Annotated in this window: 113 protein-coding genes, 1 tRNA gene, 1 other RNA gene and 1 riboswitch (1 of these 116 only partly in view); of the genes, 63 read left to right on the top strand and 52 right to left on the bottom strand. The window is 66.0% G+C overall.

The features are described 5' to 3' along the window. Nucleotides 1-297: GcrA family cell cycle regulator (locus HS053_RS08915; protein ID WP_277817054.1), on the bottom strand; the 297-nt coding region annotated here is incomplete at its 3' end. A 202-nt stretch (nt 298-499) separates the two neighbouring features. Between HS053_RS08915 and HS053_RS08920 the strand changes: the two genes are divergently transcribed. Next, nucleotides 500-811, top strand: coding sequence for a hypothetical protein (locus tag HS053_RS08920; protein WP_174210892.1), 312 nt, complete (start codon nt 500-502; stop codon nt 809-811). 198 nt (nt 812-1,009) lie between these two features. Here the strand turns inward: HS053_RS08920 and HS053_RS08925 are convergent, their stop codons facing one another. After that, complete coding sequence (locus HS053_RS08925; RefSeq protein WP_174210893.1) at nt 1,010-1,507, bottom strand: MarR family winged helix-turn-helix transcriptional regulator; 498 nt, start codon at nt 1,505-1,507, stop codon at nt 1,010-1,012. A 95-nt stretch (nt 1,508-1,602) separates the two neighbouring features. Beyond that, nucleotides 1,603-1,881, bottom strand: a complete 279-nt coding sequence (locus HS053_RS08930) for an FAD assembly factor SdhE (RefSeq protein WP_174210894.1) — start codon at nt 1,879-1,881, stop codon at nt 1,603-1,605. A gap of 89 nt (nt 1,882-1,970) precedes the next feature. Here HS053_RS08930 and HS053_RS08935 point away from each other — a divergent pair, with 89 nt between their 5' ends. From HS053_RS08935 to HS053_RS08945, 3 genes are read left to right on the top strand one after another with little or no spacing between them, the layout of a single operon-like run. Beyond that, nucleotides 1,971-3,173, top strand: coding sequence for a pyridoxal phosphate-dependent aminotransferase (locus tag HS053_RS08935; protein ID WP_174210895.1), 1,203 nt, complete (start codon nt 1,971-1,973; stop codon nt 3,171-3,173). A gap of 12 nt (nt 3,174-3,185) precedes the next feature. Next, entirely contained in the window at nt 3,186-3,554 is a 369-nt protein-coding gene (locus tag HS053_RS08940; protein ID WP_174210896.1) for a bleomycin resistance protein, read from the top strand. Nucleotide 3,555: 1 nt separating this feature from the next. Beyond that, on the top strand, nt 3,556-3,981 hold the full coding sequence (locus HS053_RS08945; protein WP_174210897.1) for a hypothetical protein: 426 nt from the start codon (nt 3,556-3,558) through the stop codon (nt 3,979-3,981). 135 nt (nt 3,982-4,116) lie between these two features. On the opposite strand, the gene HS053_RS08950 is transcribed toward HS053_RS08945, so the two are convergent. The 4 genes from HS053_RS08950 to HS053_RS08965 all read right to left on the bottom strand — a co-directional run bounded on the left by HS053_RS08950 (nt 4,117) and on the right by HS053_RS08965 (nt 6,727). Further along, nucleotides 4,117-4,551: an NUDIX domain-containing protein gene (locus HS053_RS08950; RefSeq protein WP_174210898.1), complete on the bottom strand. Its 435-nt coding sequence runs from the start codon at nt 4,549-4,551 to the stop codon at nt 4,117-4,119. Then, nucleotides 4,548-5,081 (bottom strand): adenine phosphoribosyltransferase, encoded by a 534-nt coding sequence (locus HS053_RS08955; protein WP_174210899.1) that lies wholly within the window; start codon nt 5,079-5,081, stop codon nt 4,548-4,550. The genes HS053_RS08950 and HS053_RS08955 overlap by 4 nt, the downstream gene beginning before the upstream one ends. A 10-nt stretch (nt 5,082-5,091) precedes the next feature. Next, complete coding sequence (locus tag HS053_RS08960; RefSeq protein ID WP_174210900.1) at nt 5,092-5,961, bottom strand: S-methyl-5'-thioadenosine phosphorylase; 870 nt, start codon at nt 5,959-5,961, stop codon at nt 5,092-5,094. Between the two features lie 193 nt (nt 5,962-6,154). Further along, a complete protein-coding gene (locus tag HS053_RS08965) occupies nt 6,155-6,727 on the bottom strand; it encodes a flavin reductase family protein (protein ID WP_174210901.1) in 573 nt (190 codons plus the stop codon). A 94-nt stretch (nt 6,728-6,821) separates the two neighbouring features. On the opposite strand from HS053_RS08965, the gene HS053_RS08970 reads away from it, so the two are divergent. Then, a complete protein-coding gene (locus HS053_RS08970; protein ID WP_174210902.1) occupies nt 6,822-7,319 on the top strand; it encodes a GNAT family N-acetyltransferase in 498 nt (165 codons plus the stop codon). 57 nt (nt 7,320-7,376) lie between these two features. Beyond that, the gene (locus HS053_RS08975) at nt 7,377-8,129 is read left to right on the top strand and encodes an EcsC family protein (RefSeq protein ID WP_174210903.1); all 753 of its coding nucleotides are present in this window, start codon (nt 7,377-7,379) and stop codon (nt 8,127-8,129) included. A gap of 59 nt (nt 8,130-8,188) precedes the next feature. Here the strand turns inward: HS053_RS08975 and HS053_RS08980 are convergent, their stop codons facing one another. The 3 genes from HS053_RS08980 to HS053_RS08990 all read right to left on the bottom strand — a co-directional run bounded on the left by HS053_RS08980 (nt 8,189) and on the right by HS053_RS08990 (nt 10,708). Beyond that, nucleotides 8,189-8,797, bottom strand: coding sequence for an inner membrane-spanning protein YciB (locus HS053_RS08980; protein WP_174210904.1), 609 nt, complete (start codon nt 8,795-8,797; stop codon nt 8,189-8,191). 168 nt (nt 8,798-8,965) lie between these two features. Then, a complete protein-coding gene (gene ftsY / locus HS053_RS08985) occupies nt 8,966-9,973 on the bottom strand; it encodes a signal recognition particle-docking protein FtsY (RefSeq protein WP_174210905.1) in 1,008 nt (335 codons plus the stop codon). 60 nt (nt 9,974-10,033) lie between these two features. Continuing rightward, complete coding sequence (locus tag HS053_RS08990) at nt 10,034-10,708, bottom strand: lysoplasmalogenase family protein (protein WP_174210906.1); 675 nt, start codon at nt 10,706-10,708, stop codon at nt 10,034-10,036. A gap of 49 nt (nt 10,709-10,757) precedes the next feature. Here HS053_RS08990 and HS053_RS08995 point away from each other — a divergent pair, with 49 nt between their 5' ends. Both HS053_RS08995 and HS053_RS09000 read left to right on the top strand, forming a co-directional pair. Next, a complete protein-coding gene (locus tag HS053_RS08995) occupies nt 10,758-11,804 on the top strand; it encodes an alkane 1-monooxygenase (RefSeq protein ID WP_174210907.1) in 1,047 nt (348 codons plus the stop codon). Between the two features lies 1 nt (nt 11,805). Continuing rightward, entirely contained in the window at nt 11,806-12,198 is a 393-nt protein-coding gene (locus tag HS053_RS09000) for a hypothetical protein (protein WP_174210908.1), read from the top strand. A gap of 114 nt (nt 12,199-12,312) precedes the next feature. Here the strand turns inward: HS053_RS09000 and xseA are convergent, their stop codons facing one another. Next, nucleotides 12,313-13,869, bottom strand: a complete 1,557-nt coding sequence (gene xseA / locus HS053_RS09005) for an exodeoxyribonuclease VII large subunit (protein ID WP_174210909.1) — start codon at nt 13,867-13,869, stop codon at nt 12,313-12,315. A 191-nt stretch (nt 13,870-14,060) separates the two neighbouring features. On the opposite strand from xseA, the gene HS053_RS09010 reads away from it, so the two are divergent. The 4 genes from HS053_RS09010 (at nt 14,061) to ptsP (ending at nt 19,412) form a co-directional block, all read left to right on the top strand. Continuing rightward, nucleotides 14,061-14,297 (top strand): excalibur calcium-binding domain-containing protein, encoded by a 237-nt coding sequence (locus HS053_RS09010; RefSeq protein ID WP_174210910.1) that lies wholly within the window; start codon nt 14,061-14,063, stop codon nt 14,295-14,297. A gap of 72 nt (nt 14,298-14,369) precedes the next feature. Continuing rightward, complete coding sequence (purD, locus tag HS053_RS09015) at nt 14,370-15,632, top strand: phosphoribosylamine--glycine ligase (protein WP_174210911.1); 1,263 nt, start codon at nt 14,370-14,372, stop codon at nt 15,630-15,632. A gap of 133 nt (nt 15,633-15,765) precedes the next feature. Then, complete coding sequence (locus HS053_RS09020) at nt 15,766-17,022, top strand: aspartate kinase (RefSeq protein WP_174210912.1); 1,257 nt, start codon at nt 15,766-15,768, stop codon at nt 17,020-17,022. A gap of 149 nt (nt 17,023-17,171) precedes the next feature. Next, nucleotides 17,172-19,412, top strand: a complete 2,241-nt coding sequence (gene ptsP, locus HS053_RS09025; RefSeq protein WP_174210913.1) for a phosphoenolpyruvate--protein phosphotransferase — start codon at nt 17,172-17,174, stop codon at nt 19,410-19,412. On the opposite strand, the gene HS053_RS09030 is transcribed toward ptsP, so the two are convergent. Together HS053_RS09030 and HS053_RS09035 are read right to left on the bottom strand one after the other, a co-directional pair. Beyond that, nucleotides 19,413-20,117, bottom strand: a complete 705-nt coding sequence (locus HS053_RS09030; protein ID WP_174210914.1) for a hypothetical protein — start codon at nt 20,115-20,117, stop codon at nt 19,413-19,415. 83 nt (nt 20,118-20,200) lie between these two features. Continuing rightward, the gene (locus tag HS053_RS09035; RefSeq protein WP_174210915.1) at nt 20,201-21,103 is read right to left on the bottom strand and encodes a hypothetical protein; all 903 of its coding nucleotides are present in this window, start codon (nt 21,101-21,103) and stop codon (nt 20,201-20,203) included. Between the two features lie 137 nt (nt 21,104-21,240). Beyond that, nucleotides 21,241-21,318: riboswitch (SAM riboswitch) on the top strand. 52 nt (nt 21,319-21,370) lie between these two features. Here HS053_RS09035 and metZ point away from each other — a divergent pair. The 3 genes from metZ to HS053_RS09050 all read left to right on the top strand — a co-directional run bounded on the left by metZ (nt 21,371) and on the right by HS053_RS09050 (nt 25,453). Continuing rightward, nucleotides 21,371-22,552, top strand: coding sequence for an O-succinylhomoserine sulfhydrylase (metZ, locus tag HS053_RS09040; protein ID WP_174210916.1), 1,182 nt, complete (start codon nt 21,371-21,373; stop codon nt 22,550-22,552). Nucleotides 22,553-22,726: 174 nt separating this feature from the next. After that, nucleotides 22,727-23,815: a GTP cyclohydrolase FolE2 gene (gene folE2, locus HS053_RS09045; RefSeq protein WP_174210917.1), complete on the top strand. Its 1,089-nt coding sequence runs from the start codon at nt 22,727-22,729 to the stop codon at nt 23,813-23,815. 189 nt (nt 23,816-24,004) lie between these two features. Then, nucleotides 24,005-25,453 carry a TrkH family potassium uptake protein gene (locus HS053_RS09050; protein ID WP_174210918.1) on the top strand — a complete coding sequence of 483 codons (1,449 nt, stop codon included), beginning with the start codon at nt 24,005-24,007 and terminating at the stop codon, nt 25,451-25,453. Between the two features lie 39 nt (nt 25,454-25,492). Here HS053_RS09050 and HS053_RS09055 read toward each other — a convergent pair whose 3' ends face one another. Next, complete coding sequence (locus HS053_RS09055) at nt 25,493-27,229, bottom strand: serine protease (RefSeq protein ID WP_174210919.1); 1,737 nt, start codon at nt 27,227-27,229, stop codon at nt 25,493-25,495. A 160-nt stretch (nt 27,230-27,389) separates the two neighbouring features. On the opposite strand from HS053_RS09055, the gene HS053_RS09060 reads away from it, so the two are divergent. The 9 genes from HS053_RS09060 to HS053_RS09100 all read left to right on the top strand — a co-directional run bounded on the left by HS053_RS09060 (nt 27,390) and on the right by HS053_RS09100 (nt 39,661). Then, nucleotides 27,390-28,316: a glycine--tRNA ligase subunit alpha gene (locus HS053_RS09060; RefSeq protein WP_174210920.1), complete on the top strand. Its 927-nt coding sequence runs from the start codon at nt 27,390-27,392 to the stop codon at nt 28,314-28,316. Beyond that, a complete protein-coding gene (locus HS053_RS09065; RefSeq protein WP_174210921.1) occupies nt 28,313-28,789 on the top strand; it encodes a DUF6446 family protein in 477 nt (158 codons plus the stop codon). Before HS053_RS09060 ends, HS053_RS09065 begins: the two co-directional genes overlap by 4 nt. A gap of 4 nt (nt 28,790-28,793) precedes the next feature. Beyond that, on the top strand, nt 28,794-31,112 hold the full coding sequence (gene glyS, locus HS053_RS09070; protein ID WP_174210922.1) for a glycine--tRNA ligase subunit beta: 2,319 nt from the start codon (nt 28,794-28,796) through the stop codon (nt 31,110-31,112). Between the two features lie 116 nt (nt 31,113-31,228). Next, entirely contained in the window at nt 31,229-33,778 is a 2,550-nt protein-coding gene (locus tag HS053_RS09075) for a putative PEP-binding protein (protein WP_174210923.1), read from the top strand. Nucleotides 33,779-33,987: 209 nt separating this feature from the next. Beyond that, nucleotides 33,988-34,662, top strand: a complete 675-nt coding sequence (locus tag HS053_RS09080) for a cell wall hydrolase (protein WP_174210924.1) — start codon at nt 33,988-33,990, stop codon at nt 34,660-34,662. Nucleotides 34,663-34,762: 100 nt separating this feature from the next. Beyond that, nucleotides 34,763-35,671, top strand: a complete 909-nt coding sequence (locus tag HS053_RS09085) for a dihydroneopterin aldolase (protein ID WP_174210925.1) — start codon at nt 34,763-34,765, stop codon at nt 35,669-35,671. Between the two features lie 119 nt (nt 35,672-35,790). Next, nucleotides 35,791-36,804 (top strand): dihydropteroate synthase, encoded by a 1,014-nt coding sequence (gene folP / locus HS053_RS09090; protein ID WP_174210926.1) that lies wholly within the window; start codon nt 35,791-35,793, stop codon nt 36,802-36,804. Continuing rightward, the gene (glmM, locus tag HS053_RS09095) at nt 36,801-38,144 is read left to right on the top strand and encodes a phosphoglucosamine mutase (protein WP_174210927.1); all 1,344 of its coding nucleotides are present in this window, start codon (nt 36,801-36,803) and stop codon (nt 38,142-38,144) included. The genes folP and glmM overlap by 4 nt, the downstream gene beginning before the upstream one ends. A gap of 122 nt (nt 38,145-38,266) precedes the next feature. Then, nucleotides 38,267-39,661 (top strand): aldehyde dehydrogenase family protein, encoded by a 1,395-nt coding sequence (locus HS053_RS09100; protein ID WP_174210928.1) that lies wholly within the window; start codon nt 38,267-38,269, stop codon nt 39,659-39,661. Nucleotides 39,662-39,798: 137 nt separating this feature from the next. Here the strand turns inward: HS053_RS09100 and HS053_RS09105 are convergent, their stop codons facing one another. Both HS053_RS09105 and ilvC read right to left on the bottom strand, forming a co-directional pair. Beyond that, the gene (locus tag HS053_RS09105) at nt 39,799-40,200 is read right to left on the bottom strand and encodes a GFA family protein (RefSeq protein ID WP_174210929.1); all 402 of its coding nucleotides are present in this window, start codon (nt 40,198-40,200) and stop codon (nt 39,799-39,801) included. A 136-nt stretch (nt 40,201-40,336) separates the two neighbouring features. Next, nucleotides 40,337-41,359 carry a ketol-acid reductoisomerase gene (gene ilvC / locus HS053_RS09110; RefSeq protein ID WP_174210930.1) on the bottom strand — a complete coding sequence of 341 codons (1,023 nt, stop codon included), beginning with the start codon at nt 41,357-41,359 and terminating at the stop codon, nt 40,337-40,339. Nucleotides 41,360-41,486: 127 nt separating this feature from the next. Here ilvC and HS053_RS09115 point away from each other — a divergent pair, with 127 nt between their 5' ends. From HS053_RS09115 to HS053_RS09125, 3 genes are all read left to right on the top strand, one after another. Beyond that, a complete protein-coding gene (locus tag HS053_RS09115; protein WP_174210931.1) occupies nt 41,487-41,945 on the top strand; it encodes an Lrp/AsnC family transcriptional regulator in 459 nt (152 codons plus the stop codon). Further along, nucleotides 41,942-42,400 (top strand): Lrp/AsnC ligand binding domain-containing protein, encoded by a 459-nt coding sequence (locus HS053_RS09120; RefSeq protein WP_174210932.1) that lies wholly within the window; start codon nt 41,942-41,944, stop codon nt 42,398-42,400. The genes HS053_RS09115 and HS053_RS09120 overlap by 4 nt, the downstream gene beginning before the upstream one ends. A 79-nt stretch (nt 42,401-42,479) precedes the next feature. Further along, nucleotides 42,480-43,604: an aminotransferase class V-fold PLP-dependent enzyme gene (locus HS053_RS09125; RefSeq protein ID WP_174210933.1), complete on the top strand. Its 1,125-nt coding sequence runs from the start codon at nt 42,480-42,482 to the stop codon at nt 43,602-43,604. 2 nt (nt 43,605-43,606) lie between these two features. On the opposite strand, the gene HS053_RS09130 is transcribed toward HS053_RS09125, so the two are convergent. The 4 genes from HS053_RS09130 to HS053_RS09145 all read right to left on the bottom strand — a co-directional run bounded on the left by HS053_RS09130 (nt 43,607) and on the right by HS053_RS09145 (nt 47,064). Further along, nucleotides 43,607-44,713 (bottom strand): Hint domain-containing protein, encoded by a 1,107-nt coding sequence (locus tag HS053_RS09130; protein ID WP_174210934.1) that lies wholly within the window; start codon nt 44,711-44,713, stop codon nt 43,607-43,609. A 108-nt stretch (nt 44,714-44,821) separates the two neighbouring features. Further along, nucleotides 44,822-46,021, bottom strand: a complete 1,200-nt coding sequence (locus tag HS053_RS09135; RefSeq protein WP_174210935.1) for a UbiH/UbiF family hydroxylase — start codon at nt 46,019-46,021, stop codon at nt 44,822-44,824. Nucleotides 46,022-46,104: 83 nt separating this feature from the next. Further along, nucleotides 46,105-46,338: a hypothetical protein gene (locus HS053_RS09140; RefSeq protein ID WP_174210936.1), complete on the bottom strand. Its 234-nt coding sequence runs from the start codon at nt 46,336-46,338 to the stop codon at nt 46,105-46,107. An 81-nt stretch (nt 46,339-46,419) separates the two neighbouring features. Next, nucleotides 46,420-47,064, bottom strand: coding sequence for a pyrimidine 5'-nucleotidase (locus tag HS053_RS09145; RefSeq protein ID WP_174211196.1), 645 nt, complete (start codon nt 47,062-47,064; stop codon nt 46,420-46,422). A gap of 105 nt (nt 47,065-47,169) precedes the next feature. Between HS053_RS09145 and HS053_RS09150 the strand changes: the two genes are divergently transcribed. Further along, nucleotides 47,170-47,805 carry an FCD domain-containing protein gene (locus tag HS053_RS09150; RefSeq protein ID WP_174210937.1) on the top strand — a complete coding sequence of 212 codons (636 nt, stop codon included), beginning with the start codon at nt 47,170-47,172 and terminating at the stop codon, nt 47,803-47,805. 12 nt (nt 47,806-47,817) lie between these two features. Here HS053_RS09150 and HS053_RS09155 read toward each other — a convergent pair whose 3' ends face one another. Beyond that, entirely contained in the window at nt 47,818-49,701 is a 1,884-nt protein-coding gene (locus HS053_RS09155) for a glycosyltransferase (protein WP_174210938.1), read from the bottom strand. Nucleotides 49,702-49,780: 79 nt separating this feature from the next. Next, nucleotides 49,781-50,941, bottom strand: a complete 1,161-nt coding sequence (gene carA / locus HS053_RS09160) for a glutamine-hydrolyzing carbamoyl-phosphate synthase small subunit (protein WP_174210939.1) — start codon at nt 50,939-50,941, stop codon at nt 49,781-49,783. A gap of 178 nt (nt 50,942-51,119) precedes the next feature. On the opposite strand from carA, the gene HS053_RS09165 reads away from it, so the two are divergent. Both HS053_RS09165 and HS053_RS09170 read left to right on the top strand, forming a co-directional pair. Continuing rightward, complete coding sequence (locus tag HS053_RS09165; RefSeq protein ID WP_174210940.1) at nt 51,120-51,581, top strand: GatB/YqeY domain-containing protein; 462 nt, start codon at nt 51,120-51,122, stop codon at nt 51,579-51,581. A gap of 76 nt (nt 51,582-51,657) precedes the next feature. Further along, nucleotides 51,658-52,125, top strand: coding sequence for a hypothetical protein (locus tag HS053_RS09170; RefSeq protein ID WP_174210941.1), 468 nt, complete (start codon nt 51,658-51,660; stop codon nt 52,123-52,125). On the opposite strand, the gene HS053_RS09175 is transcribed toward HS053_RS09170, so the two are convergent. The 5 genes from HS053_RS09175 to lipB form a co-directional block, all read right to left on the bottom strand. Next, the gene (locus HS053_RS09175; RefSeq protein WP_174210942.1) at nt 52,122-52,613 is read right to left on the bottom strand and encodes a DUF2244 domain-containing protein; all 492 of its coding nucleotides are present in this window, start codon (nt 52,611-52,613) and stop codon (nt 52,122-52,124) included. The genes HS053_RS09170 and HS053_RS09175 overlap by 4 nt on opposite strands. Continuing rightward, nucleotides 52,613-52,993: a GFA family protein gene (locus tag HS053_RS09180; protein WP_174210943.1), complete on the bottom strand. Its 381-nt coding sequence runs from the start codon at nt 52,991-52,993 to the stop codon at nt 52,613-52,615. The genes HS053_RS09175 and HS053_RS09180 overlap by 1 nt, the downstream gene beginning before the upstream one ends. A gap of 93 nt (nt 52,994-53,086) precedes the next feature. After that, nucleotides 53,087-54,757, bottom strand: a complete 1,671-nt coding sequence (gene ctaD, locus HS053_RS09185; protein ID WP_174210944.1) for a cytochrome c oxidase subunit I — start codon at nt 54,755-54,757, stop codon at nt 53,087-53,089. Nucleotides 54,758-54,959: 202 nt separating this feature from the next. Beyond that, on the bottom strand, nt 54,960-55,349 hold the full coding sequence (locus HS053_RS09190; RefSeq protein ID WP_174210945.1) for a c-type cytochrome: 390 nt from the start codon (nt 55,347-55,349) through the stop codon (nt 54,960-54,962). A gap of 100 nt (nt 55,350-55,449) precedes the next feature. Continuing rightward, nucleotides 55,450-56,106 (bottom strand): lipoyl(octanoyl) transferase LipB, encoded by a 657-nt coding sequence (lipB, locus tag HS053_RS09195; RefSeq protein ID WP_174210946.1) that lies wholly within the window; start codon nt 56,104-56,106, stop codon nt 55,450-55,452. Nucleotides 56,107-56,253: 147 nt separating this feature from the next. On the opposite strand from lipB, the gene HS053_RS09200 reads away from it, so the two are divergent. Further along, nucleotides 56,254-56,340, top strand: a tRNA-Leu gene (locus HS053_RS09200). An 87-nt stretch (nt 56,341-56,427) separates the two neighbouring features. On the opposite strand, the gene HS053_RS09205 is transcribed toward HS053_RS09200, so the two are convergent. Genes HS053_RS09205 through HS053_RS09220 form a run of 4 tightly spaced genes read right to left on the bottom strand, consistent with a single transcriptional unit; the run spans nt 56,428 to nt 60,228 of the window. Next, nucleotides 56,428-57,600 carry a serine hydrolase domain-containing protein gene (locus HS053_RS09205; protein WP_174210947.1) on the bottom strand — a complete coding sequence of 391 codons (1,173 nt, stop codon included), beginning with the start codon at nt 57,598-57,600 and terminating at the stop codon, nt 56,428-56,430. Continuing rightward, entirely contained in the window at nt 57,590-59,212 is a 1,623-nt protein-coding gene (locus tag HS053_RS09210; RefSeq protein ID WP_174210948.1) for a GMC family oxidoreductase, read from the bottom strand. Before HS053_RS09210 ends, HS053_RS09205 begins: the two co-directional genes overlap by 11 nt. Before the next feature lie 22 nt (nt 59,213-59,234). Next, nucleotides 59,235-59,855: a 4-carboxy-4-hydroxy-2-oxoadipate aldolase/oxaloacetate decarboxylase gene (locus HS053_RS09215; protein ID WP_174210949.1), complete on the bottom strand. Its 621-nt coding sequence runs from the start codon at nt 59,853-59,855 to the stop codon at nt 59,235-59,237. Beyond that, a complete protein-coding gene (locus HS053_RS09220; protein WP_174210950.1) occupies nt 59,848-60,228 on the bottom strand; it encodes a hypothetical protein in 381 nt (126 codons plus the stop codon). The genes HS053_RS09215 and HS053_RS09220 overlap by 8 nt, the downstream gene beginning before the upstream one ends. A 207-nt stretch (nt 60,229-60,435) precedes the next feature. Here HS053_RS09220 and HS053_RS09225 point away from each other — a divergent pair, with 207 nt between their 5' ends. From HS053_RS09225 to HS053_RS09240, 4 genes are read left to right on the top strand one after another with little or no spacing between them, the layout of a single operon-like run. Further along, nucleotides 60,436-61,476 carry an ABC transporter substrate-binding protein gene (locus HS053_RS09225; RefSeq protein ID WP_174210951.1) on the top strand — a complete coding sequence of 347 codons (1,041 nt, stop codon included), beginning with the start codon at nt 60,436-60,438 and terminating at the stop codon, nt 61,474-61,476. 15 nt (nt 61,477-61,491) lie between these two features. Further along, nucleotides 61,492-62,583 (top strand): ABC transporter ATP-binding protein, encoded by a 1,092-nt coding sequence (locus HS053_RS09230; RefSeq protein ID WP_174210952.1) that lies wholly within the window; start codon nt 61,492-61,494, stop codon nt 62,581-62,583. Then, nucleotides 62,580-63,482, top strand: a complete 903-nt coding sequence (locus tag HS053_RS09235; protein WP_174210953.1) for an ABC transporter permease — start codon at nt 62,580-62,582, stop codon at nt 63,480-63,482. Before HS053_RS09230 ends, HS053_RS09235 begins: the two co-directional genes overlap by 4 nt. Beyond that, a complete protein-coding gene (locus tag HS053_RS09240) occupies nt 63,475-64,269 on the top strand; it encodes an ABC transporter permease (RefSeq protein ID WP_174210954.1) in 795 nt (264 codons plus the stop codon). The genes HS053_RS09235 and HS053_RS09240 overlap by 8 nt, the downstream gene beginning before the upstream one ends. Here the strand turns inward: HS053_RS09240 and HS053_RS09245 are convergent. Continuing rightward, a complete protein-coding gene (locus HS053_RS09245) occupies nt 64,266-64,751 on the bottom strand; it encodes a RidA family protein (RefSeq protein ID WP_174210955.1) in 486 nt (161 codons plus the stop codon). The genes HS053_RS09240 and HS053_RS09245 overlap by 4 nt on opposite strands. A gap of 83 nt (nt 64,752-64,834) precedes the next feature. Between HS053_RS09245 and HS053_RS09250 the strand changes: the two genes are divergently transcribed. Beyond that, nucleotides 64,835-65,644 carry an IclR family transcriptional regulator gene (locus HS053_RS09250; RefSeq protein ID WP_174210956.1) on the top strand — a complete coding sequence of 270 codons (810 nt, stop codon included), beginning with the start codon at nt 64,835-64,837 and terminating at the stop codon, nt 65,642-65,644. Between the two features lie 3 nt (nt 65,645-65,647). Here HS053_RS09250 and HS053_RS09255 read toward each other — a convergent pair whose 3' ends face one another. Next, on the bottom strand, nt 65,648-66,157 hold the full coding sequence (locus HS053_RS09255) for a VOC family protein (RefSeq protein ID WP_174210957.1): 510 nt from the start codon (nt 66,155-66,157) through the stop codon (nt 65,648-65,650). A gap of 88 nt (nt 66,158-66,245) precedes the next feature. Between HS053_RS09255 and HS053_RS09260 the strand changes: the two genes are divergently transcribed. The 6 genes from HS053_RS09260 (at nt 66,246) to speB (ending at nt 72,701) form a co-directional block, all read left to right on the top strand. After that, nucleotides 66,246-66,887 carry a ThuA domain-containing protein gene (locus HS053_RS09260; protein ID WP_174210958.1) on the top strand — a complete coding sequence of 214 codons (642 nt, stop codon included), beginning with the start codon at nt 66,246-66,248 and terminating at the stop codon, nt 66,885-66,887. 302 nt (nt 66,888-67,189) lie between these two features. Continuing rightward, nucleotides 67,190-68,293, top strand: a complete 1,104-nt coding sequence (locus tag HS053_RS09265; RefSeq protein ID WP_174210959.1) for a polyamine ABC transporter ATP-binding protein — start codon at nt 67,190-67,192, stop codon at nt 68,291-68,293. 73 nt (nt 68,294-68,366) lie between these two features. Then, a complete protein-coding gene (locus HS053_RS09270; protein ID WP_174210960.1) occupies nt 68,367-69,434 on the top strand; it encodes an ABC transporter substrate-binding protein in 1,068 nt (355 codons plus the stop codon). Between the two features lie 69 nt (nt 69,435-69,503). After that, a complete protein-coding gene (locus HS053_RS09275) occupies nt 69,504-70,760 on the top strand; it encodes an ABC transporter permease (protein WP_174210961.1) in 1,257 nt (418 codons plus the stop codon). Between the two features lie 10 nt (nt 70,761-70,770). Further along, complete coding sequence (locus HS053_RS09280) at nt 70,771-71,742, top strand: ABC transporter permease (protein WP_174210962.1); 972 nt, start codon at nt 70,771-70,773, stop codon at nt 71,740-71,742. A 2-nt stretch (nt 71,743-71,744) separates the two neighbouring features. Next, entirely contained in the window at nt 71,745-72,701 is a 957-nt protein-coding gene (gene speB / locus HS053_RS09285) for an agmatinase (RefSeq protein WP_174210963.1), read from the top strand. 4 nt (nt 72,702-72,705) lie between these two features. Here speB and HS053_RS09290 read toward each other — a convergent pair whose 3' ends face one another. The 8 genes from HS053_RS09290 to rimO all read right to left on the bottom strand — a co-directional run bounded on the left by HS053_RS09290 (nt 72,706) and on the right by rimO (nt 80,761). Continuing rightward, on the bottom strand, nt 72,706-73,644 hold the full coding sequence (locus tag HS053_RS09290; RefSeq protein ID WP_174210964.1) for an AEC family transporter: 939 nt from the start codon (nt 73,642-73,644) through the stop codon (nt 72,706-72,708). Continuing rightward, nucleotides 73,641-74,444, bottom strand: a complete 804-nt coding sequence (locus HS053_RS09295) for an MBL fold metallo-hydrolase (protein WP_174210965.1) — start codon at nt 74,442-74,444, stop codon at nt 73,641-73,643. Before HS053_RS09295 ends, HS053_RS09290 begins: the two co-directional genes overlap by 4 nt. A gap of 1 nt (nt 74,445) precedes the next feature. Then, a complete protein-coding gene (locus HS053_RS09300) occupies nt 74,446-75,255 on the bottom strand; it encodes a TatD family hydrolase (protein WP_174210966.1) in 810 nt (269 codons plus the stop codon). Nucleotides 75,256-75,360: 105 nt separating this feature from the next. Beyond that, nucleotides 75,361-76,491 (bottom strand): DNA polymerase III subunit delta', encoded by a 1,131-nt coding sequence (locus tag HS053_RS09305; RefSeq protein ID WP_174210967.1) that lies wholly within the window; start codon nt 76,489-76,491, stop codon nt 75,361-75,363. Next, a complete protein-coding gene (gene tmk, locus HS053_RS09310) occupies nt 76,488-77,105 on the bottom strand; it encodes a dTMP kinase (protein ID WP_174210968.1) in 618 nt (205 codons plus the stop codon). The genes HS053_RS09305 and tmk overlap by 4 nt, the downstream gene beginning before the upstream one ends. Then, nucleotides 77,105-78,262 (bottom strand): D-alanyl-D-alanine carboxypeptidase family protein, encoded by a 1,158-nt coding sequence (locus HS053_RS09315; protein WP_174210969.1) that lies wholly within the window; start codon nt 78,260-78,262, stop codon nt 77,105-77,107. The genes tmk and HS053_RS09315 overlap by 1 nt, the downstream gene beginning before the upstream one ends. Nucleotides 78,263-78,309: 47 nt before the next feature. Continuing rightward, nucleotides 78,310-79,212, bottom strand: coding sequence for an SPOR domain-containing protein (locus tag HS053_RS09320; protein WP_174210970.1), 903 nt, complete (start codon nt 79,210-79,212; stop codon nt 78,310-78,312). A 169-nt stretch (nt 79,213-79,381) separates the two neighbouring features. Further along, the gene (rimO, locus tag HS053_RS09325; RefSeq protein WP_174210971.1) at nt 79,382-80,761 is read right to left on the bottom strand and encodes a 30S ribosomal protein S12 methylthiotransferase RimO; all 1,380 of its coding nucleotides are present in this window, start codon (nt 80,759-80,761) and stop codon (nt 79,382-79,384) included. A gap of 194 nt (nt 80,762-80,955) precedes the next feature. Between rimO and HS053_RS09330 the strand changes: the two genes are divergently transcribed. From HS053_RS09330 to HS053_RS09340, 3 genes are all read left to right on the top strand, one after another. Continuing rightward, on the top strand, nt 80,956-82,947 hold the full coding sequence (locus HS053_RS09330; protein ID WP_174210972.1) for an AsmA family protein: 1,992 nt from the start codon (nt 80,956-80,958) through the stop codon (nt 82,945-82,947). Between the two features lie 102 nt (nt 82,948-83,049). Beyond that, nucleotides 83,050-83,793, top strand: coding sequence for a rhomboid family intramembrane serine protease (locus HS053_RS09335; RefSeq protein ID WP_174210973.1), 744 nt, complete (start codon nt 83,050-83,052; stop codon nt 83,791-83,793). A gap of 77 nt (nt 83,794-83,870) precedes the next feature. Next, the gene (locus HS053_RS09340; RefSeq protein ID WP_174210974.1) at nt 83,871-84,803 is read left to right on the top strand and encodes a hypothetical protein; all 933 of its coding nucleotides are present in this window, start codon (nt 83,871-83,873) and stop codon (nt 84,801-84,803) included. Here the strand turns inward: HS053_RS09340 and HS053_RS09345 are convergent. Continuing rightward, nucleotides 84,800-85,717 carry a ketopantoate reductase family protein gene (locus HS053_RS09345; protein WP_174210975.1) on the bottom strand — a complete coding sequence of 306 codons (918 nt, stop codon included), beginning with the start codon at nt 85,715-85,717 and terminating at the stop codon, nt 84,800-84,802. The two genes, HS053_RS09340 and HS053_RS09345, sit on opposite strands and share 4 nt — an antisense overlap. Nucleotides 85,718-85,777: 60 nt before the next feature. Beyond that, the gene (locus HS053_RS09350) at nt 85,778-86,473 is read right to left on the bottom strand and encodes a metal-dependent hydrolase (RefSeq protein WP_174211197.1); all 696 of its coding nucleotides are present in this window, start codon (nt 86,471-86,473) and stop codon (nt 85,778-85,780) included. Nucleotides 86,474-86,744: 271 nt separating this feature from the next. Between HS053_RS09350 and gatC the strand changes: the two genes are divergently transcribed. The 4 genes from gatC to HS053_RS09370 are packed head-to-tail and all read left to right on the top strand — an operon-like array spanning nt 86,745 to nt 89,943. Beyond that, on the top strand, nt 86,745-87,032 hold the full coding sequence (gene gatC, locus HS053_RS09355) for an Asp-tRNA(Asn)/Glu-tRNA(Gln) amidotransferase subunit GatC (protein WP_174210976.1): 288 nt from the start codon (nt 86,745-86,747) through the stop codon (nt 87,030-87,032). An 8-nt stretch (nt 87,033-87,040) separates the two neighbouring features. Further along, on the top strand, nt 87,041-88,528 hold the full coding sequence (gene gatA, locus HS053_RS09360) for an Asp-tRNA(Asn)/Glu-tRNA(Gln) amidotransferase subunit GatA (RefSeq protein WP_174210977.1): 1,488 nt from the start codon (nt 87,041-87,043) through the stop codon (nt 88,526-88,528). A 36-nt stretch (nt 88,529-88,564) separates the two neighbouring features. Beyond that, a complete protein-coding gene (locus tag HS053_RS09365; protein ID WP_174210978.1) occupies nt 88,565-89,275 on the top strand; it encodes a hypothetical protein in 711 nt (236 codons plus the stop codon). Next, nucleotides 89,272-89,943, top strand: coding sequence for an N-acetylmuramoyl-L-alanine amidase (locus HS053_RS09370; protein ID WP_174210979.1), 672 nt, complete (start codon nt 89,272-89,274; stop codon nt 89,941-89,943). Before HS053_RS09365 ends, HS053_RS09370 begins: the two co-directional genes overlap by 4 nt. Before the next feature lie 18 nt (nt 89,944-89,961). Here HS053_RS09370 and HS053_RS09375 read toward each other — a convergent pair whose 3' ends face one another. Further along, nucleotides 89,962-90,456 (bottom strand): DUF2867 domain-containing protein, encoded by a 495-nt coding sequence (locus tag HS053_RS09375; protein ID WP_174210980.1) that lies wholly within the window; start codon nt 90,454-90,456, stop codon nt 89,962-89,964. 98 nt (nt 90,457-90,554) lie between these two features. Here HS053_RS09375 and rnpB point away from each other — a divergent pair. Together rnpB and rpmG are read left to right on the top strand one after the other, a co-directional pair. After that, nucleotides 90,555-90,987: RNase P RNA component class A (gene rnpB / locus HS053_RS09380), an RNA gene on the top strand. A 189-nt stretch (nt 90,988-91,176) separates the two neighbouring features. Next, entirely contained in the window at nt 91,177-91,344 is a 168-nt protein-coding gene (rpmG, locus tag HS053_RS09385) for a 50S ribosomal protein L33 (RefSeq protein ID WP_008027883.1), read from the top strand. A gap of 61 nt (nt 91,345-91,405) precedes the next feature. On the opposite strand, the gene HS053_RS09390 is transcribed toward rpmG, so the two are convergent. From HS053_RS09390 to HS053_RS09405, 4 genes are all read right to left on the bottom strand, one after another. Continuing rightward, a complete protein-coding gene (locus tag HS053_RS09390; protein ID WP_174210981.1) occupies nt 91,406-92,479 on the bottom strand; it encodes a hypothetical protein in 1,074 nt (357 codons plus the stop codon). After that, nucleotides 92,469-94,154 (bottom strand): Hsp70 family protein, encoded by a 1,686-nt coding sequence (locus tag HS053_RS09395; RefSeq protein WP_174210982.1) that lies wholly within the window; start codon nt 94,152-94,154, stop codon nt 92,469-92,471. The genes HS053_RS09390 and HS053_RS09395 overlap by 11 nt, the downstream gene beginning before the upstream one ends. 109 nt (nt 94,155-94,263) lie before the next feature. Further along, nucleotides 94,264-95,043, bottom strand: a complete 780-nt coding sequence (locus tag HS053_RS09400; protein ID WP_174210983.1) for a Bax inhibitor-1/YccA family protein — start codon at nt 95,041-95,043, stop codon at nt 94,264-94,266. A gap of 138 nt (nt 95,044-95,181) precedes the next feature. Beyond that, nucleotides 95,182-95,412: a DUF1127 domain-containing protein gene (locus HS053_RS09405; RefSeq protein WP_174210984.1), complete on the bottom strand. Its 231-nt coding sequence runs from the start codon at nt 95,410-95,412 to the stop codon at nt 95,182-95,184. A gap of 133 nt (nt 95,413-95,545) precedes the next feature. Here HS053_RS09405 and HS053_RS09410 point away from each other — a divergent pair, with 133 nt between their 5' ends. After that, nucleotides 95,546-96,451 (top strand): LysR family transcriptional regulator, encoded by a 906-nt coding sequence (locus HS053_RS09410; protein WP_174211198.1) that lies wholly within the window; start codon nt 95,546-95,548, stop codon nt 96,449-96,451. On the opposite strand, the gene HS053_RS09415 is transcribed toward HS053_RS09410, so the two are convergent. Then, nucleotides 96,435-97,400, bottom strand: a complete 966-nt coding sequence (locus HS053_RS09415) for an NADPH:quinone oxidoreductase family protein (RefSeq protein WP_174210985.1) — start codon at nt 97,398-97,400, stop codon at nt 96,435-96,437. The two genes, HS053_RS09410 and HS053_RS09415, sit on opposite strands and share 17 nt — an antisense overlap. 370 nt (nt 97,401-97,770) lie before the next feature. Between HS053_RS09415 and HS053_RS09420 the strand changes: the two genes are divergently transcribed. The 8 genes from HS053_RS09420 to HS053_RS09455 all read left to right on the top strand — a co-directional run bounded on the left by HS053_RS09420 (nt 97,771) and on the right by HS053_RS09455 (nt 104,950). Beyond that, the gene (locus tag HS053_RS09420) at nt 97,771-98,133 is read left to right on the top strand and encodes a helix-turn-helix domain-containing protein (protein ID WP_174210986.1); all 363 of its coding nucleotides are present in this window, start codon (nt 97,771-97,773) and stop codon (nt 98,131-98,133) included. 99 nt (nt 98,134-98,232) lie between these two features. Further along, nucleotides 98,233-99,033: an inositol monophosphatase family protein gene (locus HS053_RS09425; RefSeq protein ID WP_174210987.1), complete on the top strand. Its 801-nt coding sequence runs from the start codon at nt 98,233-98,235 to the stop codon at nt 99,031-99,033. 200 nt (nt 99,034-99,233) lie between these two features. Further along, on the top strand, nt 99,234-100,574 hold the full coding sequence (locus HS053_RS09430; RefSeq protein ID WP_174210988.1) for an 8-oxoguanine deaminase: 1,341 nt from the start codon (nt 99,234-99,236) through the stop codon (nt 100,572-100,574). A gap of 368 nt (nt 100,575-100,942) precedes the next feature. Next, nucleotides 100,943-102,112, top strand: a complete 1,170-nt coding sequence (locus tag HS053_RS09435; protein WP_174210989.1) for an aspartate aminotransferase family protein — start codon at nt 100,943-100,945, stop codon at nt 102,110-102,112. A 152-nt stretch (nt 102,113-102,264) separates the two neighbouring features. Continuing rightward, nucleotides 102,265-103,191: an ornithine carbamoyltransferase gene (gene argF / locus HS053_RS09440; RefSeq protein ID WP_174210990.1), complete on the top strand. Its 927-nt coding sequence runs from the start codon at nt 102,265-102,267 to the stop codon at nt 103,189-103,191. Nucleotides 103,192-103,207: 16 nt separating this feature from the next. Further along, nucleotides 103,208-103,843, top strand: coding sequence for a hypothetical protein (locus HS053_RS09445; RefSeq protein ID WP_174210991.1), 636 nt, complete (start codon nt 103,208-103,210; stop codon nt 103,841-103,843). Nucleotides 103,844-103,907: 64 nt separating this feature from the next. After that, entirely contained in the window at nt 103,908-104,396 is a 489-nt protein-coding gene (locus HS053_RS09450) for a DUF1993 domain-containing protein (protein WP_174210992.1), read from the top strand. A 2-nt stretch (nt 104,397-104,398) separates the two neighbouring features. Beyond that, complete coding sequence (locus HS053_RS09455; protein WP_174210993.1) at nt 104,399-104,950, top strand: isochorismatase family protein; 552 nt, start codon at nt 104,399-104,401, stop codon at nt 104,948-104,950. On the opposite strand, the gene HS053_RS09460 is transcribed toward HS053_RS09455, so the two are convergent. From HS053_RS09460 to HS053_RS09470, 3 genes are all read right to left on the bottom strand, one after another. After that, the gene (locus HS053_RS09460) at nt 104,929-106,128 is read right to left on the bottom strand and encodes an MFS transporter (RefSeq protein ID WP_174210994.1); all 1,200 of its coding nucleotides are present in this window, start codon (nt 106,126-106,128) and stop codon (nt 104,929-104,931) included. The two genes, HS053_RS09455 and HS053_RS09460, sit on opposite strands and share 22 nt — an antisense overlap. Nucleotides 106,129-106,240: 112 nt before the next feature. Then, the gene (locus HS053_RS09465) at nt 106,241-107,224 is read right to left on the bottom strand and encodes an aldose epimerase family protein (protein WP_174210995.1); all 984 of its coding nucleotides are present in this window, start codon (nt 107,222-107,224) and stop codon (nt 106,241-106,243) included. A gap of 50 nt (nt 107,225-107,274) precedes the next feature. Further along, entirely contained in the window at nt 107,275-108,186 is a 912-nt protein-coding gene (locus HS053_RS09470; protein ID WP_174210996.1) for a zinc ABC transporter substrate-binding protein, read from the bottom strand. A 66-nt stretch (nt 108,187-108,252) separates the two neighbouring features. Between HS053_RS09470 and HS053_RS09475 the strand changes: the two genes are divergently transcribed. The 3 genes in view from HS053_RS09475 to HS053_RS09485 are tightly spaced (each overlapping or abutting the next) and all read left to right on the top strand, a layout consistent with a single transcriptional unit that may run on beyond the window. After that, entirely contained in the window at nt 108,253-108,771 is a 519-nt protein-coding gene (locus tag HS053_RS09475) for a Fur family transcriptional regulator (RefSeq protein WP_174210997.1), read from the top strand. Beyond that, entirely contained in the window at nt 108,768-109,529 is a 762-nt protein-coding gene (locus HS053_RS09480) for a metal ABC transporter ATP-binding protein (protein ID WP_174210998.1), read from the top strand. The genes HS053_RS09475 and HS053_RS09480 overlap by 4 nt, the downstream gene beginning before the upstream one ends. Further along, nucleotides 109,522-109,881 carry the beginning of a metal ABC transporter permease gene (locus HS053_RS09485; RefSeq protein ID WP_174211199.1) on the top strand. Its footprint extends 432 nt past the window's final position, so 360 of the gene's 792 nt are visible here — the first part of the coding sequence; the start codon lies at nt 109,522-109,524; the stop codon falls past the right edge of the window. The genes HS053_RS09480 and HS053_RS09485 overlap by 8 nt, the downstream gene beginning before the upstream one ends.

Genomic DNA, 109,881 nt, shown 5'->3' on the forward strand with positions numbered 1-109,881 from the left:
CAGTGCTTCGGCCGACAGACCGAGTGGGGCCGGTTCGGCCGCGCGGGGGGCGGGCTCGGGGGCGGGGCGGGGGGCTGGTTCGGGCCGCACCGCCGCGGCGGGTGCCGCTACCGGCGCTTCGGCCTCTTCGCCATGGGTCGCGCCATCGCCCGCCCGGTTCGACAGGCCCAGACGGTGGACCTTGCCGATCACCGCATTGCGCGTGACGCCGCCCAGCTCCTTGGCGATCTGGCTGGCGGACTGGCCTTCGGCCCACATGCGCTTGAGGGTCTCGACGCGCTCGTCGGTCCAGGACATGACATACTCCGGGGTTCGGGACTGGCCCGTTGGGTGGGGCCCATTCTAATGGGGACAGCACCGGATACAAGGCAAAGCACCGGGAATCAAGCGGGGCGGGGGCAAGGGCTGTGGATCGGGAGCCTTTCAGGGGGCTTGTCAGGGGCCTTGCTCTGGCGCAGGAACGGCAGACAGGCGCCAATCGGGGGCCGGGAGAGATGCCATGCATGATTATCGCGCCCAGCGGGCCGACACGTTCGAGACCTTCCGCCAGGTCGGCAAGGGCGTCAAACTGCCCGCCACCGCTGTCGTGGTCTTCATCTTCGTTGCCGAAGAGGTCGATACCAAATGGGCCGCCGTGGAAAAGGCGCTGCGGGCTAAAGGCTTCAAGACCCGCAATGACGGCACCGTTCTTGAGGCGCGGGTCGGGCCCATCGCCATCGAGCCGGAGGCGATCTGGTATTGGGAAGAACGCGCCACGCGCGAGGTGCTGCCCTTTGATTTCTACCCCGATGGCTGGGAACTGGACGACTGACGGCAAGTAAATTGCGCCGCCCTTTCTTGCGAAACGGCGGCATATCTTTTTCTCGCCTCTGGCCTGCGGCCAACCGGCTCGGGTGAAGGGCCTCCGGCGGGAGTACTTGGCAAGGTGCAAACCGTTCTCTGCCCTCGATGATTTGCACCTTTTGAAATACTCCCGCCGGAGGCAGCTACACCGGACCGGAGCGGGCGGTCAGTAGATATAGCGGATCTGTTCCGTCCAGTAGCGTTCCATCCGTTTCAGCGACTGGTTCATGTTCTCCATCGCCTCGGCGTCGATCAGGCCGCGTTTCATCAGCCCCTCGGCATGGCGGGCGAAGAGTTCGGCCAGCATCCCGCGCACGCGGCGGCCCTTTTCCGTCAGCCGAACACGGACCGATCTGCGGTCAATCTCGCTGCGCTGGTGGTGCATATAGCCCAGTTCCACCAGTTTCTTGAGATTGTAGCTGACATTCGAGCCCTGATAGTAGCCGCGGGTTTTCAATTCGCCTGCGGTCACCTCATTCTCGCCGATGTTGAAGAGCAAGAGCGCCTGCACCGAGTTGATTTCGAGAAGCGCCAGCCGTTCGAATTCATCCTTGATGACATCCAGCAGCAGCCGGTGCAGCCGTTCCAGCAGCGCAAGATTGTCGAGATAGCCCGCCATCAGGGCCTTTTGCGTGCCATCCAGCAAAGGGGCGTGCATCGTCATGGGTCACTCCGCAACAGCATCGGTTGCGGTCAGCCTCGGCACAAAAGGGAAACATTGCGTAAACTCCTGCCCGAAAATGCCGCAAATTTGCGCGATCAGCGGGGCTGCGGGGCAAGGCGGCTGCGGGCGAAGGCGGCGATTTCGGCGATCAGCGCGGCATAGGGTGGCGGCGGCGGGGTTTGGCCCAGCACCCAGGGCAGCAGATCCTGGTCATTCTCGTGCAGCAGCGCGTCATAGAGGTCCAGCGTTTCGGGCGCCATCGCGGCAAGGCGGGCGTCGCCATAGGGGCCAAGGATCAGGTCCATCTCCTTGGTGCCGCGCCGCCAGCTTCGCATCGCCATCCGCTTCAGCCGCGCCTCTGCCGTCTCGCTCATGCCCGTCTTCCCCTGCTGCCTTGGCCTTGAACCGGACCGGGGGCGAGACTATGACAGCCCGCGCACCCTTACCAGCCCCGGAGCTTGTCATGGCCTTCCTCTCCGACACCCTTGCCCGCGTCAAACCGTCGCCCACCATCGCGGTGACCACCAAGGCGCAGGAGCTGAAAGCGGCGGGGCGCGATGTGATCGGGCTTGGCGCCGGAGAGCCGGATTTCGACACCCCCGCCAACATCCGCGAGGCGGCCAAGCGGGCGATTGACGCGGGCAAGACCCGTTACACCGCCGTGGACGGCATTCCCGAGCTGAAAAAGGCGATCTGCGCCAAATTCCTGAAGGAAAATGGCCTGACCTATGCGCCGAACCAGATCACCGTGGGCACCGGCGGCAAGCAGATTCTCTATAATGCGCTGATGGCCACCTGCAATCCGGGCGATGAGGTGATCATTCCCGCACCCTATTGGGTGTCCTATCCCGACATGGTTCTGCTGGCGGGCGGCACGCCGGTTCCCGTGGCGGCGGGGATCGAGACCGATTTCAAGCTGACCCCGGCGCAGCTTGAAGCGGCGATCACGCCGAAGACCAAGTGGTTCATCTTCAACAGCCCGTCGAACCCGACCGGCGCCGGCTATACCCGCGCCGAGTTGCGGGCGCTGTGTGATGTGCTGCTGCGCCATCCGCAGGTCTGGATCATGTCGGATGACATGTATGAGCATCTGGTGTTCGACGATTTCGAATTCACCACCCCGGCGCAGATCGAGCCCGCGCTTTATGACCGCACGCTGACCTGCAACGGCGTGTCGAAATCCTATGCGATGACCGGCTGGCGGATCGGCTATGCCGGGGGGCCGGTGCATCTGATCAAGGCGATGGGCACGATCCAGAGCCAGTCCACCTCGAACCCCTGTTCGGTGTCGCAATATGCCGCACTTGAGGCGCTGACCGGGCCGCAGGATTTCCTTGCCCCCAACCGCAAGCTGTTCGAGCGGCGGCGCGATCTCGTGGTGGCGATGCTGAACGCGGCAAAGGGCATCACCTGCCCGAAACCGGAGGGGGCGTTCTACGTCTACCCCGACATTTCGGGCTGCATCGGCAAGACCAGCGCCGGGGGCGCGAAGATCACCGATGATGAGGCTTTCGCCTCGGCCCTGTTGGAGGAAACCGGGGTGGCGGTGGTGTTCGGCGCTGCCTTCGGGCTTTCCCCGAACTTCCGCGTCAGCTACGCTACGGCGGACGAGGTGCTGGAAGAAGCCTGCCGCCGTATCCAGACCTTCTGCGCGGGCCTGATCTGAAGCGGAGAACCGATGGCCGACCGTATCACGGCAAATCTGCCCAGCCGGGATTTCGCTGCAACCGAGGCATTCTATCACCGCCTTGGATTTCGCACTGATTTTCGTGATGACGGATGGATGATCCTGCGACGCGGCGCGCTGGAGCTGGAGTTTTTCCCGCATCCCGGGGTGGACAAGTGGTCAAGCTGGTTCTCGGCCTGCATCCGTGTGGATGAGGTCGAGGCGCTTCTCGCCGAATGGCAGCAGGTCGGGTTGAGCGATGATCGCACCGCCATTCCGCGGCTGACGGGTATCTTCAAGTTGCAGGGCGCGCCGCGCATGTTCGCGCTGGTGGATGAGGACGGCTCGCTCTTGCGGGTGCTGGACAACAAGGACAGCTAAGATGGCGGGCGACCTTCCCGAGTTCTATTTCCGTATCCGTGAAAATGGCGCCGTCGTGTTTCGCGTCGATACCGAGAACCGCCAGCGCCGGATCGAGCTGGACGAAATTGCCACGGTCAATGTCAAGAATGGCAATGTGAAGCCGCATGGCGACCGCAAGCTGACACCCGACGAAATGGCGGTGATTCAGGATTGGATCGTGGCGCGGCAGGCCCTCTTGGCCGAGCGGGACGTGGACGACATCCTGCGCGCGGTCGATCATCTGAACCTGACGACGCAATGGGTGCAGGCGCGGGCGACCGAGGATCAGCTTGAGGCGGTGACGGATGTGCTGCTGTTGGCGATGCATGATCTGCGCACGGTTCTGGTGCGTAAGAAGGCTGACCGGCTGATGCGGGCCGAGGGCGGCAAGGACGCTGCGGAATAATCTGCCACGCCAAAGGTTTGCCCCGCAGGTGGGGCCTGCGGGGCTGGGGTGGGGTGGGTCGTGTTGCAAGCAGCGTCCCATCCGGCAGAGCCACCGGACAAGCCAAGGTCTAGGACGATTCTCGTTAAGGACAGGTTAAAGCCAGCCCGGCTCTTGCGGGCTTTCCAGTGCCCGGCGCAGCACGCGGTCCACGTCACGGCTCATCGGCAGGGCACCCGACAGCACCAGTGACACCGGAATCCATGCGGCATGGGTGGCATCGTCTGCGGCCTGCGGGGCGCCACCGCGATAGCGGCACAGGACGGCCACCAGAAAGAAATGATGCTCCAGCCGCCCGTCGGCATCCCGCAGGATGATGTCGAGGTTCGCCAGATATTCCAGCGGATCGGCACGGACCGAGGTTTCCTCGGCCAGTTCTCGCGCGGCGGCGGCCAGCGCGGTCTCGCCCGCCTCGACATGGCCGCCCGGATAGCCCCAGAGCCCGGCATCTGGCGGATTTCGGCGGCGCACCAGCAACACCTGATCGCCGTGCAGAACCACGGCCAGAACCGCCAGCGCCGGGCGGCTCACAGCCCGTCAAAGGCACAGAGGGCGTGAACCTCCATGCCCATCGCCTCAAGCCGCTTGCGCCCGCCCAGATCGGGCAGATCGACGACAAAGGCGCAACCTGCCACTTTGGCCCCCAGCCGCTCGATCAGCTTGATGCCCGCCTCGGCGGTGCCGCCGGTGGCCAGCAGGTCATCGACCAGCAGCACGGTTTCACCCGGCTGCATCGCGTCTTCATGCACCTCGACCACCGCTTCGCCATATTCCAGCGTATAGGCTTGGGAAATCGTCTGACCCGGCAGCTTGCCCTTCTTGCGGATCGGCACGAAGCCGGTGGAGAGCTGATGTGCCACGGCCCCGCCCAGGATGAAACCCCGCGCCTCAAGCCCCACCACCTTGTCGATCCGCACCCCGACATAGGGCGCCAGAAGCTGATCGACACACATCCGAAACCCGCGCGGATCGGCGAACAGCGTGGTCACATCGCGGAACAGAATCCCCTCATGCGGGAAATCGACGATGGTGCGGATATAGTCGCGGACGGATTTCTTCATCGGTCTCTCCTCAGTCCAGAACCCGGCCCGCGATGACCCGCAGGGCGGCCAGCATTTCGGGGTCACGCTTGTCGGGGGCGGTCATCACGGCATGGTCCAAGGCGCGGTCGCAGCCATGCGGGCAGGGCGTGCGGTCGCCGCCCAGCCGGACGGGCAGACCCTTGACCAATGTGCGGGCATGGGCGGCATTGGCGGCCAACGTGGCGATCACCTGCGCCACATCCACCGCGCCGTGGTCGGGGTGCCAGCAGTCGTAATCGGTGACCATGGCGACGGAGGCATAGCAAAGCTCCGCTTCGCGGGCGAGCTTCGCTTCGGGCATCCCGGTCATGCCGATGACATCGGCGCCCCAAGAGCGGTAAAGGCGGCTTTCGGCGAGGGTCGAGAATTGCGGCCCCTCCATCGCCAGATAGACCGCACCCTCATGCACCGTCACGCCTGCGGCCCGCGCCGCCTCGGCCGCCGCTGCGCCAAGGCGCGGGCAGGTCGGATGCGCCACGCTGACATGCGCCACGCAGCCCGGCCCGAAGAAGCTTTTCTCGCGCGCAAAGGTGCGGTCGATGAACTGATCCACAATCACGAAATCACCCGGCGCATAATCGGCGCGCAGGCTGCCCACCGCCGACACCGCCACCAGATCGGTGCAGCCCAGCGATTTCAGCGCCGCGATATTGGCCCGGTAGGGCACCGAAGAGGGGCTGTGGACATGCCCCCGCCCGTGGCGCGGCAGGAAGGCCATCGGCACGCCGCCCAAGCGGCCCACCAGCACCTCGTCCGAGGGCCTGCCCCAGGGCGTTTTCACCTTGACCCAGGAGGCACCTTCCAGCCCGTCGATCTGATAGACCCCCGAACCGCCGATAACGCCGATCATGGTCTGCATGGGTCTCGCTCCGGGCTGTTGCCGGCGCATCCTACGCAGCACCAGCGGCGGGGCAAGGGGTTACGGCGCCTTGATCTTGTCCGCCGAATGGTTGCCCGATCGGTGGGCTGTGTCTTTCGGGCGGGGCGCAATTTCCAGACCGTCGGGCAATGACCGGAAGGATGGCACCGGGAGGATGGGCAGATTGCCCATCCTACGGGCGCTTCAGTGTGATCAGGTCGCGCACCGCCACATAGTCGCGGTAGCCAAGGCGGCCCATCGGGTGAAAGCGGCTGACGTCGAAGCGGCCAGCCACAAGGCAGTCGTCGCGCAGGTGGATGCCCACCACCTCGCCCAGAACCAGCGTGTTGTTGTCGCCCTTCAGCCGGCTGTGCGACAGGACGCGGCACTCCAGCGTGGCCGGGGCACCCGCGACCCGGGGGCAGGGGATGGTCGTGCATTCGGCCTTTGCCACGCCGCAGGCGGCAAATTCATCCACCCCGCGGGCAAAGCCGGCCGAGGTTGCATTCATTGCCGCCAGCGCCGCCTCTTCCACGATGTTCACCGCGAAAACCCCGCTTTCCAGCGCATTGGTCACGCTGTCGCTGGGGTCGCCCGAGAAGATCACCTGCGGCGGATCATAGGCCACCAGGTTGAAGAAGGAGTAGGGCGCCAGATTGTCGCCCATGCCCGCCCGTGTCGAAATCCAGGCGATTGGGCGCGGTGCCACCACGGCGCTGATGGGGTTGTGCGGCAGGCCGTGGCCGTCTTCGGGGCGGTAGAACATCGGCGCTTCTCCCACCGGGACGTTCGGGCATTTGATCCTGAGGTATCCGCATGTTACCCGCGTTGCCAGATGATTCTGCCAGGGGGCGGCGCCGGTGTATCAGCTTGAGGAAGAGGTCGAGGCGGACTGGTGGGAGGTGGAGGCGCTTTATGACCTCTGCTTCGCGCCGGGCCGAACCGCTTTGTCCAGCTACCGCCTGCGCGACGGCGTGCCGACGGTTGCGGCGCTCTGCCTGACGCTGCGCGATGATGAGGGCATCATGGCCGCCGCAATCCGCTATTGGCCGGTCGAGGTGGGCGGGCAGGATGTGCTTCTGCTCGGTCCCGTGGCCGTTCACCCCACCCGGCAGGGCGAGGGGCTGGGCGGGCTTTTGATCAACGAAAGTCTGGGCGAGGCGCGGCGGCTGGGGTGGGAGCGGGTGATGCTGGTGGGCGATGCCCCGTATTACCGCCGCTTTGGCTTTGAAAAGCTGGAGGGCGTCGAAATGCCGCCGCCCACCAATCCCGACCGGGTGCTGGGGCTGGAGTTGAAAAAGGGCGCATGGGCCGGCGTGCGGGGTCGGGTGACCAAGGCGGCGGGGGCCACCGTCTGATCTCGATTCCAGTGGCAGAGACTTGCGCAGTGCCCGGCAAGGGGCCACATTCGCGGGATGAACCAGACCCTGCCCGCGCTGCCCGCGCCCGACCTTGACCGCGAGATCGACGAGCTGGCCCGTGCGCTGCGCCGGGCCAATGGGCCGCTGATGTCGGTGGTCAACCGGCTGGGCGGCGGGATTGAGGCACAGATGGCCCATCTGCCACCCCGGCTGCGCAGCGAGGTCGAGCGGGTGACGGCAGCGGCACTGGGCGCGGCGCTGGGGCTTGGCGGTGCGGTGCCCGCCGTGGGCCGGCGTGGCACGCTGGCGGCAGCAATCCTGTCGGGGGCGGCGGGGGGTGCCGGCGGGCTTGCCACCTCGATCGCGGAACTGCCGGTCACGGTGACGGTGATCCTCAAGGCGATCCGCGACGAGGCCGAAGCGGCGGGCTTTGATCCGGCGGAGCCTTCGGTGCGGGCGGCCTGTCTGATGGTCTTTTCGGCGGGTTCGCCGCTCTCGGGCGATGACGGGGTGAACACCAGCTTTCTGTCGGCCCGCCTGACCCTGACCGGCCCGGCCCTGCAAAAGCTGATTGCCACGGTGGCGCCGAAACTGGCGGTGGCGCTGGGCCAGAAACTGGCGGCGCAGGCGGTGCCGGTGCTGGGGGCGATCAGTGGCGCCGGGCTGAATGCGGCCTATCTGAGCTATTACCGCGAGGTTGCCCGTATCCGCTTTGCCCTGATGCGGCTGGCGGTGCAGCACGGCGCCGAAGCGGTGACGCAGCGCTTTGCCGTCGCCAGTGAGGCACCCCGCCTGCGCAAGGCGTAACCAAATTCCTTGCAAGGAATTTGCAAATCTTTTGCAAAAGATTTGGGCCTGCGGCGGCGTCAGTTGCCGGTCTTTGGCGGCTCGTTGCCGTAGCGTTCGAAAAGCTTGCCCTGCGTCATGAAGAAGGCAAACAGCGCGGCCGTCAGGCCGAAGGTCTTGAAATTCACCCAAGCCTCGGTGGACATCAGGCGCCAGACCGCCTCATTCGCCACGGCCAGCGCAAAGAAGAAGGCCGTCAGGCGACGGGTCAGGATCATCCAGCCTTCGGGCTGCATCGGCAGCGCCTCGTCCATCACCAGCCGCAGATAGCTTTGACCGCGCAACAGGCCGAAGCCCAGAACGCCGCCGAAGGCCAGATACAAGAGCGTCGGCTTCATCTTGATAAAACGTTCGTCATTGAGCCAGACCGAAAGCCCGCCCATCACCACCACCAGAACCAGCGTCATCATCTGCATCCGCGAGAGCTTGCCCGTCAGCGCCCAGAGCAGGGCCGAGGTGGCGATGATCAGCAGCACGAAGGCGGCGGTGGTGACGATGAAGCCGGAATATTCCGCGCCGCCCAAGGTGAAGGTCCGGTCCTTGAGCCGCCCGAACATGACGAAGAACAGCACCACCGGCCCGAGTTCGAGAGCCAGTTTCAGGATCGGGTTGATCTTCTTTTCGGCCATAAGCTGCGCTCCCCCGGGGTTCGCCCCGTTCTGGCGCGGAACGGCAGGGCGATCAAGGCGGCAAATCGCATGCGCGGGGATGTCATCAGGGATGTGATCGACCCGCCTGTGGCCGCCCCCGGGGCCTTGCCCCGGACCCCAGGATATTTGTGCCAAGATGAAAGGGTGTCAGTCTTCGAGGCCGACGAGGGCGCGGGCGAAATCCTCGGGGTCGAAGGGAGCGAGGTCGTCGATCTGTTCGCCAAGGCCGATGGCATGGATCGGCAGGCCGAAGCGGTCGGCCAGGCTGACCAGAACGCCGCCCTTGGCGGTGCCGTCGAGTTTGGTCATCACCAGGCCCGAGACATCGGCGATCTTGCGGAAAATCTCGACCTGAAGCACGGCGTTCTGGCCGGTGGTGGCATCCAGCACCAGAAGGGTGTTGTGCGGCGCGGTCGGGTCTTTCTTGCGGATGACGCGGATGATCTTGGCCAGTTCCTCCATGAGGTCGGCGCGGTTCTGCAACCGGCCTGCGGTGTCGATCATCAGAAGATCGGCGCCGGTTTCCTGCGCGCGGGTCAGCGCGTCGAAGGCGAGGCTGGCCGGGTCGCTGCCTTCGGGGGCGGTCAGCACGGGCACGCCGGCGCGGGTGCCCCAGATCTGCAACTGTTCGACGGCGGCGGCGCGGAAGGTGTCGCCGGCGGCGATCACCACCGATTTTCCGGCCGCCTTGAACTGCGAGGCCAGCTTGCCGATCGTCGTGGTCTTGCCCGAGCCGTTGACGCCGACCACCAGCACCACCTGCGGTTTTTGCGTGTAGAGCGGCAGCGGGCGGGCCACGGGTTCCATGATGCGGCGGACCTCATCGGCGAGGGCGCGGCGCAGCTCGGGGGTGGAGATGCGTTTGCCGAACCGGCCTTCGGCGATATTGGCGGTGACGCGGGCCGCGGTATCGACGCCCATATCAGCGGCGATCAGCACCTCTTCGAGGCTTTCGAGCATCGCGTCATCCAGCACCCGGCGCGGCTCGTCCCCCTGTCCGAAGAGGCGGCCGATAAGGCCCGGCTTCGCTTCGGGTGCCGGGGCTTCGGCTGTGCTGGCCGCGGGCTCCGTTTCGCTGACCAGCGCATCCAGCCCCTCGCCGATCTTGTCGGAGGAGCGGAACATGCGGTCTTTGAGCTTCTTGAAGAAGGACATGGGCGGGCCTTTGGCTGCGGTCCCTTTCACCTAGTCAATAACGTCTGCCTTGGGAAGGGTTCAGCCCTTGGGGAAATCCCAGTAAAGCACTGCCCCGATCAGGATGAGGCTTTGGCCCAGCCAATAGCTTGGCCAGATGGCTAGGCTGAGGGCGCGCTGGCGCATCGGGGCGGTCACCACAAAGAGGCGCAGGGCAAGGAGCGTGTCTGACAAGAGGAAGAGCGCGGCGCCAAGCCCGAGGATGGTGTCGCCGCCATTCGCGGGCAAGAGGATGACGGTCATCGCCATCGCCCCGATGCCCAGCCCATAGCCCCGCACAGGCCAGCGCAGCGCGCCGGTGCGCGGGGCCAGCCAGAATTCGGTCGAGATCAGCAGCAGGGCGAGGAGCGCCAGCGCGGCGATCTGCCCCGGCCCGAAAGCCGGGCCGCCAAGCTCTGCCCCGCGCTGCCAGAAGGCCAGCGCATAGGCCAGATGCCCACCCGCAAAGGCGCCCATTCCGGCGAGAAAGGCGGTTTTCCCCGGGCGTGACAGCGCGAAATCGCCAAGCGCGCCAAGGGCAAGGCCCAGCGTGATCAGCCCCGGCGCCCCTGTGGCCAATCCATAAGCCGCGAGCGCCGCCGTAGCGGCGGTCTTGACGGATGAGCCGGTCCAGCTTTGCTGCCCTTCCGGGCGGGTGGCAAAGGCGTATTGGTAGGCCGTGGCGGCAAGGGTGGCGAGGGTCAGAAGCGCTGTCATGGTCCATCCGGGGGCTGTTCGGCGCAGCCTCACATGCTAGGTTTTCGCCATGCAAGACCTGACCCGACGTCCGCTTCCGCTGTTCCTGTTCGCTCTGGCTTCGGCCTGTCCGTTGCTGCTTTTCGCTTTGGGCCTTTGGCAGGGTGGCGGTTGGGCAGCGGCGGGGTTGCTTTACATGACGGTGCTGGCATTGGCGCTGGACCAGATCAGGGGCCTCTTCATGGGGGACGCGCCCGAAGGGGCGGAGTTTCCCGGGGCGGATTCCTTGCTGATCGGGCTGGCGGTTGGCCATCTCGTGGCGCTGCCCGCCGCAGTCTGGGGCGTGGCCGGGGCGAGCGGGTTGGGGCCGTGGCAGCGGCTGGCACTGTTTGTCGGGGCAGGACTGTGGTTCGGGCAGGTGTCGAACCCGATGGCGCATGAGCTGATCCACCGGGGCAGTCGCGGGCTTTATGGGCTGGGGGTGGCGGTTTACGGCAGCCTCCTCTTCGGCCATCACGCCAGCGCCCACCGGCTGGTGCATCACCGCCATGCGGCCAGTGCCGAAGACCCCAATTCGGCCCGGGCGGGCGAAGGGTTTTATCGCTTTTTCCTGCGGGCATGGGCGGGCAGCTTCCGGCAGGGGCTGCGGGCCGAACGGGAATTGACCGCCCGGGCGCCGGGGCGGCTGAACCCCTATGCGGTCTATCTGGGGCTGGCGGGGCTGGCGCTGGCGCTGGGCTGGGGGTTGGCCGGGGCGGCGGGGGGGCTGGTCTGGGCCGGGCTGGCGTTGCACGCGCAGGTGCAGTTGATGCTGTCGGATTATGTGCAGCATTACGGGCTGACGCGGGCGCTGCGCCCCGATGGGCGGCTTGAGCCGGTGGCGGCGCGCCATAGCTGGAACGCGCCGTTCTGGTTTTCCTCGGCGCTGATGCTGAATGCGCCGCGCCATTCCGACCATCACGCGCATCCGGCACGGCCCTATCCGGCGCTGCGGATGCCCGGCGCGGAAGAGGCGCCGATGCTGCCGTGGCCGCTGCCCATGGCCTGCACCATTGCGCTGTTCCCGCCGCTTTGGCGACGGTGGATCGTGCCGCATCTGGCCCGGTGGAGGGGATGAAATGAAGACGATGCTGGCGCTGATCCTGCTGACCGCGCCCGCTTGGGCCGAAACGCCCATGACCGCGGCCGAGTTCGAGGCGCGGGTGGTGGGCCGCACCATGACCTATGCCGACAGCGGGAAGGTTTGGGGGCGTGAGCAATATCTGGCCGGGCGCCGCGTGATCTGGGCCTTTGAAGGCCAAGAGTGCAAGCACGGTTACTGGTGGGAGGAGACAGGCGGTGCGATCTGCTTTGCCTATGACGATGGTGGCGCGCCGGATTGCTGGCTGCTTTACGACCGGGGGGACAGCATCGCGGCACAGGCGCTGGACGACCCGGATGGCACGCCGCTTTCGGTGGTCGAGGAAAGCGCCGAGCCGTTGATTTGTCCCGGCCCGCAGGTGGGTGTCTGAGGTTTTCCGACGTTCCGGCCGAATGCCCGAAATCAGGGGTTCACATGAAGCCGAACCTTTTGCGCGGTCTGTGCAGCAAAGCTGCCACAGCCGCGCGGGACATTCCTTGTCCTTTCAGAACAGGCTGCCCTGTTGTGGCGGTTCCCCCGGCTTGCCCTTGCGTGCGGGCTTGCCGCCGGTGGTCAGGCGGCCATCGGCGAATTCGATCTCCAGCACGGCGGCCTTTTCCGCCGCCGCCCGGCCCGTCACCACATGGCCGTCGCCGCGCACGATGGCAAAGCCGCGCCGCAGGGTTTCGGCGTGGCCCAGCGTCTGGCGCGTGCGGTCCAGCGCCTCAAGCCGCCGGGCCAGATCGGCCAGCCGTGTGGGCGGGGCCGCCTGCAGCCGTGCGTCAAGCGTGGCAAGCCGCGTCGCGCCCTCGGCCCCTTTGCGCGCCGCTTCGGTGATCAGCCGGTGCAGCGCCGGGGCCAGCCGGGCGGCCAGCGCCGCAGCCCGGTCGGCGGCCCGCTCGGCCCGGCGGGCCAGCGCCGCCTCAAGCCGCCCGGACAGGGCCTGCCCCTGATCACGCCGCCAGGCGATCAGCGCCCGTAGCACCTCGGGCCGAAGCCGGGCCGCGCGTTCGAACCCGGCGCGTTTGCGGGCCGTCGCCATCCCCAGCGCGCCGGCCAGACGGCCCGACCACAGGTCCAGCCGCTGCGCCGCGCTGCCGGTCAGCGTCTCGGGCCGGGGCAGGGCGCGGCCAAGGTCGCGCAGCCGCTGGTCGCGGCGCTGCAATCCGGTGGTCAGCCCGCGCAAGAGCCGCGCCGAGAGGCTTTCCAGCGTGGCCAGCAATTCCAGCCGCACCGGCACGGCAAGCTCTGCCGCCGCGGTGGGGGTGGGCGCGCGCAGGTCGGCGGCATGGTCGATCAGAGTTGTGTCCGTCTCATGCCCCACGGCGGAAATCAGCGGAATGCGGCTGGCCGCCGCCGCCCGCACCACGATTTCCTCGTTGAAGCCCCAGAGGTCTTCCAGACTGCCGCCGCCCCGCGCCACAATCAGCACATCGGGCCGCGGGATCGGCCCGCCGGGGGCAATCGCGTTGAACCCCCGGATCGCGGCGGCCACTTCGGCGGCACAATTCTGCCCCTGCACGGCGACGGGCCAGATCAGCACATGGCGCGGAAAACGGTCGCGCAGCCGGTGCAGGATATCGCGGATCACCGCGCCCGAGGGCGAGGTGACGACGCCGATCACCTGCGGCAGATAGGGGATGGGCTTCTTGCGGGCGGGGTCGAACAGACCCTCGGCCTGCAGGGCCGCCCGCCGCTTTTCCAGCATCGCCATCAACGCGCCCGCCCCGGCGGGGGCCACATCCTCGACGATCAACTGGTATTTCGACTGCCCGGGGAAGGTGGTCATGCGGCCGGTGGCGATGACCTCCATCCCCTCTTCCGGGCGGACCTGCATCTTGGCGACCTGCCCCTTCCACGAAATGGCGGCAATGACTGCGCGGTCGTCCTTGAGGTCAAAGTAAAGATGCCCCGAGGCCGGGCGGCTGACACGCCCCACCTCGCCCCGCACACGGACAAGGCCGAACTCCCCCTCGATCACCCGCTTCACCGCGCCGGAAAGTTCCGAGACGGTGTATTCAGGCTGATTGCCGGGGGCGGGGGTGTCTTCGAACATGTCCATGGCGGCAGGATAGGCGGGCGCCGCGGCAAGGGGAAGGCGCGGCGTTTTCCAAAACGCCGCTTCGGACCCTTCAAAGGGTCCGGCCCGATTTCTTCGAAGAAATCGGCTGCGGGGTTCGGGGGATGGGCAATATTGCCCATCCTACGGGGCGAATCGTGTTAACCTTTCGTTAACACTTTTTGGAAATCGCCATGCGCCCGTTTCCCGCCCTTGCCCTTGCAGCGCTTTTTTGCGGCACTGCGGCTGTGGCGCAGGACTGCGATCCGAATTATGAAGGCGCCTGCGTGCCGGTGGCGTCCGATGTCGATTGCGCGCATGGCAATGGCAACGGCCCGGCCTATGTGCAGGGGCCGGTCTATATCGTGGGCGAAGACATCTATGAGCTGGACCGCGACGGCGATGGCGTGGCCTGCGAGAAGAAGAAGTAGCTGCCAAGCCGCTTGCACGAGACCTTGGCCGGACCTATGAGGCCCGCAGGCAAGGGCCAAGCGGGGGCATCCATGAACATCCTCATTCTGGGCGGCGGCGGGCGGGAACATGCGCTGGCCTGGGCGGTCAAGCAGAACCCGAAATGCGACCGGCTGATCGTGGCGCCGGGCAATGCCGGGATCGCGGCGCTGGCGGAATGCGCCGATCTGGACATTCTGGACGGTGCCGCGGTGGTGAGCTTCTGCGAAGAGAACGCGGTTGATTTCGTGATCGTCGGCCCCGAGGCGCCCCTGGCCGCCGGTGTGGCCGATGCCACCCGGGCTGCCGGGCTCTTGACCTTTGGGCCGGGTGCGGCGGCGGCGCGGCTTGAAGCATCGAAAGCCTTTACCAAGGAAATCTGCGATGCCTGCGGCGCGCCGACCGCCGGCTACGCCCGCTTTACCGATGCCGCCGCCGCCCGCGCCTATGTGCAGGCGCAGGGTGCCCCTCTTGTCATCAAGGCCGACGGGCTGGCGGCGGGCAAGGGCGTGATCATGGGCATGACCGAGGCGGAGGCGCTGGCGGGCATCGACGAGATCTTTGGCGGCGCCTTTGGGGCGGCGGGTGCCGAAGTGGTGATCGAAGAGTTCATGGCGGGCGAAGAGGCGAGCTTCTTTGTCCTTTGCGACGGGGTGAATGCCCTGCCGATCGGCACGGCGCAGGATCACAAGCGGGTGGGCGACGGCGATACCGGCCCCAACACCGGCGGCATGGGCGCCTATTCCCCGGCGCCGGTGCTGACCGAAGCGATCCAGCAACAGGCGATGGAGGAGATAGTGCTGCCGACCATCGCCGAAATGGCGCGGCGCGGCACGCCCTATCAGGGGGTTCTCTATGCCGGGCTGATGATCGAGAACGGCCGGGCCCGGCTGGTGGAATACAATTGCCGCTTTGGCGACCCGGAAACGCAGGTGCTGATGCTGCGGCTGGGGGCGCAGGCGCTGGACCTGCTTTTGGCCTGCGCCGAGGGGCGGCTGGACCGCGCCCGGGTGAACTGGGCCGAGGATCATGCCCTGACGGTGGTGATGGCGGCCAAGGGCTATCCCGGGGCCTATCAGAAAGGCACGGTCATCCACGGGCTGGGCCGTCTGCCCGAAGACAGCCGCCACATGTGCTTTCACGCCGGGACGGCCGGCAAGGACGGGCAGATCGTGGCGAATGGCGGGCGGGTGCTGAACATCACCGCGCGGGGCGATACGCTGGCCGATGCCCGCAACCGCGCCTATGCGATGATCGACCATCTGCACTGGCCCGAAGGCTTCTGCCGCTCGGACATCGGCTGGCGCGCGCTCTGACCAAATTTCTTCGAAGAAATTTGCAAAATCCTTCGAAGGATTTTGGCACCCTGCGCGACCGGATCGCCTCTTGCACGCGCGGGGGTTGCCGCATAAAGAGGCGCCGGTTTTCGAGGCATCCGGGGGATGATCCATGCCGGTTCTGGTGATGAAATTCGGCGGCACTTCGGTCGCCGACCTTGCGCGGATCGAGAATGCCGCGAAAAAGGTGCAGGCCGAGGTTGAGCGCGGCTATGACGTGATCGTCATTGTCAGTGCGATGTCGGGCAAGACCAACGAACTCGTCGGTTGGGTCGAAGGCACTTCCAAGCTTTACGATGCCCGCGAATATGACGCCGTGGTCGCTTCGGGTGAGAATGTCACCGCCGGTCTGATGGCGCTGCGGTTGCAGGAAATGGGCGTGCCCGCGCGGTCCTGGCAGGGCTGGCAGGTGCCGATCAACACCACCTCGGCCCATGGTTCGGCCCGCTTCGTGTCGATCCCGCGCGAGAATATCGACGCGAAATTCGCCGAAGGCTTCAAGGTTGCGGTCGTGGCGGGCTTTCAGGGTGTCAGCGCCGAAGGCCGCATCACCACATTGGGCCGCGGCGGGTCGGACACCACCGCCGTTGCCTTCGCCGCCGCCTTTGCTGCCGAACGCTGTGACATCTATACCGATGTGGACGGCATCTATACCACCGACCCGCGCATCTGCGGCAAGGCGCGCAAGCTGGAAAAGATCGCCTTTGAAGAGATGCTGGAACTGGCCTCTCTGGGCGCGAAAGTGCTGCAAACCCGCTCGGTCGAGCTTGCCATGCGCTACAAGGTGCGGCTGCGGGTGCTGTCCTCGTTCGAGGATACCGATGAAACTTCTGGGACTCTGGTCTGCGACGAGGATGAAATCATGGAATCGAAAGTTGTTTCCGGCGTCGCCCATTCGCGCGACGAGGCCAAGATGACGCTGGTCAAGGTCGAGGACCGCCCCGGCATTGCCGGCGCGATCTTTGGCCCCTTGGCCGAGGCCGGGGTGAATGTGGATATGATCGTCCAGAACATCTCGGAGCTGGACGAGCCGGGCGACAAGCGCGCCTTTACCGACATGACCTTTTCCTGCCCGACCAATCAGGTTGCGCGCGCCCAGAAGGCCATCGAAGAGGCGCAGGCGGCGGGCAAGTTCACCTACAAGGAACTGGTGGTCGATACCGATGTGGCCAAGGTTTCGGTCGTGGGCATCGGGATGCGCAGCCATGCGGGTGTTGCCGCCAAGATGTTCAATGCGCTGGCCGCCGAGAACGTCAACATCAAGGTGATCGCCACGTCCGAGATCAAGATTTCGGTGCTGATCGACCGCAAGTATATGGAACTGGCGGTGCAGGCGCTGCACGACGTCTTCGCGCTGGACAAGGTATAAGCCGGGCGCGGCTTTTCCGCGCATCACCGGGCGAAAGCGGGGCGCCGCCAGACAAGTCTGGCGGCGCCCCGCCTTTACAGGAGATTTCCCCTCCCCATGGCGCCCCTTCCCGCCTATAGAGGGGGAAAGCGATTGATGGACGATATCCGATGCCCGAACGCAGCGAAGGCGACAGCCGCAAGCTCTTGCGCCGTTTGCGCGACGTGCTGGCAACGCCCGCCAAGGGGCAGGTCCGGCTGGACCGCATCACCCATCTGATTGCGGATTCGATGCGGACCGAGGTTTGCTCGATCTACCTTTTCCGCGATGCCGAAACGCTGGAGCTTTGCGCCACCGAGGGGTTGAAGAAGGCCGCCGTCCACAAGACCCGGATGAAGCTGGGCGAGGGCCTGGTGGGCCGTGTCGCCAAGGCCGGCCTGCCGGTGAACACCGCTGATGCGCCATCGGAAAAGGGTTTTCGCTATATGCCGGAAACCGGGGAAGAGCTGTATTCCAGCTTCCTTGGCGTGCCGATTCAGCGGGTGGGCGAAAAGCTGGGCGTGCTGGTGGTGCAGTCCAAATCCGCCCGCCGCTATTCCGAGGATGAAATCGAGGCGCTGGACGTCGTGGCCATGGTGCTGGCCGAGATGACCGAGCTGGGCGCCTTTGGCGGCGACGGTCTGGGGGCCTTGCACAAGCAGCCGGTGCTGTTTCGCGGCACCACCGGGCAGGAGGGCGCGGCCGAGGGCCGGGTCTGGCTGCACGAGCCGCGGGTGGTGGTCACCAATCCTGTCGCCGACGATCCGCTGACCGAGATCGACCGCATCCGCGCGGCAGTGGGGGTGCTGCGGGTTTCGGTCGATGACCTGCTGGAGGCCGAAAGCCTCGACAAGGACCAGAAGGCGGTGCTTGAAGCCTATCGGATGTTCGCCCATTCGCGCGGCTGGCTGCGCCGGATGGAAGAGGATATCCAGCGCGGCCTTTCTGCCGAAGCGGCGGTGGAGAAAGAACAATCCGCCGCCCGCAACCGGCTGGAACAGGTGCCCGACGCCTATCTGCGCGACCGGCTACATGATCTGGACGACCTGTCGAACCGGCTGCTGCGCATCCTGACCGGGCAGGGCAAGGATACCGGCGCCACGATGCCGGAAAATCCGGTGCTGGTGGCGCGCAACATCGGCCCGGCGGAACTGCTGGACTATGGCCGCAAGCTGAAAGGCGTGGTGCTGGAAGAGGGGTCGGTGGGCAGCCATGCCGCCATCGTCGCCCGGGCGCTGGCCATTCCATTGGTGATCCATGCCGAACGCATCACGACCGAGGCGCTGAACGGCGATGCCATTCTGGTGGACGGCGATCAGGGCGTGGTGCATCTGCGTCCCGAGGAAACCGTCGCCCGCAGCTTCCGCGACAAGATTGCCATGCAGGCGGCGGCGCAGACCCGCTATGCCAGTCTGCGCGACCTGCCCGCCACCACCCGCGACGGGGTGACGGTGGCCCTGCACATGAATGCCGGTCTGATGGCCGATCTGCCCTCGCTTGTCGGCTCGGGGGCCGAGGGGGTGGGGCTTTTCCGCACCGAACTGCAATTCCTGATCCGCAACCAGATGCCCCGGCGGGATGAGCTGGCGCAGCTTTATTCCCGGGTGATGGATGCCGCGCAGGGCCGCCCCGTGGCCTTTCGCACGCTGGATATCGGGTCGGACAAGGTGCTGCCCTATATGAAGCCGCAGGACGAGCCGAACCCTGCGATGGGCTGGCGGGCGATCCGGGTGGGGCTGGACAAGCCGGGCGTGCTGCGGATGCAGTTGCAGGCGCTGATCCGCGCGGCCAAAGGGCGGCCGCTGACGGTGATGTTCCCTTTCATCACCGAATTCAGCGAATTTATCGAGGCCCGCAGCGCCACCTTGCGCGAATTGCACCGCGAAAAGTCGCTGGGCCATGCGGTGCCGGAGCGGCTGGAGATCGGCGCCATGCTGGAAACGCCCAGTCTGGCCTATGCGCCGCAGGCGTTTTTCGACATGACCGATTTCATCTCGATCGGCGGCAATGATCTCAAACAGTTCTTCTTCGCCGCCGATCGTGAGAATGAGCGGGTGCGCAAGCGCTATGACACGCTGAACCTGTCGTTCCTGTCTTTCCTTGAGCAGATCGTCAGCCGCTGCGCCGCAAGCAACACCCGCCTGTCCTTCTGCGGCGAGGATGCGGGCCGCCCGGTTGAGGCGCTGGCCTTTGCCGCGATGGGTCTGCGGGTGTTGTCGATGCGGCCCGCCTCGATCGGGCCGGTCAAGGCGCTGTTGCGCCGGGTCGATCTGGGGCAGGCGCGTGCGGTGATCGAAGAGGCACGGGCGGCAGGCGACAGTTCGGTGCGGGCGCGGCTGATGGAATGGCTGGCGGCGCAACCCGCCAGTTGATCATTTCAGCGCCTTGACCACCGCCGCCACATCGACATTGACCGTGGCGCTCCAGTTCACCGTTCCGCCCGGGGCCTGCACGCTGACATCGCCGGTCACCGCCGGATGGCCAAGTGGGGCCTTCAGCCCGGCGCCGTTGTCCAGCACCCGGAAACTCCAGCCCGGCAGCAGGGGCAGGGGAATGTCCTTGCCCTTGATGGCGTCAAAGGCCAGCAGGCGGGTCGGCCGGTTGGCCAGAACCGGCGTGATCACCCCGGCGGCAAAAAGCGTGCCGACCGAGATCATGGTGACCTTCTCGGGCATCGGGGCGCCCTTCCACTCGGCTTTCAGCCGGTTCAGGTCGCGCATCAGCGCCTCTTGCGCGCGCTGGGCCAGATTCTGGATCGCAGGCACCTTGTAGAGGGCTTCCGCCACCTCTTTCATCTCGCCCGGGCGGGCCACGGCAGGACCGGCGCCGGGGGTGACAAGCGGCGCTGCGGGCGGTGGCGCGGGAAGGGCAAAGGGCCCGGGCTGCGGCGGGGCCATCAGCAGCGACTGAAAGAAATCCATCGACAGTTCCCAGCGCGGATTCATCAGCCGGTCCAGCCAGTCACGTGCGGCGATCCGGGCCTGAATCTCGGCGATGGTGGCGGCGACCTGCGGGTCGAGCGTGAGCTTGCTGTCCAGAAGATGGATATGTTTAGGCTGATAGCCGAATTCGGGCATGACAAAGCCTTGATGAATGCAGGGTTCAATGCCGCCAGCATAGCACGGCTGCCGCCTTTGGCGGATGATTCCCTGCGGGCGCCTCAGGCCGGGGGGAAAGGTGCCGCCAACCGGGGCGCCACCAGCAGCGACCAGCGCCGCGCGGGCCGGTGGCGGGGCAGGGTGGCGGCAGGCAGGCTGCCGTCAATCAGCGCGCGGTAGAGCGCGAAAAGCCCGGGCCGCAGATAGGGCGACCAATGCGAGATGCGCCCGGGCGGTGCGGGCAAGGGGTAGCCCAGCCGCGCCAGCCCGGCCCGGCCCGCCGCATGGTCGATCCACAGGTCGCGCCAGTTTTCGGGCGCCCGCACACCCAGACCCTGCCCGATCGAGGTGCGACAGCCGGCATGGATCAGCCATTCATAAAGGGCGTCGAACAGGTCGTTTTCCCGGGTGCTGACGTTGACCACCTGCGCCGCGCGGCCTGCCGGGCTGTCCAATGCGGCGCGGGCCGTGCTGCGCGCCTCGGCCCCGGCCAACAGGATCAGCCGCCGCAGATCACCGGCCGCCGCCCGTGGCAGCGCCGCCAGCGCCACCCGCGCACCCAGCGAATGGCCCACCACATCCAGCCGCCGCCGCGGGTCGATCCGGCGCACCAGCGCCGCCAGTTCCGCCAGCGCCGCCCCGGCACCAAGGGCGCGGCCATGCGCCTGCCAGAGGGTGCCGCGCGCGTTCCAGCCCAGGCCGATCGCCAGCCCCCGCACCCCGTCCAGCGCCAGATGGCGCGGCCAGCTTATGGCCTTGCCGTCCCGCAGATCGGGGTCGAGCGACAGGATATGGCTGTGCGGGCACACCCCCGGCAGACCCGGGGCAAAGCTGAAGCCATGCACCAGCGCCACCACCGGCGCCCCCTGCGGCAAGGCGGCCAATGCGCGGCTCAGGGCGGCGGCATCAATCGTCAGGCCCTTGGGGCCAAGGTCGGCGCGGATCGGGGGCAGGGCTTGGGGCATGGCGCTTGGGTCCGGGGCTGCACCTGTGATGCCCTGATGCTGCAACAGCCCGGTGAAGCGCGCGTTACGCCTGCGTGACGGTCCCGCGATAGGCGCCCCGCCTTTGCCCGGTTGACCTTTCGTCTTGGCGGGCGTATGCCGCCCCTTGTGGCGCTTTGTAACCGGATTGCGGGCCACGTTAAACAAACCGCTAAAAGGTTCCGGGCTCTCGCAGCGCCCCGGACCCTTGGGTATCCGGGGCTTTTTCATGGCCGGGAGCCAAAGACGATGACCAAGGACTGGAAGACCCGCACCACGCTGGTTCACGAAGGCACCCGGCGCAGCCAGTATGGCGAGATGGCCGAGGCGATCTTCCTGACGCAGGGCTTTGCCTATCCCGATGCCGAAGCGGCCGAGGCGCGCTTCATCAAGGCGGGCGAGGATGAGTTCATCTATGCCCGTTACGGCAACCCCACCACCCGCATGTTCGAAGAGCGGATTGCCGCGCTGGAAGGCACCGAAGATGCCTTTGCCACCGCCAGCGGCATGGCGGCAGTGAACGGCGCGCTGGTGTCGATGCTGCGGGCGGGCGACCATGTGGTGTCGTCGCGGGCGCTGTTCGGTTCCTGCCTCTATATTCTGGAAGAGGTGCTGACGCGCTATGGCGTGAAGGTGACCTTCGTCGATGGCGCCGATCTGGCGCAATGGCGCGCGGCGGTCACGCCCGGCACCAAGGCGGTGTTCTTCGAATCGATGTCGAACCCGACGCTGGAACTGGTGGATATCCGGGCGGTGTCCGAGATTGCCCATGCCGTGGGCGCGCTGGTGGTGGTGGACAATGTGTTCGCCACGCCGATCTTTTCGCGCGCCGTGGAACAGGGCGCCGATGTGGTGGTCTATTCCACGACCAAACATGTCGATGGTCAGGGCCGCGCCCTTGGCGGGGTGATCTGCGGCACCAAGGATTTCATCCGCAAGGTGGCCGAACCCTATCTGAAACACACCGGCGCCGCGATGAGCCCGTTCACCGCATGGATCATGCTGAACGGTCTGGCCACGCTGGACCTGCGCTGCCGCGCCATGGCCGACAGCGCGGCCCGAATCGCCACGGCTCTGGAAGGGCACCCGAAGGTGACGAAGGTGATCTATCCGGCACTGGCCAGCCATCCGCAGCACGCGCTGGCGATGGAACAGATGGGGTCGGGCGGAACGCTGGTGACCTTCGAGGTGGCGGGCGGCAAAGAGGCGGCCTTCCGCTTTGTCAACGCGCTGCGGATCGCGCTGATCTCGAACAACCTCGGCGATGCCAAGACCATCGCCACCCATCCGGCGACCACCACCCACCAACGCCTGCCGCAGGAACAAAAGGATGCACTGGGCATCACCCCCGGGCTGATCCGCTTCTCGGTCGGGCTTGAGGATGCGGGCGACCTGATTGCCGATCTGATGCAGGCGCTGGACGCCGCCTGATCCGATGCAGGGGGCGCCCGCGCGGCGGCCCCCTGCACGCCGGTTCCGGCGCGATCCGGCGGAAAAACCTGATCCGATGTCGCCTTTCTGACGTAACCCTTCGGCAAGGCTTGGGTATGATGGTGCAATCGCCTATATTGGCGGTCTTGCGCCTTGCCATCGGGGAGCGACGCCATGAACATTCATATGCAGGACAGCGATCTGCGGCCCGGCCGTGCCGAGGCAGAGGCGGCACTTGCCACGCTGCGGCTTTGGGCCGCCCGCGCCAGCGAGGCCGAAATCGTGGCACTTGATCCGCAGGCGGGGGCGCTGGTGGGGCAGGGCTATCCCGTCCTGTCGCGCGACTATCCGCAGGATTTCCGCGCCGATGCCGCCTACAAGGACAGCCTGCCCGATCTGCAAAATGGTCCCTCCAGCCTGATCGTGGGCGAAAAGGCGGTGATCCAGCATGTCGGCATCTCGAACTTCCGGCTGCCGATCCACTACCGCACCCGCGACAACGGCCCGCTGACGCTGGAAACCTCGGTCACAGGCACGGTCAGCCTCGAGGCGGAAAAGAAGGGCATCAACATGAGCCGCATCATGCGGTCCTTCTATGCCCATGCCGAACGCGATTTCAGCTTTCAGGTGATCGAACACGCGCTGGACGATTACAAGCGCGATCTGGGCAGCTTTGACGCCCGGATCCAGATGCGGTTTTCCTTCCCGGTCAAGGTCGGCTCGCTGCGCTCTGGCCTGTCGGGCTGGCAGTATTACGACATCGCGCTGGAGCTGGTCGATCAGGCCGGGGTGCGCAAGCGGCTGATGCATCTGGATTTCGTCTATTCCAGCACCTGCCCCTGCTCGCTGGAACTCAGCGAACATGCCCGCATGACGCGCGGCCAACTGGCCACGCCGCATTCGCAACGCTCGGTCGCGCGCATCTCGGTCGAGGCGAAGGGCGACAAATGCCTGTGGTTCGAGGATCTGATCGAACTGGCCCGCGCCGCCGTGCCCACGGAAACGCAGGTCATGGTCAAGCGCGAGGATGAACAGGCGTTTGCCGAGCTGAACGCCGCCAACCCGATCTTTGTCGAGGATGCCGCCCGCAGCTTCTGTGAGGTGCTGCTTGCCGATGCCCGGGTCGGCGATTTCCGCATCGTCGCCAGCCATCAGGAAAGCCTGCACAGCCATGACGCGGTTTCGGTGCTGACCGAAGGCCCCACCTTTGCCGCCGAAAGTCTGGACCCGCGGCTATTCGCCAGCCTCTATCACGTCGGCTGATCCCCGGCCCAACTTCCCTCGGGCCTTCGCCTCCGGCGGGAGTATTTGAAGAAGTGCAAGCCTAGGTGCGGCGCCTGGCATTTGCACCTTTCGAAATACTCCCGCCGGAGGCCCCGACCTGCCACGGGCGTTCCCGCTGACGTCTGCGCAGTTTGACGCCGCCGCAGCAAACCCCTATCCCTTGGCGGCATGATCGACCTCAGGCCAATCGTCTATGTCGTCGGGCGCGTGCTGATCGTGCTGGCGATCCTCATGCTGGCTCCGGCCATCGTCGATTGGCGGGCGGGGCTTGAGAATGCGCGCGATTTCGTCGAGGCGGCGATCATCACCGCGTCGGTTGGCCTGCTCTTGTCGCTGGCGACGGCCAATGCGCTGGGCGGGGCGCTGAATGCGCGGCAGGCCTATCTGATGACCGTGGCGATCTGGGGCATCCTGCCGCTGTTCGGCGGTCTGCCCCTGATGCTGGGCGCGCCGCATCTGACCTTTGCGCAGGCGTATTTCGAGGCGGCTTCGGGCCTGACTACCACCGGCGCCACGGTGATTGTCGGGCTGGACGGATTGCCGCCGGGGATGAACCTGTGGCGGGGCATGCTGAACAGCTTCGGCGGGCTGGGCATCGCCTTTGTCGCCATGATCTTCCTGCCCGTCATGCGGGTGGGCGGGATGCAGTATTTCCGCACCGAGGGATTTGACACCTTCGGCAAGGCGCTGCCACGCGCCACCGATATCGCGCGGCAACTGGTGATCGTCTATTTCGGGCTGACGGTGATCTGCGGGCTGGTCTATCGCGCTTTGGGCATGGAGGCGCTGGATGCCGTGGTCTGCGCCATGGCGACCATCGCCACCGGAGGGTTCGCGCCGATGGACGCCTCGTTCGGCAAATATCCGGGCGCAATGGAATATGCCGGGGCGCTGTTCATGATTCTGGGCAGCCTGCCCTATATCCGCTTCGTGCAACTGATCAACGGCCAGTCCCGCCCGCTCTGGCAGGATGCACAGGCACGGGCCTATCTGCGCTGGATCGCCTGTGCCGTCGGTTCGGTCACCCTCTGGCGGGTGGCGGTTTCGGATCAGGGGCTGGAAAGCGCGTTCCGCGAGGCGTTGTTCAATCTGGTCTCGATCCAGTCTTCGACCGGCTTCTTCTCGGGCAGCTTCTCGACATGGGGTGGCTTTGCGCTGGTCGTGGCGCTGGTGATCGGGGTGATCGGCGGCTGCTCTGGCTCAAGTGCCGCGGGGCTGGGCGTGTTCCGGGCGCAGATCGCGGCGGCGGCGCTGATGGCCCAGATCCGCCAGATCGCCAGCCCCAGCCGGGTGGTCACCGTGAAATACGATGGCCGGATCGTGGAAGAGGACGTGATCAGCGGGCTGATCCTGTTCATCACCGGCTATGTCTTTCTGATGGGGGTGATGACGGTGGCGATGACGCTGGTCGGGGTTGATCCCATGTCAGCCTTCTGGTCGGTCTGGATGGGGATTGGCAATATCGGCTATGGCTTTGGCCCGCTGGTGGCGCGGACTGGCACCTTTGTCGATTTTCCGCTGGCGGGAATATGGATTCTGTCGGCAGCAATGCTGTTGGGCCGGCTGGGTTTGCTGGCCTTTCTGGTGCTGCTTCTGCCGCGGTTCTGGCGCGACTGAGGGCTTTGGGTGGGGGGCGCTGCCCCCCCACAGGGTGCCTTACTCCCAGCAGGAGACGAGAACCGTCATGCCCAGCCCGGCGGCATTCAGGGCATCGGGGCTGGCGGGGGCGGCGCCCGTCGCCGTGGCGGGGGCGATCCCGGCCCCGGTCAGCAGTGTGCTGATGCTTGCCGCCGTGGCGATGAAGCTGACCCCGGCGGGAAGCACCTTGCCCGCCGGTCCGCCTGCGGGCAGCAGCATTCCCACCACCGCGCCCGTCGGGTCCAGCACCGGGCCACCGGCGTCGCCCGCCAGAACCGGCGCCGAAATCCGCGCGATGCCGGGTTCGCCTGCCAGACCCTGCGCCTCTTCAAAGACGCCAAAGGTCAGCACCGGCGCGGGCAGCTTGTCTTCATAGCTGTAGCCGGCCACCGCCATTTCGGTTCCCGGGCGCGGCGTTGCCGCCGCAAAGCCCGCGACGGCGCGCGGCGCCAGCGGCGCCTTGGGCACGAGGACTGCCAGACCGCTGGCCGCATCGACCAGCTTCACCTCGGCGTCGGTGTCATGGTCCAGCGTCACGCGCCCGCATTGCGCCACGGCCTCGGCGGTGGTCAGCACCGCCCCCGCGCCATCGACATAAAAGCCCGAGCGCGACAGCAGCGGGCGGCGCACGTCAAGACCCGCCAGCATTCCGGCCCGCGCGGCATCCTCCATCGGCACCAGCCCGGGGTCGAGCGCCTTGCCCCCGACCATGCGGAAACTGGATTTCAGCACCGGCAGGATGCGGCCCATCCGTTCGGCATCGGCGGGCTTCCAGACCACCAGATAACCCTTCACCATGCCGTCGCGCGTTTCGGCATGGGCATAGCTTTCCACGCTGTCCGATTGTGCGGAGATGTCGAAGCTGTCGTCGGTGCGGCCCCGCTCCCCGGTCGCCGGAACCACTTCCAGCGTTTGCAGGATGTCATAGAGGCCGTGCAGCGCCTCGGTTCCGCCGGGTTCGGAAATCAGCATGATTTGCAGGCCCGATCCGTCCTTTTCCACAAAGCGCACGAAAGGCGGTTCATAGCCCTGAAAGGCCACCAGCGAGAGCGGCAGGGTAATCTCGATCCCGGCCTCGGCCTCGGTCACCGACTGAAAGCCGAATTCGGCCTGATCGGCCTGATGGTTCGCGGTCAGGGTGGCGCGCTGCATCGCGGTCAGGATGCCCGTCGGCTCATAGCCATTGGCCTCTTGCCAGGCGGCCATCGAGGCGCGGGTGCCCTTGCCGAAGGCACCGTCCAGCGCGCCCTGGTAAAAGCCATACCAGCCAAGCGCCGCTTGCAGGGCCATCCGTTCTTCGGGCAAGAGAAGCGCTTCCGAGGCGCGGGCCTCGGCCGGGGTTTCATCGGCGACGACGACCGGCTCCGGTTCCGGTTCGGCCACAGGTTCGGCGGTTGCTTCGGCGGGGGCTTCGACTGCCGGGGCGGCCGCGCCCGTGGGCCAGACCTGCGCCCCGAACGCGCTGCCATCGACGACATAGCTGTCGCCGGGGATCAGGTTCTCGCGCCGCAGTTCGGCCAGCTTGCCCGCCGCCTCTGCCGGCTCATATGGCCCCAGCACAATGGCGTGCCAGCCGGTTCCGGTGCGATAGGCCGTCACATCGGCAAAGACGGCGGCATAGGCTTCGGCCCGTTCGACGGTATCGGTGACCGAGGGATGCGCCTCGACCTGAATCCAGGCGCGGTCCTGTGCCGAAGCCGCCGCGGCAAAACCAAGGGCGGCCAACAGCGCCACCACCAAACCCCAAACTCTCATTCCGTCCCAACCCTATCGTTTCGGACCACCGGCCCGCCAAAATTCCGCCGAGCCTAGCATGGCAGCCATCGGATGCACGCGCTTTCGCGCAAGGCCCAACCGCGCATTGACCCTTCACCGCCTCTTGCCTATGGAGGGGCAGCATTTCAAGAGGCAGCCCATGGCCGAAATCCGCAAAGCGCCCCGTTCCTTTCAGGAAATCATCCTGCGGCTTCAGAATTACTGGGGCGCACAGGGCTGCGCCGTCCTGCAACCCTATGATATGGAAGTGGGCGCGGGCACCTTTCACCCGGCCACGACCCTGCGTTCGTTGGGCACCAAGCCTTGGGCCGCGGCCTATGTGCAGCCCTCGCGCCGCCCGACCGATGGCCGCTATGGCGAGAACCCGAACCGCCTGCAGCACTATTATCAATATCAGGTGATCATCAAACCCTCGCCCCCGAACCTGCAGGAGCTTTACCTCGGGTCGCTGGCGGAAATCGGGCTGGACCCGAACCTGCACGACATCCGCTTTGTCGAGGATGACTGGGAAAGCCCGACGCTGGGCGCCTGGGGTCTGGGCTGGGAAATCTGGTGCGACGGGATGGAAGTCTCGCAGTTCACCTATTTCCAGCAGGTCGGCGGCCATGATTGCCGCCCCGTCTCGGGCGAGCTGACCTATGGGCTGGAACGGCTGGCGATGTATGTCCTTGGCGTCGATCACGTCATGGACATGCCGTTCAACGATCCGCAATCGCCCATTCCGCTGACCTATGGCGACATCTTCCGCCAGACCGAAGAGGAATACAGCCGCCACAACTTCGACGGCGCCACCACCGAGATGCTGTTCCAGCATTTCAAGGATGCCGAGGCGGAATGCGAACGCCTTCTGGCGTTCGAGCCGCAAGACCCCAAATCCGGCAAGCGCATCATCATGGCGCATCCGGCCTATGACCAGACGATCAAGGCCAGCCATCTCTTCAACCTTCTGGACGCGCGCGGGGTGATTTCGGTCACCGAACGCCAAGCCTATATCGGCCGCGTCCGGGCGCTCGCCAAGAAATGCGCCGACGCCTTCCGGCTGACCGAAGCCGGGGCGGACGCATGACGGCGGGCAAACTGCTTGCGGGGGGGATTGTCGTGATTGCGCTGGTGGCCGGGATCGCCATGTATTGGTTGCAGGAATATGCCTATTACACCGAGGCGGCCTTTCGCCCCGGTGCCGAAATCCTGCTGACCCCGATCGAGGGCGGCACGCCCGAACCCATTCTGGCCGAAGCGGTTCAGGGCATTGATGCCACCTCTTCCCCCCTGCGGTTCCGCGCCTGTTTCCACACACCGATGACCCAAGGCATGTTGACCGAAACCTATGTCGCCTACCCCAAGCCCGAGCCGCTGAACGCCCCCTCGTGGTTCGGCTGCTTCGATGCCGCCGCCATCGGCACCGCATTGGAAAAGGGCGAGGCGCTGGCCTTCCTGTCGCAATCCGCCATCGCCCCCAAGGTGGACCGCGTTGTCGCCGTCTTCCCCGATGGCCGGGCCTATGCCTGGCACCAACTTTCCCCCGACGCCGAAGAGTGAGCCCATGCCCGACCTTCTGATCGAACTCTTCTCGGAAGAAATCCCCGCCCGGATGCAGGCCCGCGCCCGCGACGACCTGCGCAGCATGGTCACCAACGGCCTTGTCGAGGCCGGGCTGACCTATGCCTCTGCCGGGGCCTTCTCGACCCCCCGCCGCCTGACCCTGACCATCGACGGGCTGACCGCCGAAAGCCGCCCGGTGCGTGAAGAGCGCAAAGGCCCCTCCGCCTCTGCCCCGCCCGCCGCCATCGAAGGCTTCCTGCGGTCCACCGGCCTGACGCTGGACCAGTTGGAACGCCGTGCCGACAAGAAGGGCGAAACCCTTTACGCCGTCATCGAAAAGCCCGGCCGCGCCGCCCCCGCGATCATCGCCGAAGTGCTTGAGGCGACCATCCGCAATTTCCCCTGGCCCAAGGCGATGCGCTGGGGCGCGGGCAACCTGCGCTGGGTGCGCCCCCTGCATTCCATCCTCTGCCTGCTGTCCGACGAATCCGGCGCCCATGTCGTGCCGCTGACCGTCGATGGCATCACGGCAGGCAACACCACCGAAGGCCACCGCTTCCTTGGTCAGGGCCGCTTCGCCGTGCATTCCTTCGACGACTACGCGGTGAAACTGAAACGCGCCCATGTCGTGCTGGACAGCGCCGAGCGCGAGGCCGCGATCTGGCAGGGCGCCCAGAACCTAGCCTTCGCGGCGGGGCTTGAAGTGGTTGAGGATAAGGGCCTTCTGGCCGAGGTCGCGGGCCTTGTCGAATGGCCGGTGCCGCTGATGGGCCGTATCGGTGATGCCTTCCTGCACCTGCCGCCCGAGGTTCTGCAAACCTCGATGAAGGAACACCAGAAGTTCTTCTCGGTGAAGAACCCGCGCAGTGGCCGGATCGAGGGTTTCATTACCGTCGCCAATACCGAAACCGCCGACCATGGCGCGACCATCCTGAAGGGCAACCAGAAGGTGCTGTCGGCCCGCCTGTCGGACGCCAAATTCTTCTGGGAGAATGACCTGCGCGTCGCCAAAGCGGGCATGGGCGAATGGCTGGACGGTCTGAAAGCCGTCACCTTCCACAACAAACTGGGGTCTCAGGCCGACCGGATTGCGCGGATTGCCGCGCTGGCCAAAGAAATCGCCCCGCTGGTCGGCGCCGATGCCGACCTCTCTGAACAGGCCGCCCGGCTGGCCAAGGCCGACCTCCGCTCCGCCATGGTCGGCGAATTCCCCGAACTGCAGGGCCTGATGGGCATGTATTACGCCCGCGAAGCCGGCCTGCCCGAAGCGGTGGCCCTCGCCGCCCGCGACCACTATTCCCCCCTCGGCCCCTCGGATGCCGTGCCGACCGAGCCGGTCTCCGTCGCCGTGGCACTGGCCGACAAGATCGACACCCTGACCGGCTTCTGGGCGATTGACGAGAAGCCCACAGGCTCGAAAGACCCGTTTGCGCTGCGGAGAGCGGCGCTGGGGGTGATCCGGCTGGTGCTGGGGAATGGGGTGCGGGTTTCGCTTTCAAGCGTGCTTCAACGCGCTGCGGCTGTAGTCTGGTATGCGCCGATGCTTGCCAATGATGTTTATATTTTACCGACAGGGTATTCGGCTGAAGTTAAAAATTGGCAAGGCGTGTGTCATGTTCATCCGGCAGGCGACGAGCCCCCTCAGTATAACGTCAGTCTGGAAGAGTTCCTTTCTGCATTACAAAATGCTCGCGTTACTGACGCAGCCGAAGTGTGGTTCGACGATCTCGAAGCAGATCCGCAACTGGGGGACGAGCGACTGATTAATGGGGATCATCGCCTTGGTCGGTTAACCTCCGACCTCCTCTCCTTCTTCCACGACCGCCTCAAAGTCTTCCTGAAAGACCAAGGAATCCGCCACGACGTCATCGACGCTTGCCTGGCCATGCCCGGCAATGACGACCTGACTCTCCTCGTTAAACGTGCCGGGGCGCTGGCGGCTTTCCTGAAAACCGAAGACGGCCCCAACCTCTTGCAGGGTTTCAAGCGCGCCAACACGATCCTCACTCAGGCCGAGGCCAAGGATGGCGTCGAATATTCCTTTGGCGCCGATCCCAAATTCGCCGAGACCGACGAAGAACGCGCCCTCTTCACCGCCCTCGACACCGCCGAGGCGCAGATCACCCCGGCCATGAAGGCCGAGGATTTCGCCGCCGCCATGGCCGCGATGGCCAGCCTGCGCGCGCCGATCGACGCCTTCTTTACCGCCGTGCAGGTCAACTCCGAAAACCCGATCACCCGCCGCAACCGGCTGAACCTGCTCCACCGCATCCGTGCCATCTGCTCGGGCGTGGCCGACCTGACGAAGATCGAAGGCTAACCTTTCATCTTGGCCCAAATATCCCGGGGGTCCGGGGGCTGGCCCCCGGTTCCACCGCAAGTCTTGCGCCCCGGCCCGGGGGGTGTATCCTCGCATCTGCAAACAAAGGTGCCGCGGTGCAGAAAACGCCCCTGATCCCCGATTATACCGCGGTCTCGCCCACCGCCGAGATTCGCACGCAGGCCCATGGCTGGCGGGCGAAATGCCTGCAGCGGCTGACGCGGCTTGATCTGCCGGTGCCGCCCACAGTGGCGCTGCCGGCGCAGACCGTGCGGGCCATCGCGGCGGGCCATCCGGTGGATACAAGGGCGATCCTTGCCCATTTCGGCCCGGCGCCGCTGATCTCCGTCCGCCCCAGCCCCGAAAATCCTGATTGGGGCGGGCCGGGCACCGTGCTGAACGTGGGCATGAATGCCGCCCGCCATGCCGCCCTTGTCCGGACCCATGGGCAAGAGGCGGCGGATGCCCTCTATGTCCGCTTCCTGCAATCCTATGCCACACACGTCGCCCGGCTTGACCCCGATCTGTTCGAAATCGGCAAACCGTCGGCCGAGGCGCTGAAAGAGGCGCTGCGCCAGTATGAGCGGGAGATGGACGAACCCTTCCCCGAAGACCCGGCGAAACAGCTTGCCGAAGTGCTGCGCTCGATGGCCCGCGCATGGGAGGGCACTTCGGCCCGCCTCTTGCGGCAGGCCAAGGGCGCCCCTGCCGAGGCGGCGCTGGGGCTGGTGGTGCAGGCCATGGCGCAGGGCATCGGACAGGGGATTTCCGGCTCGGGCGTGGTGCAGTTCGTCGATCCGGTCACCGGGCTGGCGCAGGTCACCGGGCGTTACCTTGGCCAAAGTCAGGGCCGCGATGCGCTGAAGAAGACCGAAGCCATCTACCTGACCCGCGACAAGCGCGGCCCCTCGCTGGAAGACCTCGCGCCCGAGATCTTTGCCGAACTGATCCGCCACGGTGCTGCCTGCCGCAAGCGGCTGCGCGAGGAAATGCAGATCGAATTCACCATCGAGGATGGCAAGCTTTCGGTCATCGACGCAGTGAAGGTGCAGCGGTCCGCCCGCGCCGGCCTGCGCATTGCCGTGGCCTTGGCCGAAGACGGGGTGATCCTGCCGGAAGAGGCGGTGCTGCGGGTGGAACCCCGGGCGCTGTCGGAACTGCTGCATCCGCAGGTCGATCCGCGCGGGCCGCGCGACGTGTTCGCCCGTGGCATTGCCGCCAGCCCCGGCGCTGCCGTGGGGCGGATCGTCTTCACCTCGGATGCGGCGCAGGCCAGCGCCTCGCGCGGGGAGCCTTGCGTGCTGGTCCGGCGGGAAACGGCGCCCGAGGATATCCGTGGCATGCATTCCGCCGCCGCCGTCCTGACCGAACGGGGCGGGGTGACCAGCCATGCCGCGGTGATCGCGCGCGGGCTGGGCGTGCCTTGCGTGGTGGGGGCCTCCGGCCTGCGGCTGGACCTGAAAGAGCGGCGGCTGACGGCGGGCGACGGCAGGGTCTTTGCCGAGGGCGATCTGATCACGCTGGACGGCACCACGGGCGAGGTTCTGGTGGGCGCCGCCGAAATGCTCGCCCCCGCGCTGGACGACAGTTTCCGCAAGCTGCTGGGCTGGGCCGATGAGGTGCGCGACATCGGCATCCGCGCCAATGCCGACACCCCTTCGGATGCCGCCACCGCCCGCCAGTTTCTGGCCGAGGGCATCGGGCTGTGCCGGACGGAGCATATGTTCTTTGACGAAGACCGGCTTGTGGTCATGCGCGAGATGATCTTTGCCGATACCTCCAAGGACCGTGCCGCTGCCCTTGTGCGGCTGTTGCCGATGCAGCGCGCCGATTTCGTGCAATTGTTCGAGATCATGGCGGGGCTGCCGGTCTGCATCCGCCTGTTCGATCCGCCGCTGCATGAATTCCTGCCGCATGACCGCGAGGGTATGCGCGAGCTCGCCGAGGCGCTGGACAAGCCCTTGTCCGAAGTCACCCGCCGCGCCGAGGCTCTGGCCGAGTTCAACCCGATGCTGGGAATGCGCGGGGTGCGGCTGGGCGTGGTCCTGCCGGAAATCTATGCCATGCAGGCGCAGGCGATCTTTGAGGCGACGGTGGAGGTCGCCCGCAAGGGCGCCCCGGTGGTGCCCGAAATCATGATCCCGCTGGTGTCGGCGCGGCGCGAGGTGGAGCTGGTCAAGACCCATATCGACGCCGTGGCGGCGGCGGTGCGGGTCAAGACCGGGGTGAATTTCGACTACAAGCTGGGGGTCATGGTGGAAACGCCGCGCGCCGCGCTGCGGGCCGGCGAGATTGCACAGCACGCGGCCTTTCTGTCTTTCGGCACCAATGACCTGACGCAGATGACCTATGGCCTGTCGCGCGACGATGCCGGGCGGTTCATGAATACCTATGTCCAGCAGGGGGTCTTCCCCGAAGATCCGTTCCATATTCTGGACGTGGACGGCGTGGGAGAGTTGCTTCAGATCGGTTCGGAACGCGGTCGCCAGACCCGGCCCGACCTGACCCTGAGCGTCTGCGGCGAGCATGGCGGCAATCCCGAATCAATCGCCTTTTGCCGCAAGCTGGGCCTGAATTATGTGTCCTGCAGCCCCTATCGGGTGCCCTTGGCGCGGCTTGCAGCGGCTCATCTGGCCCTTGCCGATCATGTGGATAATCCGAATTAAGACACAATATCATGATCTTCTGACTGTTTCCTAATGTGAAACATTAAAAGTTTCGGCAAGATTCCGCCGAAACGGGTCCAGAATCTGTAGCAATTCTGCAACATTGGTTTACAGGCCCCGGACCTCTCCGTTAGGCCCGGCCCTTGTCGCGCAGAAATCCGAGGTTTCGGGCCTGCCGGCAGGCGAAACAACCGGGACCACGACAGACAATGCGCTTGCACCAAATCGGAACCTCCGCGCTTCTCGCGCTGGGTGTTCTAAGTGGAGCGGCCTTCGCCGAAGTGACGGTGAGCCAGTCCAACGACCCGACCGCTCTGATCGGTCAACAATTCGCCTCTCTGATGGGGGCCGAACACTCCGCCGTCGAGGCGCTGCCCGCTGCCAAGCTGAATGCGCTGGCGACCGGACCCAAGATCACGCCCAAGAAGGTGAAGCCGGGCCAGCCGGTGCTGATCGAATACAGCGCGGAATGGCTGATGAGCCTGCCCGCCCCAACGGGCGACGCGCAATGGGAATGCCTGCGCAAGGCCCTTTATTTTGAGGCGCGCGGCGAAAGCATTGCCGGGCAGTTCGCCGTGGCCGAGGTTATCCTGAACCGGGTGGACAGCCCGGCCTATCCCAAATCGGTCTGCGCCGTGGTGGGGCAAGGCGGCGGCGGAAGCTGCCAGTTCTCTTATGTCTGCGACGGTGCCAGCGACGTGATGCGCGAAGCCTATCCGGCCGAGATCGCCAGCCGCATTGCCCGCGTCATGCTGGACGGCGCGCCGCGCACGCTGACATTTGGCGCCACGCATTTCCACACCCGGGCCGTGCGCCCGGGCTGGGCCGGGCGCTTTCCGCGCACCGCCGCCATCGGGGCGCATCTCTTCTATCGGCAGCCCTGAGGGCGTCGCCGGGGTTGGACATTCTGCCGCCTTCGCGCTAGGCGGAACACGGGGCAGGCAGTAGCCTGCCCCTGTTTCTTACCCGCCCCCGGAGGGCGCCATGACCAGCGACATCCGCCTTGCCTTCGCCCATCCCGAAGAGCGCAGCCTTGCCTCTGCCGGGGCTGCGCCGCGCGACCGTATCAGCCTGCGCGACCATCTGGTCGAAGTCGAGATCGGCGCCTTCCAGAAAGAGCGCGGCCACACCCAGCGCGTGCTGTTCAATGTGGTGGTCGAGGTGCGCCCGGCCCCGGCGCCGCTGGATGATGACGTGGACAAGATCCTGTCCTATGACCGCATCACCGAGGCGATTGCCGACGAACTCGCGGCCGAGCGGCTAAACCTCTTGGAAACCCTGGCCGAGCGGGTGGCCGAGCGTATTCTGGCCGAACCGCAGGCGATGCGGGTCTTCGTGCGGATCGAAAAGCTGGATGTCGGCCCTTACAAGCTGGGCGTTGAAATCGTCCGTTCGCGCGCCGAAACCGCGTTGCAGGTGGTGGGGCAGGATGGCGCCGAGGCGGCGCTGCATCCGCTGGTGGTTTTCCTCGACAATGCCGCCATCGCGGCGCCCGATCTGGCAGAACGGCTGGATGCGTTGCAGGCGCGCGGGCTGCCGGTGATCCTGACCGTGGGCCTGCCTGATATGGACCGGCCCCAGACCGGCCACCGGCCAACCCAGCGCCGGGTGGACATGCTGGCGATCGAGCAGAACGCCTGGGTTCTGGCGGCGCGCGATCCGCGCTGCGTGGTGGTGGCGACCCGGACCGAGATCGACTGGAACGTCAAGCGGGGCCAGATGATCGTCTGGGCGCCGTCGAAACTGGTGCTGGACGCGGTGGACGGCCCGCATTCGCGCGAGCCGGTGGCGCTGGCGCTGTGGCTGGCCGAGGTGATGGCGGCCGAACGGCTGATCGTTCACGGCAATGTAACGCTTCCGGCGGGAAGCCGCGTGGCAGTGGAACGCGCCTGATCCAGCCCCTTGCGAGGCGGCTTGGCGGGGCCTAATCGGTTCGGGGGCGCCTGTGCCCGGCCCCGGTGGACTTTGGTCCCCCGGACCCCCTGCAGGATATTTGAAGAGAGGATGAAGGCTTGGGCCTCTATCTGCGACCGATTGCGACGACCGATGCCGCGCGCCCTGCGGCGGCACTGACGCTGGCCGGCGGCTGGTGCTGGTTCGACCGGGTCGAGGTGCTGGAGCGCGGGCGCCCGGCGCGGCTTGTTCCGGTGGGGGAGCTTTCGGCAGAGGCGCTGGCGCCGCTGGTGGCCCCGCGCCCGGCCTTTGGCGGGCTGGCAATGGCGCAGCCGCGTGTCATGGGCATCCTGAATGTGACGCCCGACAGCTTTTCCGACGGCGGGTTGTTCCTGCGGCCCGAGGCGGCGGTGATGCAGGCGCGCAGGATGGCGGCGGGGGCCGATATCATCGACATCGGCGGCGAAAGCACCCGCCCCGGCGCGGCGGAAGTGGCCGAAGCCGATGAGATTGCCCGCACCGCCCCGGTGATTGCGGCGCTGCGGGCGGGGGGGCTTGACCTGCCCATTTCAATCGACACCCGCAAGGCGGCGGTGGCGCGGGCCGCTTTTGCCGCCGGGGCGAGCATCCTGAACGATGTGACGGCGCTGCAATTCGATCCGACGATGGCCGGGACGGCGGCGGCTCTGTCGGCGCCGGTGATCTTGATGCATTCCATCGCCACGCCCGAGACGATGCAGGACGACCCGCGCTATGACGATGTGCTGCTGGATGTCTATGACGCGCTGGCGGCAAGGCTGGACGAGGCGCAGGCGGCGGGCATCCCCCGCGACCGGCTGGCGGTGGACCCGGGCATCGGCTTTGGCAAGACGTTGGAGCATAACCTTGCGCTCTTGAACCGGCTGTCGCTGTTCCACGGGCTGGGCGTGCCGGTGCTGCTGGGCGCCAGCCGCAAGCGGTTCATCGGCACCATTAGTGCCGAGGCCGAGGCGGCGCGGCGGATGCCGGGCAGTCTTGCGGTGGCGCTGGCCGGGGTGGCGCAGGGGGTGCAGATGATCCGGGTGCATGATGTGGCCGAGACGCGGCAGGCGCTGTCGCTCTGGCAGGCGGTAACGAATGGGGTGGCGGGATGAGCCGGAAGCTTTTTGGAACCGACGGCGTGCGCGGGCGGGCCAACACCTATCCGATGACCGCCGAAATGGCCTTGAAGCTGGGGGCGGCGGCGGGCCGATTTTTCCGGCGGGCGGGCGGCGTGGGCAACCGTGTGGTGATCGGCAAGGACACCCGGCTGTCGGGCTATATGCTGGAAAACGCGCTGACGGCGGGGCTGACCTCGACGGGGATGAACGTGCTGCTTCTGGGTCCGTGCCCGACGCCGGCGGTGGGGTTCCTGACCCGCTCGATGCGGGCCGATCTGGGGGTGATGATTTCGGCCAGCCACAATCCGCACCATGACAACGGGATCAAGTTCTTTGGCCCCGATGGCTTCAAGCTCTCGGACGAAGCCGAGGCCGAGATCGAGGCCATGCTGGAAGGCGAGATTGCCCCGGCCCCGGCCGAAGCCATCGGTCGCGCGCGCCGCATCGACGATGCCCTTGGCCGCTATGAGGAATATGCCAAGACCACCTTTCCGGCGGGTCTGCGCCTTGACGGGCTGAAGGTGGTGATCGACTGTGCCAATGGCGCCGCCTACAAGGCCGCGCCCGGGGTGCTTTGGGAACTCGGCGCCGAGGTGATCCCGGTCGGGGTTGCCCCGAACGGCACCAATATCAACGACCGCTGCGGCTCGACCTATCCGCAGACCGCGGCCGAGGCGGTGGTGGCCCATGGCGCCCATGTCGGCATCAGTCTGGACGGCGACGCCGACCGGGTGATGATCCTCGACGAGGCGGGCCGCGTGGCCGACGGTGATCAGATCATGGCGCTGCTGGCGGGCCGCTGGGCCGACGAGGGGCGGCTGCAGGGCGGCACTCTGGTGGCCACGGTGATGTCCAATCTGGGGCTTGAGCGGCATCTCGAACGCCGCGGCCTGCATCTTGAGCGCACCGCCGTCGGTGACCGCTATGTGGTCGAGGCGATGCGCCGCGGCGGCTGGAACCTTGGCGGCGAACAATCGGGCCATATCGTGATGACCGATTATGCCACCACCGGCGACGGGCTGATCGCGGGCCTGCAGTTCCTTGCCGAAATGGCCCGCTCTGGCCGGCCCGCCAGCACGCTGGTCCGCCAGTTCGAAACCGTGCCGCAGATGCTGAAGAATGTCCGCTTCACCGCAGGCGCCCGGCCGCTGGAGGCGCCCGCGGTGCAGGCCGCCATTGCCGCGAACGAGGCGCGCATTCAGGGCAAGGGCCGGATTCTGATCCGCAAATCCGGCACCGAGCCGCTGATCCGCGTCATGGCCGAATGCGAAGACCCCGCCCTTCTGGCCGAGGTGGTGGGCGAGATCGTGCAGGCCGTCGAGGCCGCCGTCTGACCCAGCGTCAGGCTTGAAGCCCGGCCCGGCCTGCGGCAGCTTTCATCTTGGCTCAAATATCCCACGGGGGTCCGGGGGTGTGAAACCCCCGGTCCCGCCGCCGGGCCGGAAAGCAGGTGCCGATGTCTGATCCCGAGGCCCTTTTTGCCGTACAGCGCCGGCTTGCCCCGGCAAGGCGCAGCGGGTTTGACCGGGTGGCGCGGTTGGCCGCGCTCGACCGGCTGCGCGCGGCGGTCTTGGCGCATCGTGCAGATATCGAGGCCGCGTTGCAGGCCGATTTCAGCAAACATCCGACCGAGACGCTGCTGACCGAGATTATCCCGGTCTTGCAGGAAATCTCCCATGCCCGCAGGCACTTGCGGGGGTGGATGCGGGTGCGGCGGGTCTGGCCCTCGCTGACCATGCTGGGCGCTTCGGGCCGGATCGTGCCGCAGCCCAAGGGCGTGGCCCTGATCATCGCGCCTTGGAACTTTCCGCTCAACCTCGCGCTTGGTCCCCTGGTCTCGGCGCTGGCGGCGGGCTGTTCGGTGGTGCTGAAACCTTCGGAGATGACGCCTGCCACGTCGGCCCTGCTGGCCCGGATGCTGGCGGAAACCTTTCCGCCCGATCTGGTCGCGGTGGTCGAGGGCGGGCCAGAGGTGGCGACGCGGCTGCTGGCGCTGCCTTTCGACCATATCTTCTTTACCGGCAGCCCGGCGGTGGGGCGGATTGTCATGGCCGCGGCGGCCAAGACGCTGGCATCGGTGACGCTGGAACTGGGCGGCAAATCGCCGGTGATCGTCGGGCCAGAGGCGAATATTGCCAAGGCGGCCAAATGGTTGGCCTGGGGCAAGTTCTTCAACGCCGGGCAGACCTGCATCGCGCCGGATCATGTGTTCGTCCACGCCTCGGTCGCGGCGGCGCTGGAAGAGGCGTTGCGGGCCGAGATCTTGCGGATGTATGGCGGCAATCCGGCCAGCTCGCCCGCTTTGGCGAAGCTGGTCAGCACCCGGCACTGGCAGCGGCTGCGCGGGTTGATCGACGGGGCGCTGGCAGGCGGGGCGCGGCTGGCTGAGGGCGGCGGCGGGGATGAGGCTGCGCGCAGCATGGCGCCGGTGATCCTGACCGGCACGACGGATAACATGCAGATTTCAAAAGAGGAAATCTTTGGCCCGGTGCTGCCCCTGATCCCCTATGACGCGCTGGAGCCGGTGCTGGAGCGGATCAATGGCGGCGACAAGCCGCTGGCGCTTTATGTCTTTGGAAACAAGGCACTGGCCGACAGGGTGACGGCGCAGACCGCCTCCGGCTCGGTCGGGGTGAACCTGACGGTGATGCCCTTCATCCACCCGAATCTGCCCTTCGGCGGCATCGGAAGTTCCGGGCTTGGCGCCGCGCATGGGTATGAGGGTTTCCGCGCCTTCAGCCATGAAAAGCCGGTGCTGGTGAACCGCTCTCTGGCGATGCCGCTGCTGTTTCCGCCCTATGGGCTGCGGGTGCGGCGGCTGGCAGAGGTTTTGCTGCGGCTGGTGCGATAAGGGGCTGGGAACGCTGGATTAATCCGGCGAAATTGGCCGAAGGGCCTGTCGGGTTTGCGTAATTTATGCGTCGTTTATCTGTAGTTTTTGCGTATATACAGCCGGAGAGGCGGCGGCCGTTAACCCTGTGCCGCGACTCACTCCGGCGGCGGGACGTGGCGGCCCGGATATGTGCGGTTCTGCGGGAAGGGCCGCAGATGCGGGAAGGGCGGCAGCCAGCCTTCGCGGCGGATGGTCCAAAGCTCATAGGTCGGCCGGAAGGCGTCGGGTGTGTCGAAGGCGCCGAGGTTCACCCCGATCTCATCGCCGAAAACCGCATAGACCGGCGAGCCGCAGCGCGGGCAGAAATAGCGGCCTTCATAGCTTTGCGGCGTGCCGCTGACCGTCACCGCCGCAACCGGGAAAATCGCCGAGCCGTGGAAGAGGGCGCCATGGTTCTTGCGGCAGTCAAGGCAATGGCAAAGCCCGACGCGATAGGGTTCGCCGCTGGTGACAAGACGGATGTCGCCGCACAGGCAGCCGGCGGTGTGGGTGGTCATGGCGGGCCTCCATCGCAAATCCGGGCGCAAATCCGGGCGGACCCGTAGGATGGGCAATCTGCCCATCCCCCGCAACGAAAAAGGGCCGGAGGTTTCCCTCCGGCCCTGGTAGGTCGGGGTTAACCCCGACCCACGATCAGTTCCGCGACTTGTCCACCATCTTGCCCTTGGAGATCCAAGGCATCATGTCGCGCAGCTTCTTGCCGACCAGTTCGATCTGATGCTCGTCGTTCGAGCGGCGCGACGCCTTGATCGTCGGCTGGCCCACGGCGTTTTCCAGCATGAAGTCGCGCACGAACTTGCCGGTCTGGATGTCGGACAGCACGGCTTTCATGCGGGCTTTGGTCTCGTCATAGGGCAGGATGCGCGGGCCGGAGACATACTGGCCATATTCGGCGGTGTTCGAGATCGAATAATCCATGTTGGCGATGCCGCCTTCATAGATCAGGTCCACGATCAGCTTCACTTCGTGCAGGCATTCGAAATAAGCCATTTCCGGCTCGTAGCCCGCTTCCACAAGGGTTTCAAAGCCCATGCGGATCAGTTCGACCAGACCGCCGCAAAGCACGGCCTGCTCGCCGAACAGGTCGGTTTCGCATTCCTGACGGAAGTTGGTCTCGATGATGCCCGAACGGCCGCCGCCGATGGCGGAGCAATAGGACAGGCCGATTTCCATGGCCTTGCCGGTTGCGTCCTGATGCACGGCCACGAGGCAGGGCACGCCGCCGCCCTTGGTGTATTCGCCGCGCACGGTGTGGCCGGGGCCCTTCGGCGCCATCATGATGACGTCAACGCCCGGCTTCGGCTCGATCAGGCCGAAATGCACGTTCAGGCCATGGGCGAAGGCAATCGCGGCGCCTTCGCGCAGGTTGTCATGGACGTATTTCTTGTAGGTCGCGGCCTGCAATTCGTCGGGCATGGTGAACATGATCACGTCGCACCAGGCGGCAGCCTCGGCGATGCCCATGACCTTGAGGCCCTCTTTTTCGCATTTGGCGGCCGAGGGCGAGCCTTCGCGCAGCGCGATGACGACATTCTTGGCGCCCGAATCGCGCAGGTTCAGCGCATGGGCATGGCCCTGCGAACCGTAGCCGAGAATGGCGACTTTCTTGTCCTTGATCAGGTTCACATCGCAGTCACGATCGTAATAGACGCGCATGGCGGTCTCCTTATGCTTAAGATGGGGGCACAATAGGGTTTTCCGCCCATCATCCCGTGCATTGTTTGACGAATTTCTGCAAGTATGCGAAAGATCATGCGCCAAAACACAATAGTGCGAATTTTTCATGTCCATCGACGATACCGACCGCCGTATCCTGCGCCACTGGCTGGCCGAGCCGGACCTGCCGCGCGCCGATCTGGCGGCGCGGGCCGGGGTGACCACGGCCACGCTCTGGCGGCGGCTGGACCGGCTGCGCGAAAGCGGGGTGATCCGGGCCGAGCGCGCGGTGATCGACTGGCGCCGTCTGGGATATGAGGTGGAGGTGTCGCTGCGCTTCACGCTGGACAAGACCTATCCGCGCGCCTTTGACGAATTTCTGGATCAGGCCCGCGAGGTGCCCGAGGTGGTGGGGGTCGAAACCTTCCTTGGCCGGGTCGATGTGCGGCTGAACGTCATCGCCCGCGACATGGCGCATTGGCAGGAGATTTACCGCGCCCGCATCCTGACCCTGCCGCATATTTCGGACATCGAGGCGCTGATGCTGGTGTCCACCATCAAAGAGACCGAGGCTTTGCCGCTGTGATTGATCTGGACGATACCGACCGCGCGCTGCTGCGGGCGCTGGCGCTGGACGGCACCCTGTCGGCGGGGGAGTTGGGCCGGCGCTTTGGCCTGTCGCAGCCGGCGGCCTGGCGGCGGGTGCGGCGGCTGGAGGAGGCGGGGGTCTTTGCCGGGCGCCGGCCCGATGTGGACCGTGCGGCCTTGGGCTTTGGCGTGACGGTGTTTCTGGGGGTGAAGCTGGCCACCAAGGGGCGGGTTTCGCTGGAGGATTTCGAGCGGGCGGTGCAGGCCATTCCCGAAGTGCAGGTGGTGCAGCATGTGCTGGGGCTGTTCGACTATCGCCTGCGGGTGGTCGCCCGCGACATTGCCGATTTCGAGCGGGTCTTGCGGCGGCGGATCATGACGCTGCCTGGGGTGGGGAACCTTGAGGCCAATGTGCTGCTGACGGAAGAGCGGCGGCCGGGGCCGTTGGGGTGACAACCGCAAGCGTAGGATGGGCAATATTGCCCATCCCGTCGTTTCGCGTCAGGGTGGGGCCAAGCAAGGGAGGCCCGCCATGAAACTGCCGCATGATCACATTGACCCCGAGGGTCTGGAAGAATTCTCGGTGGTGTTCACCGACCGCAGCCTGAACCATATGTCCGCACGGTTTCAGGGGGTTATGCGCGATGTCTCGGGTCTCTTGAAAGAGGTTTACCACGGAACCGCCGTGGCGCTGGTGCCGGGGGGCGGCACCTATGCGATGGAGGCGGTCGCGCGGCAGTTCGGGCAGGGGCGGGTGCTGATCGTGCGCAACGGCTGGTTCAGCTATCGCTGGACGCAGATTTTCGATGCCTCGGGCGTGGCGGCGGAAACGACGGTGGTGATGGCGCGCACGGCGGGGAATGCGGCGCGGGCGCCCTTCGCGCCGCCGCCGATCGAAGAGGTCAGCGCCAAGATCCGCGAGGTGAAGCCCGAGGCGGTCTTTGCGCCGCATGTCGAAACCTCATCCGGCATCATCCTGCCGGATGACTATATCGCGCAGATGGCCGCCGCCGCGCATGAGGTGGGGGCGGTGATGGTGCTGGACTGCATCGCCTCGGGCTGCATCTGGGTGGATATGGCGGCTACGGGCGTGGATGTGCTGATCTCGGCGCCGCAAAAGGGCTGGTCGGCTTCGCCCGCCGCCGGGATCGTCGTGCTGGGGCCGCGCGGGGAAGAGCGGCTGGCGGCGACGAAATCGTCAAGCTTCGCGCTGGATCTGGCGAAGTGGCGGGCGATCATGGCGGCCTATGAGGGCGGCGGCCATGCCTATCATGCCACCATGCCGACCGATGCGATTGTCGGCCTGCGCGATGCGATGGCCGAAACCAAGGCCATGGGGTTTGAGGCGGCCAAGGCAGCGCAATGGGCGCTGGGCCGGGCGGTGCGGGCGCTGCTGGAAGGGCGGGGCGTGCCTTCGGTTGCGGCACCTGGCTTTCAGGCGCCGGGGGTCGTGGTCAGCTATACCGACGACCCGGATGTGCAGAACGGCAGCAAGTTCAAGGCATTGGGGATGCAGATTGCCGCCGGTGTTCCGCTGCAGGTGGGCGAGGGCGAGGGGTTCCGCACCTTCCGGCTTGGCCTTTTCGGGCTGGACAAGCTGGCCGATGTCGAGGCCACCGTGGCACGGTTGCGGCGTGGGGTTGAGGCGGTTCTGTAACCTCAGGCCGCGAGCAGCACCCGCGCCTCGGGCCGGGTGAGGCTGCGGCGCGACAGGCGGGCGCGGGTCCAGGGGGCGGTGGGGAAGATCGCCGCAATCTCGGCCCGTGCCTCGGGGCTGAGGGCGCGCAGGCTTTGCTGGCCCAGATGCAGGCTTTCGGCGGGGGCGCCTTCGGCCAGAAGGATCTCGTGCCGGTCCAGCAGCAGGTGGAAATACTCGACCTCTTCTTGCGGCTGGCGGGTGACGCGGGCATCGTCCAACAGGAATTTGGCGGGAACCAGCACCTCCGCCTCGCCAAACAGCACCTCGGCCTGCAAGCCGCGCAGGAGCAGCCGGTGATTGGGCGAAACCCAGAGCGGGCGCAGATTGCCCAGATGCCCCGCCGCGATGCGGATGGGGGCCAGCGCGCCTTGGGCGGCCACCCGTGAAGAGCCGATCCAGCGGATCGGCTGCGGCCCATGGTCCAGCGTGGTGACCAGATCGCCTTCGGCCAGATCCTCGATGGCGCGCGGGCCGTCAGGGGTGGTGATCCGCGTGCCGCGCAGAAAGCAGATGGCGGTGCCCGGGGTGGTGGTCAGATCGGGGATCGGTGCCGACTGGCCGTTGCCGGTATAGCTGGACTGGCCTTGCAGATAGTAAAGCGGCGTGCCTTCGGGCGGGGCCTGACCCAGGAATGTCACGCCGACGACAGTGGTGGTATAGCCCACGGTGATCGAAACGCCGACCATGGTATAGGCGGTTCCGGCGGCATCGAACAGGATGACATGGTATTCATCCTCGACCGTGACCGGCGGCGGATATTGCCAGCGGATCGTGCTGGAGGAGGGGGAATAGGTCTGGCCGTTGATGGTGACGGGCGCTGTCAGCCGCTGATCCACCACATTGGCATTGTTATAGGGATCGTCGGTCAGCACGCCGTTGGCATCGTCGAAATTCAACGTGACCACATTCGACGGCGACCCGAAGGTCAGCACAAGATTGTTCGGCACTTCCCAACTGAAGGCATCGCCCCAGAGGGCATTGGTCAGCGGATTGCCGTTGCGGACGGCGGTGCCATCGGTGTGCAAGACCGAGACGCCCGCGATCGCATGGACCGTGAGAGATGTCATTCCGATGTGCCTGCTCGTCTTTTCTTTTCGGGCAGACTAGCGGGTTTTCCTGCGGATTCATAGCCTTCTGGCTATTTTGGTCCGGTTGGACCGCCCTGGTGCCGCTTTTTAGCGCAGGCCAAGCCCCGCCTTCATTAGCGTCTTGCGCACCGGGGCCAGCGAATAAAGCGCGTTCAGCGTCGCTGCCCGCAGGTCGCGCAGCGCCGGGTCGCCCAGCATCGAGGCACGGTTCAGGGCGTCAATTCCGGTGACGCGGGCCTGCACCTCAAAGTGGCGCTTGCGGTGATAGGCGTCGAGCATGGCGCGGCTGCCCAGATCGGCGGGATTGGCTGTGGCAAGGTCCAAGAGCGCGGCAAGATCGGCCAGCGACATGTTCAGCCCCTGCGCGCCGATGGGCGGCACCACATGCGCCGCCTCGGCGATCAGGGCGACACGCTCGGCCGACATGCGGGCGGCGATCTGGCTGATGATCGGCCAGACCCCGCGCGGCGAGACCAGCGTCAGCGGGCCAAGGATGCCGCAAGAGCGGGCGTTGATCTCGGCCTCGAACTCCGGCACCGGCAGGGCGGCAAGGCGCTGCACCTCGGGGCCGGTTTCCATCCAGACCACGGCGGAAGAGGGGCGCCCGTCGCGGTCGGGCAGCGGAACAAGGGTGAAGGGGCCGCCGGAGCGGTGAATCTCGGTCGAGACATTCTGGTGCGGGATCGGATGGGTGGTGGCAAAGGCCAGCGCCTTTTGCCCGTAGCGGATGGTTTTTACGGCAATGCCCGCCGCCTCGCGCACAACAGAGGCGCGGCCATCGGCGGCCACCACCAGCCGCGCAGCCACGGTGGTGCCATCCGAGAGGGTGGCCAGCGCCTGCGCCTCGCGCGTCATCAGGCGGGCGGTAGCAAGCCCCGGCAGGAAAGTGACGCCGGGCAGTTCGGCGAGCCGCGCCACCATCTCGCGCCGCAAAAGCCAGTTGGGCAGGTTCCAGCCAAAGGGTTGGTCCGAGATTTCGGCGGCGTCGAAATCCTTGGTGATGCGGGGTTCGGCGGTGGGGCCGCCCGCGTCGATGATCCGCATGATTTGCAGCGGGGCGGCGTGCGGTTCAAGCCGCTGCCAGAGGCCCGCAGCCTGCAGAACCGGAATCGAGGGGTGCAGGAAGGCGGTGGTGCGCTGATCGGCGCCGGCGGCGTCGCGTTCGGTCACCGGGGGGGTGGGGTCGGTGCAGATCACCCGGAACCCGGCAGAGGCAAAGGCGGCGGCCGCTGTCAGCCCCGCAACGCCGCCGCCGGAAACCAGAATATCGGTGTCGATACGCGCCATGATCCGCCTCCGTTTGCCGCCGATTTTAGGCCGGGGCGGGGGGAAAGCGAAGGGACAAAGCAGCGCAGCCCGTCACGCCGCCATCAGGGGATGGTGACCCAGATCAGCATGACGAACATCACCGGCACGAAAGCCACCGCCGCCAGCGTCAGCGCGGCAAGGCCGATGGCCTTGACCGCCAGCACCAGCACGGTGAGGAGGATCACCAGCAGATAGAAGATCAGGTTGATGTCCTGCGACACGGCGCGCGCCAGCGGGCCATAGACGGGAATGCGGTCGGCAAAGCCGGAACGGGGGAGAGATTCGGAAAGCGACATCTGGGACTCCGTATTTTCCCAAGAGATGGCGCTTGTGCTGCGTTGCGGCGAGGTGGCAGGTTGCCGCAGTCAGCCCAGAGGTCAGCCCAACCCGGCCAGAAATCCGGCCAGATCGTCGGTATGGTGGTGGATATGGGCGGCGGGGGCCGCTTCGGGCGCGACATGCACGGTGCGCATTCCCATGGCATGGGGGGCGGCAAGGTTGCGGGTGTCATCCTCGAACATCGCGGCGCGGGTCGGGTCCAGCCGGTCGGCGGCAAAGATCGCCTCAAACGCCCGCCGCTCGGGCTTGGGGTGGAAACCGGCGTGTTCCACGCCATAGACGGCATCGAACAGGCCCGAGAGACCCCGCGCCTCAAGCACGCGGCGGGCATAGGGTTCGCAGGCATTGGTATAGACGATGCGGCGCCCCGGCAGGTCGGCGATGCGGGCCGCAAGCTCGGGGTCGGCGGGCAGGACGGTGAAGTCGATGTCATGCACATCGGTCAGATAGGGGCCGGGGTCGATGCCGTGTTCGCGCATCAGCCCGGCAAGCGTGGTGCCGTAATGGTCCCAGTAATGCTGCCGCAGGCGGTTCGCTTCGTCCTGCGAGACGTTGAGGGCCTGCATCACCCAGGCGGTCATCCGCACCTCGATCTGGTCGAAGAGGCGATAGCGCGGCGGATAAAGCGTGTTGTCCAGGTCGAAAACCCAGGTGGTGACGTGGCTGAAGTGCTGTTTGACCATGGCCGCAGGATAGGGCATGGCGCGGGGCAGGACAACGGGCCGGGTTGCGATGGCCGCGAAAGCGGCTAGTGTCGCGGCAGGGGCGGGATTTCCGGGGGAGATGACGTGCAGAAGGATGCCTACACGCTGATCCTCGAAGCGATCGAGCGGGGGGATTACAAGCCCGGCGACCGGCTGGTCGAATCGGAACTGGCCGAGCGGCTGGGCGTGTCGCGCACGCCGGTCCGCGAGGCGCTGCAGCGGCTGGAAACCCAAGGGATGCTGGCGCGCGACGGGCGCAGCCTGATCGTCGCTTCGCTGGACCATAACCAACTGGCCGAGCTTTACACCGTGCGCACCGAGCTGGAGGGGCTGGCGGCGCGGCTGGCGGCGCGTCATGCCACCGATGAGGAGGTGCGGGTGCTGCGCGGTATGGTCGAGGATGACCGCAAGCTTCTGGGCGGCGATCCGCGGGCGCTGAGCCGGGCGAACAAACGGTTCCACCGGCTTATCCATCTGGCCAGCCATAACCGTTTCCTTGTGCAGCAGCTTGATCTGGTGAACCGCTCGATGGCGCTGATGGCGACGACCTCTTTTGCCGCCGAGGGGCGTGACGAGGTGGCATTGGCCGAACATGACGGCATCGTGCGGGCGATCGAGGCGAAGGATGCCGAAGGCGCCTGTCAGGCGCTGAAATCGCATATCTCGAAGGCGTTCGAGACGCGGCTGCGGGTGGATGCGGGCGAGTTGAAGACGCGCTGACCCGCGGGCACGTCAGCCGCCGAACTGGCCATGGCTGGTCTTGTCCCACCAGAAGGGTTTCGTCAGCATCTCACGCGCTGCTTTCCAGGCCGAGGCGGTGGCCATCGGGTGGTAAAGCGACAGGCTGGGCACCCAGAGCGGGTTGAGCCGATGGGCGGTGCGCGCCACCCCGGCGATGCCGAAGGCGATGGTCAGTCCCTCGGTCGCAAAGAAGGTCAGCCAGAGCAGCCGGAAGAGGTCAGGCCCAAGGATGCCCGCCACCGGATGCGGCACGCCGAAGGGCACCAGCCAGAAGGTCCAAAGCAGCGGGGCCGTCAGCGCCTGCATGACCGAACCCAGAAGCAGCATCTGAAAGCCGAAGAACCGGCGCGGCCCCAATTCGCGCCAGAGCCGGACCGGGTCGCGCATATGGGTCAGCCATGTCATCATGAAGCCCTTGATCCAGCGCGAGCGTTGCTTGACCCAGGCGCGGCCGTGGCAGTTCGCCTCTTCATAGGTGGTGGTGTCCACCAGTTCGGTGCGATAGCCGTGCCGGGCCAGCCGCATGCCCAGATCGGCGTCTTCGGTGACATTGTGGGCGTCCCAGCGCCCCAGCCTGTCCAGCGCCGCGCGGCGGAAAAAGAGCGTGGTGCCCCCCAGCGGCACCGCCAGCCCCAGCCGTTCGATCCCCGGCAGGAACAGGCGGAACCAACTGGCATATTCCACGGTGAAACAGCGGGCGAGCCAGTTCTTGCGCGGGTTGTAAAAGTCGAGCCGGCCCTGAAGGCAGGCGACATCGGGGCCGCGGCGGGCGAAATGTTCCACCACCTTGCGGATTTGCGCCGGTTCGGGCGCATCCTCGGCATCATAGACGCCCACGATGGGGCCACGGCAATGGTCGAGCGCAAAGTTCAGCGCCCGCGGCTTCGTCCGCACCGTGCCGTCGGGCACCGCAACCACCCGCATCCAGGGTGGCAGGGTTTCGCGGGCAAGGGCGGCGCGGGTCATATCATCTTCCGCTTCGACCACCAGCAGCACGTCGAGCAATTCGCGCGGATAGTCGAGTTCGCCCAGCCGCTCGACAAGGCGGGCGGCGATGTCACTTTCGCGGTAAAGCGCCACCATGACCGAGACGATGGGCAGATGGGCGATATGGACCGGGCCCGCCTCGGGCCGGGGCGGGCGGGTGGCGGCGATCCAGGCCGCGACCTTGAGCCCGGTAAAGGACAGCATCGCCAGAACCGAGATCAGCGTCAGCACCAGAAACGTCGCCGCAGGCGCCGCGAGCAGCAGTGCCAGAAGCCCAAGCGCCGCCAGCGCCACCGGCAGATGCATGGCCTGCGCGCTGTAGCTGCGGCAGCTTTCGCTGTCTGACACGCTGTTTTCCGCCGCGAGTGCGGCGGCATTGCCCCGTGCCGCCATCAGCGCCCCCTCAATCGCGCGGGCGGAGGCAAGGGCAAGGATCAGCGGACCGAACAGCGTTTCCAGATGCGCGCGATGGCGGTGAAAATCCTCGGGGTAGGGCGTGAGAATGACCGTGGCCCCGCCGCTGTGGCGCCAGGGCAAAAGCCCCTCGGCCAGACAGGTGGCCAGCCCCAGACGGTCCACCAGACGCGGATCGGGGGGCAGCGCCATGGGGTCGATCAGGCCAAGGCGCCAATGGGCCGCCTGCGCGTGGTGCAGCGCCGTCTCCGGCAGGAGGCCGCGCGCCAGCAGCGCATCGGCCAGCCGGGCGCGGCGGCGCGATTGCACGGCCAGAATTCCGATCACCTCTGCGGGCGGGATCAGGCCCTGATGCAAAAGCGCGCGGGCAAAGTTTTCGGCGGTCGGGTGGTCGGGCTGTCCGGCCGGCAGATCAGGTCCGGTGTCACCACCGGGCAGGACGTGCAGGATCGGGCGCAGTGCTGTGACGGACATTCTTCCTTCCCGGCCTCTGCCCGCATCATTTGCGGGAAGAGGTTAAGAAGGAATTAACCGTTAAGGTTGTCTTGCCGCCTTATGCGGCGCGGCGGGCCTGCATGGCGGCGGCAAAACGCTCGAACAGATAGAAGCTGTCTTGCGGGCCGGGGCTGGCTTCGGGGTGGTATTGCACCGAAAACACCGGCTTGCCGTCCAGCGCGATGCCGCAGTTCGAACCGTCGAACAGGCTGACATGGGTTTCGCTGACGCCCTTGGGCAGGGTCTGGCTGTCCACGGTAAAGCCGTGGTTCATCGAGGTGATTTCCACCTTGCCGGTGGTGATGTCCTTGACCGGATGGTTCGCGCCGTGGTGGCCGTGGTTCATCTTGACCGTGTTCGCCCCCAGCGCCAGCGCCAGCATCTGATGCCCAAGGCAGATGCCGAAAAGCGGAAGGTCGGCGGCCAGAACGCCCTGAATCATCGGCACGGCATAGGCGCCCGTCGCGGCCGGATCGCCCGGGCCGTTGGAGAGGAACACGCCTTCGGGGTTCAGCGCCAGCACATCCTCGGCCGTGGCCGAAGCGGGCAGCACCGTCACATCACAGCCGACCGAGGCCAGGCAGCGCAGGATGTTGCGCTTGGCGCCATAGTCGATCGCCACGACCTTGAGGCCGGGGCCTTCGCGGCGGGCATAGCCCTCGGGCCAGGCCCAGCGTTTTTCATCCCAGCGGTAGCTTTGCGCGCAAGTGACATCCTTGGCCAGATCAAGCCCGACCAGACCTTTCCAGCCCCGGGCCAGCGCCACCAGCCGTTCGATGTCGAACTTGCCTTCGGGATCATGGGCCAGCGCCACATGCGGCGCCCCCTGCTGCCGGATGGCGCGGGTCAGGCGGCGGGTGTCGATGCCGCCGATGCCGATGCGGCCGATCTTCACCAGCCAGTCGGTCAGCTCACCGACCGAACGCCAGTTCGACGGATCGGTCGGATCCCATTTCACCACCATGCCGGCAGCGGCGGGGGTGGCGGTTTCATCATCCTCGGGGGTGACGCCGGTGTTGCCGATGTGGGGGAAGGTGAAGGTCACGACCTGCCCGGCATAGCTGGGGTCGGTCATGATCTCTTGATAGCCGGTCATGGCGGTGTTGAAGACAAGCTCGGCCACCGTCTCGCCGCGGGCGCCAAAGCCCTTGCCGTAAAAGATCGTGCCATCGGCCAGCACAAGGCAGGCGGTGGGGTGGCTGGCGGTGGCGGTGGGCATGGCGCGACTCCCGGGCTGTCGGCAAATTGCGCGGAAACTAAGGGTTGGGGCGGGCAGGGTCAAGGCCAAGCGGGAAAAGGTTTTTCCTTGATAATCAATGCGTTGGTTATTTGGCGTCTGGTTGCCTTGGCGGGGGCTTCACGCTATGGTGGCGCCCGGACAAACCATGGGGATACCGATGTCTTTGCGCGAACGCCTGCAGGCCGCCCTGAAAGATGCGATGAAGGCCAAGGCGGCCGACCGTCTTTCGGCGCTGCGCCTGATCAACGCCGCCATCAAGGACCGCGAGATTGCCAGCCGGGGCGAAGGCAGCGACGGCGGTGTCAGCGACGCCGATCTGCTGGCGGTGCTGGGCAAGATGGTCAAGCAGCGTCAGGAATCGGCGCGGATCTATGAAGAGGGCGGGCGGCTGGAACTGGCGGAAAAGGAACTGGCCGAGATCAAGGTGATCGAGGAATTCCTGCCGCGTCAGTTGTCGGCCGGGGAAGTGGAGGCCGCGATTGCCGCCGCGGTGACCGAAGCCGGGGCCGGCAGCATCCGCGACATGGGCAAGGTCATGGCGGTGCTGAAGGCAAAATACACCGGCCAGATGGATTTCGGCGCGGTGGGGGCCGCGATCAAGGCACGGCTGGCGGGCTGATCGCGCTTTGCGGCGGGCGGATGTTGTGGCAGGATTTGTGGATTGATCTGTCCATTTTTCTGCCAGCGAGTCCGCCATGAAGCTTTTCACCGACCCTGCAATGAAGCATTTCTACTATAATCTGTCGTCCGATGTCGGCCCGGGCAAGCCCAACGCCGCCGATGATGTCGAATTCGTGCGGCTGGGCCTGCGCAACATGCGCAGCGCGCTTGAGCGGCGGGGCCGCTGGAACGATGCCGGGCTGGCCGAGTTTCGCGGCCTGCAAGAAACGCTCTCAACCACCGGCGGCTTTGATGACACGCTCGGGCGGGCGATCCGCAGCCTGCAAGAGGGCATGGGCGGGCGCGTCGCCGATGGCGTGTGCAGCGCGATGCCGCCGGGTCGGGTGCGGCTGGCGGATGGCAAGTTGATGATGTGCGCCGGGTTGCAGACCGAGTTGCGCAACTCGAACGCGGCAATCTGGCCGCGGATGGACCGGATCACCGGCTGCGGCCCGGCCCTTGCCGCGACGGTGCGCGAGATGTTCGGGCTGAACCTGAATTAGGGTCTGCGCTGGCGCCGCAGGGCGATTGTCAGCTCGTGGTGCAGGCGCTGGCGTTCGTCCGGGGTCAGGAAGGCGCCAAGTTCCACCGCGCGCGGGCCGCCCGTCAGGGTGAGGTAGTGCGGCACCGGGCCGCCCATCGGGTGCAGCACCGCTTTCACCCAATGCGGGTTGGCCTCCCAATCCTGCCGCGCCCCCCGGGGGCCGTGGCGGGTCAGGGTGATGCGGTCGGACGTCAGCGTGAGGTCTTCAAGGATTTCGCCGTCGCGGAAGCTGCGCTCCAGCGCCCACCAGATGCCCGCGACGGCGGCCAGCAGGAAGGGCAACAGGCCCCACAGCACCGGACTGCCCAGCACCCCCAGCAAGGGCACCGCAATCAGCCCCGCCGTGCCGCCGATGGCCCAGACCATCCCCCGCCGGGGCAGCGAGCGATAGGGCCAGAGATGCAGGCGCTGCGTGGCGCCATCAGGGGGGAGCCATTGGTAAGGCATCAACGCAGGTTCTGTGGCAGGCCGTCAGCGATGTCATAGTAATCGCCCTGTTCGGCGGTAAAGATGTGTTTGGCCAGATGGGTGCCGCTGGGGCTGTCGAGCGCACCCATGGCCACGGCGATGAAATCGCGCTGCACCGGATCCCAGAACAGGCTGGAGCCGCAGGTGCCGCAGAAGCCACGCCGCACCTTTTCGGAGGAGGCGAACCAGCGCAGGGCACCGCTGTCATGGACGGTCAGGGCGGATTTGGCGATATCGGCCGAGGCGAGGTGATGGCCCGACCATTTGCGGCAGGCGTTGCAATGGCAGGCATCGGGGGCGCCGAGCGGGCCATCAACCGTGAAGCGGACGGCGCCGCAGAGGCAGGAACCTTTGATCATTGCGCGCTCCGGCAGCCATGTAGGATGGGCAATATTGCCCATCCCAACGAAAAGGCCCCGGGTTTCCCCGGGGCCTTTTGTCTGGTTCAGTCCTTAGTGCCCGTGGGCGTGGTCCCAGTCGGACCGCTTGGGCAGCTGCTCGAACGTGTGTTCGGGCGGCGGGCAGGGCAGGGTCCATTCCAGCGTGTCGGCATGTTCGTTCCAGTAGTTGTTCACCGTGATCTTCTTGCCGAAGAACAGGGTGTAGAACACGATGCCGATGAAGAACACAAAGGACGCGGCCGAGATGAAAGCGCCGATCGACGACAGGTGGTTCCAGTAGGCGAAAGCCTCGGGATAGTCGATGTAGCGGCGCGGCATCCCTTGGCGGCCCAGGAAGTGCTGCGGGAAGAAGGTCAGGTTCGAGCCGATGAACATGGCAAAGAAGTGAACCTTGCCCGCCCATTCCGGGTATTGCCGGCCCGACATCTTGCCGATCCAGAAGTAGATGCCCGCGAAGATGCCGAAGACGGCGCCCAGGCTCATCACATAGTGGAAGTGCGCCACGACATAATAGGTGTCGTGATAGGCGCGGTCCACGGGGGCCTGGCTCAGGACGATGCCGGTCACGCCGCCCACGGTGAAGAGGAACAGGAAGCCGAAGGCCCAGAGCATCGGCGTCTTGAACTCGATCGAGCCGCCCCACATCGTGGCGATCCACGAGAACACCTTGATGCCGGTCGGCACCGCGATGACCATGGTGGCCAGCATGAAGTAGCTTTGCTGGGTCAGCGACATGCCGACCGTATACATGTGGTGCGCCCAGACGACGAAGCCCAGCACCCCGATGGCGACCATCGCATAGACCATCGGCAGGTAACCGAAGATCGGCTTGCGCGAGAAGGTCGAGATGACCTGGCTGATGATGCCGAAGGCCGGGATCACGATGATATACACTTCGGGGTGGCCGAAGAACCACAGGATGTGCTGATACAGGATCGGGTCACCGCCGCCCGAGGGCTGGAAGAAGGTGGTGCCGAAGTTGCGGTCGGTCAGCAGCATGGTGATGGCGCCGGCCAGCACGGGCAGCGACAAGAGGATCAGCCAGGAGGTCACGAAGATCGACCAGCCGAACAGCGGCACCTTGTGCAGGGTCATGCCGGGGGCACGCATGTTCAGGAAGGTGGTGATCATGTTGATCGCGCCAAGGATCGACGAAGCGCCCGACAGGTGAACGGCGAAGATCGCCAGGTCCATCGAATAGCCGGCCTCCGAGGTGGACAGCGGCGGATAGAGAACCCAGCCCACGCCCGACCCCAGTTGGTCATTGCCGCCCGGCGACACGACCGACGCCACGGCCAGCGAGGTGCCCGCGACATACATCCAGTAGGAAAGGTTGTTCATGCGCGGGAAAGCCATGTCCGGCGCCCCGATCTGCAACGGCATGAAATAGTTGCCGAAGCCGCCGAAGAGCGCCGGAATGACCACGAAGAACATCATCAGGATGCCGTGGGCCGTCACCGTCACGTTCCAGACGTGGCCGTTGGGCGTGCATTCACGGGCCGCATCGGCCACAAGGCGCATCCCCTCGGCACACATGTATTGCACGCCGGGGTTCATCAGCTCCAGCCGCATGTAGACCGTGAAGATCACCGAGATCAGGCCGACAAGGCCCCCGGTGAACAGATAGAGGATCCCGATATCCTTGTGGTTCGTCGACATGAACCAGCGGGTGAAGAACCCTTTTTGGTCATGGTCGTGGCCATGGATGGCTGCGTCGGCCATTGGCGTCTCCCGTTACGTTGCATCCCATTGGGCGCGCCGGAATCTTTCCCGAGCGCGTCATTGCAGCCAGCTTTAAAGGGCGGGGCAGGGGCAGGCAATCATCTAGTTTGATCTGGATCAACAATTCGTGTCGCAGGGGGCAAGCGGATGCGCAACGAAAAGGGCGGCCCGAAGGCCGCCCCCGCTGCGGCATCTCTGCCGGTTACTTCTGCGTGGCAAGCCAGGCTGCGATCTCTTCGCCGTCCTTGGCCAGCTTGAAGGTCATTTTCGACTTGGCCCCTTCGCCGGCGCCATTGGCGGCCAGCCAGGCCGAGGGATCGGCGATATAGGTGACCAGCGATGCCTCGTCCCAGACTTTGCCCGAAGCGCCGACGGCCTTGATCGAGTCGCCATAGTCATAATCGGCAACCGAGGCCACCGGGCGGCCGATCACGCCGAACAGATTCGGGCCGGTCTTGCCGCCCTTGACGACCTCGGTGCCATCTGCGGCGATCACCGAGTGGCACGCCTTGCATTTGTTGAAGACCTTCTCGTCGGCCATGGCGGGGGCGGCGACGGCGACAAGCAGGGCTGTCAGGGCTAGCTTCTTCATATCTTCCTCGATGATGTGCGACCCGCGAGTCGCGTCCAGCGCGTCTGACTTGGACAGTGACGGGCCTGATATGCAATATCAAGGCATCTGCGGGGCATGTTCAGCCCGGAAAGGCGCGGGAAAAGGTCGCGGCAAGGGCGGCGTCAAGATCGGCTATCGTGACCGGCAGGCCAAGGTCCACAAGGCTGGTCACCCCATGTTCGCGGATGCCGCAGGGCACGATGCCGCCGAAATGCGTCAGGTCCGGCTCGACGTTGATCGAGATGCCGTGGAACGACACCCAGCGGCGCAGCTTCACGCCGATGGCGGCGATCTTGTCTTCGCGCGGGGTGCCGTCGGGGTTGGGCGCCTTGTCGGGGCGCACCACCCAGACACCGACGCGGCCTGCCCGCCGCTCTCCCTTGACGTTGAATTCCGCCAGCGTCCAGATCACCCAGTTTTCCAGCGCGCAGACGAACTGGCGCACGTCGCGGCCGCGCTCGTTCAGGTTCAGCATGGTATAGGCGATGCGCTGGCCCGGGCCATGGTAGGTATATTGCCCGCCGCGCCCTGCCTCGAACACCGGAAAGCGGTCGGGATCGGTCAGGTCTTCGGCCCGCGCGCTGGTGCCGGCGGTGTAAAGCGGCGGATGTTCCAGCAGCCAGACCGCTTCGGGCGCGGTTCCGGCGGCGATGGCAGCGGCGCGCGCCTCCATCGCGGCAAGGGTTTCGTCATAGGGCCGCAGCCCCGGCAGCACCTGCCATTCCACCTTGCACATCGCGCGCCCCTGCCTGTTCGTCACCCCAGAGATGGCGCGGGCGGGGACGGAATGCAACGCCCCTGCGCGGCCCGCAAAAATCCCCCTTTTCTTCCCGCCGCGCAATCGCTACACAGCCGCCAGTCGGGGCAACCCGGCATCAGATGGGCGGATGTGGCGGAATTGGTAGACGCGCAGCGTTGAGGTCGCTGTTCCTTAACCGGAGTGAAAGTTCGAGTCTTTTCATCCGCACCACTTTGAAGAAAAGCCCCGGTCCTGCCGGGGCTTTTTCTTTTCTGCGATTGTCCGGCTCGCCGCGCGCATGGGCGAATCAGATTGTCCTCAGTTCGCCTGCGGCCCGCAGGCCCGGGCAAGGCTGTGCATCAGGCATTGCGTTTGCAGCCGCAAGGCGGGGTTCAGTGCCATCGGCCAGGTTGAAAGCTTGACGCCGACGAAATCGCGCGCCGGGTCGATGAAGATCATCTGGCCATAGACTCCAAGGGCGAGGGTGACGGGGCGGGCGGTATCCTCGATCCAGAACTGGTTGCGATAGGCCCCGTTCGGGCGGTCGGCGCGGTAGCGGGCGGGAAAGCGGCTGGCGTCACCCTGCCGGGTCTGCGCCACCCAGTCCGCCGGAACGATCTGACGGCCATTCGCGGCGCCTTCCTGCGCGAAGATCAGGCCAAAACGGGCCAGATCGGGCAGCGTGGCCGACAGCGCGCCATCGGCGATGGTGGCGCCTTCGGGGTCAAGGCCAAAGCTGGCAGGGTGGGCGGCGCCCATCGGTTGCCAGATCAGGTCTGACACCAGTTGCGGCAGGGGCGCGCTGGCGGCGGCTTCGAGGCAGAAACCCAAGACCTCGGTCTCCATCGAGCGGTATTCGAATTCGGCGCCGTGGGGGCGGGTCTGGTGGCGCAGGCTGCGGATCAGGGTGCGCAGGCTGCGCGGGGCAGAGGTTCCGGGCGGGGCCGGTTTCCACCCCACGGCAATGTCCATCAAGCCGATGCCCGAGGCGGGATCAGGCGCATCTTCGGGGAAATCGACACCGCTGGTCATGTCGAGCAACTGGCGGATCGTGACCGCGGCATAGGCGCTGCCGGCGAAATCGGGGACATAGGCGGCCACGCTGCGGTTCAGGTCCAGATCCCCCGCGCCATGCAACACGCCGGCCACAGCGCCGACGACCGATTTTGACACCGATTGCGTCAGATGCGGCGTGTCGGGGCGCAGGCCGTTTTCGTAGTGGCTGCAAACCACCTGTCCGCGATGCAGTGCGATCAGCCCGTCGGTCCATGAACCGGCCAGAAGCCGGGCGGCGGTGGAATTGCCCGGCAAGGGAAGGTTGACCTGATCAAGCGCGGCTTGCGCGGGCGCCTCGGGCAGCGGCAGCGGCGTGGCGGCGCAGGCGATGGGCGCCACTGGAACAATCTCGGCCAGATGCTGATAGGACCAGCGGTTGAAGGGCGCGCGATCCCAGTTCGACAGGTCCAGCCCGGCGGGGCGATCAGCTTGCATCGGCAAGAATCATGTCGGCGGCCTTTTCGGCGATCATCACCACGGCGGCATGGGTGTTGCCGCGCACGACCCGCGGCATGACCGAGGCATCGACCACCCGCAGCCCGGCCAGCCCGCGCAGCCGCAGCCGCGGGTCAAGCACCGAGGCCGCATCGCCACCCATCCGGCAGGTGCCCACGGCATGGATGTCGGACCCGGCCTTGTCGCGGATGAATTGCAGGATTTCATCGTCCGAGCGCACATCGGCGCCGGGCTGCAACTCGCTGGCGATATAGGGACGCAGGGCAGGCTGTTCGCAGATGCTGCGGATCAGACGGATGCCGAAGGTCATGGCGCGGATGTCATAATCGGTCTGGAAGAAGTTGAAGCGGATCTCGGGTCGGCCATCCGGCGTGGTCAGCCGCACCGTGCCGCGTGCGTCGGGGTTCACATGTTCGGGGCTGAAGCTGAAGCCCGAAAACGGATGGGCGCGGGCGCCCGATGCCGAACGCTCCGCCACGCTCCATGCGGCAAGGGCCATCTGGATATCGGGGCGGTCCTGCGTGGCATCGGATCGGGCAAAGCCGCCGACATAGATGCCGGTTTCCGAGAAATATCCCCGGCGGCCAAAGACATATTGCGCCCCGGCCCAGGCGCCGCGCAGCCAGTTGTTGGCAAGGTCGTTGACCGTAATCGGTCTGGTGCAGCGGAACATCAGTTGCACGCAGGTATGGTCCTGCAGATTGCGGCCCACCTCGGGCGCGTCCAGCACGGGCGCGATGCCAAGGGTGCGCAACTCTTCCGCCGGACCGATGCCCGATTGCAGCAGAAGCTGGGGCGAGGCGATGGCCCCTGCGGCCACAATCACCTCGCCCGCATGGGCAAGATGCGGCTGGCCCGCCCTGTCGAATGCAACGCCGGTGACGCGGCCTTCGCTGATGATCAGCCTGCGGGCGATGGCCTCGGTCAATATCCGCAGGTTGGGCCGGTTGCGGGCGGGCCAGAGATAGCCGCGCGCAGCACTCCAGCGTTGGCCCTTGTGGGTGTTCATCTGGTAATAGCCGAAGCCGTCCTGCGTGGCGCCGTTGAAATCGGGATTGTCGGGCAGCCCGGCCTGACGCGCGGCGGCGCAGGCGGCCTCGGCCAGTTCGGGCCGGGACTGGTCGGACACTTTCAGCGGTCCGCCGATGCCATGCCATTGGTCGGCGCCGCGGGCCTGATCCTCGGCCTTTCGGAAATAGGGCAGCACCTCGTCATAGGACCAGCCGGTGCAACCCTGCGCCGCCCAGTCGTCAAAGTCGAGGGCGTTGCCGCGCACATACATCATGCCGTTGATCGAGGAGGAGCCGCCCAGCACCTTGCCGCGCGGCTGATACAGGCTGCGCCCGTTCAGCGCCGGTTCGCGGGCGCTGTCATACATCCAGTTGTAGCGCGGATTGGCGTAGAGTTTGGCAAAGCCCATCGGCAGGCGGAACCACAGGCTGCTGTCGTCAGGCCCGGCTTCCAGCAGGAGGACGCTGTGGCGGCCGGATTCACTCAGCCGGGCAGCCAGCACGCTGCCGGCCGAGCCGGAGCCGATGACGATGAAATCATAGCGTCCGGCATCGGTGGGTTCAGGGCGGGTGTTGGTCATGATGGTTCCTTGGCCGCAGAGGTCAGAGATACTTGCGCAGGTCGAGCAGGTCGAGCGTCAAGGCCCCCGCCGCCAGATCGCGGCGCAGCGCCTGTTCCTGCGCCAGTCTTGCCCGGGTTCCGGCCAGCACGCTGTCGATTTCGGCGCGGGGCACGATGCAGATGCCGTCATCATCGGCCACCACCAGATCGCCCGGGCTGACCGGGCAGCCGCCGAATTGCACGGTCTGGCCCAGCGTGCCCGGGGCGGTCTTGGTGGCGCCGCGGATCGCCAATCCGCGCGACCAGACGGGAAAGCCCATGCGGCGCAACTCGGCGGCATCGCGGCAGAACCCGTCAATCACCACCCCGGCCAGCCCGCGTTGCAGCGCGGCCTCGGCCAGAATGTCGCCCAGATAGCCGCAAGCCTCGCCATGGCCGATGGCGACCAGAACCTGCCCGCCGCCCGGCTCGGCCTCGGCAATCGCGCGGTGGATGGCCAGATTGTCGCCCCGGGCGCAGATCGCGGTGAGGGCGGGGCCCGCCACGGCAAGGCCGGGGCAGATGGCGCGGATGGCGGGGGAGACATCGCCCTTGCGGCCATAGGCTTCGTGCACGGTGGCGCTTCCGGCGCGGCGGAAGGTTTCAAAGGCGGTCTCAGTCATCCTGTTGCTCCATCAACTCGATCCGGCAGCCGGGAAGGGGTTCGAAAAAGGCGATATCGCGGGTGCCGAAGCCGCCGCTGATGCGCTGGGGCGGGTGTATCAGCGCCCCGGCCCAGGCCGGGTTGGCCAGCATCGCGGCCAGATCGGGGACGCCATAGCTGGCATGAAGAAAGCCGGGCGCGGGGGGGCTGCCGGGCCGGTCATAAAGGGCCACCTCAAAGAAGTTGACCTTCACGCCGCCGAATTCGGCTTCGAGAAAGCGGTCTTCGCCAATCTGGTGCATCGCCCGCCAGCGCCAGCCGGGGGTGTTGGCCACCATCGCTTCGGCCTCGGCAATGCGGGCCACCCGGAAGGCAAGGTTTACAAGTTTCATCGTGCGAGCGTCTCCGCGTTCTGCCTGCAACCGGAGTAACCGTGTGTGGCGGCTGGTTCAAGTGATATTGTGATATGAGATACAAGTATTGTTCTATGCGATCAAAACCGGTTGACATCGGCTGGAATCGGTCGCAGTCTCATTGCTGTGTTGCGAACTCAACAATAAACCGCGCTGAAAACCGGCGCATCGACATGGGAGACAGAGATGAGAACACTGGTTATGGCTGCCGGGCTTGTGGCCGCGGGCGGGGCCGTCTGGGCCGAGGGTGTGACGCTGACGCTGAATACCCCCGGCGGTGCGGTTCTGGAGGGCGGCAATGCCGTGCTGTGGGGGCCGGCTGCGGCCGAACTGGGCTATGAGGTCAAGATCGAGACCTCGGACAACTCGCTGGACGCGCTGCGGTTGCAGGTGGGGGCGAATGCGGTGAGCACCGATATCATCGTGATGAGCGGCTATCAGTCGGCCATCGCGGCGAATGAAGGGATGCTGGCGCCGCTCGACTACAACGTGATCGACGCCAAGGATTTCGTCGAAGGTGCCGCCACCCCCTATTGCATCGGCATCTATGGTTATGCCGCCGTGATGGCCTGGAACACCAAGACCTATCCCGACAAGGCCCCCGCCAGCTGGGCCGATTTCTGGGATACCGAGGCTTTCCCGGGCCGCCGGGCGATGCGGGCCGATGCCGAGGCGCAGGTGGAAATGGCGCTGCTGTCGCAGGGCGTGGCCCCGGCGGACCTCTATACCGTGCTGGCCACAGAAGAGGGGATGCAGCGCGCGATTGACCGGATTGCCGAGCTGAAGCCGGAAATCGCGGTCTGGTGGAATTCGGGCGCGCAGCATGGCCAGTTGATGCTGGACGGCGAGGTGGACATGACCACCGGCTGGAACGGGCGGTTCCAGACCGCCAAGGCCAACGGCGGCCCGGTGGAATTCACCTATAATCAGGGCATTCTGGCCTATGACTGCTTTGCCATTCCGGCGGCCTCGCAGCACAAGGAAGAGGCGATGAAGCTGATCAACCTGATGTCGGCGGCCAAGGCGCAGGCGGCATTGACCGGCTATGTCGCCTATGGTCCGATGAACAAGGCGGCCTTCGACACCGGACTGATCGCGCCCGAGGTGGCGGCGGTGCTGCCGACCAGCCCGCAAAATTCCGGCTCGATGATCGTGCAGGACATCACCTGGTGGGCGGCCAACAATGACCGCATCCAGCAGATGTTCGAAGACATGATGACGCAATAAAGACTGCAGGACCAGATGACGGTAATCGCCCTTTCGACCGTAGCCCCGCCAGAGACTGGCGGGGCTAGAACCGCAGCCGTCGAGATCGAGGCGCTGTGCAAATCCTATGGCTCGTTCCGCGCGCTGGATGCGGTGGACCTGTCGGTGCGCCCCGGCGAGTTCATTGCCATTCTGGGCCCCTCGGGGTCGGGCAAGAGCACGCTTCTGATGGCCGTCGCCGGGTTCTCGCGGCCCGACAGCGGGCGGATCGTCTTTGGCGGCCGCGATATTGTGCGGGAGCCTGCGGCCAAGCGCGGCTTTGGCGTGGTGTTTCAGAATTACGCCCTCTTTCCGCATATGACGGTGCTGGAAAATGTCGCCTTCCCCTTGCAGGTGCGCAAACTGCGCCCGGCAGAGGCGCGCGAGCGGGCCGAAGCGGCGCTGCGCACGGTCAAGCTTGACGGTTTCGGCGGGCGGCAGATCGGTGCCCTGTCGGGCGGGCAGCGGCAGCGCGTGGCGCTGGCCCGTGCCATCGTGTTCGAGCCGCAGATCCTTTTGATGGATGAGCCGCTTTCGGCGCTGGACAAATCGCTGCGCGAGGAAATGCAGATCGAAATCCGCGAGTTGCATGACAAGCTGCGGATCACCACGCTGTATGTGACCCATGACCAGCGCGAGGCGCTGACCATTGCCGACCGGATTGCGGTGATGGATCAGGGGCGGATCGTGCAGATCGACACGCCCGAGGTGATCTATCGCCGTCCGCAGACCTCTTTCGTCGCCCGCTTCATCGGGGAGGCGGCGATCCTGCCGGTGGGGGCGCTTGCCCCCGCGGCGGTGGTGGGCGCCTTGGCGGCGGGCAGGCCCCGGGCCGTGATCCGCAGCGAGGATTTCTGCCTGACCCCGCCCGGCGGCGATGCGGCACCTGTGCAAGTCTCCGGCAAGGTGCAGAATCTGGTGTTTCAGGGCGATAGCTGGCTGATCCGGGTGCGGCTGGCGGATGGCACGGCGATTGACGTGCGCGCCCAGCGGCAGTTCAGCGATCAGGTGGCACGGCTGGCGCCCGGGGCCGAAATTGCGCTTTGGCTGCCCGCCGACCGGCTGCATTTTCTGGCGGAGGAGGCATGAGCGCGGCACTTCCCCTTGGCGAAAACCAGACCGAACTTGCCCGCGACGCGCGGGTGGAGCGGGCTTTGGCCTTTGCGCTGGCACTGCCCTGCCTGATCGTGGTGGCGCTCTGTGTGCTGATCCCCTGCGGCTGGCTGTTCTATCTGTCGGCCTTCGGCAATGACGGCAGCCTGAGCTGGGAGAATTACGAACGGGTGTCGTCGGGCGCGAGCTATGGGCGGATATTTATCACCACGTTTGAAGTCAGCCTGCTGACCGTGCTGGCCTGCGTGGGGATCGGCGTGCCCTTCGCGGCCTTTGTCAACAGCCTGCCGCCGCGGGTGGCGGGGCTGTTCGTGGCGGCGGTGCTGCTGCCGTTCTGGACCTCGCTTCTGGTACGGGCCTATGCGTGGCTGGTGCTGTTGCAGCGCAACGGGCTGATCAACACCGCGCTGATCGACATGGGGCTGACCGAGGCGCCGCTGGATCTGGCGTTCAACTGGTTTTCCACTGTGCTGGGCATGACCCATATCATGCTGCCCATCTTCATCCTGCCGGTGCTGGGCGCGATGCGTAACATTGACCCCGGCATGATACGGGCAGCGGCGAGCATGGGGGCAAGCTGGGGGCTGACGATGCGGCGGGTTTTCCTGCCGCTCGCGGCGCCGGGGATCATCGCGGGGGCGATCCTCGTCTTTGTGATGAGCCTTGGTTTCTATGTCACCCCGGCCATTCTGGGCGGCGGCAATGTGCAGGTGATCTCGATGCGGATTGCGCGGAGCCTGTCAAACTTCTCCAACTGGGGCGCGGCGAGTGCGCTGGGCGTGCTGTTGCTGCTGTTCACCGGAGCCTTGCTGGCGCTGGGGCTGATGGCGCAGCGGCTGATCCTTGGCGCGCGGAAAGGGCAGGACCATGCTTGACGGATTTCAGCACAGCCCCCTGATGACCGGGCTTAAATGGGGGCTGGCCCTGCTCTTGGTGGCGTTTCTGGCGGCGCCGTCCTTTATCGTGGTGCCAATGTCGTTTTCGGCGGGCGAGTTCCTGCAATTCCCGCCGCAGGAGTATTCGCTGCGCTGGTATCGCAACTTTGCCGGGTCGATCACCTGGACCAGTGCGGCACGCGCCTCGGCCATTGCGGCGGTGCTGACGACGCTGATTGCGGTGCCGATCGGGGTGCTGGCTGCCTACGGGGTGATGCAGCTCGGCCGGCGGATGCGGATGCTGGTGGGCGGGCTGATCGTGCTGCCGGCGGTGATCCCGGCGATCCTGATTGCGGTCGGCATGTTCTTTGTGTTGGCGCGGGCGGGGATGCTGGGCACCATGGCGGGGCTGGTGCTGGGCCATGTGGCGCTGGCCATTCCGGTGGTCTTTGTGGTGATGACGGCGGCCTTCAGCCAGTTCGACTTTGCTCAGGAAAAGGCGGCGCGCAGTCTGGGCGCCAGCGGGGTGCAGGTCTGGGCGCGGGTGGTCATTCCGCAGTTGCGCGGGTCGATCATGGCCTCGGCCCTGCTGGCCTTTGTCACCTCGCTGGATGAGGTGGTGCTGTCGATGTTCGTCTCGGGCGGTGACAATGCGACGCTGCCCAAGGTGATGTTTGCGTCGCTGCGCGACCAGATTGACCCGACGATTGCAGTGGTCTCGACGGTGATGCTGGCGGTGGCGACGCTGGCGGTGGTGGTGATGGTGCGGCGGGGCGCGGTGCGCTAGGCGGGCCGCAGCCGGAACACCCCCTCGATCTGAATGGGCGCGCCGAAGGGCAGCGCCGGGGCCGCCAGCGCAAGACGCGCATGGCGGCCCGTTTCGGTGCCGAGAATGGTGCAGATCAGGTCCGATGCCGGGTCGATCACCCGGGGGTGGTCGTGGAAATCCGCGGTGCAGGCCAGCGTGCAGGTCAGCCGGACACAGGCCGATACCCGGTCCAGATCGCCGTCGCAGGCATCGCGGACCATGGCCAGCAGGTTCAGCGCCGCGGCCCGCGCCGCGGCCCGCCCCTGATCAACCGAAACCGCGCGGCCAAGCTGCCCAGGGTACAGGATTTCGCCCGCGTTCCAGGGCAGCGCGCCCGAGGTGTAAAGCCAGCCATCGACCAGCCGTGTCGCGCTGTAATGGCCGGCGGGGCGCGGTGCGGAGGGCAGGGTCAGCCCGCTCTGGCGCAGATTGGCTTCGGCTTGGGGTGCATGGTCCGGCATGGCGGCTCCTCTTGGGCGGGCCGGACGGGGAGATTTGACCCCCGCCCGGAAAACTGCTATTTCGTTGAGGAATGATCAAACGAATGGGTGACGTGATGGATGTGCAGGTGCCGGGAAATGACGGGGAAGCGCCGGCAGGCCATATCCAGAGTCTGGACAAGGGCCTGCGTATTCTGGGCGAGTTCATTGAATCGCCCGCGCCCCTGAAGCTGGCCGATATCTTCCGCAAGTTCGACATCGACCGCGCTTCGGCCTTCCGCTTTCTGCAAACGCTGGAATTTCGCGGCTTTCTGCGCAAAGACCCGGTGACCAAGGAATATGATGTCGGCGGGCGGATGTATTACTGGGCCGCCCGGCTGCGTGAGAAGACCAAGCTGATCGACGCCTTCCATGACCAGTTGCAGCGGCTGGCCGGGGTGACGCAGCAGACGGCGCATCTTGGCCTCTTCGTCAATGGCCGGGTGTTGCTGGCGGATTTCGCGCAGTCGGATTCGCTGATCTCGATCCGCCATGCCATCGGCGTGCTGGAGCCGCTGCACAGCTCGGCGGTGGGTAAGGCGATTCTGGCCTTTCTGCCGCCGGACCGTCAGGAAAAGCTGATCTCGGAGCTGACCTTCACCCGCTTCACCGACAACACCATCACCGATGCCGATACGCTGCGTGCCGAAATGGCGCTGACGCGGCAGCGCGGCTATGCGACGGATGTGAACGAAACGCATGAGGGGCTGACCTGTGTTGCTCGGCCCTTGTTCGACGCGATCGGGCAGCCCACCGCCTCGATCGGCATTACCAGCGTGACCGCGCTGATGAATGCCGTGCCGGGGCGGATGGAGTTTCTGATCCGCTCGGTTCTGGAGCTGGATACCCGCATCATCGCGCAGGATGAGCTTTAGGGCCTAGCGGCCCATGTGCAGCCCACCCGGCAAAAAGAGCGTGGCGGCCAGATGCTCGGCCGCCTGCGGCTGATCTTCGTCCAGACGGCGGGGGGCGGGGCTGAACTGCGACAGGTCCAGCGCGCTGGGCGCATCGGGGCAGTCGATTTCAAACAGATTGCCTGACGGGTCGCGGGCGAACATCTGCAATTCCCCCGAGGGGAGCAGCCAGAGGTCGGCATAGCGGGTGCCCTCCTCGAACGCGCCGCGGGCCTTGAGCGCTCGGTATGCGGCGGCAAAATCGCTGACCGAGACGGCGAAATGCTGATAGGTCTGCACATCGGATTCAGGCCCGACCTGTTGCAGATGCAATTGCAACTCCCCCAGGGCCAGCCAGCAGACCGGAAAGCCGAAATTCGGCGCGGGCAGGCGGCGGCAGCCCAGAACCTCCTGAAAGAAGGCCGCGGATTCTTCAAGGTCGCGGGCCGGGATGCTGACATGGTTCAGGCGGGCACGTTGCGGTTGGGTGGACATGGCAAACTCCTTGTGGGTGGCGCGTGGCCTTGCATGATCATTTAAAACAACATATGTTGTGTTGAAGTCAACAATATTTGAGGCTGCGATGAAGCGCGCATTGATCGTCTCGGGCGGATATGCCCCGCATCAGCCGGAAGCCTGCGGTGAAATCCTGCGCGGGCTGCTTGAGGCCGAGGGCATGACGGTGCGGCATCGCCTGACGCTGGATGCCTATGATGACGAGGATTTGGCGGGTTATGACCTCATCGTGCCGAACTGGACGGTGGGCGAGATTTCGGTGCCGACCGCCAAGCGGATCTGGGCAGCGGTCGCGGGCGGCGTGGGTCTTGGCGGCTTTCACGGCGGCATGATCGACGCCTTCCGCAACAGTGATCGCTTCCGCTTTATCGCGGGCGGCAGCTATGTGGCCGAGCCGGGGGCGATCTGCCGCTACAGGGTGACGATTGCCGCAGGGGGCGATCCGATCACCGAGGGGATCGGCGACTTCGACTATCGGTCGGAGCAGTATTACATGCATATGGACCCGGCGGTCACGGTTCTGGCCACGACCCGTTTCACCGCCGCGCCCTATCCGTGGCTGGAAGGGGTGGCGATGCCGGTGGTCTGGAAAAAGCCCTTCGGTCTGGGCCGGGTTTTTGTCAGTGCGCTGGGCCACGGGCCGCAGGAATTCGATCATCCCCAGATGCGCAGGATCCTGCTGCGCGGCTTGCTCTGGGCCTGCCGGTGACGGTCACCATTGGCAGGGGCTTTCGCCGCCTCGCGGCATGATTCTATCGGATTTCCGCCATGCATGGATGAAATCCGACTCTCCGTCTCTCAGTGCCGACCGCTGCACCGCAGCAAAATCCGTGATGATTCTTTCCGCGGATGCCGTTCTGGGCAGCAAATGCGGCGCAAAAAGCCCGATCCTGACGCTTTGTCCATGTGAACGATTCAAGACAGACAGCGGCATTGCCTTGACCTTCGGCATCCGCTTAAGTCTGCACCAAGGGCAGCGATCAACGACTGCCGCAACACAGGGAGAACGGCGTGGCATCAACGGGCCAGGACGACGCATTCGTCGCCTTCGAGCATGTTCAGAAAAGCTATGACGGCGTTTCGCTGGTCGTGAAGGATCTGAACCTGACCATCGGCAAGGGCGAGTTCCTGACGATGCTGGGGCCATCCGGATCGGGCAAGACCACCTGCCTGATGATGCTGGCCGGGTTCGAGACCGCCACCAATGGCGAGATCCGGCTGGACGGCCGCCCGATCAATCAGGTGCCGCCGCACAAACGCGGCATCGGCATGGTGTTTCAGAATTATGCCCTATTCCCCCACATGACCGTGGGCGAGAATCTGGCCTTCCCGCTGGAAGTGCGCGGCATGGGCAAGTCCGAGCGCGAGGCCAAGATCAAGCGCGCGCTGGACATGGTGCAGATGTATTCCTTCATCAACCGCCGCCCCGCGCAGCTTTCGGGCGGCCAGCAGCAGCGTATCGCGCTGGCCCGGGCGCTGGTGTTCGATCCCTCGCTGGTGCTGATGGATGAACCGCTTGGCGCGCTGGACAAGCAGCTGCGCGAACATATGCAGTTTGAAATCAAGCACCTGCACGAAAATCTGGGCATCACGGTGGTTTATGTGACCCATGATCAGGGCGAAGCCTTGACCATGTCCGACCGGGTTGCGGTGTTCAACGATGGCCGCATCCAGCAGCTTGCCCCGCCCGCCGACCTGTATGAGCGGCCCGACAACAGCTTTGTCGCGCAGTTCATCGGCGAAAACAACAAGCTGCCCGGCGTGGTCGAAGAGCTTTCGGGCGACAAGGCGCTGGTGCGTCTGGCCACGGGCGAGCTGATTGACGCCACCCCGGTCAACATCCGCGAGAAGGGCCAGAAGACGCTGGTCTCGATCCGCCCCGAGCGGGTGGAGTTCAAGCCCGAGATGATGCCTGCGGGCATTCATACCATCGACGCGGAAGTCGTCGAGATCATCTACATGGGCGATATCCTTCGGGTCGTGCTGAAAGTGGCAGGATCGAGCGATTTCGTGATGAAGATGCGAAATACCCTTGGCCAGACCCGGCTGGCTCAGGGACAGAAGATCAAGGTGGGCTGGCATCCCCAGGACGCCCGCGCACTCGATCCCATGTAAGACCCCGCAAAGGGGCCGCCCGTTCTGCAGAAGGGCGGCGGAAGACCGGAACAACCAAAACAGGGAGCCTATAATGAAGAAACTTCTCGTTCTTTCTACCGCGCTTGCGACCATGGGCTTTTCCGCCCAGGCCGACGTGACGGTGATGTCGTGGGGCGGCGCCTATGGCGAGGCCCAGACCGAAGCCTTCGTCAAACCGTTCATGGCCGCGACCGGCATCAAGACCACGATGACCGACAGCGACAACCCCGCTCCGGCGATCAAGGCAATGGTCGAAGCTGGCAACGTCACGGTTGATGTCGCCTCGGTCGAATATGCCGACGGTATCCGTCTGTGCGACGAAGGTGTGCTGGAGCCGATCGACATCGCCTCGCTGCCCGCCGGTGCCGATGGCACCCCGGCGGCGGATGACTTCCTGCCCGGCGCCGTGACCGAATGCGCTGTCTCGACCGATATCTGGTCGAACGTCTTTGCCTATGACACCACCAAGTTCCCCGAGGGTCCGACCAAGGTTGCCGACTTCTTCGATCTTGAAAAGTTCCCCGGCAAGCGCGGCCTGAGGAAGGGCGCCAAGGCGGTTCTGGAACTGGCCCTGCTGGGTGACGGCGTTCCGGCTGCGGAAGTTTACGCCGTGCTTTCGACGCCCGAGGGTGTGGACCGCGCCTTTGCCAAGCTCGACACCATCAAGGCTGATGTTGTCTGGTGGGAAGCCGGTTCGCAGGCTCCGCAGCTGCTGGCCGACGGCGAAGTTGCCATGACCACCGCCTATAATGGCCGTATCTTTGCGGCGGCGATGAACGAAGGCAAACCCTTCCAGATCGTCTGGGACGGCCAGATCTATGAAAACGAAATGTTCGTCGTGCCGAAGGGCGCCCCGAACAAGGAAGAAGCGATGCAGTTCGTCGCTTTCGCCACCTCGACCGAAGGGCTGCGCGCCTCGGCGCAGCAGATCTCTTATGGCCCGGCGCGCAAATCGTCGATGGCGACCGAGATCATCTTCAAGGACGGCAAGACCGTGATGGCGCCGCATCTGCCGACCGCGCCGGAAAACATGGGCAACGCTCTGGAAACCTCGTCCGACTTCTGGGTCGATCATGACGCGGAACTGAACGAGCGCTTCCAGGCTTGGCTGTCGCAGTAATCGGGCTTTGACCGATCACCGGGCGCGGGGGATATCCCTGCGCCCGGACTTCAAAAAGAGGGATGAGGGATGTCCGAGGCCGCCACCACCGCGATGCTGACCACCGCCGACGGTCGCCCGCTGAAAGAAGCCTTGGCCACGGCGCAGGCCCGCGCCCGCCGCAAGGCGTTCCTGCTGGTTCTGCCGCTGTTGCTGTTCGTGCTGCTGACCTTTCTGATCCCCATTGGCTACATGCTGAAACGTTCGGTCGAGCATGACGGGTTCTCCGCCTCGGCTCCCGAGCTTGACGCATGGTTCGCCGCCAACCCCGGTTTTGACTATGCCAACCCGCCGGAGGCGGCCTATGCCGCGCTGGTGAAGGATCTGGCGCGGATGCAGGTGGAAAAATCCACCGGCATCGCGGGCACCCGCATCAACTATACCGTTCCCGGCTCGATCAGCCTGTTCAAGGGCGGCGCCCGCGCCGCCAAGGATCTGGTCCCGCCCTATAAAGAGGCGTTGCTGGCCGTCGATGCCGCCTGGGGCGAGCCGCGGCTGTGGCGCGGCATGGAATCGGCCTCGTCGAAATACACCACCGAATTCTACAAGGTCGCCTCGGACCGCAAGCTGACCGATGACGGCTGGGCGCAGGGCGGCGACAAGGAACGGATCTATCTTTACCTGTTCTTCAAGACCTTCCTCGTCTCGGGCATAATCACGGTGATCTGCCTGCTCTTGGCCTTCCCGATCGCGCATCTTCTGGCCGTGCTGCCGATGTCGAAATCGTCGCTCTTGATGATCATGGTGCTGCTGCCGTTCTGGACCTCGCTTCTGGTGCGGACGACAAGCTGGATCGCGCTGTTGCAGGAGCAGGGGATACTGAACAACCTCTTGGTCTGGATGGGGATTATCAGTGACGACAGCCGGTTGCCGATGATGTATAACATGACCGGCACCATCGTTGCGATGACGCATGTGCTGCTGCCCTTCATGGTGCTGCCGCTTTATTCGGTGATGCGGGTCATCCCGCCCAGCTATGCCCGCGCCGCCCGCAGCCTTGGCGCCACAAGCTGGACCACCTTCCGCCGGGTCTATCTGCCGCAGACCCTGCCGGGGATCGCTGCCGGCTCGCTCTTGGTCTTCATTCTGGCCGTGGGCTACTACATCACCCCCGCGCTGGTCGGCGGGGCGGACGGGCAACTGATTTCCAACCTGATCAGCTTCCACATGTCGAAATCGAACTGGTCGCTGGCGGCGGCGCTGGCCGCGATGCTGCTGGCCGCCATCCTGCTGCTCTACTGGCTTTATGACCGCCTGATCGGCATCGACCGGCTGAAGCTGGGTTAAGGAGAACATCATGGCGCTTCCCACCTATGCCTCGCCGCTCGAGAAGGTCTGGCACTACACCTATCTGGTGATCTGCGGGCTGATCTTCATCTTCCTGATCGCGCCGATCCTTGTGGTCATTCCGCTGTCCTTCAACGCCGAGCCCTATTTCACCTTCACCGAGAAGATGCTGACCTTCGATCCCGAAGGCTATTCGCTGCGCTGGTATGACACGCTCTTGACGCTGGGGCATCCGGCGGCCGAGACCCCGCGTGACAGCACCTGGTGGGCGCTGGCCTGGGAAAACTCGACCTGGATTCAGGCGGCGAAGAACTCGTTCTGGGTGGGGCTTTGGGCGACCATTCTGGCCACCACGCTGGGCACCATTGCAGCACTTGGCCTGAGCCGGCCGGAAATGCCGGGCCGTCGCCTGATCATGGCGCTGCTGATCAGCCCGATGATCGTGCCGATCATCATCATCGCGGTGGGGATGAGCTTTTTCTACGCGCAGGCGTGCATTCCGCCGGATACCGCGCTTGGGTCTGTGGCCGGGCTGTTCCTGTCGAACAAGGGCTGTCTGGTGAATTCGCACCTTGGGGTGATCATCGCCCACGCAGTGCTGGGCATTCCCTTTGTCATCATCACGGTCACCGCCACGCTGTCGGGCTTTGACCAGTCGCTGATCCGGGCGGCGCATTCGTTGGGTGCCAATCCGCGGGTGACCTTCTTCAAGGTGGTCATGCCGCTGATCCTGCCGGGCATCATCTCGGGCGCGCTCTTTGCCTTTGTCACCTCGTTTGATGAGGTGGTGGCGGTGCTGTTCATCGCCGGACCCGAGCAGCAGACTATCCCGCGCCAGATGTTCAACGGCATCCGTGAGGCGATTTCTCCGGCCATCCTTGCCGTGGCGACGATTCTGGTGATCGTGTCGGTGCTGCTTCTGGCAACAGTCGAACTTTTGCGGCGCCGGTCGGAGCGGCTACGCGGCGTCACCCCGAGGTAACCATGGCCAACACCTATGACAGCGGGCGGCTGAACCTGCCGTTCGTCGGAATCGCGACCTTCGGCAAGCGGCCCTATGTGCAGGACTGGGACAAGATCGCCGCAGAAGTGGCGGTGCTGGGCGCGCCTTTTGACTTTGGCACCCAGTTCCGGGCGGGGGCCCGGTTCGGCCCGCGTTCGGTGCGCGAGGCGTCCACCCTGTTCAGCTTTGGCCATGCCGGGGCCTATGACCACGAGGACGACTGCACCTATCTGCCGGAATCAGTGCGGATCGTGGACATAGGCGATGCCGATATCGTCCATACCGACACCGCCAAAAGCCACGCCAATATCCGCAAGGGGGTAGAGGCGATCCTGAAGGCGGGCGCCCTGCCGGTGGTGATCGGCGGCGATCATTCGGTGAATATCCCCTGCATTCAGGCGTTTGAGGGGCAGGGGCCGATCCATATCCTACAGATCGACGCCCATCTGGATTTCGTCGATGAACGCCATGGCGTGAAGGTCGGCCATGGCAGCCCAATGCGCCGCGCGGCGGAAAAGGATTATGTGACCGGCATCACCGCTGTCGGCATCCGCAACGTTTCGTCCACCGCCAAGGACGGCTATGACGCCGCCCGGCGGATGGGCGATGATATCCTCTCGGTGCGCCAGTTCCGCGCTTTGGGCGCCGAAGGCGTGGCCAAGCGCATTCCGGCAGGCGCGCGGGTCTATGTGACCATCGACATCGACGGCTTCTGCCCCTCGATCGCGCCGGGCACCGGCACGCCAAGCCACGGCGGCTTCCTCTATTATGAGGTGCTGGAGCTGTTGCAGCATGTCGCCCGCGCGCATGAGGTGGTGGGCATGGATCTGGTCGAGGTGGCGCCGGACTATGACCCCTCGCAATCGACGCAGATTCTGGCGGCGCAGGTGCTGCTGAACTTCCTCGGCTTCATCTTCCACGCCAAGGGCTTTCGCTGACCCGTCAGGGCAGGATGTGCAGCCAGACCCAGATCGTGCCCATCGACAGCGCCGTGGCGATCAGCACGGCGCTGGCGTTCACCCGCTTGGCCACGCCGTAAAGATGCGCGAACATATAGGCATTGACCCCCGGCGCCATGGCCGCCGTCATCACCGATGACCGCAGCGAGGCGGTGTCGATGCCAAAGCCCCAGCGCCCCAGCACATAGGCCAGCCCCGGATGCAGGATCAGCGAGCAACCGCAGATCATCGCAATCGTCGCCCGGTCGCCCTCGGGCTTGTAGCGAAGCAGCACCCCGCCAAGGCCGAACAGCGCCGTGGGGATCGCCGCCCGCACCATCATATCAACCGCAGACATCACCGCACCGGGCAGCGGAATGCCCGACAGATTGACGATGAACCCCGCCGTCAGCCCCAGCACCAGCGGCTGCGAGAAGATGGCCCGCAGGATTTTCGCCCCCAGCGCCGGGGCCGACAGCCCATGGCCCCGCGCCCGCGCCCATTCCATCATCGCAATGCCAAAACCGTAGAAGATCGGTGAATGGATCGAGATGATCGCCAGATTGCCCGCCAGCGCCTCGGTGCCATAGGCGCGCTCGGTGATCGGCAGGCCCAAGAGCAGCGAGTTGGAAAACAGGCAGGCAAAGGCGATGGCGACGGCATCGGTCAGCGGGCGGCGAAAGATCAGCAGCGCCCCGGCAAGTCCGGCAAGGAAACTGGCAAAGGCCGCGATGTAAAAGCTCAAAAGCAGTCCGGCGTGATAGGCACCCGACAAATCCAGCGTGGCGATGGATTTGAACAAAAGCGTCGGCACCGCGAAATTCTGCGCAAAGCGCATGATGCCATCCACCGCAGAATCGGAAAACAGCCCGGCGCGGGCGGCCAGATAGCCAAAGCCGATCACCAGAAAGACCGGCAGGATAACGTCGATCAGCGCGCTCATGGCAGGTTGTCGAACTGCAAGACCATACCGTCATGTGCGGGCTCGATGCCCTTGGCCAGCTCGCCCTGCAAGGTGGCGAAATCCATGTCCAGATGCATGTTGGTCAAGACCGCCCGCGCCGGACGCGCCCGCGCAATCCAGTCCAGCGTCATCGCCAGATGGGCATGGGTCGGATGTGGCTTGCGCCGCAGGGCATCGACGATCCAGCAGTCCAGCCCCGCCAGATGCGGCCAGCTTTCCTCGGGGATTGCCACGGCATCGGGCAGATAGGCCAGCCCGCCGATGCGGAAGCCCAAGGCATCCATTGATCCGTGATCGGCGCGGAACGGCTGGAAGGCAATCGGCCCCGCCGCCCCCGGCACCTCGAACGGCCCGTCGATGCTGCGCAGGTCAAGGATCGGCGGATAGGGGCTGCCCGCGGGCTGCACGAAGGCATAGCCAAAGCGGGAAATCAGCGCCTCTTGCGTCGGACCATCGGCCCAGACGGCCAGGCGCCGGCGCAGGTTGAAGACGATCTGGCGCAGGTCGTCGATGCCATGGACATGATCGGCATGGGAATGGGTATAGACCACCCCGTCCAATTGCCCGACGCCGGCATCCAGCAACTGGTCGCGCATGTCGGGCGAGGTGTCGATCAGCACCCGCGTTACCGCCTCCCCCGCCAGACGCTCGACCAGAAGAGAGCAACGGCGGCGGCGGTTGCGCCGGTCGGTCGGGTCGCAATCGCCCCAATCGCCGCCCAGCCGCGGCACCCCGCCCGAGGAACCGCAGCCAAGGATGGTAAAGCGCAGGCTCGCCATCTCAGGCCGCCTCCGCCCTGCGCGCGGCCTTGGTGAACAGCCGGTCAAAATTCGCCGTGGTGGCGGCGGCGAATTCCGCCTGGGTCAGGCCATAAATCTGCGCGCCGGTCTTGGCGGTAAAGGCGGTATAGGCCGGCTCGTTGCGCTTGCCGCGATGGGGCACCGGCGCAAGATAGGGGCTGTCGGTTTCCAGCAGGATGCGGTCCAGCGGCGCCGCGGCGAAGATGTCGCGCAATTCCCCCGATTTGGGGAAGGTGGCGATGCCCGACATCGACAGATAGAACCCCATCTCCAGCGCCGCCTGCGCCAGCGCCGCACCCGAGGAAAAGCAATGCATGACGCAGGAATAGGGCCGCACCGCCATGCCTTCGGCAAGGATCGCCGCCATGTCCTCATCCGCCGCGCGGGCGTGGATGATCAGCGGCAGCCCGGTTTCCTGCGCCGCTTCGATATGCAGCCGCAGGCTGGTCTTCTGCACCGCCGCGCTTTCGGCGGTATAGTGATAGTCCAGCCCGGTCTCGCCGATGCCGACGAATTTCGGATGCCGCGCCAGCGCCACCAGTTCCGCCACGGTGATCGGCGGGCTGTCCGCCGCGCTCATCGGGTGGATGCCCGCAGCATAAAAGACGCCCTCATAGGCTTCGGCCAGCGCGCGGACCTTGGGTTCGTTGTGCATCCGGGTGCAGATCGTCACCATCCGGCGCACCCCGGCGGCGCGGGCGCGGGCGATGATCTCGCCAACCTGGCCTTCGAAATCCGGGAAATCCAGATGGCAGTGGCTGTCCACAATCTCGGGGGGCATGTCTTTCATCCGGTCCGGCACGACGCTCTTCCGCCCGCCCGTTCATCTTGGCCCAAGTATCCCACGGGGGTCCGGGGGTGTGAAACCCCCGGCGGCGGGCAGGGGTGGGCGGGCTCAGGACCGACGCGACAGCGCGTTCGCCGCCTCGTCGATCTTCAGAACCATATCCATGAGAAGGGCGGCAGGGTCAAGGTTCACCGCCTTGCCGCGCCGCGCCCGCAGCCCCAGATGCTGTGCCAGATCGGCCCAGCCGCGCGCCGCTGCCCAATCCGGCGCCAGCCGCGCGATCACCTCGCCCTCGCCCGGCGCCGCCTCGGGCGGCAATTGGCCAAGGGTGCCCGCCCGCGCCAGCCGGGCAAGGAACAGGTCGATCAGTGTAACGATCAGTTCGAACACCGGCTCGGCGCCGCGCCCGGCGCCGGTCTCGGCCAAAGCCAGCGCGCGGGGCCGGTCCAGCCGGGGCAGCGTTGCCATCAGCCCCACCAGCCGGGCATAGATGTCCAGCCCGCCGGTGTTGGTCATGCGGAACGCCTCGCCCACCGATCCGCCCGCCAATTCCGCCAGCGCCACGCGGTCTTCGGGCGCCACCGCGCCCCCCGCCTGGGTCAGCGCATCCGACAAATCGGCAGGCCCCAGCGGCGCCAGCCGCAATTCGCGGCAGCGTGAGCGGATGGTGGGCAACAGCCGCGCCGGTTGATGCGAGATCAAAAGCAGCGTCACCCGCGGCGGCGGTTCTTCCAGCAGTTTCAAGAGCGCATTGGCCGCCGAGGGGTTCATCTCGTCCACGGAATCGACGATGGCCACCCGGTGCCCGCCATCCGCCGCCGACAGCGCGAAGAAGCTTTTCAGCCGGCGCGTTTCATCGACCGAAATCACATCGGGCAGCTTTTCCTTCTTTTCGTCCCAAGCCCGCCGCAACAGGAAAAGCCGCGGCTCGGTCAGCGCGGCAACATGGCGCGCGACGGGATGGCTTTCGGCAATGTCCAGCGTTTCGGGCGGGGCAGGGGCGAAAAGCCCGCCCTCCTGTGGCGGGGTGGCGAGTAGAAACCGCGCGATCTTCCAGGCCAGCGTTGCCTTGCCCACCCCGCGCGGCCCGGTGATCAGCCAGCCGTGATGCAGCCGCCCCGAAGACCACGCGTCAAGAAACGCCGCCTCGGCCGCCTCCTGCCCGATCAGCCGCGCGGTTTGGCGCGGATGGGGGGCGCCCTCGATCCGGTCGGGTTCGGGGATTTCGACCTCGCTCATAGCCGGGCCAGCGCCTGTTGCAGCACATCGGCGGCCACCGCCTCGGCCGGGCGGGCGCCTGCGATCACGCGAAAGCGGGCAGGGGAGGCGGCGGCAAGGGCCAGAAACCCCGCCCGGGCCTTTTCCTGCAGACCAAGGCCCATGCCCTCGAACCGCAGTTCCTTGCCGGGGCGGGCGGTGGCACGGGCCAGACCTTCGGCCGCGTCGATGTCGATCAGAAAGGTCAGGTCCGGTTCCGCCCCGATCATCAGCGCGTGCAGGCTGTCCACAGTCTGACGCAGGTCACCCCGGGTCAGGCCCTGATAAATCCGCGTGCTGTCGGCAAAACGGTCGCAGATCACCACGGCGCCGCGCGCCAGCGCCGGGCGGATGGTCTTTTCCAGATGGTCACGCCGCGCCGCGGTGAAAAGCAGCAGTTCCGTCTCGGTTGACCAGCGGTCGGTGGCGCCTTCCAGCACCAGACGGCGGATTTCCTCGGCCCCCGGGCTGCCGCCCGGTTCGCGCGTCAGCACCACCTCGCGGCCATGTCCCTGCAATGCCTCGGCCAAGAGCCGGGCCTGGGTGGATTTGCCCGAGCCGTCGATGCCTTCAAAGGACAGGAACCGCCCGGCCATCAGCTTGCCGGAGCCGTGCCGCCCAGATAGGTCGCGCGCAGATGGCCGATGGCGGTGGTCATCCGGGTCACGAAGCCGCCGCGCGGCACATCCGCTTCGGCCACCAGCGGAATGCGGTGTTCCGGCAGGCCCGGCAGGGTGATCACCAGTTCGGCCAGACGGGCGCCCTTGGCCACCGGCGCCGCGATCGGGCCGGTATAGGCCACCTCGGCCTTGAGTCCGTCCTGCACCAGCGCGGGGATCAGGATGCGGACATCCGCAGCGGGCACCAGACCCACGGTATCGGCGGCCCCCATGAACACCGCCGCCTCGGCAAGGCGGGTGTCAGCCTTGGCCACGGTCTTCAGCGCGAATTGGCGAAAGGCCCATGAGGCGATCCGCTCGGCCTCTTCGGCGCGTTCCTTGTCGCTGGCAAGGCCGGTCACCGCAAAGATGATCCGCCGCTCGCCCTGTTTGACGCTGCCGACAAGGCCATAGCCCGCCTCGCTCGTATGGCCGGTCTTCAGGCCATCGGCGCCGATCCCCAGTTTCAGCAGGGGGTTGCGGTTGTTGGCATTGGCGGGGGCGCGGTTTTTATAGTTGAATTCGGTCTGGGCAAAGACGGGGTAGTAATCGGGGAACTCCTCGATCAGCCGCTGCGCCAGAAGGCCAAGATCCTTCATGCTCATCCGGTGGCGCGGGTCTGGCCAGCCCGAGGCATTGGCAAAGGTCGAATCCACCATGCCCAGCGCATGGGCGCGCTCTGTCATCTGGGCGGCAAAAGCCTCTTCGGTGCCCGCCAGCCCCTCGGCCACCACGACGCAGGCGTCATTGCCCGAGTTCACGATCATGCCGTGGATCAGCTCGTCCACCGTGGGCCGGTCGCCCTGTTGCAGATACATGGTCGAGCCGCCGTCCTTGGTCATCTGCACCGCGCGGGCCGAAACCGGAAAGGTGGTGTCCATCTGCACGCGGCCATCGCGCAGCGCCTCGAACAGCATGTTGATCGTCATCAGCTTGGACATCGAGGCGGGCGGCACCGCAACCGTGCCGTTCTTGTCCATCAGCACGGTGTGGGTGGTCACGTCATAGACCCAGGCCGCGGTGGCCCGCGTCTCGAAGGCGGCGGCGGGCAGCGCGGCCAACACAAGCGCGATCATGGCGAACAAGCGGAACATGGTCTCTCCGTTTCAGACAGGGGCCGGGGACTGCCCGGACTGCGGGCCTAGCCGCGTTTCAGGACATAGGCATCGGCAAAGCCGGCGGCCTTGACCTTGGCCAGAACCCCGGCGTCACCCGGTGCGGTGACCGACCAGAAGGTCTTGCCTTGGGCCTTTTCCTCGCGCACCTGGGCGGTGATGCCCGCCTTGGCCAGCGTGTCGGCGGCGCGTTTGGCATTGGCCTCGACCGAGAAGATGCCGATCTGGATCAGCCCGCCGCCAGCGGCGGGTTTTGCCGGGGCGGCAGGTTTCGCGGCCGGCTGGGCCGGAGCGACGGCAACCGGGGCGGCCCCTTTGACGGCCGGGGCCGTCGCGGCGGGCGCCTTGCCTGCGGGGGCCTTGCCGGTCGCGCGGTCAATCGCGGCGGCGGCGCCGGGCACCGGGTCAAGCGTTTCGGTCTCGACCGTTTCGGCGGCGTCAAGAATGGGTTTGGTGGCATCGGGGGCCGCGCTCGGCGCCTCTTCCCGCCGCAGCGCGGTCACCGAAATCTTGCCGGGCTGCCCGGCCAGAAGGCCAAGTGCCGCCGCCGCATCCGAGGAAATCTGCAAGGTCGGGCCGGGGTTGTCCCGCTCGCGCCGGAAAAGGGCGCCGATCACGAATTTACCATTGGCCGGGTTGCGCAGGATCACCCGCTCGGGGTCTTTGGCATCGGGCGAGGCGACCCAGACGCCACCCAGCGACGGGCGGCCATCCCAAAGCGCGGTGTCGGTGACCTGAAATACCTCGGGCGCCTCGACATCGCGGTCGACCAGCTTGACCGATTTTGCCCCGGCGGGGGCCGCGGCCGCGGTGGTGCCCCCCTTGGGCGCCTTCGAGGCGAAGGGACCGCCGCCATCCTGACAGCCCGCCAGAACCGCCGCTGCCGCCGCGAGGATGAGGAACCGCTTCACTGTTGCCTTGCCTGCCATCAAACCACCTCATGCGCGCGTTCTGCGACGCGCTTATCCCCGGGGCGCGGCCGGTCCGCAGCCCCGTTTGGCGCCATGATACAGAGCGATCCACCGACAGGGAAGGGCGCCAGCGCAGCCTTGGCGGAAAACACCGCGTGAAGAGGCCGCCCGCAGGCCGGGAACCGGGTCAGACGAGCCGCCCCCAAAGGTCGTATTCGCCGGCCTCTTCTACGGTCACCGTCACGATATCTCCGGGGGAGAGGTCTTCGAAGCCTTCGTCGATGAACAGGTTGCCGTCGATTTCGGGCGCATCGGCCTTGGTGCGGCAGGTGGCGCCGTCGCCGTCCACCTCATCCACGATAACCTGCATCACCTGACCCACCTTGGCGGCCAGCTTTGCCTCGGAAATCGCCTGCGCCTTGGCCATGAAACGGTCCCAGCGGTCTTGCTTGACCTCTTCCGGCACATGGTCGGGCAGGGCGTTCGAGCGCGCCCCGGCGACGTTTTCGTATTGGAAGCAGCCCACCCGGTCCAGTTGCGCCTCGTCCAGCCAGTCGAGCAGGGTCTGGAACTCGGCCTCGGTCTCGCCGGGATAGCCGACGATGAAGGTCGAGCGCAGGGTGATATCGGGGCAGGCGCGGCGCCATGCGGCGATTTCGTCCAGCGTCTTGGCCGCCGCCGCCGGGCGGGCCATGCGTTTGAGCGTGTCGGGATGGGCGTGCTGGAAGGGGATGTCCAGATAGGGCAGCACCAGCCCCTCGGCCATCAGGGGAATAAGGTCGCGGACATGCGGATAAGGGTAGACATAATGCAGCCGCACCCAAGCGCCGAGCTTGCCCATCTCGCGGGCAAGGTCGGTGATATGCGCCCGCACCTCACCGCCCTTCCACGGGGACAGGTCATGCCGCCGGTCCAGCCCATAGGCCGAAGTATCCTGCGAAATCACCAGAAGCTCGCGCACCCCGGCCTCGACCAGCTTTTCCGCCTCACGCAGCACGGCATGCGCGGGGCGGGAGACCAGCTTGCCGCGCATGTCGGGGATGATGCAGAATTTGCAAGCGTGGTTGCAGCCTTCGGAAATCTTCAGATAGCTGTAATGGCGCGGCGTCAGGCGCACGCCCGTAGCCGGAAGCAGGTCGATAAAGGGGTCGGGTGCGGGCGGCACGGCGCCGTGGACGGCATCCAGAACCGCCTCATACTGATGCGGGCCGGTGACGGCCAGAACCTTGGGATGGGCGCCGGTGATGTATTCGGGTTCGGCGCCAAGGCAGCCGGTCACGATCACCCGGCCGTTTTCCTGCAACGCCTCGCCGATCGCCTCAAGGCTTTCGGCCTTGGCACTGTCGAGAAAGCCGCAGGTGTTCACGATCACCGCATCGGCGCCTTTGTAATCGGGGCTGATCGCATAGCCTTCGGCCCGCAGCCGCGTCAGGATCCGCTCGCTGTCCACCAATGCCTTGGGGCAGCCAAGCGAGACCATGCCGATGGTCGGCTGTCCTGAACGGCGCTCATCGGGAACCGTGGCGCGGGCGAGGTCGGGGCGGAGGAGCGGCGGATTTTGCGACATGCAGGCCGGTATAGCGGAAAGTGCCGGATGGGGCAAACGGGGTAGGTCGGGGTTCACCCCGCCTCCGGCGTGGGTATCGGAGAGTCGGGGTGAACCCCGACCTACGGCAAAAGCCTGCCGCCGCACCGAGGCGATGCTTGTCTTGCCCCTAAGCTGGCGTAGACTCTGGGGAAGTGGTGTTCGGGAGGGGTGCGATGCGCTGGATTGTCCGGGGATTGGGCGGGGTGCTGGTGCTTGTCGTGCTGGCCTTCGGGGCGGTGGCGCTGATCCCGGCAGAGAAGATTGCCGGGCTGGCCGTGGCGCGGTTCGAGACGCTGACGGGGCGCAAGCTTACTCTGGAAGGTGCGGTCAGGCCCAGCATCTGGCCGGTGCTGGGGGTCAAGACCGGCCCTGTCACCATTGCCAATGCCGACTGGTCCGACGAAGGGCCGATGCTGCGGGCCGAGGCGCTGGACATCAGCGTGGACATGGCGGCCCTGATTGGCGGCGAGGTGCGCATCACCGGCGTCACGGCGGTCGGGCCGCAGATCGTGCTGGAGCGGGCAAAGGACGGGCGCGAAAACTGGGTGTTCGGCGGCGCCAATGGCGGCACGGTCACCACCGAAACGCCGGGGGTTGGCACACCCTTCACCCTGCTCAAGGGCGTGGTGACCGGGGGCAGCCTGCGCTTTGTCGATCACCGGGCCGGGCGGCGCGAGGAGTTGACGGCGATGGACGGCGAACTGGCCATCCCCGATTACGAAGGCGCCGCCACGCTCCGGCTGACCGCCAGCCGCAATGGGCAGCCCTTTGCCGCCGATCTGACCATCGGCGCTTTCCGCAGTTTTCTGGATGGCAAGGTTGGCCCGCTGGAGGCCGAACTGACGGCTGGGGCGGCCGAGGCCAGTTTCAAGGGCCGCGCCGGATGGAACCCGGTCGCGGGCGAGGGCGATCTGGTGGCCGATCTGGCCGCGCTGAAGGAAGTGGCGGCGCTGGCAGGTGTGGCGGCCCCGGCGCTGCCGCAGGGTTTGGGCGGTGAAAGGGTGACGGTTGCGGGCAAGCTGACAGTCACCGACGCCGGTTCGGTTCACCTGCGCGGCGGCAAGATCGGGCTGGACGGCAGCACGCTGACCGCCGATGCAGACCTGACCACGGCGGGCGCGCGGCCCAAGCTGTCGGCCAAGGTGACGGCAGGGGCGCTGGACCTGCGCGGGCTGACCGGCGGGCATGGCGGCGGTTCGGATGGCGGGGCGGCTGCGGCAGGCTGGCCCACCGGGCGGCTTGATGCCTCGGGCCTTGGGGCGCTGGATGCCTCGGTCGCGCTGGTGGCCGACAGCGCCGATCTGGGGCTGGCGAAAACCGGCGCGCTGGAGGTGATGCTGACGATCGACCGGGCGCGGGCGGTTTTCGACATCCGCCGCATAGCCGCCTATGAGGGCGTCGTTTCGGGGCAATTCGTGGTGAACGGCCGCAAGGGCCTGTCGGTGGGCGGGGATCTGGGCTTTGCCGGCATCGCCCTGCAACCGATGCTGCGCGACTTTGGCGGTTATGAGCGGCTGATCGGCACCGGCGACCTGCGGGTGAAGTTCCTTGGTTCGGGCGCGTCGGTGGATGCGATCATGCACAGTCTGGAAGGGGCGGGGGCCCTTTCGCTTGGCAAGGGCGAGTTGCGGGGGCTCGACATCGCGGGGATGCTGCGGACGCTGGACACCGGCTTTGTCGGCGAGGGACAAAAGACGATCTTTGACAGTCTGGCAGGCACCTTCACTATGGCGGGCGGGGTGTTGCAGAACGATGACCTGCGGATGGTGTCGCCCTATGTCACCGCGGCAGGTTCGGGCAAGGTGGGTCTGGGCGCGCGCAATCTGGATTACCGGATCAAGGCAACCGCGCTGGCCGATGCCGAGGGGGCGGGCGGGGTGACGGCGCCGCTGATGATCACCGGCCCCTGGGCCAAACCGCGTTTTGCGCTGGATTTGCAGGCGCTGGCCGAACAGGAACTGGCCGACGAAAAGGCAGCACTTGAGGCGGCGGCCAAGGCCAAGGCGGCAGCGCTGGAGGCCGAGGCGAAGGCCAAGCTCAAGGATGAGCTGGGCATTGAACAGCAGGAGGGCGAAAGTCTGGAAGATGCCGCACGCCGCCGCGCCGAAGAGGCGCTGACCGACGAGGCGCGCAAGGCGCTGGAGGCGCTGCTCGGCGGCAACTGACCTGCCCTTGGCCCCGGGGGAGCCGTTTCCCCCTCGCGCCCGGCCCTGCCAGAGGTGGCGAGGGGTGCTTGACGGGGCGAGGGGGATCGGCATTCTGGCGTCATGTTCCCGATCCGCGACCATAACCCGTCGGGCGGCAGGCCCTTTGTGACGCTGCTGCTGATCGCGGTGAATGTCGCCGTGTTTCTGGCCTATTGGCTGGGTCTGCCTTCGGAATGGGCGGTGCAGCGGTTTCTGTTCGACTGGGGGCTGGTGCCGCAGGTGGTGACCTCGGGCTGGCGGATCGAGACGCTGGTGACCTCGATGTTCCTGCATGGCGGCTGGATGCATCTGATCGGCAACATGTGGTTCCTCTGGCTGTTCGGCGACAATATGGAGGATCAGCTTGGCCATCTCCGCTTTGCCGGGTTCTATCTGCTGGCGGGGCTGGCGGCCGCCGCCTTGCAGATTGCCGCCGATCCGGGGTCGGGCCTGCCGATGGTGGGGGCCTCGGGGGCGATTGCCGGGGTGATGGGGGGGTATCTGCTGCTGTTCCCCAAGGCGCGGGTCGATGTGTTGTTCATCTTCCTGATCTTCTTCCGGGTCTTTCCCATTCCGGCATGGATCGTGCTGGGCTTCTGGTTCGGCGCGCAACTGGTCAGCGGTGCGGTTACCCCGTCGGATGCCGGGGGCGTGGCCTATTGGGCCCATGCCGGCGGCTTTCTGGGCGGGCTGGTGCTGACCCTGCCAGCCCTGATCGCCCGGGGCGGGCGCGGCTACTGGCAGCGCACGGCGGGGCACCCGGCCCATCCTGCGGCGGAATACAAGCTGAGCCGCTCGGCGATTCCGCGGGTGCCGCGAAGATAGGCGATTTCTGGGATCAAGGCTTGATTTTTAGGCATTAAAGGGTTTTTCTGAACGCCTCGGTCTCGTGGAGCAGTGGCGTGGCGCAGTTGATTTTCATCGGAACAGACGCGGATGGATTTACCGGCGGTGGCAAGCAAGAGCGTTTCATTCAGGTCGCCGCGCAGATCCTGCCCCGGATGGGGGTCGAGGTGCGGACGGTGCGGACCGTTGACGAGATTGCCGCCTTGAAGACGGGCGACAGAACGGTGGCGGCACTGGTCTACAGTGAGGGCAATGCCACGGCGGAAACCTACCTCGAACTGGAGGACAAGGCCGAGATTTGCCACGAAGTCTTTTCCGACCTGCGTCTGCTGCATCACCCCGATATCGGCCAGATCATCAAGAACAAGGCGGCCAGCGCCGATCTGTTTGAAAAGCACAAGGTGCCTACGCCACGCCGGATGGAAGGCAGCGCCAGCAGCGCCACCTTTTCGAACAGCGCCGACAGCAGTGGCGCGGCGGTGAGCGTTTTCGAGATCGGGGACGAACTTCCCGAGGGGCGTTTCAACACCGAATTTGTGGACACCCGCCACGAGTTCCGCGGAGCCTCCTATTATGTCAGTCTGAGAGCGGTGACGGTCGGCGGGAAATGTCTGGCGACCTATGTGCGGTGCCGCCCTGTCGAGGAGGGCAATCCTTCGGTTCATGCCAAGAATACACCGCGTCAGCCCGGGTTGATCAACTATCTGATGGCGAAAACCGTTCTGCCGAACCAAGAGGAAATCACCGAAGTCTGCGCGCGGCTGGGCACAGCCTTTGGGCCTGGCTTTTACGCCCATGACATTCTGCCGTCCTGCGATGGCAAGGGACTCTTCGTTTGCGAGACGGGCTTCAAATTCGATGAAAGCTCGCTTCGCCGCCGCTTGCGGGGGCTGGAGGACCGGGTGGCGATGCCCGAGCTTTTCAACGATATGGAAAGCATCAAGCGCGCCTATGCGATTGCCGCCGACCCGGATTTCTTCGGCGTCTAACCCGTGGCCGCGGCGTTAGGCGCCTTTTCCGCCAGCTTCACCATCACCCAAAGCGCGTTGTTGAGCGGCACCGGCAGGCCAAGGGCGGCGGCGCTGCGCACCACTGCGCCGTTCAGCGCGTCGATCTCGGTCGGTTTGCCGCGGCGCATGTCCTGCGCGGTCGAGGAATGCTGCCCGGCCATCTGCTCTGCCACGTCCAGCACCTTTTGCCAGAGATCGCCCGGCAGGGCGACGCCCGAGGCTGCGGCAACCGCGCGGCATTCCTCCATCACGGCGCGCATCATGTCCTGCGCGCCGGCTTGGGCATTGATCACGCCATAGGGCTGCCGGGTCAGCGCCGAAAGGGCGTTGTAACAACAGTTTATGGTAAGCTTGGTCCAGAGCGCCGCCTCTGCCGCAGGCGAAACCTCGGCCCGGATGCCCGCCGCCGACAGCCGCTGCGCGGCGGCTTCGGCCCCCGCGCCGGGCGTCAGGATCAACTCACCCCGCCCGTTGTGGCGCACATGGCCGGGACCGGCCATTTCTGCCGCGACATAGACCACGACCGCCCCCACCGGGCGCCCCAGCACCTGTGCGATAAGGTCGGCATTGCCGATGCCGTTCTGCAGGCTGAGGATCGTGGCCCCCGGCGCCAGATGTGGCGCGATGGCGCGGGCCGCCGCTTCGGTATCGCCGGATTTGACGCAGACCAGCACCAGATCGGCCCCGGCCACGCCCGCAGGATCGTCGGTGACATCGGGGTGGGCCATGCGGCGCTGGCCGCCCTCTTCCACGATCAGCCCCGATTGCCCGACCGCCTGCACCAGCGCAGGCCGCCCGATCAGCGTGACCGCCTGACCTGCCAGCGACAGCCGACCACCGTAATAGCAGCCAACCGCCCCGGCCCCCATGACCGCAATCCTGCCCCGTTCCATTCTGCCCCCGCTGCTGCCCTGCCGCAGTCTAGCGGCAGGGCGGGGGCAGAGGCGAGGGGCTCAGAAGCCGATCGGCTCCAGCACCTCGGGTTCGATCACCTCCACCCCCGGCGGCAGGCCGGCTTTCAGCACGCTGGCATCCTGCGCCAGCAGGGGGAAGGTGCGGTAATGGCAGGGGATGACCCAGCGGAACTGGAAATATTTGCGCGCGGCAAAGGCGGCGCGGTCCATGTCCATGGTGAAATGCCCACCGCAGGACAGGATGCCGATGTCCGGCCTGTGGTATTCCGCCATCCAGCCCATGTCGGCCATGATGTCGGTATCGCCCGAAAGGTAGATCACATGCCCTTCGCCGGCGATCATGAACCCGGCCTCGGACCCGGCATAGCGCGGCCCGTCCTCGCCGCCGACCGATGACGAATGGCAGGCGTTGACCATGGTCACCCTGGCGCCGCCCAGATCGACCGTGCCACCCTTGTTGAAGCCGATGCCCTTGACCCCGTCGCGCGCCTGATACCAGGAAATCAGGTCATAGATGCCGACCAGCGGCACATCCAGTTCGCGCGCAAGGGCCAGCGCATCGCCGGCATGGTCGCCGTGGCCGTGGGTCAAAAGAACATGCGTCGCCCCGGCAATCGCCTCGGCCCGACGATCCGCCGGGAACATCGGGTTGCCGGTCAGCCAGGGATCGACCAGCAGAACGGCGCCCTCGACCTCGATGCGAAAGCCCGAATGGCCCAGCCAGGTGATCTTCATGCCGTTTCCTTCCTTGGTTGTCATGGTCACAATCTAGGGGACGAACACCGCCAGACCAGTCGTTTTGATGACAAAGGCGCACTTCAGGCGGGAAATGCCCCACAAGGGGCAGCATGGTGTCTTGCCCTGGCCGCGCCAATGATGGCGCGGGACGAAGAATTTTCGGACGAAAATTCTTCTGCGGGCGCCGGGGGCGGCCCGCAGGTGCCCGTTCATCTTGCGGGGCGGGGGGCAGACCGCTAAACGGGGCGCAATCAGAGTGGAGAGGCCCATGTCCATCGACATCGACACCGCCCGGAAGGTGGCCCATCTGGCCCGCATCCGGGTGCAGGAAGACGATCTGCCCGCGCTTGCGCGTGAACTCTCGGGCATTCTCGGCTTCATGGAGCAGTTGAACGAGGTGGATGTGACGGGGATCGAGCCGATGGTCTCGGTCACGCCGATGCGTCTGGCGCGGCGGGCCGATGTGGTGACCGACGGCAATATTCAGGAACAGGTGCTGAAGAACGCCCCGGATGCAAGGGAAGGCTTCTTTGCCGTGCCGAAGGTGGTGGAATGAGCGCGCCGATGTCGAATGCAAACACATGGACCATTGCCGCCGCGCGTGAGGCGCTGCGCAAGGGCGAGATTTCGGCCGTCGATCTGACGATGGCCTGCCTGACGGCGATCGACGCGGGCGACGGGCTGAACGCCTTTGTCCACAAGACGCCCGAGATTGCGCTGGAGCAGGCGCGGGCGGCGGATGCGCGGCTGGCCGCAGGGGATGCACCCTCGATGTGCGGCATTCCCTTGGGCATCAAGGATCTGTTCTGCACCAAGGGCGTGCCGTCGCAGGCGGCGTCCAACATTCTGCGCGGCTTCCGGCCGGAATACGAATCGACCGTCACCACGCGGCTGTTCGATGCCGGGGCGGTGATGCTGGGCAAGCTGAACATGGACGAATTCGCCATGGGCTCCAGCAACGAAACCTCGACCTATGGCAATGCGGTCAGCCCGTGGCGGCGCGGCAATGACACGACGGCGCTGACGCCCGGTGGCTCGTCTGGCGGGTCGGCGGCGGCGGTGGCGGCGGACCTCTGCCTTGCGGCGACGGGAACCGACACCGGCGGTTCGATCCGCCAGCCCGCAGCCTTCACCGGCATCGTCGGCATCAAGCCGACCTATGGCCGCGTCAGCCGCTGGGGCATTGTCGCCTTCGCCTCCAGCTTGGATCAGGCAGGCCCGATGACCAAGACCGTCCGCGATGCGGCGATTTTCCTGCAGGCCATGGCGGGCCATGACCCCAAGGACAGCACCAGCGCCGACCTGCCAGTGCCCGATTTCGAGGCGGCGCTGACCGGCGACATCCGTGGTAAGAAGATCGGCATTCCGCGCGAATACCGGCTGGATGGTATCCCGGCGGAGATTGACGCGCTTTGGCAGCGCGGCATTGAAATGCTCCGCGATGCGGGCGCCGAGATTGTCGATATTTCGCTGCCGCATACGAAATATGCGCTGCCCGCCTATTACGTTATCGCCCCTGCCGAAGCCTCGTCCAACCTCGCGCGTTATGACGGGGTGCGCTATGGCCACCGCGCCACGCTCTCGGCGGGCGAAGGCATCGTCGATATGTATGAAAAGACCCGCGCCGAAGGCTTTGGCAAAGAGGTGCAGCGCCGGGTGATGATCGGCACCTATGTGCTGTCGGCGGGCTTCTATGACGCCTATTACAACCGTGCCCGCAAGGTCCGCGCCCTGATCAAGCGCGATTTCGAGCTGGCCTTTGCCGCCGGGATCGACTCGATCCTGACCCCGGCCACGCCTTCTGCCGCCTTCGGTCTGGGCGAGATGGCGAGCGCCGATCCGGTCGAGATGTATCTGAACGATGTGTTCACCGTGACGGTGAACCTCGCCGGTCTGCCCGGGATCTCGGTTCCGGTGGGGCTGGATGCCAAGGGGCTGCCGCTTGGTCTGCAACTTATCGGGCGGCCTTGGGAGGAGGGTGACCTTCTGAATCACGCCTATGTGCTGGAGCGCGCGGCGGGCTTTGTTTCCAAGCCCGCGAAATGGTGGTAAGGGGCGGCTGAATCAAGAAACGCCGAGGCAGTTCGAATGCGTGTGAAGGTTGCGGTCATGGCGGCCGCCATTGTGGCAGGTTGCGGCCCGCAGGTGCCCGATTCCGGGGCCGGCGTGGGCTTTAACGATTACAACAGCTATGTGCGGGGCGCGCAGCCCGCGCCGCAAACCCCCGCTCCGACGGCGGGCTTCGATCCGGCAGCGGCTTCGGCGGCGATCGACCGCGCCAGCGGCGTGACGCCTGCACCCGCACCTGCGGCCCCCGCGCCTGTGGCCGGCGTTTCGACCGACGACCGCCCGCGCGGCAATGCCCCGGCGGGGATTCAGGAAACCACCTCGGAAATGGGCTATGCCGCCAATGGCACCGTTTCGGATGAGCAGGATTTCCAAGCGGTTTCTGCCCGCGAAACCATCGAAAGCGACAAGGCCCGGATCGAACGCAACCGCGCGCAGTATCAGGTGGACCAGCCGACCGCCCTGCCGCAGCGCAGCGGCGACAGCGGCCCGAACATCGTGCAATTCGCCCTGTCCACCAGCCACCCGCCGGGCACGCAGATGTATGCCCGCTCGAAGATGGGGTTCACCAACCCCGACCGGGCTTGCGCCAAATTCCCCTCGCCCGATCTGGCGCAGGAAGCCTTCCTGGCGGCGGGCGGACCCGAGAAGGACCGCAAGGGCCTTGACCCGGATGGCGATGGCTATGCCTGCGCCTGGGACCCGCTGCCCTTCCGCACCGCGCTGAAGTGAACGCCTTCCCCTCGCCAAACTTCGGCGAGCGGCGGGGCGGGGCGCAGCCCTCGATCATCGTGCTGCATTACACCGCCATGGCGAGTTGCGCCGAGGCGCGGGCGCGGCTGTGCGACCCGGTGGCCGAGGTTTCGGCGCATTGGCTGATCTCGGAGCGGGGTGAGGCCGAGGCGCTGGTGCCAGAAATGGCCCGTGCCTGGCACGCGGGCGCCGGGGAATGGGCGGGCGTGACGGATGTGAATTCGCATTCCATCGGGATCGAGCTGGCCAATAACGGCAGCCAACCCTTCGCCGCGCCACAGATGACTGCGCTTGAGCGGCTGCTGGATGGCATTATGGCGCGCTGGGCGATCCCGCCGCATCGGGTGATCGCCCATTCCGACATGGCGCCGACCCGCAAGGGCGACCCCGGCGCGCGGTTCGACTGGCGGCGGCTGGCGCGGGCGGGCCTGTCGGTCTGGCCGGGGCAACAGTCTGCCGCGCCCGAAAGCTTTGCCGCCCACGTCCGCGCCTTCGGCTATCCCGAAGCGCCGGAGGCCGCACTTCTGGCCGCCTTTCGCCTGCGGTTCCGGCCCTGGGCCCGCGGGGCGGTGGATGGGGTGGACGCCGGGCTTGCCGCCGATCTGGCGGCGCGGTTCCCGGCGCGGGGCGGGGCCACATCGCCGTAATCCCTTCCCAGCGGAAGGTCAGGGACTGCGAACCGCCGGATCGCGCGCCAGATCCTTGGCCAGCCGTCGCAGCATGGCCCGCACGATCAGCCGGTGCGCCGGCGCGACCGGCAGCATATAGGCCCGCCCAAAGCCGTTATGTGTCACGACGGAGGACGTGATGGCCAGCCGCCCGCCCCCCGTGGTCAGGCAGGTCATCACATCCAGATGGCGGTCCCGCTCGGTCAGGGTCAGAACCTGTGGCTCGGCGCGCTCGACCAGAAAGAAGTCGAGGTGATCGCCGGGCTGCACCGATACCGCCCGCCGCCCGGAAAAACCGCCGATCTGTTTCACCCCGAACCGCGCCGAAATGGCATCGCGGATGCGGAAGGCCAGCGCCATCAGGGGCAGGGGCCGCGCCATTTGCAGGTTCCACGCCTCCAGCGCGGTGAGCGGGTGGGGCAGGGGAATGGACTGGCTGTCATAGAAGGCCAGTTGGGCGCGCGGGGCGATAAGATCGGCGGCAGGAGGCATGGGGCACCGCATGGGATGGGCAATATTGCCCATCCTACGCGATTTCCGCCACCGCCGCGATTGACGCGGTGTCGCGCCGGGGCTAATCCACGACCCGCGCGGATGGCTGGATGACCGCGGGGCGCAAGCTTCGAGGAAAGTCCGGACTCCATGAAGCAAGGGTGCCGGGTAACGCCCGGCGGGGGCAACCCCAGGGAAAGCGCCACAGAGAAGAGTCTGCCCTCGCGTCCGGCCTTGGCCAGACGCCGGGGGTGATGGTGAAACGGTGGGGTAAGAGCCCACCGCGGACCGGGCAACCGGGACGGCACGGCAAGCCCCACCCGGAGCAATGCCGAATAGGGGCCTCGCGCGGAAAGGTCTGCGACTGCCGAAAGGCGATAGCAGAGACCTCCGCAGGGACGCTTCAGCCCAGGGGCCCGGGTTGGCAGCTTGACCGCCGCGGTAACGCGCGCGGCAGAGGAATGGTCATCCAGAGGGCCCGTCGCAAGATGGGGCCTTGGACAGAATCCGGCTTACAGGCCATCCGCGCAGTTTCTGTTCCTGTAGGCACCACGCCGGCCCGGGGCCTCCGGCGGGAGTATTTGGCAAGGTGCAAATACCAGCCGGGCCAGATGCGGAAATCTGCCGCTTTGCTGTTGACTCTCCCCCTGCCATCGGTAAAAGGCGGGCTTCAAGGTTTTACCGGGGAGGCACCGCTTTCCCGATGCAGGAGAGACTATCATGGCCAAACCGGCGACGATCAAGATCCGTCTGAACTCGACGGCTGGCACCGGGCATTTCTATGTCACCAAGAAGAATGCCCGCACCATGACCGAGAAGATGGTCGTGAAGAAATACGATCCCGTGAAGCGGGAGCATGTCGAATACAAGGAAGGCAAGATCAAGTAAGATCTGCCTGTTCCTGATGTGATGTGAGGGCCGTCCGTTTGGGCGGCCTTTTCCTTTTGTGCTAACGCCAGACGCGCATCCGTCTGGCAAAGCTCTGCAGCCTGTCTTCAAGCCAGGGGCTGCCCTTTGGACCAAGGGCGATCATCAGGCAAAGAAGCACAAGGCAGGAAACCGCGCCGATCACAAACATCCAGCCCTTCGCCGCGCCATAGACGGGCGGCAGGGCGGCAAGGCTGAGGATGGTCAGCAAGGTGAGCAGGACCGAGGTGAGGCGGTGGTATCGACGCTGGAAGCCCACATGAATCCACAGATGCAATGGAAATACTCCCAGCCAGACGATTAATCCGGCGATGCCATACGCGACGCCAAGCAGTGGCCAATTCGCAAGGTCGAAACCATTGACGGCAATAAGAAAGATGAACGCGGTCATCCAAACCAGAATCCGCGCGATACGCCCGAACGGCGTGATCGAAGGGCGATCATGAGGCTTGGCTTGCGGCAGCACGCCGTTATGGGCGCGCCGCAGCATTTCGTGTTGCAGCGCTGTTTCAAAGGGGAAGGCCTGATCAAAGGCTGCATAGTCTGACAGCCAGGCGAATTCCCGGTCCAGCCGTTGCATCAGCGCCGGAGTAAAGGCGCGGGCCAGTTCGGGGTCATCTTCGGGCTGCAACGCAAAGCTGTCGCTGATCAATCCGGCGATGGCCCGGCCAAGGGCGGCTTTGCGCTGCGGGTCGGCCATGAAGGGGCTGTCGAGAGCATAGGCAAGGCGCTGTTCGGTTTGATGATCGGGTTTTGGGGTGAGGGTGGTTTGCAGCAGCAGGGCGAATGCGGCCTCTTCTGTCTGTCGGGCGAATTCCGCGGGCGAGGCGGGCGGGACCGTCTGCGGCAAGGGCTCTGCTGGCACGGTCTTTGCGGTGGCCCGGCGCGCGCTCTGCGCCGCGTTTGCTGCGTCGCGCGTGTCGCGCATCGCAAGGGCTGCGTCATAGGCTTCACGCAGCGCGGCAAAACCTTCGATGTCGGTCGCTTGGTCGATCTGCTTCAGGGCGCGGGCATAGGCGCGACGCAGATCGGCGCGGTCGGTCGGCATCCCCTCCAGTCCCAGAACCGACCAAGGCCAGCCGCCCTTACCGGACATAGTCGGCCTCGAACCTGTCCAGCGCGTGATGAAGCTCGGCGCGCAATTCGGTCAGGGCCGGGGTATCCTGCCGCTCGATGGCATCGTCGAGTTGCAACATGAGGTGCAGCACCCAGTCGCGGGCGTCGCCGCGGGCCATGGCATAGCAGGCCTCGATCCGGACGCGCAGGTGGATGTTGCGGGCATCGTCGCGCGGGTGGGTCTTGATCTTGCTCATCTTGGTCAGCGCCTCCGCAATCGCCTCGGGCGACATAGAACCCGCCAACTGCGAGATGACCAGTTGCACCTTGTGGCCGGTCGAGAGCACCGTCACCTCGACCTCCAGCAGGCCGGACACGTCATAGGTGAAGCGCACCTTCACCTGCTCGTGTTCCTTGCGGTTGACCGGCACTGTCACGGTGACTTCGCCCAGCAACAGGTTGTTGGCAACCAAAGGTGCCTCGCCCTGATAAATGCCGAAACGCACCTCACGCTGGCCGGGTTCGACAGTGGCAAAGACCATTTCACGCGAGACGGGCACGATGCTGTTGCGCTGGATGATCGGAGCGAAATAGCCTTCGCGCAGATTGTTACTAATGCGGTGCACAGTATTGACGCCAAGGGTAAAGGCGGAAACGTCGGTCATCACAACATCGTCCAGCGCGGCATCCTGCGCCACCAGCGCGGCCTGCACAGCGGCGCCAAGGGCCACCACATGGTCGGGGTCAAACCCGGCGGCAGGCATCTGGCGCAGGCGGCGGGCGGCATAGGCGCGCACCGATTGCATCCGGGTCGCACCGCCCACCAGCACCAGCCGGTCAACCTGATCGGGCGAGAGGGCGGCATCCGTCAAGGCGCGGTCCAAAGGTGATGCTAGCCGCGCGATGGTCTGGGCGGTGATTTCGTCAAAGCGGTCGCGGGTGATTGTCAGGTCAATGTCGGTGTCCCCAAGCCGGGCGCGGATCGTGGCCTGTGGGGCGCTGGACAACTGGCGTTTGGCCGTTTCCGCCAGCCGCAGCAGGGCGGCGCGCAGCGGCGGGTCATTGGCGTCCACAACGGCTTGCGCCGCGATATAGCGCAGCAGGGCCTCGGTGAAATCCTCGCCTCCCAGGAAGGCATCTCCGGCCGAGGCGCGCACCTCCATAACCCCCTCGAAGAACTCGACGATCGAGACATCGAAGGTGCCGCCGCCAAGGTCGAAGACCAGAACCTTTGCCTCACCCTCGCTTTGGTGCAGGCCATGGGCCAGCGCGGCGGCGGTGGGTTCATTGATCAGCCGGGTTACATTCAGCCCGGCGATGGTGCCAGCGGCGCGCACGGCCTTACGCTGCAACTCGTTGAAGTAGGCGGGAACCGAGATGACCACATCACGGACAACAACGCCCAGATGCGCTTCGGCATCCTCTTTCAGGGCTTTAAGGACCAGCGCTGATAGCTCGGTCGCAGAATAGCTGTCGGCGCCCAGTTTCCAAATCCGGTTGGTGCCCATGCCGCGTTTGAAGACAGCTGCGGCGCGGGCCGGATCGGTCAGGGCCACCTCACGCGCGGTTTCGCCCACCACCAGCCGCCGGTCCAGCAGCGCGACAACCGATGGGGTCAGCACATGGCCAAGGGCGTTCGGGATCAGCCGGGGCTGACCATCCTCGAACACCGCGATGAGGGAATTTGTTGTTCCTAGGTCGATTCCGAAATGCATGTTCTGCCGCAGTTGCCCAAGCGCGCCCAGAGAAAGGGATTTTCGGCGGCGGGGCAATTAAAAAGGCCGGGGTCACCCCCGGCCTTCAGGTCTTGCGATGTGTTCGCGCTTACTCGCGGTTGCTGCCCAGGAATTGCAGCAGGAACATGAACAGGTTGATGAAGTCGAGATAGAGGCTCAGGGCGCCCATGATGGCGGCCTTGCCCAGCCATTCCTGATTGCCCATCGCGGCGTTCTGAACATAGGTGTTCTTGATGTTCTGCGTGTCATAGGCGGTCAGACCGGCGAAGATCAGCACGCCGATGGCCGAGATCGCAAAGGCCAGCGCCGAAGAGGCGAGGAAGATGTTCACGATCGAGGCGACGATCAGACCGATCAGACCCATCACCAGGAAGGTGCCAAAACCCGACAGGTCGCGCTTGGTGGTGTAGCCATAGAGCGACAGGCCCGCAAAGGCGATTGCGGTGATCAGGAAGGTCTGGGCAATCGAGGTGCCGGTGAACACAAGGAAGATCGACGACAGCGACACGCCCATGGCCAGCGCATAGACATAGAAGAACAGTTGCGCCGCGCCGACCGACAGCCGGTTGATCGCCGCGCTGAAGGCGAAGACCAGAACCAGCGGCAGGAACATCACCACCCATTTCAGCGGCGAGGCATAGAGCGTCTGGCCGAAGCTGGTCAGATACTCACCCGCGCCGATCTGTGCCACGCCCTGCGCGGCATCGGTGGTCACGGCAAGGCCGGAAATCGACCATGCGGCGGCGCCGGTGATCAGCATTGCCACGGACATCAGCCCGTAGACCTTGTTCATATGGGCGCGCAGGCCCGCGTCGATCTGGGCGCGGGCGCCAACGCCCACCGTCCCGATCGTGTCATATTGTGCCATCTGAAACCTCCGATTGTTCGAGGGCGCGGTTGGGCCGCGACGCCTTATGACGCAGATATCGGAAGGCCGGGTCGGGATTTCAAGGATTTCCGATGCGGAAATCCTGCATTCGGGCCGCGGCTTTGGCTGAGGTTTGGCTCAGGCGCGCCAGCGCGCGGGAACATCCCAAAGCGGGCGCTGTGCTTCGGCCAGGGCCTCGGCGCGGGTCAGGCCGAGGTCGGCCAGCAGGGTTTCCGGCAGGCGGGCCAGTTCGGCGCGCTGACGGCGCACGGCAAGGGCGGTCGAGATCCCGGCCAGCAGGCGGCGCGGAGTGCCACGCAGCGGCATGTGCCCGATGGCATAATCCGAAGTGTGGAGCGAGGCGAACATTGTCTTTCCTTTCGGGGGTCATTTGCGTCGGTGATCCTTCGGGGGAAATCCATCAGGACACTTGATCCTTTTACCCGAATCGGGTTCATTGCGAAAATGAATGCTTTTGACTTATGATATCAGGATTCGTGATATGGTGCGCAATCTCGACATGACTTCGCTGCGGTCTTTCGTGGCGATTGCCGATGCGGGCGGGGTGACGCGGGCGGCGGGGTTCCTCAATCTCACGCAATCGGCGGTCTCGATGCAGATCAAGCGGCTGGAAGAGATGCTGGATGTGCAACTGCTGGACCGTTCGGGCCGTCAGGTGGGCCTGACGGCGGCGGGAGAGCAGTTGCTGGGTTATGCTCGCCGGATGCTGGCCCTGAATGACGAAGCCTTTGGTCGCCTGACGCAGGATATGCATGAAGGCGAGGTGGTGCTGGGTGTGCCGCATGACATCGTTTATCCCGCCATTCCGCAGGTCTTGCAGCGCTTTGCCAAGGAATATCCGCGGATGCGGGTCACGCTTTTGTCCTCGTTCACGCGGGTTCTGAAGGCGCAGTTCGCGCGGGGCGAATGCGATGTGATCCTCAGCACCGAAGCCGATCTTGAGCCGGGAGGCGAGACGATCGCCGAACTGCCGCTGGTCTGGGTGGGGGCGCCGGGCGGGGTGGCATGGAAAAGCCGCCCGCTGCGGCTGGCCTATGAGCATAACTGCATCTTCCGGCAGGGGGTGCAGGCGGAACTGGACCGCGCCGGCATTCCTTGGGTGATGGCGGTGGAAAGCGACAGCACCCGCACGGTAGAGGCGTCGGTCAGTGCCGATCTTGCGGTGCATACCGTGCTGGCGGGGTCTGAGCCGCCCTATGTCGAACGGATCGCCCATGGCGGCGCCCTGCCGGAACTGGGCCGGATGAAGGTCAACCTCTACCGCGCCGAACCGGCGCATAGCCCCACCGTTCTGGCGCTGGCCGAGATGCTGCGCCGCGCCTATGCCCAGCGGCCCGGGCGGCTGTCGGTGGTGGCCGAGCGGGGCGAGGCTACGGCTGCAGGCTGATCACCAGCTTGCCGGTCGAGGCGCGGGCGGCAAGCCGGTCCAGCGCCTCGGGCAGGGCGGCAAAGGGCAGGGTATCGCTGACATGCGGGCGCAGGGCGCCTTCGGCATACCAGTCGAGCAACTGGCGCAGGCTGGCGTCCAGCACCTCGGGCGCGAAGTTGAGATAGCCGCCCCACCAGAGGCCGATCACCGAAAGGTTCTTGACCAGAAGGTGATTGGCCCTGATCTGCGGCACTTGACCCGAGGCAAAGCCGATGGCCAGAAAGCGCCCCTCGGGGCGCAGCGCGGAAAGGGCCGCCTCACCCGCGGCACCACCCACGGCATCATAGACCACATCGACGCCCCCCAGCGCCTTGAAGGCCGCCTTCAGGTCGGGGGTGTCACTGTCAATCGACAGGTGGGCACCCGCCGCCTCGGCCACGGCGCATTTCGCGGCGCCGCGCGCCACCGCCACCACCCGCGCACCCATCCGCCGCCCGATCTCGACCGCCGTGAGGCCGACCCCGCCCGCCGCACCCAGCACCAGCAGGGTTTCCCCGGGGGCCAGCGCTGCCTTGCGCCCAAGCGCCAGATGCGAGGTGCCATAGGCGATGGGAAAGGCCGCTGCATGATCAAAGGGCATCCCCTCGGGCAGCGGCAACAGCCGGGCCACCGGCACGCAGACCGCCTCGGCCAGGGCGCCCATGCCCAGATAGGCCAGAACCCGCGTGCCGGGGGCGGGCCCGGTCGTGCCGGGGCCAAGGGCATCGACCACGCCGGCCATTTCCATGCCGGGGGTATAGGGGAAATCGGGGCGCACCTGATACTTGCCGTCGCGCATCAGAAGATCGGCAAAGTTGAGCCCGACCGCCGCCACCCGCACCCGCGCCTCGCCCGGGGCGGGCAGCGGATCGGCCAAAGTCTCGAGGGTGAAGGCCCCTGCGGTTTCGGCGACACGCCAAGCTTTCATGCAATTGCCCTTTCCGATTGCGCTCTGGCCATCCTTTGACGGCTTCCGGGCGGGGTCAAGTCGGGTGTTTTCGCATTATGCAAAGTTCTGGTCGCAAGATTGTTGCATTTTGCATCGCATATTGGAATGCTCGCTTAAGGCGAGCGGCACGCGAAGCGCAACCTCATAGCGCGCAAGGTCAAATCTGCGGCGGGTTTCTTGTCCGCTTGTATAATTGGACATATCCAAAAAGACAGGTTTTGACTGTCCTGAAAGAATTTTCGGGGATAAACCGCTCCCCCATCATTTTGGCAATAAACTTGCTTGTATATCTGTGTAGGCAAAACATGCCTGCGTGTCATGAGTTTGTGATCAGGGAACGGAGAGACCAATGAAACACCCCGTCGATGCCCATGTTGGAAAGCGTATCCGGCACCGCCGCTGGATGATCGGGATGACCCAGCAACAACTGGCCGACAAGGTTGGAATCAAGTTCCAGCAGATCCAGAAATACGAAACCGGCATGAACCGGGTCAGCGCCTCGCGGCTCTGGGACATTGCCGACGCCATGGGCGTGACGATTGCCTTCTTCTTCGAAGGGCTTGCCGAGGGTGCCGAACTGGTGCAGGCCGCCGGTGCCGACCTGATGGCGGATAAAGAGGCGCTGGAACTCGTCCGCTCCTACTATGCCATTCCCGAGGCGCAGCGCCGCCGTCTTTTCGATCTGGCCCGCGTTCTGTCTGACGCCGCCTGAACCCTTAGCGAGTGACCTTGTGATTGACCTTGCGCCCCTGTGCCGATAGCCCGGCACGGGGGCGTCTCGTTTCGGGCGCCGGGGATTGCGGAGAGAGCCATGGCCCATCTGAGCGAAGCCGAGACTGGCGAACTGATCGCCACCGCCCATGCGCTGGCCGATGCGGCGCGCGAGGCGACGCTTCTGCATTTCCGCAAGCCGGACCTGACCGCCGATACCAAGGAAACCGAACGGTTCGATCCGGTCACGGTGGCCGACCGGCTGTCGGAAGAGCGGATGCGCGCCATCCTCGCCGCCCGCCGCCCGCAGGACGGCATTCTGGGCGAGGAGTTCGGCCGCAGTGAAGGGACCTCCGGTCTGACCTGGGTGCTGGACCCGATCGACGGCACGCGCGGCTATCTTTCCGGCACGCCGACCTGGGGGGTGCTGATCTCGGTCCGCGACGCGAGCGGGCCGATCTATGGCATCATCGACCAGCCCTATATCCGCGAAAGGTTCGAGGGCGGCTTTGGCCGGGCCGAGGTCAACGGCCCGTCGGGGCGTGCCAAGCTGGCGGTGCGTCCGGCGCGGCCCCTGTCACAGGCAATCCTGTTCTCCACCTTCCCCGAGGTCGGGACGCCCGCCGAAGGCGCGGCCTTCCGCCGGGTGGCAGCGCAGGCCAAACTGACGCGCTATGGCACGGATTGCTATGCCTATGCCCTGATCGCCGCCGGACAGATCGACATCGTGATCGAGGCCGGGCTGCAAGCCTATGACGTGCAGGCGCCGATTGCCGTGATTGAGGCGGCAGGTGGCATCGTGACCAACTGGCAAGGCGGCCCCTGCGCCGAGGGGGGGCAGATTCTGGCCTGCGCCAGCCGTGAAATCCATGCCGAGGCGCTGGCGTTGCTCAACCCGTAGGATGGGCAATATTGCCCATCCCCCCGGCTGACCGGCCGGGCCACGAAAATTTTTCGGCCGAAAAATTTTCGGTCCCCGCCGTTGCGCTTGGCGCAGGCGCCGCGGGGCGTTATCCTGACAGCGCAGCGCGAGTCCTTGATCCCCCTTCTGTCGCGCCCTGTTCCCGGCCCACCGAAGGGGGTGGACCCAAGGGGAACGTCATGTCCGAAATCCTGATCCGCAATGCCGCCGCCGTCGTGACGATGGATGCCGCACGCCGCGAAATCGCCGGGGGCGATGTGCTGATCCGCGGCGGCCAGATCGCCGCCGTGGGGCAGGGGATCGTCGCCCCCGCCGCGCAGGTGGTGCAGGCGGCGGGCTGTGTCGTCACCCCCGGCCTCGTCAACACCCACCACCACCTTTACCAGACCCTGACCCGTGCCGTTCCGGGCGGTCAGGATGCGCTGCTCTTCGGCTGGCTGAAAACGCTCTATCCGATCTGGTCGCGCTTTGGCCCCGAAGAGATGTTCGTCAGCGCGCAGATCGGTCTGGCGGAACTGGCGCTCTCGGGTTGCACGATGACCTCGGACCACCTCTATCTTTACCCCAACGGAGCGCGGCTGGACGATACCATTGCGGCGGCGGGCGAGGTGGGGCTGCGCTTTCACCCCACCCGCGGCGCGATGAGCATCGGCGAGAGTGCGGGCGGCCTGCCGCCCGACAGTCTGGTGGAACGGGAAGAGGCGATCCTGCGTGACATGATCCGCGTGGTCGATGCCTTCCACGATCCGCGTGAGGGGGCGATGGTGCGCGTCGGCCTTGCGCCCTGCTCACCCTTTTCCGTCAGCCGCGACCTGATGCGCGAGGCGGCGCTGCTGGCGCGCGACAAGAAGGTGATGCTGCACACCCATCTGGCCGAGAATGACGAGGATATCGCCTATTCTCTGGCGCAGTTCGGCTGTCGTCCCGGCCAATATGCCGAAGACCTTGGCTGGACCGGCGATGATGTCTGGCACGCCCATTGCGTGAAGCTGGATGCGGGCGAGATCGGCTTGTTTGCCCGGTCGGGCACCGGGGTTGCGCATTGCCCCTGCTCGAACTGCCGGCTGGGTTCGGGCATCGCGCCGGTGCGGGCGATGCGCGATGCTGGGGTGAAGGTGGGGCTGGGCGTGGATGGCTCGGCCAGCAATGACGCCGGAAACCTTGTGGCCGAGGCGCGGCAAGCGCTGCTGTTGCAGCGTGTGGCGCGTGGCGCCGATGCGATGAGCGCGCGCGAGGCGCTAGAGATTGCAACTTTGGGCGGCGCGCGGGTGCTGGGCCGCCCCGATTGCGGCAGTCTGGAGCCGGGAAAGCGCGCCGATCTGGCGATCTGGGATGTGTCGGGCATCGAAAGTGCGGGCTCCTGGGATCCGGTGGCGAGCCTGATGCTCTGCGGCCCGACCCGGGTGCGCGACCTCTATGTCGAAGGGCGCGCGGTGGTGCGGGAGGGGCAGATGGTGACCATCGACCTGCCTCGCGCAATCGAAACCCAGAACCGCCTCGCAGCGCGGCTGATGGGCTGAGGGCTGCCCAGGATTTCGGCCCGGCCGCCCTTGGCTGACCCCGGAGGGGTTTTGCACCCCTCCGGACCACCCCGCAGGATACTTTCAGAGAGAGGATGGCAGGGGCGGGTTGCGGTTTTTGACAACGCATCCGCGCCCGAATCCGGGCCGTGCGCAGATTTTCCTTCCCTCCCCTCCGATGCCGCGCTATGAGCGGCCCATGATCGCGCAAAGCACCCTTCGCTTCCTGCCCCGACGCCGACGCGCCACCGCGTAAGCGCCCGATCCTGCTTGGCCTGCGCCCCGGCGCGATTGCCGCAACCCGCCTTCCATTGTTGACCTTTCCGCCCGGCCTTGGCACTCCTTGGCCTTCCATACGGGAGACTTCCATGATTTCCGCCGTCCTGCCCACCTATAACCGTGCCCCCATCGCCTTTACCCATGGCGAGGGAAGCTGGCTGACCGCCGAGGACGGCACGCGATACCTCGACCTTGGTGGCGGTATTGCGGTGAATGTGCTGGGCCATGCCCATCCGGCACTGGTGGCGGTGCTGACCGAACAGGCGGGCAAGCTCTGGCATGTCTCGAACGTCTACCGCATCCCCGAACAGGAGCGGCTGGCAGAGCTTCTGGTGGACAAGACCTTTGCCGATACGGTCTTCTTCACCAATTCAGGGACCGAGACGGCGGAACTGGCCATCAAGATGGCCCGCAAATACCATTCCGACAAAGGCACACCCCGGGCCGAGATCCTTGCCTTCGAGGGCGCCTTCCATGGCCGCTCGACCGGCGCCATCGCGGCGGCGGGGTCGGACAAGATGACCAAGGGCTTTGGCCCACTGATGCCCGGTTTCCGGCAATTGCCTTTCGGCGATCTTGATGCGCTGACCGCCGCCATCAGCGACCAGACCTGCGCCGTGATCGTCGAACCCATTCAGGGCGAAGGCGGCATCCGCAGCCTGTCGGACGCTTTCCTGCGGAAACTGCGCGACCTTTGCGACCAGCATGGTGCCCTGCTGATCTTTGACGAGGTGCAATGCGGCGTCGGGCGCACCGGCAAGCTTTTCGCCCATGAATGGGCCGGGGTTGCGCCGGATATCATGATGGTGGCCAAGGGGATTGGCGGCGGCTTCCCGCTGGGCGCCGTGCTTGCAACGGAAAATGCCGCTTCGGGCATGGTTGCAGGCACCCATGGCTCGACCTATGGCGGCAACCCGCTGGGTTGCGCCGTCGGTGCGAAGGTCATGCAGATCGTGGCCGATGACGCGTTCCTTGCCGATGTCAGCCGCAAGGGCGCGCAATTCGCCCAAGGGCTGGAGGGGTTGGTTGCGGCCCATCCCACCGTGTTCGAGGCGGTACGCGGGCAGGGCCTGATGCTGGGCCTGAAATGCAAGGCGACCAATACCGATGTGGTCAAGGCCGCCTATGGCCAGCACCTGCTGACCGTGGCCGCCGCCGACAATGTGATCCGCCTGCTGCCCGCGCTCAACATTCCTGAGGCCGATATTGCCGAGGCACTGGCGCGGCTGGACGCCACCGCCCGCGCGCTGGAGGGCTGAGATGCTGGCCACCCGCGAACAGGCCGAGCGCAGCCGGCGACGAATGACAGGCACCGAGCCCGCATTTGCCCTTCGCCAAATACTCCACGGGGGTCCGGGGGTGTGAAACCCCCGGCGCCTGCCGGCAAGACCGACGCCCAGAAAGCTCTGCCATGAAGCATTTCCTTGATATCCACAAAACCGACGCCGCCGATCTGCGGTCGATGATCGACAATGCGCAGGCGATGAAGACCGCCCGTCAGGGCCGCCCGCGCGGTGCGCCCGATGATGAACAGCCGCTTGCCGGTCGCATGGTGGCGCTGATCTTTGAAAAACCCTCGACCCGCACGCGCGTTTCCTTCGATGTCGGCGTGCGGCAGATGGGCGGGCAGACCATGGTTCTGTCCGGCAAGGAAATGCAGCTTGGCCATGGTGAGACGATTGCCGACACCGCCCGGGTGCTGTCGCGCTATGTCGATCTGATCATGATCCGCACCTTTGAAGAGGCCACGCTTCTGGAGATGGCCGAACATGCCACCGTTCCGGTGATCAATGGGCTGACCAACCGCACCCATCCCTGCCAGATCATGGCCGATGTGATGACCTATGAAGAGCATCGCGGCCCGATCGCGGGCAAGAAGGTGGTCTGGGCGGGTGACGGCAACAATGTCTGCGCTAGCTTCCTGCACGCGGCGGGGCAGTTCGGTTTCGACTTCACCTTCACCGGCCCGCAAACCCTTGACCCCGAGGCGGAATTCGTCGGTTTCGCCCGTGAGAAGGGCTCAAAGGTGCTGATCGAGCGCGACCCGTTCAAGGCAGTGGATGGCGCCGATCTGGTGGTCACCGACACCTGGGTTTCCATGCATGACCCGGAATCCGCCAAGGAGCGCCGCCACAACCAGTTGCGCGGCTATCAGGTGAATGAGGCGCTGATGGCGCGGGCGCGTCCCGACAGCCTGTTCATGCATTGCCTGCCCGCCCATCGCAATGACGAGGCGACCAGCGCCGTGATGGACGGCCCGCATTCGGTGATCTTTGACGAGGCCGAGAACCGCCTGCACGCGCAAAAGGCCGTCATGCGCTGGTCGCTCGGAGTCTGAAACTGGGGGGCTGAACATGTCGGCGCTGCCGCATCCACAGCTTCGGGCGGTGCTGGAACCGGCCTATCGCCCCTGCGCGGGCTTCGGAACCTGTGCCGAAGCCGTATGGCGACCCGAGGCGGGCCACGTTCCGCGCGGTTTTCTGGGTGCGACGGGCCGGCTGGACGAGGTGCGGGCGGTTCTGGTCTTTGCCGAGCCAGGCGGGGTCTATCCTGATGATTTCTATGACCCCGGCCTGCGCCCGGACCAGTTTCTGGCGCAGGCGGTGGCGGAAACCGGGCGGATCATCGCGGCCGGAACCGACCTTTTCCACCGCAACATCCGCAGCTTCCTTGACATGATCCTGCCCGGACAGAGCCTGCCCGATCAGTTGCGGCAGGTCTGGCTGACCGAGGGGCGGTTGTGTTCGGTCGCGCAAGAGATCGGCGGGCGGCGTGACCGGCGCTGTTCGGAACTCTATCTGCGGGCGCAGATTGCGCTGATGCCGCAGGCGGTGGTGATCGCCTTTGGCGGCAAGGCGCAAGCCTATCTTGCGGCGCTGAAGCTGGAGCATGTGAAGGCGGTGGCGCTGTCGCCGCCCGGCGCCAACCATCGCGGTGCCCGGCCAAGCTGGGAGGCGGCGGCGGCCATGGTGCGGGCGCGGCACGGGTGAATCCGCCCCTTGCCTTTGGCTGATTTCCGGCGCCTCCTGCCGCCAGCGCAACAGGAGGCCGTCCATGCAATCGCCCGTCCCGTCCTTCACCCATTCCCTGACCGCCCTGTCGAAGATCCTTGCCAAGGCCGAAACCTATGCCGAGGTCCGCAAGATCAAGCCGGATGTGATCCCGCAACTGCGGCTGTTCCCCGATATGCTGCCCTTCTGGCGGCAGGTCACCATCGCCTGCGACCATGCCAAAGGGGCGAGCGCCCGCCTTGCCGGGGTCGAGGTGCCGTCTTTCCCGGACACCGAAACCACTCTGGCCGAGTTGCAGGAGCGGATCGCAAAGACCATCGCCTTTATCCAGACCCTGCCCGACAGCGCCTTTGACGGGGCCGAGGCGCGCATGATCACGGTCAAGGCCGGCCCGCGTGAGCTGAGCTTTCCGGCGGTGCAGTATCTGAACAGCTATGCCGTGCCGAATTTCTATTTCCACATGTCCACGGCCTATAACATCCTGCGTTCTGGTGGGCTCGAGATCGGCAAGGTCGATTTTCTGGGGGGCTGAGGGTGACCACCGCGCTTCTGATCATCGACATGCAGATGGGCATGGCCGAGCGGACTGCCGCAGGCCGCCCCCGTGCCAATCCACACGCCGAAGCGCATGTGGCGGCGCTGGTCGCGCTGTTCCGCGCGCGGGGGCTGCCGGTGGTGCATGTGCATCACGACGATGCCGACCCCGCCTCGCCCTTTCGTCGGGGGCAACCTTCTGGTGCGCCGATGCCCTGCGCCGAACCGGCGGCGGGCGAGGTGGTGTTCTGGAAATCCGGCTCATCGGCCTTTGCGGGCACCGGGCTGGACGCCCATCTGCGACGGCAGGGGATAGATCGGCTGGTGCTGGTGGGGGCGGTGGCGGCGTTCTGCGTCACCTCCACCTGCCGCGCGGCCAGCGATCTGGGCTTTCAGGTGGTCCTGCCGGGCGATGCGCTGATCGGTTTCGACATTCCTGCCCATGATGGCGGGCGGATTGATGCCGAAACCGTGCTGCGCGTCACCCTTTCGTTGCTGGGCGCGGATTTCGCCCGGCTGGTGACGGCGGATCAGGTGGCCGGGCTGGTCTGAGCCGGGGCGTGCAGCCGGTCGGCCGCCGCCACCCGCCCGGCCAGTGCAGCGACCACCAGCAGAAGAATGGCAACCGCGCCATAGGTCAGCCGGAACCCGGCATGTTCGGCGACCCAGCCGATCGAGGCGGGGGCAATCAGGATACCCGCATAGCCGACCATGGTGACGGTGGAAATCGCCTGCCCGGGCGGCAGGCCGACATGGTTGCCCGCCGCCGAAAACAGGATCGGCACCATATTGGCCACGCCGAAGCCGGCCAGTGCAAAGCTGGCGATGGCCAGCACATCCACCGGCGCCAGCGCACCGCCCAGCAGCCCCGCCGCGCCGATCAGCCCCGAAAACCGCAGCGTCTGCACCGCGCCGAAACGGCTGCGCAGCCCATCCCCGGCAAAGCGCATCACCGCCATGGTTCCGGCAAAGAAGGCGAATCCCAGACCCGAGCGGAACAGGTCTGCCCCCAGCTCCTTGGCCAGATACAGCGCCGCCCAGTCCAGGACCGCCCCTTCGGGCACCATGGAAAACAGCGCCATCGCCCCCAAGAGCCACAGCCCGGCATCGCGCGGAATCAGATGGCCGCGCCGTTGCGGGGCAGCCGCGTTGCGCCGGGCAGGCGGATCGGGCAGCAGGAAGGGCATGGCGCCAAAGACCAGCGCCGCCGCCCCGGCCGAAGCCAGCAGCGCCTGCCCCTCGGCCCCCAGATGTGCAATCACCCAAGCCCCGGCCGAACCGCCGACAAAGCCGCCAAGGCTCCAGAACCCGTGCGACGATGACATGATGGCACGGCCCAGCCGCCGCTCGATCGCCACGGCCTGCGCGTTCATCGCCACATCCATGCAGCCCGCCATGGCACCGAACAGCGCCATGGTCAGGGCCGTCAGCGGTAGGGAGTGGGAAAACACCACCGCAGGCAAAATCGGGATCACCGACAGCGCAAAACCCCGCAGCACGCTGCGCGAGCCATAGCGCGCAATCAGCCGCCCCGAGAACAGCATCGCCCCGACCGCGCCAAAGCCAAGGCCCAGAATCAGCAGCCCCAGCATGGTTTCGGTGATGCCCAGCCTTGGCAGGATCAGCGGGATCTGCGGCGCCCATGCCCCCATGGTCAAGCCGTTCGCGGCAAACATCGCCGCCACCGCCCAACGCGCGCGCCGCGCCGCGGTCTCCCGATTGCCCGTCATTGTCCTGCTCCGCCTCTAAGGCCCGTCGCCGCCGGTTCCTGTTAGCGCGAACGTTTATGCCCGGGTGCCGGGGAAGGGCAAGCCGGGCAGGCTGCACCTTTTGTTGCGATTGTTACAGCCGCGGGGTCTTGGCAAACCGCCATTCGGTGATCTGGCGCAGCGGGGCGCCGGGGGCTAGCCGGATCGGCGGGAAACCCGGCTTGTTCGGTGCGTCGGGCCAGCCTTGGGTTTCCACCGCGATCCCCTCGTAATATCCGCCGCCGGGGCGTTGCGCGCCGCGCCCGTCATAGACCTGCACGCCCGGCTCGGTCGTGGCGACCTCCATTTCCAGACCGCTTGCGCCGCGCAGCCACAGCACCGGGCGCAAGGCCACCTGGCCGGCACCAAGGCAGAAGCAATTGTCCAGCGGCGGTTCGCCCGGCGCAATCGCCCTTCCGGCGCGAAAGTCGAACGGGGTGCCCGCGACGGGCATGATCTCGCCCGTGGGGACGAAATCCTCATCCGTGGGCAGCATGGCCTCGGCGGCGATGCGCAGGTGCTGGCCGGTCCAGTCGGCGCCGCCATCCATCGTCCAGTAACTGTGGTTGGTGGCGTTGAAGAGGGTGGGCGCGTCAGTCTCGGCCGCAAGCTCAAGCCGCAGGGTGGCGGGCGCGGTGACCGAAAACCGCGCGATCAGGCGGCGGTTGCCCGGAAAGCCGCCCAGACCGTCGGGCATATCCAGCGCAAGGGCGGCATGATCTGCGCCCGCCTCGACAATCTCCCAGAGCTGGGCATGGGCGCCGGTGCTGCCGGAATGCAGGTTGTGCCGCCCGTTGAAATTCGTCTCAAAGTGCAGGATGTGGCCATCCAGCAGTGCCTGTGCATTGGTGAGGCGGTTCACCACCGGGGCGATTATGGCCCCATGATAGCGCAAGTCGCCCTCGTAATCGGCAAGCTGGTCAGACCCGAGGGTCAGGTCATGTGCCACCCCCGCCAGCCGCACCGATTGCAGCACGCCGCCCCAAGTCAGCAGGCTGACCGTCAGGTCGCCTGCCGCAAGGGTGATCTTGTCCACCTGCCGGCCATCTGCCGTTTTGCCGAATGCGCTGATCGTCATTGCCTTGCCTCCCCGTTCGGGCGCCACAGTCGGCACCCGGGAGCGCGGCGTCAACCCTTCAGGCAGGTGGCCAGCGTGTCGGCGATGCTGCGCAGCAGGGTTTCATAGGCGGCTGGCCCCGGTTCCAGCGTGGACCCCACCGGGTCGAGCGCGCCGCCGATCCGCACGGTGCTGCCTTCGGCAAGCTGGGTCAGAAGGGCCGGGTCATGCTGCACTTCGGGAAACAGGCAGACGATACTGCCCGCCGCAATTCCGGCCTGCAATTCGGCAATATGCGCGGCGCCGGGCGCCGAAGCATCGCCCAATGCCAGATGGCCTGCCGCTTGCAGCCCGTAATGCGCGGTGAAATAGCCATAGGCATCATGGAAGGCGACAAAGGGCTTGTCCGCGACCGGCGCCAGTTGCGTCTTGAGATCGGCGTCAAGCGTGGCGATCCGGGCACGCGCCGCTTCGGCATTGGCGGCATAGGTGGCGGCATTCTCCGGGTCGAGCCGCGTCAGTTCGGCGGCGATCAGCCCGGTCCAGATCAGCGCGTTCTGCGGGTCCAGCCAGGCATGGGGATCGGTGCCGGCATGGTCGTGGCCGGCCTCGTCATGTTCCTCCTGCGTATGTTCCTCCCCGTCTTGCGGGGCATAGCTGTGCCGCAGGGTGGGTGCGGCATCCAGCAGCGGCAGTTGCGCGGCGGGGCTGCCTAGCAGGGCGCGCTCCAGCCACGGCGTCAGCTCAGGCCCGATCCAGACGGCAAGGTCGGCCTCGGCAATGCTCTGCATCTGGCTGGGCTTCAGGGCAAAGTCATGCTCATCGGCGCCCTTTTCCAGCAAAAGCTGCGGCTGGCCCAGATCGCCCATCACCTGCGCCACCAGGGCGTGGACCGGCGGAATGTCGGTGACAACCCGCGGCACCTCGGCAAGGGCGGGGCTGGTCAGCAGGCTGGCAAGGGCAAAGGATATGGTATAACGCATGATCTTCTCTTTCGCGGCTCTGCGGAAGGAGATACACTGTAATAGTATAACATTGCAAGGTGTCGCATGGCCCATCTGCACGAAACCGCCTGCCCGGGCTGTGAAAGCCCCGATCTGGCCTTTGCCCGGCATGATCATGCCCATTGCGCCAGCGACGCGCTGACCCGGGCCGAGGCGCTGGCGGCTGCGCGCGGGGTGCGGCTGACGCCGGTGCGGCGCCGGGTGCTGGAGATATTGCTTGAGGAACACCGGGCGCTGGGCGCCTATGATGTGCTGAACCGGCTGGCCGCCGAAGGTTTCGGCAATCAGCCGCCCGTGGCCTATCGGGCGCTGGATTTCCTTGAAGAACAAGGCTTTGCCCACCGCGTTCGCCGCCTGAACGCCTTTGCCGCCTGTATGCATCCGGGCGAGGCGCATTCCCCCGCCTTCCTGATCTGCCGCGCCTGCGACAAGCTGTCCGAGGCGCCCGCCGCCCCGATCCGGGCGGCACTTGAGGCCGCCGGGGCCGAGATCGGCTTTACCGTCGAAGGATCGTCTGTCGAGGCGCTGGGTCTCTGCCCCGATTGCCGCGGGGCGGGAAAATGAGCCTGCTGGCCGCCGAAAATCTGGTGGTCCGCTTCGGCGCGACCGAGGCGCTGTCGGGTGTCTCGCTGGCGATCGAGCCGGGCGAGATCGTCACCATTCTGGGGCCGAACGGTTCGGGCAAGTCCACGCTGTTGCGCGCGCTTCTGGGCATCTTGCGGCCGGCATCCGGGCAGGTCATCCGGGCGGCGGGGCTGCGCATCGGCTATGTGCCGCAAAAGCTGGCGGTGGACCGGGCGATGCCGATGACCGTGCGCCGCTTTCTGTCGCTGCCGGTGCGGGTGGGGGACGGCGCCGCGCGGGCCGCGCTGAAGCGCGTGGGGCTGGAGGGGCTGGAGGGGCGGCAGATGTCGGCCCTGTCGGGCGGGCAGTTTCAGCGGCTGCTGCTGGCGCGGGCGCTGCTGGTTGAGCCGCAGATCCTGATTCTGGACGAGCCGACGCAGGGCCTTGACCAGCCGGGCGAGGCCGCCTTCTACCGGCTGATCGAAGAGGTCCGGCGCGAGACGGGGGCGGCTGTGCTGATGGTCAGCCACGATCTGCATGTGGTGATGGCGGCATCCGACCGGGTGATCTGCCTGAACCACCATATCTGCTGTGAAGGCACGCCGCGCGTGGTGTCCACCGCGCCGGAATACCGCGCGCTGTTCGGTCTGGGCACCCAAGGCGCGCTGGCGCTGTATCAGCATGTCCATGATCACGACCACCACGATCATTCCCACGATCACCACGACCATGACCATGACGGGCACCACCATGCTTGACGATTTCCTGACGCGGGCGGCGCTGGCCGGGGTGGGGCTGTCGCTGGCGACCGGGCCTTTGGGGTCTTTCGTGGTCTGGCGCCGGATGGCCTATTTCGGCGACGCCACCGCCCATGCCGCCATTCTGGGCGTGGCGCTGGCGCTGGCGAGCAACATGCCAGTGGGGGCGGGGGTGCTGGTGGTGGCGCTGGCCATGGCGCTGACGGTTTCGACGCTGGCGACGCGCGGCTGGGCGATGGATACCACTTTGGGCGTGATGGCGCATGGCGCGCTGGCCTTTGGCCTTGTGGCGATTTCCTTCGTGCCGGGGGTGCGCAGCGATCTGCAAAGCTGGCTCTTCGGCGACATCCTT

This window comes from Tabrizicola fusiformis (assembly GCF_013328815.1).
Classification (GTDB): domain Bacteria; phylum Pseudomonadota; class Alphaproteobacteria; order Rhodobacterales; family Rhodobacteraceae; genus Fuscibacter.

Bases quoted from the DNA above. Each gene is read 5' to 3' on its own strand.
- HS053_RS08920 (WP_174210892.1), top strand. From the start codon at position 500: ATGCATGATTATCGCGCCCAGCGGGCCGACACGTTCGAGACCTTCCGC.
- HS053_RS08925 (WP_174210893.1), bottom strand. From the start codon at position 1,507: ATGACGATGCACGCCCCTTTGCTGGATGGCACGCAAAAGGCCCTGATG.
- HS053_RS08930 (WP_174210894.1), bottom strand. From the start codon at position 1,881: ATGAGCGAGACGGCAGAGGCGCGGCTGAAGCGGATGGCGATGCGAAGC.
- HS053_RS08935 (WP_174210895.1), top strand. From the start codon at position 1,971: ATGGCCTTCCTCTCCGACACCCTTGCCCGCGTCAAACCGTCGCCCACC.
- HS053_RS08940 (WP_174210896.1), top strand. From the start codon at position 3,186: ATGGCCGACCGTATCACGGCAAATCTGCCCAGCCGGGATTTCGCTGCA.
- HS053_RS08945 (WP_174210897.1), top strand. From the start codon at position 3,556: ATGGCGGGCGACCTTCCCGAGTTCTATTTCCGTATCCGTGAAAATGGC.
- HS053_RS08955 (WP_174210899.1), bottom strand. From the start codon at position 5,081: ATGAAGAAATCCGTCCGCGACTATATCCGCACCATCGTCGATTTCCCG.
- HS053_RS08960 (WP_174210900.1), bottom strand. From the start codon at position 5,961: ATGCAGACCATGATCGGCGTTATCGGCGGTTCGGGGGTCTATCAGATC.
- HS053_RS08965 (WP_174210901.1), bottom strand. From the start codon at position 6,727: ATGTTCTACCGCCCCGAAGACGGCCACGGCCTGCCGCACAACCCCATC.
- HS053_RS08975 (WP_174210903.1), top strand. From the start codon at position 7,377: ATGAACCAGACCCTGCCCGCGCTGCCCGCGCCCGACCTTGACCGCGAG.
- HS053_RS08980 (WP_174210904.1), bottom strand. From the start codon at position 8,797: ATGGCCGAAAAGAAGATCAACCCGATCCTGAAACTGGCTCTCGAACTC.
- ftsY (WP_174210905.1), bottom strand. From the start codon at position 9,973: ATGTCCTTCTTCAAGAAGCTCAAAGACCGCATGTTCCGCTCCTCCGAC.
- HS053_RS08990 (WP_174210906.1), bottom strand. From the start codon at position 10,708: ATGACAGCGCTTCTGACCCTCGCCACCCTTGCCGCCACGGCCTACCAA.
- HS053_RS08995 (WP_174210907.1), top strand. From the start codon at position 10,758: ATGCAAGACCTGACCCGACGTCCGCTTCCGCTGTTCCTGTTCGCTCTG.
- HS053_RS09000 (WP_174210908.1), top strand. From the start codon at position 11,806: ATGAAGACGATGCTGGCGCTGATCCTGCTGACCGCGCCCGCTTGGGCC.
- xseA (WP_174210909.1), bottom strand. From the start codon at position 13,869: ATGGACATGTTCGAAGACACCCCCGCCCCCGGCAATCAGCCTGAATAC.
- HS053_RS09010 (WP_174210910.1), top strand. From the start codon at position 14,061: ATGCGCCCGTTTCCCGCCCTTGCCCTTGCAGCGCTTTTTTGCGGCACT.
- purD (WP_174210911.1), top strand. From the start codon at position 14,370: ATGAACATCCTCATTCTGGGCGGCGGCGGGCGGGAACATGCGCTGGCC.
- HS053_RS09020 (WP_174210912.1), top strand. From the start codon at position 15,766: ATGCCGGTTCTGGTGATGAAATTCGGCGGCACTTCGGTCGCCGACCTT.
- ptsP (WP_174210913.1), top strand. From the start codon at position 17,172: ATGCCCGAACGCAGCGAAGGCGACAGCCGCAAGCTCTTGCGCCGTTTG.
- HS053_RS09030 (WP_174210914.1), bottom strand. From the start codon at position 20,117: ATGCCCGAATTCGGCTATCAGCCTAAACATATCCATCTTCTGGACAGC.
- HS053_RS09035 (WP_174210915.1), bottom strand. From the start codon at position 21,103: ATGCCCCAAGCCCTGCCCCCGATCCGCGCCGACCTTGGCCCCAAGGGC.
- metZ (WP_174210916.1), top strand. From the start codon at position 21,371: ATGACCAAGGACTGGAAGACCCGCACCACGCTGGTTCACGAAGGCACC.
- folE2 (WP_174210917.1), top strand. From the start codon at position 22,727: ATGAACATTCATATGCAGGACAGCGATCTGCGGCCCGGCCGTGCCGAG.
- HS053_RS09050 (WP_174210918.1), top strand. From the start codon at position 24,005: ATGATCGACCTCAGGCCAATCGTCTATGTCGTCGGGCGCGTGCTGATC.
- HS053_RS09055 (WP_174210919.1), bottom strand. From the start codon at position 27,229: ATGAGAGTTTGGGGTTTGGTGGTGGCGCTGTTGGCCGCCCTTGGTTTT.
- HS053_RS09060 (WP_174210920.1), top strand. From the start codon at position 27,390: ATGGCCGAAATCCGCAAAGCGCCCCGTTCCTTTCAGGAAATCATCCTG.
- HS053_RS09065 (WP_174210921.1), top strand. From the start codon at position 28,313: ATGACGGCGGGCAAACTGCTTGCGGGGGGGATTGTCGTGATTGCGCTG.
- glyS (WP_174210922.1), top strand. From the start codon at position 28,794: ATGCCCGACCTTCTGATCGAACTCTTCTCGGAAGAAATCCCCGCCCGG.
- HS053_RS09080 (WP_174210924.1), top strand. From the start codon at position 33,988: ATGCGCTTGCACCAAATCGGAACCTCCGCGCTTCTCGCGCTGGGTGTT.
- HS053_RS09085 (WP_174210925.1), top strand. From the start codon at position 34,763: ATGACCAGCGACATCCGCCTTGCCTTCGCCCATCCCGAAGAGCGCAGC.
- glmM (WP_174210927.1), top strand. From the start codon at position 36,801: ATGAGCCGGAAGCTTTTTGGAACCGACGGCGTGCGCGGGCGGGCCAAC.
- HS053_RS09100 (WP_174210928.1), top strand. From the start codon at position 38,267: ATGTCTGATCCCGAGGCCCTTTTTGCCGTACAGCGCCGGCTTGCCCCG.
- HS053_RS09105 (WP_174210929.1), bottom strand. From the start codon at position 40,200: ATGACCACCCACACCGCCGGCTGCCTGTGCGGCGACATCCGTCTTGTC.
- ilvC (WP_174210930.1), bottom strand. From the start codon at position 41,359: ATGCGCGTCTATTACGATCGTGACTGCGATGTGAACCTGATCAAGGAC.
- HS053_RS09115 (WP_174210931.1), top strand. From the start codon at position 41,487: ATGTCCATCGACGATACCGACCGCCGTATCCTGCGCCACTGGCTGGCC.
- HS053_RS09125 (WP_174210933.1), top strand. From the start codon at position 42,480: ATGAAACTGCCGCATGATCACATTGACCCCGAGGGTCTGGAAGAATTC.
- HS053_RS09130 (WP_174210934.1), bottom strand. From the start codon at position 44,713: ATGACATCTCTCACGGTCCATGCGATCGCGGGCGTCTCGGTCTTGCAC.
- HS053_RS09135 (WP_174210935.1), bottom strand. From the start codon at position 46,021: ATGGCGCGTATCGACACCGATATTCTGGTTTCCGGCGGCGGCGTTGCG.
- HS053_RS09140 (WP_174210936.1), bottom strand. From the start codon at position 46,338: ATGTCGCTTTCCGAATCTCTCCCCCGTTCCGGCTTTGCCGACCGCATT.
- HS053_RS09145 (WP_174211196.1), bottom strand. From the start codon at position 47,064: ATGGTCAAACAGCACTTCAGCCACGTCACCACCTGGGTTTTCGACCTG.
- HS053_RS09155 (WP_174210938.1), bottom strand. From the start codon at position 49,701: ATGTCCGTCACAGCACTGCGCCCGATCCTGCACGTCCTGCCCGGTGGT.
- carA (WP_174210939.1), bottom strand. From the start codon at position 50,941: ATGCCCACCGCCACCGCCAGCCACCCCACCGCCTGCCTTGTGCTGGCC.
- HS053_RS09165 (WP_174210940.1), top strand. From the start codon at position 51,120: ATGTCTTTGCGCGAACGCCTGCAGGCCGCCCTGAAAGATGCGATGAAG.
- HS053_RS09170 (WP_174210941.1), top strand. From the start codon at position 51,658: ATGAAGCTTTTCACCGACCCTGCAATGAAGCATTTCTACTATAATCTG.
- HS053_RS09175 (WP_174210942.1), bottom strand. From the start codon at position 52,613: ATGCCTTACCAATGGCTCCCCCCTGATGGCGCCACGCAGCGCCTGCAT.
- HS053_RS09180 (WP_174210943.1), bottom strand. From the start codon at position 52,993: ATGATCAAAGGTTCCTGCCTCTGCGGCGCCGTCCGCTTCACGGTTGAT.
- ctaD (WP_174210944.1), bottom strand. From the start codon at position 54,757: ATGGCCGACGCAGCCATCCATGGCCACGACCATGACCAAAAAGGGTTC.
- HS053_RS09190 (WP_174210945.1), bottom strand. From the start codon at position 55,349: ATGAAGAAGCTAGCCCTGACAGCCCTGCTTGTCGCCGTCGCCGCCCCC.
- lipB (WP_174210946.1), bottom strand. From the start codon at position 56,106: ATGTGCAAGGTGGAATGGCAGGTGCTGCCGGGGCTGCGGCCCTATGAC.
- HS053_RS09205 (WP_174210947.1), bottom strand. From the start codon at position 57,600: ATGCAAGCTGATCGCCCCGCCGGGCTGGACCTGTCGAACTGGGATCGC.
- HS053_RS09210 (WP_174210948.1), bottom strand. From the start codon at position 59,212: ATGACCAACACCCGCCCTGAACCCACCGATGCCGGACGCTATGATTTC.
- HS053_RS09215 (WP_174210949.1), bottom strand. From the start codon at position 59,855: ATGACTGAGACCGCCTTTGAAACCTTCCGCCGCGCCGGAAGCGCCACC.
- HS053_RS09220 (WP_174210950.1), bottom strand. From the start codon at position 60,228: ATGAAACTTGTAAACCTTGCCTTCCGGGTGGCCCGCATTGCCGAGGCC.
- HS053_RS09225 (WP_174210951.1), top strand. From the start codon at position 60,436: ATGAGAACACTGGTTATGGCTGCCGGGCTTGTGGCCGCGGGCGGGGCC.
- HS053_RS09230 (WP_174210952.1), top strand. From the start codon at position 61,492: ATGACGGTAATCGCCCTTTCGACCGTAGCCCCGCCAGAGACTGGCGGG.
- HS053_RS09235 (WP_174210953.1), top strand. From the start codon at position 62,580: ATGAGCGCGGCACTTCCCCTTGGCGAAAACCAGACCGAACTTGCCCGC.
- HS053_RS09240 (WP_174210954.1), top strand. From the start codon at position 63,475: ATGCTTGACGGATTTCAGCACAGCCCCCTGATGACCGGGCTTAAATGG.
- HS053_RS09245 (WP_174210955.1), bottom strand. From the start codon at position 64,751: ATGCCGGACCATGCACCCCAAGCCGAAGCCAATCTGCGCCAGAGCGGG.
- HS053_RS09250 (WP_174210956.1), top strand. From the start codon at position 64,835: ATGGGTGACGTGATGGATGTGCAGGTGCCGGGAAATGACGGGGAAGCG.
- HS053_RS09255 (WP_174210957.1), bottom strand. From the start codon at position 66,157: ATGTCCACCCAACCGCAACGTGCCCGCCTGAACCATGTCAGCATCCCG.
- HS053_RS09260 (WP_174210958.1), top strand. From the start codon at position 66,246: ATGAAGCGCGCATTGATCGTCTCGGGCGGATATGCCCCGCATCAGCCG.
- HS053_RS09270 (WP_174210960.1), top strand. From the start codon at position 68,367: ATGAAGAAACTTCTCGTTCTTTCTACCGCGCTTGCGACCATGGGCTTT.
- HS053_RS09275 (WP_174210961.1), top strand. From the start codon at position 69,504: ATGTCCGAGGCCGCCACCACCGCGATGCTGACCACCGCCGACGGTCGC.
- HS053_RS09280 (WP_174210962.1), top strand. From the start codon at position 70,771: ATGGCGCTTCCCACCTATGCCTCGCCGCTCGAGAAGGTCTGGCACTAC.
- speB (WP_174210963.1), top strand. From the start codon at position 71,745: ATGGCCAACACCTATGACAGCGGGCGGCTGAACCTGCCGTTCGTCGGA.
- HS053_RS09290 (WP_174210964.1), bottom strand. From the start codon at position 73,644: ATGAGCGCGCTGATCGACGTTATCCTGCCGGTCTTTCTGGTGATCGGC.
- HS053_RS09295 (WP_174210965.1), bottom strand. From the start codon at position 74,444: ATGGCGAGCCTGCGCTTTACCATCCTTGGCTGCGGTTCCTCGGGCGGG.
- HS053_RS09300 (WP_174210966.1), bottom strand. From the start codon at position 75,255: ATGAAAGACATGCCCCCCGAGATTGTGGACAGCCACTGCCATCTGGAT.
- HS053_RS09305 (WP_174210967.1), bottom strand. From the start codon at position 76,491: ATGAGCGAGGTCGAAATCCCCGAACCCGACCGGATCGAGGGCGCCCCC.
- tmk (WP_174210968.1), bottom strand. From the start codon at position 77,105: ATGGCCGGGCGGTTCCTGTCCTTTGAAGGCATCGACGGCTCGGGCAAA.
- HS053_RS09315 (WP_174210969.1), bottom strand. From the start codon at position 78,262: ATGTTCCGCTTGTTCGCCATGATCGCGCTTGTGTTGGCCGCGCTGCCC.
- HS053_RS09320 (WP_174210970.1), bottom strand. From the start codon at position 79,212: ATGGCAGGCAAGGCAACAGTGAAGCGGTTCCTCATCCTCGCGGCGGCA.
- rimO (WP_174210971.1), bottom strand. From the start codon at position 80,761: ATGTCGCAAAATCCGCCGCTCCTCCGCCCCGACCTCGCCCGCGCCACG.
- HS053_RS09330 (WP_174210972.1), top strand. From the start codon at position 80,956: ATGCGCTGGATTGTCCGGGGATTGGGCGGGGTGCTGGTGCTTGTCGTG.
- HS053_RS09335 (WP_174210973.1), top strand. From the start codon at position 83,050: ATGTTCCCGATCCGCGACCATAACCCGTCGGGCGGCAGGCCCTTTGTG.
- HS053_RS09345 (WP_174210975.1), bottom strand. From the start codon at position 85,717: ATGGAACGGGGCAGGATTGCGGTCATGGGGGCCGGGGCGGTTGGCTGC.
- HS053_RS09350 (WP_174211197.1), bottom strand. From the start codon at position 86,473: ATGAAGATCACCTGGCTGGGCCATTCGGGCTTTCGCATCGAGGTCGAG.
- gatC (WP_174210976.1), top strand. From the start codon at position 86,745: ATGTCCATCGACATCGACACCGCCCGGAAGGTGGCCCATCTGGCCCGC.
- gatA (WP_174210977.1), top strand. From the start codon at position 87,041: ATGTCGAATGCAAACACATGGACCATTGCCGCCGCGCGTGAGGCGCTG.
- HS053_RS09365 (WP_174210978.1), top strand. From the start codon at position 88,565: ATGCGTGTGAAGGTTGCGGTCATGGCGGCCGCCATTGTGGCAGGTTGC.
- HS053_RS09375 (WP_174210980.1), bottom strand. From the start codon at position 90,456: ATGCCTCCTGCCGCCGATCTTATCGCCCCGCGCGCCCAACTGGCCTTC.
- rpmG (WP_008027883.1), top strand. From the start codon at position 91,177: ATGGCCAAACCGGCGACGATCAAGATCCGTCTGAACTCGACGGCTGGC.
- HS053_RS09390 (WP_174210981.1), bottom strand. From the start codon at position 92,479: ATGTCCGGTAAGGGCGGCTGGCCTTGGTCGGTTCTGGGACTGGAGGGG.
- HS053_RS09395 (WP_174210982.1), bottom strand. From the start codon at position 94,154: ATGCATTTCGGAATCGACCTAGGAACAACAAATTCCCTCATCGCGGTG.
- HS053_RS09400 (WP_174210983.1), bottom strand. From the start codon at position 95,043: ATGGCACAATATGACACGATCGGGACGGTGGGCGTTGGCGCCCGCGCC.
- HS053_RS09405 (WP_174210984.1), bottom strand. From the start codon at position 95,412: ATGTTCGCCTCGCTCCACACTTCGGATTATGCCATCGGGCACATGCCG.
- HS053_RS09410 (WP_174211198.1), top strand. From the start codon at position 95,546: ATGGTGCGCAATCTCGACATGACTTCGCTGCGGTCTTTCGTGGCGATT.
- HS053_RS09415 (WP_174210985.1), bottom strand. From the start codon at position 97,400: ATGAAAGCTTGGCGTGTCGCCGAAACCGCAGGGGCCTTCACCCTCGAG.
- HS053_RS09420 (WP_174210986.1), top strand. From the start codon at position 97,771: ATGAAACACCCCGTCGATGCCCATGTTGGAAAGCGTATCCGGCACCGC.
- HS053_RS09425 (WP_174210987.1), top strand. From the start codon at position 98,233: ATGGCCCATCTGAGCGAAGCCGAGACTGGCGAACTGATCGCCACCGCC.
- HS053_RS09430 (WP_174210988.1), top strand. From the start codon at position 99,234: ATGTCCGAAATCCTGATCCGCAATGCCGCCGCCGTCGTGACGATGGAT.
- HS053_RS09435 (WP_174210989.1), top strand. From the start codon at position 100,943: ATGATTTCCGCCGTCCTGCCCACCTATAACCGTGCCCCCATCGCCTTT.
- argF (WP_174210990.1), top strand. From the start codon at position 102,265: ATGAAGCATTTCCTTGATATCCACAAAACCGACGCCGCCGATCTGCGG.
- HS053_RS09445 (WP_174210991.1), top strand. From the start codon at position 103,208: ATGTCGGCGCTGCCGCATCCACAGCTTCGGGCGGTGCTGGAACCGGCC.
- HS053_RS09450 (WP_174210992.1), top strand. From the start codon at position 103,908: ATGCAATCGCCCGTCCCGTCCTTCACCCATTCCCTGACCGCCCTGTCG.
- HS053_RS09460 (WP_174210994.1), bottom strand. From the start codon at position 106,128: ATGACGGGCAATCGGGAGACCGCGGCGCGGCGCGCGCGTTGGGCGGTG.
- HS053_RS09465 (WP_174210995.1), bottom strand. From the start codon at position 107,224: ATGACGATCAGCGCATTCGGCAAAACGGCAGATGGCCGGCAGGTGGAC.
- HS053_RS09470 (WP_174210996.1), bottom strand. From the start codon at position 108,186: ATGCGTTATACCATATCCTTTGCCCTTGCCAGCCTGCTGACCAGCCCC.
- HS053_RS09475 (WP_174210997.1), top strand. From the start codon at position 108,253: ATGGCCCATCTGCACGAAACCGCCTGCCCGGGCTGTGAAAGCCCCGAT.
- HS053_RS09480 (WP_174210998.1), top strand. From the start codon at position 108,768: ATGAGCCTGCTGGCCGCCGAAAATCTGGTGGTCCGCTTCGGCGCGACC.